Origin of the sequence: Streptomyces sp. NPDC058045 (assembly GCF_042885635.1) — a bacterium.
GTDB lineage: Bacteria > Actinomycetota > Actinomycetes > Streptomycetales > Streptomycetaceae > Streptomyces.
Map to the genome: position 1 here is coordinate 1 of NZ_JBHVRR010000010.1, position 113942 is coordinate 113942.

The following is a 113942-nucleotide window of genomic DNA, read 5'->3' on the forward strand; positions in this document are numbered from 1 at the left end:
GGCTCCCTCCCACTCGAAGCGGGAGGGAGCCGGGCCGCTGCGCGTACGGCCGGGGCTCCGGATTGCTCAGGCTCAGGCCACCCGCTCGCCCGCCCGCCACACCGCCGAGACCAGCGGCACCCCTGGCCGGTAGGAGAGGTGGACATGGCTGGGCGCGTCCAGCAGCAGCAGGTCGGCGCGGGCGCCGGGGGTGAGGCGGCCCACATCGGTGCGGCGCAGGGCCGCCGCCCCGCCCGCGGTCGCCGACCACACCGCCTCGTCCGGGGTCATCCCCATGTCGCGTACCGCCAGCGCGATACAGAACGGCACCGAGGAGGTGTAGGAGGAGCCGGGGTTGCAGTCGGTGGAGAGGGCCACGGTGGCGCCCGCGTCCAGCAGCCGCCGGGCGTCGGGCCACTCGGCCCGGGTGGAGAACTCGGCGCCGGGCAGCAGGGTGGCCACCGTGTCCGAGCCGGCCAGCGCCGCCACATCGGCGTCGGTGAGGTGGGTGCAGTGGTCGGCGCTGGCCGCGCCCAGCTCCACCGCGAGCTGTACGCCGGGGCCCGGGCCGAGCTGGTTGGCGTGCACCCGCGGTACCAGGCCCTTGGAGGCGCCCGCGGTGAGGATCGCGCGCGCCTGGTCGCCGTCGAAGGCGCCGCGCTCACAGAAGACGTCCACCCAACGGGCGTGCGGGGCACAGGCGTTGAGCATCTCGCCGGTGACGAGGGACACATAGCCGTCGGGGTCGTCGGCGTACTCCGGGGGCACGATGTGGGCGCCGAGGAAGGTGACCTCGTCGGTGTGGCGGGCCGCGATGCGCAGCGCCCGCTCCTCCTGGCCGGCGCTCAGGCCGTAGCCGGACTTGGTCTCGAAGGTGGTGGTGCCCTGCCGCAGGGCCTCGCGCAGATGCCGGGCGAGGTTGGCCTCCAGCTCGGCGTCGGAGGCGGCGCGGGTGGCGGCGACGGTGGTGCGGATGCCGCCCGCGGAGTAGGCGCGGCCGGTCATCCGGGCGTTGAACTCCTCGGTGCGGTCGCCGCCGAAGACCAGGTGCGAGTGGGAGTCGACGAAGCCGGGGAGCACGGCCCGGCCGCCCGCGTCGAGGTGGTTGTCAGTGGCGGGTGCTTTGCTGGAGGCACCTGTCCAGACGACGCGGTCGCCGTCCAGCACCACGGCCGCGTCCCGGATCAGACCGAGGGGCGAACCATCGCCGTGCGAGGGGGAGTTGGTGACGAGGGTGCCGATGTTGGTGAGGGCGAGAGTGGAGCCGGGGGCCGTGGCGGCGGGGGCGTCCGGGCCGTGGGCTCCGGGGTGCGCTGACGGCCCGGGTGGGGTGCTCATAGGTCCTTGTCTCCGCTCAGTGCGGCGATCGCCCCGGCCAGCGCCGAGGGCACATCGGGCACGGTGGTGTGCGTCCCGTCCCGGACCACCTGCCGGCCCGCCACGACGGTGTGCCGTACATCGGCCGCGGTCGCCGCGAAGACCGCGGTCTCCGCGCCGAGACGGGGCTCGGGTCCCGCGGTGCGCACGGTGTCCAGCGCCAGAGTGGTGAAGTCGGCGCGGGCACCGGCCTCCAGGACGCCCGCGTCGGGCCAGCCCAGTGCGGCGTGCCCGTCGGCGGTGGCGGCGCGCAGCAGGGCGGCGGCCGTCCAGTGGCCGCGGCGGCGGGTGCGGAGCCGCTCGTGCAGCTCCATGGTGCGGGCCTCCTCCAGCAGGTCGATCACGGCGTGGCTGTCGCTGCCCAGGGAGAGCGGGCTGCCGGCCCGCTGGAGGGCGGGCGCCGGGCCGATGCCGTCGGCGAGGTCGCGTTCGGTGGTGGGGCACATACAGGTGCCGGTGCCCGAGCCGCCGATCAGCCGGATGTCGTCGTCGGTGAGGTGGGTGTTGTGGACGCCGGTGGTGCGCGGCCCCAGCACGCCGTGGTCGGCGAGGAGTCGCGCCGGGGTGCAGCCGTGCGCCTCGTGGCAGGCGTCGTTCTCCGCGGTCTGCTCCGAGAGGTGTACATGCAGCGGCGCCTGGCGCCGCTCGGCCCACCCGGCCACGGTCGCCAACTCCCGTGCGGGCACGGCCCGTACGGAGTGGACGGCGGCGCCGATACGGGCGTGGTCGCGGTCCTTCAGCAGGGCGGCGCGCTCGGCCCAGGCCTCGGCGGTGCCGTCGCTGAAGCGCTGCTGGTGCACATCGGGCGGGGTGCCGAAACCGGACGAGAGATAGGCGGTGTCGAGGAGGGTGATGCGGATACCGGCCTCGTCCGCGGCGGCGATCAGCGCCTCCCCCATGGCGTTGGGGTCGTCGTAGCGGCGACCGCCGGGCGCGTGGTGCAGATAGTGGAACTCGCCGACGGCGGTGATCCCGGCGAGCGCCATCTCGGCGTAGACGGCGCGCGCCAGGCGGTGGTAGCTGTCCGGGGTGAGCCGGTCGGCGACCGAGTACATGACCTCGCGCCAGGTCCAGAAAGTACCGGAGCCGACCTGGACGGTGCCGCGCAGCGCCCGGTGGAAGGCGTGGCTGTGGGCGTTGGCGAGGCCGGGCAGGGTCAGTCCGCGCAGGGCGACCGCGCCCGGTGGCGGGGTGGCGACGTCGGTGCGGACGGCGGTGATCCGGCCGTCCGCCTCCTCCAGCACCACCCCCGGTTCGACCCGGCTGCCCAGCCAGGCGTGCTCCAACCAGTACGTCCGGGTCCGCTCGGTGGCAGTCACGTGCAGGCCAGCCCTTCCAGTACGTCGGCGAGTGCCCGTACCCCGGCGAGGCAGTCGTCCTCTCCGGCGTGCTCCGCCGGCGAGTGGGAGACGCCCGTGGGGTTGCGTACGAACAGCATGGCGGTCGGGATGCGGCCGGAGAGGATCCCGGCGTCGTGTCCCGCGCCGGTGCCGAGGACCGGTACGGGGGGCGCGCCGTCCGGGGCGAGGAGCCGGCCGAGTTCGTCGCGGAGGCTGTCGGCGAAGTCGACCACGGGCGTGAACGACTCGCGTACCACGTCGAGTCGGAGCCCGTGCCGGTCGGCGTGCTCGCGGGCGGCGGCCTGCACGGCGCCGACCACGGTGTCCAGGGTGTCCTGGTCCGGGGCGCGGGAGTCGAGCCAGCCGCGCACGAGGGAGGGGATGGCGTTGACGCCGTTGGGTTCCACCGCGATCTTGCCGAAGGTGGCGACGGCACCGGCGAGTTCGGCTTCCCGGCGGGCGGCGAGCACGGTCTCCGCGTAGCCGAGCATGGGGTCGCGGCGGTCCACCAGGCGGGTGGTGCCGGCGTGGTTGGCCTCGCCGTGGAAGTCGTACCGCCAGCGGCCGTGCGGCCAGATCGCGGAGGCGAGGCCGACCGGGTCGCCGGACAGGTCCAGGGCGCGGCCCTGCTCCACATGGAGTTCGACGAAGGCGTCGATACGGGCGAGCCGCTCCGGGGCGGGGCCGATGGCCTCCGGGTCGTGTCCGGCGGCCTCCATCGCGGCGGGCAGGGTGAGCCCGTCGCCGTCGCGCAGGGCGAAGGCCTGCTCGCGGGTGAGGGCGCCCGCGGTGAGGCGGGAGCCGACGCAGGCGAGGCCGAAGCGGGCGCCCTCCTCGTCACCGAAGTTGACGATGCCCAGGGGGCGGGTCAACTCGGCGCCGCGGGAGCGGAGTTCGTCCAGCGCGGCGAAGGCGGAGACCACGCCGAGGGGTCCGTCGAAGGCGCCGCCGTCGGGTACCGAGTCCAGATGGGAGCCGGTGACGACGGCCCGCCCGGCGCTCGGGTCACCGAGCCAGGCCCACTGGTTGCCGTTGCGGTCGAGCTCGCAGTGCAGGCCGCGGGACTCGGCCTGCGCCCTGAACCACGCCCGGCAGTCGGCGTCGGCGGACGTCCAGGCGTAGCGCCGGTATCCGCCGGAGCGCTGGTCACGGCCGAGGGGCTGGAGGTCCCGCCACATCGCCGTGAAGTCCTGGGTCGCCGCCGGCCGGCGCGGGTTCCCGGTGGCTGGTGACGGGGCGCTCACTCGCCCTCCCGCATCGGTACCCGCACGCCGCGCTCGTCGGCGACGGTCTCGGCGATGTCGTAGCCGGCGTCGACATGGCGGATGACGCCCATGCCCGGGTCGTTGGTGAGGACGCGGCGGATCTTCTCCCCGGCGAGCCTGGTGCCGTCGGCGACGGAGACCTGCCCGGCGTGGATGGAGCGGCCCATGCCGACGCCGCCGCCGTGGTGCAGGGAGACCCAGGAGGCGCCGGAGGCGACGTTGACCATGGCGTTCAGCAGCGGCCAGTCCGCGATGGCGTCGGAGCCGTCGAGCATGGCCTCGGTCTCGCGGTACGGGGAGGCGACGGAGCCGCAGTCGAGGTGGTCGCGGCCGATGGCGAGCGGGGCCTGGAGTTCGCCGGAGGCCACCATGTCGTTGAAGCGCTCACCGGCCTGGTCGCGTTCGCCGTAGCCGAGCCAGCAGATGCGGGCGGGCAGGCCCTGGAAGTGGACGCGCTCGCCGGCCATCCTGATCCAGCGGTGCAGCGATTCGTTCTCCGGGAAGAGGTCGAGGATCGCCCGGTCCGTCTTGTGGATGTCGGAGGCCTCGCCGGACAGCGCGGCCCAGCGGAACGGGCCCTTGCCCTCGCAGAACAGCGGCCGGATGTACGCGGGGACGAAGCCGGGGAAGGCGAACGCCCGCTCGTAGCCCGCGAGTTGCGCCTCGCCGCGGATGGAGTTGCCGTAGTCGAAGACCTCGGCTCCGGCGTCCATGAAGCCGACCATGGCCTCGACGTGCCGTGCCATGGACTCGCGGGCGCGCCGGGTGAATCCGGCCGGGTCCTTGGCGGCGGCGTCGGCCATGTCGTCGAAGTCGACGCCGACGGGCAGGTAGGCGAGCGGGTCGTGGGCGGAGGTCTGGTCCGTCACGATGTCGATCGGGGCGCCCTCGGCGAGCATCCGCGGCAGCAGTTCGGCCGCGTTGCCGAGCAGGCCGATGGAGAGCGGCCGGCGCTGGTCGCGGGCCTCGGTGGCGAGCTGGAGGGCGTGGGCGAGGTTGTCGGCCCTGACGTCCAGGTAGCGGTGCTCGATACGGCGCTCGATGGCGCGCGGGTCGCAGTCGATGCAGAGGGCGACGCCGTCGTTCATGGTGACGGCGAGCGGCTGGGCGCCGCCCATGCCGCCGAGGCCCGCGGTGAGGGTGACGGTGCCGGCCAGGGTGCCGCCGAACTTCTTCGCGGCGACGGCGGCGAAGGTCTCATAGGTGCCCTGGAGGATGCCCTGGGTGCCGATGTAGATCCAGGAACCGGCCGTCATCTGCCCGTACATGGTCAGGCCGAGCTGCTCCAGGCGCCGGAACTCCTCCCAGTTCGCCCAGTCTCCGACCAGGTTGGAGTTGGCGATGAGGACGCGCGGGGCCCACTCGTGGGTCTGCATCACGCCGACCGGGCGGCCGGACTGGACGAGCATGGTCTCGTCCTGCTTGAGGGTGCGCAGGGTGCGGACCATGGCGTCGAACGAGCGCCAGTCGCGGGCCGCCTTGCCGGTGCCGCCGTAGACGACGAGCTTGTCGGGGTGCTCGGCGACCTCGGGGTCCAGATTGTTCTGCAGCATCCGCAGGGCGGCTTCCTGCTGCCAGCCCAGGGCGCTGAGTCCGGTGCCGCGCGGTGCTCGTACGGGCCGCGGTCCTGTCATGGTTGCCTCCTCGCGTGCCGGCCGGCACTCGGCGGTGTGGACGATCGGCGTTCGATGTTATTCACATCTTGGCGGCATGAATAGAGCTAGTCAACAGTGGGGTCGGGGCCGCCGGCCGGGCGCCGGAATCCCCAGGCCGGCAGCTCGGAGCCGTACCCGGTCGAGCCGCCGTTCTCGTCGGCCATCCGCAGACCGCCGAGGTTCCAGCCCTGGCGCAGTGCGTCCTCGTGCCGCTCGGCGAGCAGGACGCGGTCACGGCTCCGCTCGAAGACGTACACCTGCCACTCCGAGCCGGCCGCGAAGCGGTGCTCGTGATCGGGGTGGATGTGGTCGGCGAGCACGGTGAGGAACTCGCCGTCCCTCCCCTGCACCCGGACCCGCACCGTGTCCGGCTCCTCCTCGTGGCGGGTGATGCCGGTGACGCGGGCGGTGCGGGCGACGGGATCGATCGCGGGCAGCCGGCGGCAGTGGAGCACGCTGAAGGCGGCCATCATCAGCGCCGGCACCCCGCCGGCCGCGAACAGCCAGTACAACCCGGCGCCCACCTCCGGCAGTTGCGCCCGGACAAGGAGGTACGCGGCGCCCGACGCTGCGACCAGGAAGACAGTCACGCCCGCCCAGAGCAGCCGTCCGCGCGCCAACCGCCACCGTGGCGACGGGTACTTCCGCTGCGACATGGTTCCCCCCGGATGGAACGGCCCGCGCGGTCCGCCGGCCTGCCACCCGTTCCTACCCGGAACCGGCGCGGGGTGAGAGCTACTCGGCGAAGAGTTGCCGGGCCGCGGCGCGGGCGTCGAACTCCTCCAACCGGGCCTGGGCGTCGGGGAGTTCGTCGCACATGGCCTCCATCAGGACCCGCCCCAGCAGCATCGGCGCACAGGCCGTGTCGAAGGCGAGACCGGTGCCGACCGCCGCCGGAAGCAGCAGATCCGAGGCCTTGGCCACCGGCGCGAAAGCGCTGTCCGCGACGGTGACGACGGTGAGCCCGGCGGCCCGCGCGTGGTCCAGCGCGTCGACCACCTCGCGCGGATACCGGGGCAGCGCGAAGCAGAGCAGCGTACTGGCACCGGCCCGGGCCGCCGCGTCGATACGGTCCGCCAACATGCTGCCGCCCTCGTCCAGCAGCCGGACGTCGGGGTGGACCTTGGCGGCGAAGTAGGCGAAGCCGAAGGCCTGGGCGGCGGCGGCCCGCAGCCCCAGGACCGGCAGCGGGCGGGAGGCGGCAAGCAGCCTCCCGGCCTCCTCGACCGGGCCGGGGTGGGCCAGCACCTCGGCGAGGTGCCGGAGGTTGTCGATCTCGGCGGCGACGGCCTGCTGGTAGGCGTTGCCCGCGGACTCCTCGGCGGGCGGGCGCTGCGGGGCGGTGTCGCGCAGGTGGCGGCGGAGCGCCGGGTAGCCGTCGAAGCCGAGGGCGACGGCGAAGCGGGTCACGGAGGGCTGGCTGACCCCGGCCAGTTCGGCCAGTTCCACGCTGGACAGGAACGGCACATCGGCGGCCCGGCGCACCATGCTGTGCGCGATCCGGCGCTGGGTGGGGGTGAGGCGGTGGCCCTCGAAGAGCGCCTGGAGCCGCCGGGCGGGACTGTCGGCGACGGTCATGGTGGGCTCCCCTCCCGGCCCCCGCGGAAGGCCCGGCCTCCAGCGGTACGCACGGACTCCCGCGCTACGCACGGACTCCCGCGCTACGCACGGACTATTCAGACTGCAAGCACTCTGCATGAAGGTATGCACCCGGGGCAACAGAGACCGCCGAGACGCCGCCCCGGCGCCCCACCTCCGCTGGCCTACTTCAGGCGGGACGAGGCCACGATCGACACGATGTGCGCCGGGACCAGCAGCCACACCACCGCGGTGATCACCACCACACACACCCGGGTCACCGCCATCCCGCCCAGCGCCGCGTCGGCGACCGCGGCCACCAGCAGCACCAGGGTGGCCTCGATGCCGTTGCAGACGCGGTGGATCTGCACCGAGGACGCCAGCCGGCGCAGCCGGGCGAGCCCCGCGGCCCGCGGCACCACGGACTGGTCGGACGCCTTCTCCATCCCGCTGTCGGCCCGCGCCACATGCACCAGGTCCGAGGAACTCTTCAGCAGCAGTACGCCGATGCCCGCGGCGAGACCGGCGACCACATACCAGTCGAGGCCCAGGGAGGAGGCGCGGAAACCCATGCCGATCATGACGGCGGCGTCCGCGAGATAGGCGCCGAGCCGGTCCAGATAGACGCCGAGCGGGCTGAACTGGCGGCGCCAGCGCGCCACTTCACCGTCGACGCAGTCCAGCAGCAGATACAGCTGCATGAAGACGACGGCGAGCACCGCGCCGCCGAGGCCCGGTACCAGCAGCGCGGCACCGGACAGCACCCCGGCCACCACCATGACCACGGTGAGCTGGTTGGGCGAGATCCGGGTGGGCAGCAGCAGCCGGGTCACCCGCAGTGAGACGGCCCGCATGTAGAGACGGCCGGCCCAGTGCTCCGCCCGGCTGTCGAGCTTGCCCGGGGGGTGGATCACATGGCGCAGTTCGTCGAGCTGGACCCTGGTCATCTGGTGATTCTCTCCTGTCGCACCGGTGGCACCCGCCCCTGCCTCGGCGTCCCACGCCCGGCGGGTGCAGGGGTAAGCATGACGCAGAGCCGTTCCGGGTGCGGCGGCGGTCCTCCGCAGGGCGAAGAGGGGGGTTAGCCCCACTGTCCGGGGCGCCGCCGATCCGTACCGTGAACGGCATGGACGCTTCTGACACCGATCTCAAGAAGGACCTCGACGCGACCCTGCACGCCCGCAGGGACCTCGGCGATGACTACGACTCGGCGCTGGTCGACTCCTTCATGGAGAAGGTGGACCAGCGTCTGGACAGCGCGGTGGAGCGCCGGGTGCGGCGCCAACTCGCCGAGCAGCAACTGGTGGTGGCGCGCGGCGCGCAGCAGCCGCAGTCGGCGGACTCCTGGGGCGAGCGGTTCGGCTTCGCCGTGATCACCCTGATCCTGGCGATCCCGCTGTCCGCGATCGCCGCGGTCCAGACGGGCCTCGCCGGCCTGGTGGTGTCCTGGCTGGGCATCGTCGGAGTCAACGCCGCCCAGGCCTACCGCGGCACCCTCCGCCTCCGCCCCGACCGCCCGGCCTCCGACTGGGAGGAGTGAACGGGCCCTGCCCTGGGGGGAGTTGGCGTACGGCTCCCGGTACCGGCCCCGTCGCGTCCGGTGCGGCGGGGCCGGGTGCGGCGGGGCCGGGGTGGGTCAGCTTCGGGCCAGGTAGGCCAGGAGGTCCTGGCGGCTGACGACGCCGGTGGGGCGGCCGTCGACCAGGACGATCGCCGCGTCGGCCCGCTCCAGTACCGACATCAGGTCCGCCAGCGGCTCGCCGGAGCCGACCTGGGGCAGCGGCGGCGACATATGGCGGTCCAGCGGGTCGCCCAGCTCGGCCCGCTGGGTGAAGAGGGCGTCGAGCAGTTCGCGCTCCACCACCGAGCCGATGACCTCGGCGGCCATCACATCGGGGTGGCCCGCGCCCGGCTTCACGATCGGCATCTGCGAGACGCCGTACTCGCGCAGCACCTCGATGGCCTGGCCGACGGTCTCCTCCGGGTGCATATGGACGAGGGACGGCATGGCGCCCTCCTTGCGGGAGAGGACGTCGCCGACGCGGGGCTGGTCGCCGCCCTCGTCGAGGAAGCCGTAGTCGTTCATCCACTCGTCGTTGAAGATCTTGCTGAGGTAGCCGCGGCCGCTGTCCGGGAGCAGGACCACCACCACGTCGTCCGGGCCGAGGCGCTCCGCCACCCGCAGGGCCGCGACGACCGCCATCCCGCAGGAGCCGCCCACCAGCAGGCCCTCCTCCTTGGCGAGGCGGCGGGTCATCTGGAAGGAGTCCTTGTCGGAGACGGCGACGATCTCGTCGGCGACGCTCCGGTCGTAGGCGGTGGGCCAGAAGTCCTCACCGACGCCCTCCACCAGGTACGGCCGCCCGGAGCCGCCGGAGTACACCGAGCCCTCCGGGTCGGCGCCGATCACCCGCACCCGGCCGTCGCTGGCGTCCTTGAGGTAGCGGCCGGTGCCGGTGATGGTGCCGCCGGTGCCGACGCCCGCCACGAAGTGGGTGATCCGGCCGTCGGTCTGCTTCCACAGCTCCGGCCCGGTGGAGTGGTAGTGGGAGAGCGGGTTGTTGGGGTTGCTGTACTGGTCCGGCTTCCACGCCCCGGGCGTCTCCCGCACCAGCCGGTCGGAGACGTTGTAGTACGAGTCGGGGTGCTCCGGGTCGACCGCCGTCGGGCACACCACGACCTCCGCGCCGTACGCCCGCAGCACGTTGATCTTGTCGGTGGAGACCTTGTCCGGGCAGACGAAGATGCACTTGTAGCCCTTCGTCTGGGCCACGATCGCCAGGCCGACGCCGGTGTTGCCGCTGGTCGGCTCGACGATGGTGCCGCCCGGCCGCAACTCGCCGCTCTCCTCGGCGGCCTCGATCATCCGCAGCGCGATCCGGTCCTTCACCGAGCCACCCGGGTTGAAGTACTCGACCTTGGCCAGGACGGTCGCCCTGATGCCCGAGGTGACGTGGTTGAGCTTCACCAGCGGGGTGTCGCCGACGAGGCTGATCATCGATTCGTGGAAGTGCACCGTGGTCTCCGGCCGCCCTGAATGTGAAAAAGAGATGGTCGCGTGCAGCCTAACGAGCCGCGGTGCCCCCGGACCGGTCTTCCCCGAGAGATCCACGGCCCGAGCTTCACCCTCCGCAGGCGGTTGGTGCACCACCTGTATGGGGCAGTGAGTTGATGTACGAGGACGGCCGGGCCGGGAGGTGGGTGCGGGAGATGTCGAGGGCGAGGGTGGCGCGGCGGATCGCCGCGGGCGCCGCATACGGCGGCGGCGGGGCCGGACTGGTGGGAGTGGCCGCGGTGGGGCTGCTGCTGGCCGAGGCCGAGCTGGCCAAGCACCGGGTGGGCAACCACGGCGGCGAGGACCCGCGGCCACCGCGTACCAACGGCTTCTACGGCCGCGCCCTGGCCGGGCTCCCGGCCGGTGCGGAGCCGCTGCGCTTCGCCATGCTGGGGGACTCGACGGCGGCCGGGCAGGGCGTGCACCGGGCCCGGCAGACCCCGGCCGCGCTGCTCGCCTCCGGCCTCGCCGCGGTCGCGGAACGCCCGGTGGAGCTGCGCAACGCGGCCCTGTCCGGCGCCCGTTCCGACGACCTGGACCGGCAGGTGAGCGAGATCCTCGCCGACCCGCGCTGGGTGCCCGATGTGTGCGTGGTGATGATCGGCGCCAACGACGTCACCCACCGGATGCCCGCCACCCGCTCGGTGCGCTGCCTCTCGGCGGCGGTACGGCGACTGCGGACCGCGGGGGCCGAGGTGGTCGTCGGCACCTGCCCGGATCTCGGCACCATCGAGCAGGTGGCGCAGCCGCTGCGGTGGCTGGCCCGGCGGGCCTCCCGGCAGTTGGCCGCCGCGCAGACCATCGGCGTGGTGGAGCAGGGCGGGCGGACGGTGTCGCTGGGCGATCTGCTGGGCCCCGAGTTCGCGGCGAACCCGCGCGAACTGTTCGGCCCGGACAACTACCACCCCTCGGCCGAGGGCTATGCGACGGCGGCGATGGCGGTCCTGCCGACGCTCTGCGCGGCGCTCGGGGTGTGGCCGGAGGAGGAGCGGCCCGATGTGACCCGCCGCGAGGGCTTCCTGCCGGTGGCCCGCGCCGCCGCGGAGGCAGCGGGCGAGGGCGGTACGGAGGTCACGGCCGCCATGCCGAGCGGGCCGCGCGGACCCTGGGCCCTGCTGAAGCGCCGCCGCCGGCGCCGCCTCCCGCCCACCGACGCCCCGGCCCCCACCTCCGACGCCCCCCGCCCGGCGCCATGACCCCATCCGCCGCCCGCCCCGCCGTCCCCGTCCGCCCGGCGGGGCGACCGGGCGGGCCGGTGCGGTCGGAGTCACACCATCGCAGGCGTGACGACGGCGCTACGTACGGGTAACTTCCAGCTCGTCCCCTGCCGCCGCCTCCCCCTTCCCCCCTCACCTGCCAGGAGCCGTGATGCCCGAAGCCGTGATCGTCTCAGCCGCCCGCTCCCCCATCGGCCGCGCCTTCAAGGGCTCACTGAAGGAGCTGCGGCCGGACGACCTCACCGCCACCGTGATCCAGGCCGCGCTGGCCAAGGTCCCCGGTCTCGACCCGCGGGACATCGACGATCTGATGCTCGGCTGCGGTCTGCCCGGCGGCGAGCAGGGCAACAACCTGGGCCGGATCGTCGCTGTCCAGATGGGCCTGGACCGCCTGCCGGGCTGCACCATCACCCGCTACTGCTCCTCCTCGCTCCAGACCAGCCGGATGGCGATGCACGCCATCAAGGCCGGGGAGGGCGAGGTGTTCATCTCGGCCGGTGTGGAGATGGTGTCCCGCTTCGCCAAGGGCAACTCGGACACCCTGCCCGACACCCACAACCCGCTCTTCGCCGAGGCCGAGGCCCGTACCGCGGCCGTCGCCGAGTCCGAGGGCGCCGACTGGCACGACCCGCGCGAGGACGGCCTGCTGCCCGACCCGTACATCGCCATGGGGCAGACCGCGGAGAATCTGGCCCGGCTCAAGGGGGTGACCCGCGCCGAGATGGACGAGTTCGGGGTGCGCTCGCAGAACCTCGCCGAGCAGGCCATCGCCAACGGCTTCTGGGAGCGGGAGATCACCCCGGTGACGCTGCCCGACGGCACCGTGGTCAGCGGGGACGACGGGCCGCGGGCCGGGGTCACCATGGAGGGCGTCAGCGGTCTGAAGCCGGTCTTCCGCCCGGACGGGCTGGTCACCGCGGGCAACTGCTGCCCGCTCAACGACGGCGCCGCCGCACTGGTCGTCATGAGCGATACCAAGGCCCGCGAGCTGGGTCTTACCCCGCTGGCCCGGATCGTCTCCACCGGTGTCTCCGGCCTCTCCCCCGAGATCATGGGGCTGGGTCCGGTGGAGGCGTCGAAGCAGGCGCTGGCCCGGGCCGGCCTCGGTATCGGCGACATCGACCTGGTGGAGATCAACGAGGCCTTCGCCGCCCAGGTCATCCCCTCCTACCGGGAACTGGGCATCGACCTGGACCGGTTGAACGTCAACGGCGGCGCGATCGCCGTCGGCCACCCCTTCGGTATGACGGGGGCGCGCATCACCGGCACGCTGATCAACAGCCTCCAGTTCCACGACAAGCAGTTCGGCCTGGAAACGATGTGCGTCGGCGGCGGCCAGGGCATGGCCATGATCATCGAGCGGCTGAGCTGAGGCGCAGCGGAGGGTGGGGGTCGCCTGAGGAACGAAGGCGGCACCCGCCCGCAGCGAAGCCGAAGCGGAACGCGACCACAAGAGATACGCGGCTGAGCTGAGGCGCGGCGGGGAGCCTTTGGAATCGCGGTCGTACGGCCGCTCTCGTGGCACCCATTCGTGATGGAATCTCCCCCAGGATGTGACCAACCCCCTGGGGGAGGTCGGTATGCGCAGCTCAGCACGGGGGCGGCGGAAGACCGGGGTGGATGCCGGGCCGAAAGACCTGTCCCTTTCGTGACGTAATGCACTGACAGGCGGTTAGTCCGGGCTTCAAGCTGATGTAGGAAGTCGGGGGTCGACTTGAAACCGGGAGAACGTCAGTGAGCGCCATGCCTATCGCCCTGCTGTTCACCACGGCCACCGCCACGGCCGTGAGTGGCGCCGCCCTGTACGCGGTACACGGGCTCCGCAAGCAGATCGCCGCACTGCACACCGAGGTCGTCGCCCACTCCGCCGCGACCCGCCCCCACGTCCCCGCCGCCCGCAGTACCGGCGACGGCGAGGCGATACGCACCGCCGTCGCCGAAGCCCTGGCCGAGGAGCGGGAGCGGGAGATGGCGGAGGCCCGAGCGTTCTGGGCCGCGCAGGAGACACGGGACGCCTCCGACGCCCCGTCGATCCTGGGCCTGCCCGGCGACGAGCTGTATCTGCCGCGCCAGTCCGACTTCCTGGGGCTCGCCGGCCAGGACGCCTCCGAGTTCGCCGAGCTGTCCGAACTCCAGGACCTGCAGAAACTCGACGGCATCGAGGGCGCCGCGGACGCCGCGGACGCCGAACGGCTGGGGGCCTTCGGCTTCCTGGAGCCGGTCGCCGAGCACGCGGAGAGCGCCGAGGAGGAGGGTGCCGAGTCCGCCGAGCTGGCCGCGGCCCGCCGCCGCCACCCCTCGCACCCCGACTTCGTCCCGCACCCCTCCGGTGCGCCCGGCGGGGACCATGAGCGCACCGTGAACTGCCTGGAGGACCTGGCCCGTTCCGGCACCGCCCTCGCCGATGTGCGCCCCGGGCCGCTGGGCACCCTCGATGTGTATGTCTTCGAGGACGGCACCACGCTCTGTATGACGCCGGGCCACCGGGAGACGGCGCAGCAACTGGCCGAGGCGGTGCGCGGCGGTGAGGCGCCGGTACTGGTGGGCGGCTCCGGGGTCTCCGGCGCCTATGCGCTGACCTTCTCCTTCGGCACCCGGAACGTGTACATCCTGGCGGACCGCGTCATCGCGTCCCCCTGAAGCCCGAAACCCGAAGCCTCCGGGACCCGAGGAGGCCGTCCCACCGCGCGCCGGAGTGTCAGACTCCGGCGCGTTCGCGTGCCTGCTCCACCAGGGCCGCGGCGCGCGCCACCTCGTCGGGGAGGGTCAGTACGACGGCGAGGTCGGCGCCGGCCACGGTGAGCTGGTCCGCAGCGGCGAACATTCCGGCGTCCGGCATCTCCCGCGGGGGACAACCGGGGCTCTCGATGCGCTGCGCCCACCGGGAGAGTTCCCTGGCCAGCGCCAGCGCCTCGGCGGCGGCCCCGCGCTGGAGGCGGCTCTGCGGGGCGGCCCGCAGCCGGTCGGCGAAGTGGTCCACGGCGGCGGTGAGAGGTGTGGTGTCGGGCACCTGGTGACCTTATGCGTCCGGTGCGGACTGTTGCCAACGCCGGGAGGGTCAGGCACGGTGGCGGAAAAGGTACACATCGAATGCGTCCGGAGGCGCCGATGTCCCAGGTCTTCTCCGAGCAGACACACCAGAACATGCTGGCCCGGATTCCGGAGTGCACCGGCCGCGAGATCGCGGACTGGCTGCACGCCGTGGACGAGGGCCCCGCACTCTTCCGGTTCGAAGAGAAGGTGAGCTGGCTGCGCACCGAGCACAACCTCGCCTACGGGCACGCGAAAGCGATCATCCACGAACACGATCTGCGGCGGGCCGCGCGCAAGTTCCAGTAACTCCACTGAGCCGTACGGCAGTTGCGTGCTGCCACGCGGCACCGCCGGTCCGCCCGTGCGGCGTGCGGACCCACATGGAACGGCCGCCGCGGCGCCTCGGAGTCGAGGTGCCGCGGCGGCCGTGTGGGTCGAGCCGCGTGCCCGGCTGCGGTCCAACCGCCGGGCGGGGTGCGCTAGTTGTCGCCCTGGAGGATGGCGATCAGGCGCAGGAACTCCATGTAGATCCAGACCAGGGTCATCGTCAGCCCGAAGGCCGCCAGCCAGGACTCCTCGCGGGGCGCGCCGTAGGCGATGCCGTCCTCGACCTGCTTGAAGTCCAGGGCGAGGAAGCAGGCGCCGAGCAGTACGCCGAGGATGCCGAAGGCGATGCCGAGGCCGCCGCTGCGGAAGCCGAGGCCGTCGCCGCCGCCGAAGACCGCGAAGAGCAGGTTGACCGCCATCAGCAGCAGGAAGCCCATCGCGGCGGCCATCACAAAGCCGTAGAAGCGGCGGTTGACGCGGATCCAGCCGGCCCGGTAGGCGACGAGGACGCCGACGAAGACGGCCATGGTGCCGATCACGGCCTGCATGGCGGCGCCGCTCGCGATGCGGTTGTCCACGACGCTGGAGATCACGCCGAGGAAGACGCCCTCACATGCCGCGTACGCCAGGATCAGCGGCGGGCTGGCCTTGCGCTTGAAGGACTGGACGAAGCCCAGCACCATCGCGATCAGCCCCGCGCCGATGGCGATGCCGTACGAGCGCTTGAGGTTGGCGTCGTCCACGGGCAGCGTGGCCCAGGCGATCGCCGCGGTCACGATGAGGATGCCGAGCGTGGTGGCGGTACGCATCACCACGTCGTCCATCGTCATCCGCCCGGCACCGGCGGGGGCCTGCGGCGGCGCCCCCTGCACCTGGCCGTACGGGTTCGCGTAGGGGTTGGCGGGTGCCTGGGCGTACGGGTTGCCGCCCGCGTACGGGCTGCCCTGCGTACCGGCAGCGGGGCCCCCGGTCTGCGGCGCCGTGTGGAAACCGGCGTAGCCGTTGTCTCGACTGAACCCCCGCCTCGAGAAGACCGGGTTGCTGCTCCTCATGTCACTCCTCCATCACCACCGTGCGTGGGCCTTGCGCTCAAGAGTAATGGGTAGGCAAAGGGGCGACCCTACTGCCTGGGGAGGATCTTTTTCCTCCTGTGACCCGGAACCCGTGGTGGGGCACGATGATTCCCCCTCCGGCCCAGGGCGCGCCAGCGGGGGTGGCGTTCGCGGACCCGGTTGGCCGGAAAAGCCGTTGACCTGGGCCTCTGTTCCTGATTTCCGGGTCCCTTCACTTCAGCTTCACTGGTTCACCCGTAAACTTCACATCATGCCCACTCCTCCCGAGTCCACCGATGTGCGCTCAGCCGCCGTGGTCAACGAGGAGATCCGCGCACTCTGGCGGCGCGCGGCCGGCCGCCTCACCACCGAGCAACGGCGGCGCTACGAACGGCTGATCACCGAATGGTCGGCGGCGGTCGCCCGTGAGTCCGCCACGCCGCGCCCCGCCCGCACGCCCCCTCAGCCCCGCGATCCGCGCACCCCGCGCGGCGCCTGCCCCGAGTGCCAGGCGGCCGGCGGCCCGCCGGATCGAACCTGAGCCGGGCCGACGGGGCGTCAACTGGGGGCTGAGAGAGCCCAGTTGGCACAGTTCCCGGGGCGGGACACACCATCAGAATCAGCCGTTCCCGACAGCCGCTGCGGCAGCCACACCGGCGGCAAGGTGCCGGGTGCCTCACCTCTCCTTGAAGGTGACCGTCTTGGAGTCCTCGTCGTAGTCGAAGTCCCCGGTGAAGCCCCAGTTCTTCCAACCGCCGTCGCCGTGGGTCCTGATGGTCCCCGAGTCGAGGGCGAAGACGTCCACCCCGTCGACGGTGGCCAGATGCTCCAGACCGGAGACCCCGGAGAAGGAGAGGTCGTTGAAGGATTTGGCGGTGATGATGTTCTTGCCGGGGAAGGCGCTGCCGTACTCGTCGAGCAGGGAATGGGTCAACTCGGCCTTGTCGCCCGGCACTTTGCCGTCGTAGTCGGTGCCCGGGTATTTCCCCTCGGTGTACTTGGGCGTCTCGTCGTCGAAGTGGACGGTGTTCTCGCCGGTGGGCATGGAATCGGCGTCCAGGTCGGCGGGCTCCGGCTTCTCGAAGGTCGCCTCCATTCCGTCGCGGGTGGCGTTCCCGTAGTAGGCCCAGTTGGTGTGGCCGCCGTCGCCGTCGTTCTTGAAGGTGCCCTTGTCGAAGACGTAGACGTCGAAGACGGCACGGCCGGAGGCGATGTCGTCGCCCTCCTCGTCCTCGGTGTACTCGTTGGAGTTCAGCCGGTAACGGCCTTTGTGGACAAAGGAGTCGGGCTCGTCGACCCAGTGCGAGTCCTGCTCGGAGTGCATGGCGACCACGTTGTAGTCGGGGTAGCAGCGGCGCAGGTCGTTCACCAGCATCCGCACCGCCTGGGTCGAACCCTCGTCGTCCAGCGGCGAGTAGGTGTTGTAGTAGCGGCTGCGGTCGGGGAGTTCGACCCCTTCGACCTGGCAGCCCTCGTCGCCCGGCTTCCAGCCCTTCTTCCGCTCGGGGTGCGGCGGCTGGTGGAAGGTGACGGTACGGCGGTCGTCGCTGATGTCGTACACCCCGCGGAAGGCACGGTTCTTCCAGCCGAGGTCCGCGTCGTCGGCCCAGGTGAACTTGCCGCTCTTGAAGGCGTAGACGCGGTAGGTGGTGCCGCTGATCTCGACCGTCTCGACCAGGGCGGTGCCGTCCATCTCCTGGAGGTTCCCCTCGTGGGGCTGGGCGATGACGATGTTGTAGTCCGGCATACAGTAGGCGAGGTCGTCCAGCGCCAGTTTGACCCGCTTCTCCTTGTTCTTCTCGTTGTCGACCTTGTCGATGACGAAGTTGACCAGCCAGGAGTAGCCCCAGGCGGCTGCCGTGCTGAGGGGGCCGTTGCCCGGTACGGAGACACTGGAGTGGGAGGAGCGCTCCCGCGGCTCGAAGCAGAGGCTGGGCAGCGCGTTGCCCTCACCCTTGTCCGAACTGCCGTCCTTCTCCCCGGACTTGGCCGATCTACCGGACGACGTCTCGGGGTCCTCCCCCTTGGGCGCGGTGGCCCGCCGGAGGGTGTCGTCACCGTCGGACGCGGCCCTGCGTACCGAACTGCCGTCCCCGGTACCGTCGTTGGCGACATCGTTATCATCGGCGCAGCGGCTGTCCCCTCCCGAGGTGACGATGCGGCAGATCTGCCGGTGCACGGAGGTGGCGATGTCACCGCCGAGCGTGGCACCGGCGATCCCGGCCACCACCAGTACGACGACGCCCAGTATGGCCAGGTACTCGACCGCCCCCTGACCGGTGCTCGTCCGTATGTCGCGGCGTAGCCGCTCGCTGCGTCTCACACCCGTCACCTCGCCGTGGCTCGCTCGCGTCACCGGAGCGGAGCCACCCCGGCCTCGGCACGGTAGCGACAGCACGGGGACCCACGTCCAGGGCCCGAAGACCCATCAGCGGGCCCACCTGTGAAAAGCAGGGACTGCGGTAACTGGCTTTGTCCGTAAGGGAGTTGGACGGAGCGCCTCGCAAGGGCGGTGGGATCCGCGGGTCGGATCCGGTGGTGTGCCCCGTCATCGTTCGCGTCCGGCTCCGCGGGTAACGATGGTGCCCGGAACCGGACTTGAACCGGTACGCCCCGAGGGGGCAGCGAGGTTTAAGCTCGCCGTGTCTACATTCCACCATCCGGGCCGGGGCGCGGGTGTCACCTCACTAGATGATCCATCGTGGAGCCTAGCGGGGGGCTCAGGCCTAACACCGGGGCGTTGAACCGATGTTGTCTTATTTTATTGAGGCCTGAGAGTGCGTCAGATCATGTCACACCGCTGGCCACACCTCTGAGCGGGCTCCGCCGTTCCAGAGGGAACAGGACAGGGATTGACGAGAATTCACCGTCGCCCGATCCGGCGCACAGGGAGCACGATCCGCGGGTGCCGGCGGGGGCTGTGCGCCGGGTGTGCCACGAGTACGGCGGAGGTGCGCCGGGTGTGCTCCGGGGCGCCCTCCGCGAGCCGCCCCGACCGACCCGGCCGCCCGGGGTGCTACGCAGGTCTGGTGGGTGGGTCCTCCGCAGGTATGACTCGGCGGGGCCCGGTGCGACCGGAGTCTGTCCCGGAAAGGGGAGTTGCGGGTGACGTGGAGGCGCGGGCCGGGCAGGAACCATGGGGAGGGTCCGGCCGCGGGACTCGCCACCACGGGAGCCCGGCGGCGGGGCCACCGTCCCCGGCACCGCACGACAGGAGCGTCCCCACGTGAGCACCACTGACTTCGCCCGGCCGGCCACCGCCGTGGCGGCCCGCGCCACCGAGCTGACCAAGGTCTTCGGTGAGGGGGAGACCCGGGTGGTCGCCCTGGACCAGGTCTCGGTCGACTTCCGTCAGGGCGAACTGACCGCGATCATGGGTCCGTCGGGTTCGGGCAAGTCCACGCTGATGCACTGTGTGGCGGGGCTGGACGACTTCTCGTCCGGTTCGGTGCGGATCGGCGACACCGAGCTGGCCTCGCTGAAGGACAAGCAACTGACGCGGCTGCGGCGGGACAAGATCGGTTTTATCTTCCAGGCGTTCAATCTGCTGCCGACGCTGACCGCGCGGGAGAACATCACGCTGCCGATGGACATCGCGGGGCGCAAGCCGGACAAGGAGTGGCTGGACAGCGTCACCAGCATGGTGGGGCTCGCGGACCGGCTGAGCCACCGGCCGGCGGAGCTCTCCGGCGGTCAGCAGCAGCGGGTGGCGGTGGCACGGGCGCTGGCCTCCCAGCCGGAGATCATCTTCGGTGACGAGCCGACCGGCAATCTGGACTCCCGGTCCGGCGCCGAGGTCCTCGGCTTCCTGCGCAACTCGGTGCGGCAGATGGGGCAGACCGTGGTGATGGTCACCCATGACCCGGTGGCCGCCACCTATGCGGACCGGGTCGTCTTCCTCGTCGACGGGCGGATCGTGGACGAGTTGAAGGCGCCGACGGCGGACGCGGTGCTGGACAGGATGCGGAGCCTGCCGGGCAGCGGCGGTGCCCCCGCGGCCCCGGCCCCCGCCGAGCCCAGCGCCTGACCGGTCCCGCCCGCCCCTCCGTCCCCTGCCTCTGTCCGTCCCGTCTTTCCGCCTGCCCTCCGAGCGGCCGCGCGCGCCTGCGCCCGTCGCCGCTGCCGCCTTCCGTGGCCGCCGTAGTGCTGCCGCCTGTCTCCAGGACCTCCTGACATGTTCCGTACCGCCCTGCGCAACGTGCTTGCGCACAAGGCGCGGCTGCTGATGACCGTGCTCGCCGTGATGCTCGGTGTGGCCTTCGTCTCCGGCACCCTCGTCTTCACCAACACCGTCTCCGACGCCCTCCAGCGCAGTTCGGCGAAGGGGTTCGACCAGGTCGACGTCGCTGTGACACCGGTGTACCCCCCGGACCGCGGGGACCGGCTGTCGGAGGAGACGCGGCTGACGCCCAGGCTGCGGGAGCGGCTGGCGGCGGTGCCGGGGGCGCGTTCGGCGGTCGGTGTGGTCGGCGGCTTCACCGCGGTGGCCGACCGGCACGGCAAGCTCGTCGGCGGCGGTTTCCAGTCGCAGGGCGCCAACTACTGGGCGGGCAAGGGCGGTTCGGATCCGCGCTATCCGATGGAGCAGGGGCGGGCACCGCACGGCGCGGGGGAGGTCGCCCTCGACGCGAAGACCGCGGAGCGGGCCGGCTACCGCGTCGGGGACACGGTGCGGATCTCGGTGGACGGGCCGGTGCTGACGCCGAAGGTCAGTGGTGTCTTCACCACGGACGACGGCAATGTGGCGGCGGGCGGCAGCCTCACCCTGTTCGACACGGCGACCGCGCAGCACGTCTTCCACAAGAGCGGCCGCTTCGACGAGATCGATGTGGCGGCGGCCCCCGGCACCGGGCAGGAGGCGCTGAAGTCGGCGGTCGACAAGGCGCTGCCGAAGGACCTGGCGGAGACCACCACGGGCCGTCAGCTCTCCGACGACCAGGCGCGGTCCATCGCCTCGTCGATGAGCAGTATGAAGACGAGTCTGCTGGTGTTCGCGGGGATCGCGCTGTTCGTGGGTGTCTTCATCATCGCCAACACCTTCACCATGCTGGTGGCGCAGCGCACCCGGGAGTTGGCCCTGCTGCGTGCGGTGGGCGCGTCCCGCCGTCAGGTGACCCGCTCGGTGCTGGTGGAGGCGCTGGTGGTGGGTGCGGTCGCGGCCGTCGCGGGGCTGCTCGCGGGGATCGGGATCGGTGCCGGACTGCGGTCCCTGGTGGGGTCGTTCGGTGCTTCGGTGCCGGACGGGCCGCTGGTGGTGTCGGGCGGCACGGTGGCCGCGGCGCTGTCCGTCGGTGTGCTGGTGACGGTGTTCGCGGCCTGGCTGCCGGGGCGGCGGGCGGCAAAGGTGCCGCCGGTGGCCGCGATGAGCAGTGTCCATGCGGCGCCCACGGCCCGTTCGCTGGTGCTGCGGAACACGATCGGTGCGCTGTTCACGGCGGCCGGGGTGGCGGTGGCGCTGGCCGCGTCCGCCATGGAGGGCTCATCGGGGCAGGCGCTGCTGGGGCTGGGTGCGGCGCTGCTGGTGATCGGGGTGTTCGTGCTGACGCCGCTGCTGTCGCGGCCGCTGATCGCGGCTTCGGGGCCGGTGGTGCGGTGGTTCGGGACGCCGGGGAGGCTGGCCCGGCAGAACGCGGTGCGCAATCCGCGGCGTACGGCGGCGACGGCGTCCGCGCTGATGATCGGTCTGACGCTGATCACGGGGCTCACGGTGATCGCGGGCAGTGCGCAGCAGTCGATCGACAAGATGGCGACGTCCGCGCTGAAGGCGGACTACATGGTGTCGATGGCGAACCTTGAGCGCCTCTCCCCCGATGTGGAGAAGAAGCTGGCGGCGACCGAAGGGGTCACGGCGACCAGCCCGCTGCGGGACGCCCCGGCACGCGTCGAGGGCGAGTCCCGGTATCTGATCGGGGTGCGCGGGGAGACGATCGGCCAGCTGACCGATCTGCCGGTGCGCGACGGCAGGTTCACGGTGGGCGGCCGGAACGTGGTGGTGGACGAGAAGACCGCGAAGGAGCACGGCTGGCACGTCGGGGACCGGTTCACCGGGTCGTTCGAGGACGGCGGCAAGGAGCGGCTGACGGTGGCCGGTGTCTATGACGGCAACGAGATGCTCAACGGGATCCTCGTCGACAACGCCACGCTGACACCGCACCAGCGCACCCCCGGGGACATGCAGGTCATGGTGAAGGCCGACGGCGGTGCCTCGGCGGCGGTGAAGGACCGGCTGGAGAAGGCGCTGGGCGACAATCCGGCGGTGCTGGTGCAGGACAAGAAGGATGTGTCCGAGAGCATCGCGCAGACGTTCACGCTGATGCTGAACATGCTGTACGGGCTGCTGGCGATGGCCGTGGTGGTGGCGGTCCTCGGCGTGATCAACACGCTGGCCATGTCGGTCTTCGAACGCGCCCAGGAGATCGGCATGTTGCGGGCCATCGGTCTGGAGCGGCGCGGGGTGAAGCGGATGGTGCGGCTGGAGTCGGTGGTGATCTCGCTGCTCGGCGGGGTGCTCGGGGTGGGCCTGGGACTGTTCTTCGGCTGGGCCGCGGGCCGTCTGATGGGCAGCGAGATGCCCACCTACGAGCTGGTCGTGCCGTGGGCCCGGATGGCGCTGTTCCTGCTGCTGGCCGCGCTGGTCGGGGTGCTGGCGGCGCTGTGGCCGGCGCGGCGCGCGGCCCGGCTGAACATGCTGGCGGCGATCAAGTCCGAGTAGCGGCCGGGGAGTTGGGTGCTGCGGTCGGGGTCCGTCCGGTGGGACGGGCCCCGACGGCGTGGTGCGGCGGGCGCGTCAGTTCCAGGTGCGCAGCCGCAGGGGCGTGCCGGATTCGCCGGACTCGGGGGTGCGGACGGCGAGGAGCTGGTTGACGCCGATCCGGTTGCGTTCGAAGGCGAGCGCGGAGGCCGCCATGTAGAGGCGCCAGACGCGGGCGCGGCCGGGGCTGGTGAGGTGGACCGCCCGGTCCCAGTGGGCCTCCAGGTTGGCGACCCAGCGGCGCAGGGTGAGGGCGTAGTGCTCGCGCAGCGACTCCATGTCCCGTACTTCGAAGCCGGCGCGCTCCAGCAGGCCGAGGGTGTCTCCGACGGGTGCCAGTTCTCCGTCGGGGAAGACGTAGGCGTCGATGAACTCGTCCACGTGGTAGGCGGTTTCGTCCTGCTGGGGGCGGCGGGCGATCTGGTGGTTGAGGAGCCGGCCGCCGGGTTTCAGCAGGGCGTGCAGGGCGCGGGCGTACTCCAGGAAGCGGGCGTGGCCGACGTGTTCGGCCATGCCGATGGAGGAGATCGCGTCGTAGGGGCCGTCGCTCACGTCGCGGTAGTCCTGGACGCGGATCTCGACGCGGTCGGTGAGGCCTTCGTCGGCGACGCGCTTGCGGGCGTGGGCGGCCTGCTCCGCGGAGAGGGTGACGCCGACGGCGCGGACCCCGTACTCGCGGGCGGCGTGCAGCACCATGGAGCCCCAGCCGCAGCCCACGTCCAGCAGGCGCATCCCGGGGCGCAGGTCGAGTTTGCGGCAGATCAGGTCGAGCTTGTCGCGCTGGGCGGACTCCAGGGTGCCGCCGGCGGTCCAGTAGGCGCAGGAGTACACCATGGACGGGCCGAGGACGAGTTCGTAGAAGTCGTTGCCGACGTCGTAGTGGTGGCTGACGGCCTTCTTGTCGGTGCGGCGGGTGTGGAGGTGGCCGCGGCCGGGCCGGCGCATCTCCTCGGGGGGCGGCGGCGGGGGCGGCAGGGGCCGGGCGAGGGCGGCGAACCCCCTTGCCGCGGCGCGTACTTGAGGGTCGCGCAGGGCGGTGAGCAGACCGGTGTCGTCCTCGCCGCGTTCCCAGACGAGGCCGGCCATCAGGTCCAGTACCCGGTAGAGGTCGCCGTCCACGTCGATGTCGCCGGCCACCCAGGCGCGGGCCAGGCCGAGTTCGCCCGGTTTCCACAGCAGGCGGCGCAGGGCGCGGCGGCGGTGGATGACGAGTACGGGGGCATCGGGGGGTCCGGCCTCTGATCCGTCCCAGGCGCGGACGCGTACCGGGAGCCTGGCCCCCAGCATTCTCTCGACGAGTGTGGTCAGCCGCAGTGCGGCGTCTGGCATGACACACCTCCGTAATCGGGGGATCCGGATCGGTCCGACACCATGTGAACACCAACGCCCCTCTTGCGCAGTCCCCTTGCGGTGTCACAGATCGGCAAAACAAGCTGCATTGGGCATGTATTCGGCCGGGTGGGTGGCGGGCGATCCGGCGGGACCTCGTTCACCTGCGGCGGACGGCTGCCCCCGGGAACGCCGAAGGGGCGCCCGCACCACGGATGGCGGGCGCCCCAGCGGGCTGTGCGTGTCGGCCGGCCGCCGGTCCCGGAAGTCCGGGCTCCGACGGCCGGCCGACTGTCGGCGTCAGGACGCCTTGGCCTTGGCCCCTTCGGACTTGGCGGGCGCCGGGACGGTGGCGGCGGGCGGCGGAACCGGCTTGGCGGCCTCGTAGAACTCCTCGCGCGGTGTCTCGATGGCGCCGAGGGAGACGACCTCGCGCTTGAGGAACATACCGAGGGTCCAGTCCGCCAGGACGCGGATCTTGCGGTTGAACGTCGGCATCGCCATGCCGTGGTAGCCGCGGTGCATGTACCAGGCGAGGCGGCCCTTCAGCTTGATCTTCATCTTGCCGAAGACGATCATCGCGACGCCCTTGTGCAGGCCGAGACCGGCGACGGCACCCGCGTTGGCGTGGCTGTACTCCTTCTGCGGGAAGCCCCGCAGCGCGGAGATCACGTTGTCGCCGAGGACCTTGGCCTGGCGCAGCGCGTGCTGGGCGTTCGGCGGGCACCAGGCGTTCTCGTCGCCGGCCTTGCGGGCGACGATGTCCGGCACCTGGGCGTTGTCGCCGGCGGCCCAGATGTAGTCGGTGCCCTGCACCTGGAGGGTGGCGGAGGTGTCGACATGGCCGCGGGGGCCGAGCGGCAGACCGTAGCGGGCCAGCGCCGGGTTGGGCTTGACGCCGGCGGTCCACACGATGGTGTCGGAGTCGACCTGCAGGCCGTTGTTCAGCACCACATGGCCGTCCACGCAGGAGTCCATACCGGTCTTGAGGTAGATCTCGACGCCGCGGCTCTCCAGGTGCTTGCGGCCGTACTCGCCGAGCTTGGGACCGACCTCGGGGAGGATGCGGTCGGCGACGTCGACCAGGAGGAAGCGCATGTCCTCGCGGGAGACGCTGGTGTAGTAGCGGGCGGCGTCGCGCGCCATGTCCTCGACCTCGCCGACGCTCTCCGCACCGGCGAAGCCGCCGCCGACGAAGACGAAGGTGAGCGCCTTGCGGCGGACCTCCTCGTCATGCGTCGAGTCGGCCTTGTCGAGCTGTTCGAGGACGTGGTTGCGCAGGCCGATGGCCTCCTCCACGCCCTTCATGCCGATGCCCTGCTCGGCGAGACCGGGGATGGGGAAGGTGCGGGAGACCGCGCCGAGAGCCATCACCAGGTAGTCGAAGGGCAGCTCGTACGCCTCGCCGACGAGCGGGGCGATCGTGGCGACCTTGCGGTCCTGGTCGATGGAGGTGACCCGGCCGGTCAGCACCTCCGCCTTCGGCAGCACACGTCGCAGCGGGACGACGACATGCCGGGGCGAGATGTTGCCGGCGGCGGTTTCGGGAAGGAAGGGCTGGTACGTCATGTACGAGCGCGGGTCGACGACCGTGACGGTCGCCTCGCCGTAGCGCATCTTCTTCAGAATGCGACGAGCTGCGTACAGGCCTACGTACCCACCGCCTACTACGAGGATCCTGGGACGCTCCGTGGTGCTCATGGCAACGAGTATCCACCCGCCGGGAGGGGGTACTTAGTGCGCCCCTTCACAAGCACCCTGGACACCCGTGCTACACTTCGCGCCCCGCTTGACTCCTCTCGTCCCGGCACGAGGGAACCACGGCACCGTTTCAGACCGCGCCGACCCCTCTTGAGCTGCCGCTCCCGATCAAGTCCCGGAGTGGACCACTGCCCCGCCGCCCCTTTCCCGCGAGCGGCCCGCACCCCTGGAACGGCCCGGCCGAGGTCGCCTCGCCCCCGAGGGAGCGCACTCCGGGGCCCGCAGAGCCAGACTTCTCACCCCATTCCTTGTGAAGAAGTTCACGAAGTTTCCCGGCGACACCTCACCGGGGCCCCCGCACGCCCCCTCGGACCCCGCTCACCTGGGCGTGGACACCGCTCAGGCGATCGACCAGGCGAGGCCGTCGAGGATGTCGTGCTCGCTGACGACGACCTCCTCCGCACCCATCCGTTCCATGATCGACAGGAGCACCAGGGCACCGGAGGCGATCACATCGACACGGCCCGGGTGCATCACGGGGATCGCGGCGCGCTCGGCGTGGGTGGAGGCCAGCAGGCGGTGGGTGATCTCCTCGACGCGGGCCCGGGAGAGCCGCGAGTGGTGGATCGCCGCCGAGTCGTAGGCGTCCAGACCGAGCGCGATCCCGGCGAGCGTGGTGACCGAACCGGCCAGGCCGACCAGGGTGCGGGCCTCGCCCAGCGGCACCGTCTCCGCCGCCCGGTCCAGCGCGGCCGCCAGATCGGCGCGGATCGCGTCGACCTCCTCGGGGCGCGGCGGATCGCTGATCTTCCCGCCGTGCACCAGATGCCGTTCCGTCATCCGGACACAGCCCACGTCCACCGAGCGCGCGGCCCGCACCCGGTCGTCGCCGAGGACGAACTCGGTGGAGCCGCCGCCGATGTCGACCACCAGATAGGGGCGTTCCAGGTCGGTGCGGCCGGCGAGTTCGCGGGTGGCGCCGGTGAAGGAGAACTCGGCCTCCTGGTCGCCGCTGATCACCTCCGGCCGCACCCCGAGGATGTCGAGCACCCCGCGGACGAAGACCTCGCGGTTCTCCGCGTCCCGGGAGGCGGAGGTGGCGGCGAAGCGGATCCGCTCGGCGCCGGACTCCTTGATGACGGCGGCGTAGTCGCGGCAGGCGGCGAAGGTGCGGTCCAGGGCCTCGGGGGCGAGGCGGCCGGTGCGGTCGACGCCCTGACCGAGCCGCACGATCTCCATCCGCCGTGCCAGATCGGTGAGTTGGCCGGTCGCCGGGTCGCAGTCGGCGACCAGCAGCCGGATCGAGTTGGTGCCGCAGTCCACGGCCGCCACCCGTGTCATCGGGCGTCCTCCGCCGTCGCATCGTCGGCGGGGCTGACGCAGGGGCCCTTGCGCCACCACTCGGGCAGCAGGGCGATCGCCTCGTCGCCCAGCGGGTTGACGCCGGGACCGGCCGCCAGCGAGTGGGCCACCAGCACATGCAGGCACTTGACCCGGTCGGGCATCCCGCCGGCGCTGGGGAAACCGGTCAGCTCCTCGATCTCGTCGCGGCGCCGCAGATAGTCCTGGTGGGCAGCGCGGTAGGCGGCGGCCAGCTCCGGATCGGTGGCGAGGCGCTCTGTCATCTCCTTCATCACGCCCTCCGCCTCCAGGGTGCCGATGGCGGAGGCGGCCCGCGGGCAGGTCAGGTAGTACAGCGTGGGGAAGGGCGAGCCGTCGGGCAGGCGCGGCGCGGTCTCCACCACGTCGGGCAGGCCGCAGGGGCAGCGGTGCGCGATGGCGCGCAGGCCGCGGGGCGGGCGGCCGAGCTGCTCCCGGAAGGCGGCGACATCCGCCTCGGTCGGCTCGGTGCGCTCGGTGGGCGGCGGCGGGGTGTCCATGGGTGTCGGGCTGTCTTTCGTTGTCGGAGTGCGGGGTGGGTGGGGCTGCGTGCGGATGAGAGGCCGGGGTGAACTGGCCGGTGCGGGGCGGCGGTTGGGCCGCGGCGGGCTCGGGTCCCCGGGGCGGGCGGCCGGTCAGCGGCCCGAGCGGTCCGCCTTGTCCACGCCGTCCCAGACATTGGAGTACCAGGGGCGGTCCGGGTCGCCCCGGTCCGCGCCGGGGAGGCGGGCGCCCTCCGGGCCGACCACGGTGTAGCCGGTCTCCCCCGGCCGTACGTAATGCAGCCGCTTGCGGATCTGCTGCTCCGCGTAGGCGTCGTCCCTCCAGCGTGCCTTCTGGTCGCGGAGTTCGTCGACCCGCTCGCGCTCCTCGTTGCGCTGGCGCCGCAGGTCGCCGATCTCGGCCTGCTGGGAGACGTACTGGCGGATCGGGTAGGCGAGGGCGACGATCAGGGAGCAGAAGACCAGGGCGAGGAGCGCGGCACGGCCGGTGAGGCGGGAGCGGCGCGCCTGACGGCGGGTCTGGGAGCGGTACACCCGGGCCGCGGTCTGCTCGCCGAGCAGCCGCAGCCTGGTCGCGGTCGAGAACCGGTCCCGGGCCTCCCGGTCCTTTCCGGCCATCTGCTCCCGCCTCCCCGATACGCGCGGACGTCCCCGCACACGGTACGGGACCGGGTGCGGGGACGTGGCCTACCTCAAGGTGTCGCCGGCGGGCGGCGGCGGCCCGCGTTACGCCTTGAACCGCGGGAAGGCGGAGCGGCCCGCGTAGACCGCGGCGTCGTCGAGGATCTCCTCGATGCGCAGCAACTGGTTGTACTTGGCGACGCGTTCGGAGCGGGCCGGGGCGCCGGTCTTGATCTGGCCGCAGTTGGTGGCGACCGCGAGGTCCGCGATGGTGACGTCCTCGGTCTCGCCGGAGCGGTGCGACATCATGCACTTGAAGCCGTTGCGCTGGGCCAGCTCCACGGCGTCCAGGGTCTCGGTGAGCGAACCGATCTGGTTGACCTTCACCAGCAGGGCGTTGGCGGAGCCCTCCTCGATACCGCGGGCCAGACGCTCCGGGTTGGTGACGAACAGGTCGTCGCCGACGAGCTGCACCTTGTCACCGAGCTTGTCGGTGACGACCTTCCAGCCCGCCCAGTCGTCCTCGAACAGCGGGTCCTCGATGGACACCAGCGGATACGAGGCCACCAGGTCCTCGTAGTACTCGGTCATCTCGGCGGCGGAGCGCTCCTTGCCCTCGAAGAGGTACTTGCCGTCCTGGTAGAACTCGGAGGCGGCGACATCGAGCGCGAGGGCGATCTGCTGGCCGGGGGCGTAGCCGGCCTCCCTGATCGCCTCCAGGATGAGGTCGAGCGCCTCGCGGTTGGAACCGAGGTTCGGCGCGAAGCCGCCCTCGTCGCCGAGACCGGTGGCGAGGCCCTTGTTCTTCAGGACCTTCTTGAGGGTGTGGTACACCTCGGCGCCCCAGCGCAGCGCCTCGGAGAAGGACTCGGCGCCGATCGGCGCGATCATGAACTCCTGGATGTCGACGTTGGAGTCCGCGTGCGAACCGCCGTTGAGGATGTTCATCATCGGCACCGGCAGCAGGTGCGCGTTGGGGCCGCCGAGGTAGCGGAACAGCGGCAGGTCGCTGGCCTCGGAGGCGGCGTGCGCCACGGCAAGCGAGACGCCGAGGATGGCGTTGGCGCCGAGGGAGCCCTTGTTGTCGGTGGCGTCCAGGTCGAACATCGCCTGGTCGATCAGGCGCTGCTCGGTGGCGTCGTAGCCGACCAGCTCCGGGCCGATCTGCTCGATGACGGCCAGGACGGCCTTCTCGACGCCCTTGCCCTGGTAGCGGTTGGGGTCGCCGTCGCGGAGCTCGACGGCCTCGAAGGCACCGGTGGAGGCACCGGACGGGACGGCGGCACGGCCGGTGCTGCCGTCGTCGAGGCCGACCTCGACCTCGACCGTGGGGTTGCCTCGGGAGTCCAGGATTTCCCGGGCTACGACGACGTCGATGGACGGCACGAGCATCTCCTTCTGGGATGTGACGCTGGAGGTGCGGGGTCGGAGCCGGATCGCCCTCGCCCCGCGGCACGAGCCTAACCGGCCCGCGGCGGTCGGTCCGCCGCCCGCCCGTCCCCTGGGACGAAATCAGGCCCGAATGATCCGGAACCAGGGCAAAGTCCACATGGTTTCCGGCCGCTTCCCGACCGGCGTCCGGCTGGATTCCGGGCGCTCTCCGACTGGTGGCGCAGGGGCGGGGGCGCGCACACGGACGGCCTCGCCCCGGCACGTGCGGGGGGTGTCACGCGCCGGGGCGAGGGCCGGTCATGGAGTGCGCCGCGGGGTGGTTCAGCTCAGGTGGAGCTGCTGGCCCGGGTAGATGAAGTCGGCGTCGTCGATGATGTCGTCGTTCAGCTTGAACAGCTTCTGCCAGCCGCCCTCGACATGGTGCGCCTTGGCGATCTTGCTGAGGGTGTCGCCCTTCTTCACCTTGTACTCGCCGTCGCCCTTCTTGACCTTCTTGCCGGTCGGGGTCTCGACGGTCTTCTTCTGGCTGGGCGCCGCACGGTGCTCGGAGCGGTCCGCGTGCTTCGGCGCCGCCGGGCGGGTCTGCTCCTGCTTCGGGGCCTGCTGCTGCGGCGCCTGCGGCTTGGGCGCCTGCTGCGAACCGCCGCCGTACGGGGTGCTGGACAGGCCGGTACCGCAGTTCGGCCAGGCGCCCTTGCCCTGACCAGCGAGGACCTTCTCACCGACGGCGATCTGCTGCGCCTTGGTGGCCTGGTCGGCACGCGGCGCGTACTGGGTGCCGCCGTACGCGGCCCAGGTGGAGCTGGTGAACTGCAGGCCGCCGTAGAAGCCGTTGCCGGTGTTGATCGACCAGTTGCCGCCGGATTCGCACTGGGCGACCTGGTCCCACTCGGAGGCGGTGGCGGCGGAGGCCGAACCGGCGGCCATCAGCGGCACGGCCACGGCGGCACCGGTGACACCGACGAGCGCGGCGACCCGGGTGGTCTTCGAAGGACGGCGGTGCTTGCCCTTGGAACGCAGCATGAAGTGATCCCCTCACCGACGCCTGCGAGGTGAGCTGTCGGGTTCGGGCCGGTGGGTCTCCCGGGCTCGCTTCCGAGCCACCGGGAGGATTGCCCGGCCGTGCGACCTGGCGCACGGCTTCACCCCCAGCCGGACCTGACCTTCCGTCGGGCGGCTGCGCGTCTCCGCTCAGCCCTCCAACGGCCGGGCCCGGCACTTACCTTGGGTCCCCCGCTCCTGCCTTCGGCGCTTGACGCGACGACTGTTCCCGTTCGGACGCCGGCAGGATTCGGCGGGGCGTCCGAGGGTGCCCGCGGTGGCGAGCGGTCTCGACCGTAAGCAGCCCGGGGCGGGAAATTCAAAGACGATCAGGGCTTCTGAGACTCATCTCTCACCGATCCCAAAACGGGCATCCAGTGGCGAACTACCGCTGCGTTTCGCCCGATTCAAGACGAAGATCAAGGGTCTGGCCAGGCACGATCAGGTCCGGATCGCTCCCCACGATTCCCTCGTTCCGCTCATACAGCGCGGACCATCCGCCCTCGACCCCGTGGTCACCCGCGATGGCCCACAACGTGTCCCCGGGACGCACCTTGTACGTTCCGTCCCCTTCATCCGTTTCACCCGTTCCCTCGCCATGCGCCTGGTCACGGGAGGCGTGGCGGCCGGACGAGTCGCGGGCCCCGCCCTCGTCGGCGGCGCCACCGCGGTGGCGGCCGGAACCGGCCGGGTCGGCGGACGTGGGGCCGCCGGAGGGGTGGGCGGATTCGGCGGGGGCGGATTCGGTGGGCGCGGCCGAAGTGCCGTCCGCGGGGCGAGAGTTGTCGGAAGTGTCGCCTTCGCGGTGGTTCTTGTCTGCGGAACCGGTGGACGGAGTGGAGGAGCCCGCGGGGTCGGCGGCATCGGTGGAGCCGGAGGAGTCCGGCGAGGGGGATGAGTCGGGCAACTGGGACGAGTCCGGCGATCCGGAGGCTTCAGGCTTGTCGCTGGCGGTACCGGAGTCATCGGAGCCGCCGGAACCTCCTGACGTCTCGGGGGAAGCGGACGAACTGGGCGAAGCGGACTCGGCGGTGGCGCCCGGGTCCACCCCCACGCCCCCAGCGATCTTGCCGAGCCCCGGCACCAGCGCACAACTCGGCCACGCCTGCGGCCCCTTGTCGGCCAGCACCTTCTGCGCCACGGCTATCTGCTGAGACCGGCTCGCCAGATCCGCCCGCGGCGCGAAATCAAGACCGCCGTACGACTCCCACACCTTCTGCGAAAGCTGAAGCCCCCCGTAGTAGCCGTTGTGCTCGTTCGCACTCCACGATCCGCCGCTCTCACAGTCGGCGAGGCGATCCCAGGTCGCAGCGGTCGCCGCGTGCGCGCCGGAGGCGCCCAGCAGCGGGATGGCGATGGCGGAGCCGGCCACCCCCGCCGCGACGACGAGAGCAGGGGCCTGGCGGGGGCGGCGGTGCCGACCGTTCCCGGAAAGCATCTGATTGCCTTTCGCGTGACAGAGGTGACAACCAAGGCGACAACTCACCCAGGTCACCAGTGAACGTAGCCGGGTCGAACACCTGTCACAAGTCGATGCATCAGCGATAACGCACACATCACATTCATGACGGCACGTCAGAAACCCTCTGACCAGCGGACGGTGTGAACTCCACCGGCAACGTCCGCAAACCCCGCATGATCAACCCGCCCCGCCACCGCAGATCGGACAAATCCACCGCCAACCGCAGATCGGGAAGGCGCCGCAACAACGTCCCCAACGCCACCCTGCCCTCCAACCGCGCCAACGGCGCCCCCAGGCAGTAGTGGATCCCGTGCCCGTATCCCAGATGCTGATTGTCCACCCGCGCCAGATCCAGCAACTCAGGCCCCTCGAACCGCTCCGGATCCCGATCCGCCGCAGCCAGCACCACCAACACCGGATCACCCGCCGCAATACGCTGCCCACCCAGCACCAACGGCTCCCGCGCGAAACGCCACGTCGCCATCTCCACCGGCCCGTCAAAACGCAGCAGTTCCTCGACCCCCGTCTCCAGCAACGCCTCCCCCGCATCCCCGGAAACCAGCGCCGACTGCAACAACCCCCGCTGCTCCGGATGCGTCAGCAACGCGAACACCCCGTTGCCGATGAGATTCACCGTCGTCTCAAAACCGGCGAACAGCAGAATGAACGCCATCGCCGCCGCCTCGTTCTCGGTGAGATGCTCCCCGTGATCCGAAGCACGGATCAGACCAGAAATCAGATCGTCACCGGGATCCTCCCGCTTCCGGTGAATCAACTCAGCGAGATACCCCCGCATCTTCTTCACCGACCTGGCCACCCCACCCCGCGGACCCTTCCCATGGCGGATCATCATCCCCGCCCAGTCACGGAAGTCATCCTGATCCTCCCGCGGCACCCCCAGCAGATCGCACACCGCATAGATCGGCAGCGGAAAAGCAAACTCATGAATAAGATCCGCCTCCCCCCGCACCGCGAAAGCATCGATCAGACCATCCGTCAACTCCTGTACTCGCGGCGCGAATTCAGCCACCCGCCGAGGAGTGAACGCCTTCGACACCAGCCGACGCAACCGCGTGTGATCCGGCGGATCGATATTCAGCAGATGCGTCATCAACTCGGCTTTCCGCTCCCCCGGAATACCCGTACGACCCCGCGCGTCCGCCGGCTCATCATGATGAGCCGGATTCTTACTCAACCGCCCATCCGCCAACGCCACCCGCGCATCCGCATACCGCGTCACCAACCAGGCCTCCACCCCACTCGGCAACCGCGTCCAGAACACCGGCGCATGCTCCCGCAACCACGAATACGCCGGATACGGATCCGCCGCGAACTCCCACGAAAACAACTCCGGACACCCGGACAACTCCGGAGAGCGGACAGGGGCGGAAGGCGGACCGGTACGGGACTCGTCGTGCATGAAGGGGACGGTACCGGGGGGGACGGGGCCAGGGGGCGGTGGGCCCAGGAGGGGCACTGGGCTCAGGAGGGGATGGGCTCAGGAGGAGCGGTGGGCGGCTTCCGTCGCGCGGATCGCATCACGGTACGCGCGGGCCGCCACACGCAGCGCAGCCTCCGGATCGACCCCCTCCGCCTCCGCCCGCACCGCCGTCGCCAGCAACTCGTACCCCAGACCACTCCCCGCAGGCAGCGGCACCTCAAGCCCCGCCGTCCGCACCCGCGAGGCAAGCTTCGCCGCCAGCGCCAACCCCGGCTGCCCCAACGGCACCCCGTCCGTCACCGACTCCCGCTGCTTCGCCTCCGCCTTGGCACCCAGCCACAACTCCCGGACATCCTCCGGGGTGTGCGCCACCGCGTCCCCGAAAATATGCGGATGGCGATGGATGAGCTTGGCGACGATGCCGCCCGCGACATCATCGATGGAGAAGGCCGCCACCTCGGCCTCCTCCTCGGCCTCGGTCCCGGCCTGGGTGCCATCGGCGTCAGGGCGGTCGGCGGGCAGTCCGTCCTCGGCGATCCGGGCATGGAACACGACTTGCAGCAGGACATCCCCCAACTCCTCCCGCAACTCGGCCCGATCCCCCTCCTCGATCGCCTCCACCAGCTCATACGCCTCCTCGATGGCGTACTTCGCCAACCCCTCATGCGTCTGCCGCGAGGACCAAGGGCACTCCATCCGGATCTGATCCATGACCTGCACCAGATCCAGCAACCGCGCCCCCGGCAGATCGTACGAAGCGGGCAGAAGTTCCAGATCCGGCATGTCCACCCGCCCCGATCCCGCCAGCCGAGCCAAGCCGTCCGTCAACTCCGGCTCGCCCTCCCCCACAGCGACCACCACCACCGTCGCCCCACCGGCACACGCATCCACCAACTCCCGCGCGCCGAGCCGGACCTCCTCCACCGGCACACCCGCCTCCCGCAGATACGGAAGCTGCGGATGCGCCGGATCGGAACACACCACCCGATCCGCGTCGTGCAACAACCGCCACGCCTGCCACGACAGCAACCCCGGCGCCACCCGATGACTGGTGGTGAGCAGCACGATCCGCCCCGCCTCGGAAGACGGCGGAACCGGGGAAGCAGGGACCGGAGAGGAAGAGGAAGCGCTCGAACTCATCACCCCTCGAACGTAACCCACCCACGCCCCACGCCGGACCGTGCCAGAAACCCGAAGGTCACGAGGGGAGGGGCGGGGGAGCGGTAGGGGCGGGGCCAGGGGCGCCCGAGGGTCAGTAGCCGCTACCGCTTACGGCGCCCGTACCGGTCAGGCCGCCTACACCGCTCACGCCTGCTTCCGCGGTGCGGCCGACACATCCCTCAGCCACGGAGTACGAGCCTCCGCCCGAGTGCTCTTCGTGTCGTCCCAGGCGCCGTACCGCGGATTGAGGTCGATACGCAGCGACTTGGACGCCTCCGACAACCGCTTCCAGAACGCGGCCTGCCCCGCCGCCCCGCTCCCATCCACCCCGAGACGGTCATACAGCTTCCGCGCCTCAGCCTCCGTACGCAGACTCTCGTCCAGCCGCTCCGGCGCCACCCCGTACCGCTGCAACCACGTCGCCTCCAGCGCCTTCGGGCCACCCGCCCCCTGCTCCATGGAAGTACGCAACGCCTGCACATCCCGGGAACTGACCTTCACCCCGGCATCCGAGGCCGCCTTGTGCAGCACCCGATCCCGCACCATGGACTGCAAGGTGTCCCGCGTCAGACTCCCGGACCTCGCCACGACCTGCTGGTACTGCGAGTCGTCCTGGACCGCAGAACGCTGCGCGGCCCGCACCTCCCCGACCCTGCCCTGCAACTGCGCCACGGAGATCCGCTCACCACCCACCACGGCCGCGGCGCCAGGGTGCGTATCGCTGCCGCAGGCGGTCAGCAGCGGAGCCGCGGCCAGCATGGCAGCGGAGGAAACGACGAGCGCGGTACGGCGACGACGGCGGTGCAAGAGAGCCTCCCGGCGGCGAGATTGTGCTTCGGTGCACAAAGTCCAGCGGTGATCGATGGTAGGCAGTCGGAGTGGCTCAGGCCACTGATTCGACAGCACTGCTTCGACCAACGAGCTGGTTCCTCTGGGGGGGGGACCCCCTCCCCCTCCCCTCCCCCCCCCAGTGGTTCCACTCCCCCGCGGCCGCCCCCACCCGTGCGCGCCCGCCTGTACGCGCCTGCCCGTGCGCCGACTCCTACGGCCACACCTGCCAGCGCTCACTCACCCTCCGGGCAGCCGTTCGTCCTGGTTGCCTTCCCTTGGGTGCTCCGTGCCGTCAGCGGGCGTGGAAGCGTTCCGGGGCTTGGGTCGGGTTGCCGCCGGTGGGGAGTTTCTGGTCGGGGCAGGTGGTCAGGACTTTGCGCATGGCGTCGCGTTCGGGGGCGGTGACCCACAGGTCGTACTTCTTCTTGACGGCGACCTGCCCGGCTACGTAGGTGCACTGGTAGTTCTTGTTGGGCGGGAGCCAGGTCGCGGTGTCGCCGTCGCCCTTGCTGCGGTTGGGGCCGGCGTCGACGGCCAGCAGGTTGAGCGGGTCGTTGGCGAGGGCTATGCGTTTGCTGGCGTCCCACTGCCTGGCGCCCTTCTGCCAGGCGTCGGACAGTGCGACGAGGTGGTCGATGTCGACCAGGCTGCGGCCGCGGCGGAAGTTCACGTCCTTTCCTGAGTACGGGTCGGGGTGGAGGGATCCGGAGACCACCTTGCAGTCGCCGTCGCTGAAGGCGACTTGCCGGAGGTCGCGTTGGAGTATGTCGTCGCGGGTGTTGCAGCCGTTGGAGTCGGTGTCGGCCCAGGCGCTGCCGAAGCGGTTGCGGGCGTATCCGGTGGTGGGGCCGCGGTCTTTGACGGTGAGCTCGTCGACTGTGGCGAGGGCGCTGCCCGCTTTGCTCTGCGGTCCGCCGGATCCGGTGTCCTTGTCTTGTTGTTCTTCGGTGCATCCGGTGGCGGCGAGCAGCAGGGCTGCGGTGCCGATGGCGATCCGGGTGCCGGTGCGGCGGGCCCGGCGGGTGTGGTTGGTGTGGCTGTCCCGGATTGCTGCTGCGCGTGTCACGGCGCCCCTCCCCGACTGCTGTTGTGGTACGGACGCCGTTACCGTATCCGCTGGTGGGGTGCTGGTCTGCGCCTGGTGGGGCGGCTGGTGGCGGTGGGTCAGACTCGGCCTATGCCGAGGGTGTTGTCTGCGGGGAGCAGGCCGGAGCTGAGGATGCGGAGCCAGAACTCGCCCAGCAGGTCTGCGAGTCGGGCGGTGTCGGTGGCGCCGAGGGTGTGCCAGGGGCCGTGGGCGAGGTGGTCGGTGTGGGTTTCGATGCGGGCACGTAGGACGTGGCCGGCGTCGGTGGCGGTGCCGGTGGGGTCGATGAGGCCGCGATCGGTGAGTCGGGTGCGGGCAGCGGTCCATTCCTCTTGGGTCCAGCCGCGGCCGGCGAAGGCGGGTTCGGGGGCTGCGCCGATGGCGGCGAAGGAGACGAGTGCTTCGACGGGGTCGAGGTCGGCGGTGAGGAGGGCGGTGATGTGGCCGTCGCCTCGGTGTTCGCGGAGCAGGGTGGCGGCGTGCCAGAGCTGGAGGTGGGGTGCTGTGGGCCAGGGCAGGGCGGCGTGGGCGGCGGCGAGGGTGCGGCCGGCGAGGGGTGCGGCTTGGGCGGCACGGCGGGCGAGGTGGGCGGCTTCGATGAGTTCGGGGCTGGTGACGCGGTTGCCGAGGAGGGTGCGGTAGGTGCGGTCGATGGCGCGTTCCCGGGCTTTGAGGACGTCGTGGGGGTGGGCGGTGTGCCAGGCGTGGGTGAGGTGTTGTTCGACGGTGTGTGGGGCGAAGCTGTAGAAGGCGGCGGTGACTTGGGTGGGGGTGGCGTGGCCGAGTGGGGCTGCGCGGTAGGGGAAGTAGCTGGGCCAGCGTTGTCCGGTGGGGTAGCCGAGGGCGGCGGCTTCTTCGAAGGCTTGGGGTGCGTGGTAGAGGACGGCGTGGAGTGGTTCGAGGAGGTGCCACATGCGGCGGGTTTGGGCGAGGTCTGGTTCGGGGGGAGGGTCGGTGTGGGTGGCTGAGGGGGTGATCGCGGGTGTGGGTGCGGGAGTTGGGGTGGTGGTCATGGGGGTCTCCGTGGGTGTTCGGTTGGGCATGGGTGGTGGGGCCGGGTTCACGAGGAGCCGTGAACTTGGCAATGGCTAGATTGCCGTACTCCTGCGAACTTGTCAACGACTAGATTCGGGGTATGGTGGGGCCATGCCTGAGAAGACCGGCGCCGGGAACCGGCGCGCCTATCACCATGGGGACCTGCGTCATGCCGTGCTCACCGCCGCGCTGGACGTCATCGCGTCCGAAGGTCCGGATGCGGTGAGCCTGCGTGACCTGGCGCGCCGGGCCGGCGTCTCGCACGCTGCGCCCGCCCATCACTTCGGGGACCGCACGGGTCTGCTCACCTCGATAGCCACCGATGGCTTCGAGATGCTCGCCGGGGCACTGGCGGAGGCCGACGGGCTGCGCGACGCCGGAGTGCGCTATGTGCGCTTCGCCACCGCCCATCCCGCCCATTTCCAGGTGATGTTCAGCCCGCAGTTGCTGCGGGCCCAGGATCTGGAACTGGTCACGGCGAAGGCGCTCGCCACTCAGCGGTTGCAGGTGGCGCTGTCGGAGATACCGGAGGCGGGGCGCGGGTCGGACGAGGGGCTGGCCAGGATGGCGGCCTGGTCACTGGCCCACGGCTTCGCCACCCTGCTGCTCGGCCACAACCTGGACGATGCGCTCGCCGGACGCGCCCCGGAGGACGCCTTCGCTGAACTGGCGGGGATGCTGTTCCACTCCTGACGGACGGCAGACGGGCAGCAGCCCCGCCGACCCCTTGCAAGAGCCCGCCGGGACCCCCGTACGAACCCCGGCGTCAGGTCCTTCGTACGGAGCCCAGGCCAGGCACCCCGTACGGAGTCCTGGCCGGCCCATCCGCCGGGCGCCTGCTCTACGAGCCCAGAATGGAGGTGAGGAACTCGCCGGTCCAGGCGAGGAGTTCGCGGCCGGTGACGGGCTTGCCGCCCATCTTCGTGGGCTTGGGGCGGGGGACCAGTACCTGGTGGGTGGCGGGCTTGATGACGCTGCCGCGGTAGAGGCGCTTGAGGCGGAGTTCCTGGGATTCGCGGAGTTCGACCGGGGCGAAGCGGATGTTGGTTCCCTGGAGGACGATCTCGCCGACGCCGCAGGCCCGTGCCAGCATCCGCAGGCCGGCCACCAGCAGCAGGTTCTCCACGGGTTCGGGCAGTTTGCCGTAGCGGTCGGTGAGTTCCTCGCGGACGGAGCGGATGTCGTCCTCGGTGTTGGCGGAGGCGATGGCGCGGTAGGCCTGGAGGCGGAGGCGTTCACCGGGGGCGTAGTCGTGCGGGACGTGGGCGTCGACGGGGAGTTCGATCTTGACTTCGAGTGGGGGTTCCTCCTCGACGCCGCCTTCCAGGGAGGCCCGGTAGTCGGCGACGGCTTCGCCGACCATGCGGACGTACAGGTCGAAGCCGACGCCGGCGATGTGGCCGGACTGCTCGCCACCGAGGAGGTTGCCGGCGCCGCGGATCTCCAGGTCCTTCATCGCCACGTACATGCCGGCGCCCATCTCGGTGTGCTGGGCGATGGTGGCGAGGCGTTCGTGGGCGGTCTCGGTGAGGGGCTTCTCCGGCGGGTAGAGGAAGTAGGCGTAGCCGCGTTCCCGGCCTCGGCCGACGCGGCCGCGGAGCTGGTGCAGTTGGGAGAGGCCGAAGTTGTCGCCGCGTTCCACGACGAGGGTGTTGGCGTTGGAGATGTCGATACCGGATTCGACGATGGTGGTCGACACCAGGACGTCGAACTTCTTCTCCCAGAAGTCGACGACGACCTGTTCGAGGGCCTGTTCCGACATCTGGCCGTGGGCGGTGGCGATGCGGGCCTCGGGCACGATCTCGCGGAGGCGGGCCGCGGCCCGGTCGATGGACTCGACGCGGTTGTGGATGTAGAAGACCTGGCCCTCGCGGAGGAGTTCGCGGCGGACGGCGGCGCCGATCTGCTTGTCCTCGTAGGGGCCGACGAAGGTGAGGACGGGGTGGCGCTCCTCGGGCGGGGTGGTGATGGTGGACATCTCGCGGATGCCGGTGACGGCCATCTCCAGGGTGCGGGGGATGGGGGTGGCCGACATGGTGAGGACGTCGACGTTGGCGCGGAGCTTCTTCAACTGCTCTTTGTGCTCGACGCCGAAGCGCTGCTCCTCGTCGACGATGACAAGTCCGAGGTCCTTGAACCTGGTCTCGGAGGAGAAGAGGCGGTGGGTGCCGATGACGATGTCGACGGAGCCGTCCCTGAGCCCTTCGAGGGTGGCTTTGGACTCGGTGTCGCTCTGGAAGCGGGACAGGGCCCGCACCTTCACGGGGAACTGTGCGTACCGGTCGGAGAAGGTGCCGAAGTGCTGCTGCACCAGGAGGGTGGTGGGGACGAGGACGGCGACCTGCTTGCCGTCCTGGACGGCTTTGAACGCGGCGCGTACCGCGATCTCCGTCTTGCCGTAGCCGACGTCGCCGCAGATCAGGCGGTCCATGGGGACGGTCTTCTCCATGTCCTCCTTGACTTCGGCGATGGTGGTGAGCTGGTCGGGGGTCTCCACGTAGGGGAAGGCGTCTTCGAGTTCCCGCTGCCAGGGGGTGTCGGTGCCGAAGGCGTGGCCGGGGGCGGCCATCCGGGCCGAGTACAGCTTGATGAGGTCGGCGGCGATCTCCTTGACGGCTTTCTTGGCGCGGGCTTTGGTCTTGGTCCAGTCGGCGCCGCCGAGGCGGTGCAGGGTGGGTGCCTCGCCGCCGACGTACTTGGTGATCTGTTCGAGCTGGTCGGTGGGGATGTAGAGGCGGTCGCCGGGCTGGCCGCGTTTGGCGGGGGCGTACTCGACGACGAGGTATTCGCGGGTGGCGCCCTGCACGGTGCGCTGCACCATCTCGATGTAACGGCCCACGCCGTGCTGTTCGTGGACGATGTAGTCGCCGGTTTCGAGCGTGAGGGGGTCGATGGTCTTGCGGCGGCGGGCCGGCATCCGCTGCCCGTCCTTGCCGGCGGCCTTCTGCCCGGACAGGTCGGTCTCGGTGAGGACGGCGAGTCTCAACTCCGGGTCGATGAAGCCGTATTCGATGGAGCCGCAGGCGACATGCACCACGGACGGGGTGAGTTCGCCGAGGTCGGTGTCGAGGCGGGCGGGGACGCCTTCGCCGCTGAGGACCTCCGCGGTGCGGGCGGCGGGGCCGTGGCCCTCGGTGACGAAGACGGTGCGCCAGCCGTCGGCCAGCCACCGCTTGGTGTCGGCGAGGGCGCGGGCGGTGTCGCCGCGGTAGGTCTCGGGGGCGTGCATACCCAGGGTGAGGGTGTCCGCGCCGGCGGCGAAGGAGTCCCCGAGGTCGGTGCCGGAAGGGTCGCCGTCGGCGGTGGGGTCGGCGGCGAAGGGCGTCACCGACCACCACATCATGCCCAGTTCACGGGCTCGTTCGCGGATGTCGGCGATGGAGCGCAGGGAGGCGGCGCCGACGTCGATCGGGGCGTCGCCGCCGCCGGCCGTCGCGGCCCAGGAGGCCTGGAGGAATTCCTGGCTGGTGGCGACCAGGTCCGCGGCCCGGGTGCGGACCCGCTCCGGGTCGCACACCACGGCCATACTGCCCGCGGGCAGTACGTCGAGCAGCAGCTCCATGTCGTCGACGAGGACCGGAGCGAGGGATTCCATGCCTTCGACGGCGATCCCCTCGGCGATCTTGCCGAGGAGTTCGCCCAACTCGGGGTGGGCTTCGGCCAGTTCGGCGGCGCGGGCCCGTACCGGGGCGGTGAGGAGGAGTTCGCGGCAGGGCGGGGCCCACAGGCCGTGTTCGGCGATCTCCAGGGACCGCTGGTCGGCGACCTTGAAGTAGCGGACCTCCTCCACGTCGTCGCCCCAGAACTCCACCCGCAGCGGATGCTCCTCGGTGGGCGGGAACACATCGAGGATGCCGCCGCGGACGGCGAACTCGCCGCGCTTCTCCACGAGTTCGACGCGCGCGTAGGCGGCCGCGGCCAGCGCCTCGACGGTCGCCTCAAGGCCGGCCGGCTCCCCCGTGCGCAGCCGTACCGGCTCCAGGTCGCCGAGGCCCTTGACCTGCGGTTGCAGTACGGAACGCACCGGGGCGACGACGACCTGCACCGGGCCGGTCTCCGGGTCGTCGGTGCTGGGGTGGGCCAGACGGCGCAGTACGGCGAGGCGGCGGCCCACGGTGTCGGAGCGGGGCGAGAGGCGCTCGTGCGGCAGGGTCTCCCACGACGGGTACTCGGCGACGCCGTCCGGGGGGAGCAGGGTGCGCAGGGCCTGGGCGAGGTCCTCCGCCTCCCGGCCGGTGGCGGTCACCGCGAGGACGGGCCGTTTCGTCTCGCGGGCGAGAGCGGCCACGGCGAACGGACGGGTGGCGGGAGGGCCGACCAGGTCGACGTGCATACGGCTGCCGTCAGCGGCGGCGGTGACCGCCTCGGCGAGAGCAGCATCCTTGACTACGGCGTCGAGCAGGCCGTGCAGGCTCATACAGGTTTCCGTCCGGATATAGGCACACGCAAACGCCCGAGCCGAAGACACGGACCGGGGACTTTCCAGAGTACGACCTGCCCTGCGGGCGGCGCGGGCGGCGGCGGTTACGGGCGGGCTTCCGGGGAGCCGGGGGTGCGTGTGCCGGGGGGGCCGCAGTGCGCGGGGGCCGTGCGGCGCGGTGGTGCTGGGGGCGGCGGGGCGGCGGGGCGCGGTCAGGGTGTGGGTCGGGGTTGGGTACAGGCAGGAGGCTGGGGCGCGGTGCCCGCGGGTGACGAGGCCATCACCGGTGCCGTTGCCGACGACCGGGCTGGGCGGGTGCGGGGCCGAGGGCAGGGGCCTGGCTCGGTTCGGTGTCGTTGCCGACCGGCCGGGGCGGGCGCGGAGCCGGGCGGGCGGAGACTGCGGAGTCGACGGCGAGCGGATGGGCCAGGCGCCGGGTGCGCGGAGGCCGGTTACTTTGCCGACAGGCCTCGGCTCGGCGGGCTCGCGAGGCCCGGCTCGGTTCCTGGCCGTCGCCGGCAGGCCCGCCCCTCGGCGCGGCAGAGCCAACTCGGTTCGGTGCCGTTCCGGTCGGCCGGGGGCGGGCGCGGAGCCGGGCGCAGGCGGACCGCGGAGTCGGCGGCAAGGCCGGGCCGGGCACCGGGCGCGCGCAGGGCTGATCGGTCTGGGCAGGCGCAGGGCCAGGGGCACGAGCCCGGCTCGATTCGTAGTCGTTGGCACCCGGCCACGGCGCGGCAGGGTCGGGCGCGCGGGGCTGCGACGTCGGCGGCAAGCGGAGGAACCGGGCGCCGTGTGCGCGCAGGCCCGGGGCTGCGAGGTCCGACTCGGCTCCGCCCCCGCCGTCAGGCCCGAGCAGGCGCAGGCGAGGAGAAGCAGCCGAAGACCGTGGGCGAAGGCAGGAAGACCCGAAGAACGCAGGCCCAAGCAAGGAGCCCGGGCAAAAAGTAGGCGCCGAAGAATGCGGGCGCGGGCAAGGGGCGCAGGCAAAGAGAAGCGGCCGACCACCGCAGGCCCCGGGCAAGGAGAAGGGGGCCGGGGACGATGCCCCGGCCCCCAGCCCCTTCCTCCGTTCCCCTGCCCGCCCCGTCTCTCCCCCCGGATCCCAACTCCCGCCGCCCCCCCTGCGGGAACAAGGCGCGAGCCAGACGAGCAGCCGGGCGCGAGCCAGACAGGGAGCCGGACGCGAGCCAGACAGGGAGCCGGACGCAGAGTCGGCGCGAGCCAGACGGAGAGCCAGGCGCGAGCCGGATCCGTGCTAGTCCGTTGCGATCGCGTTGAGGATGTTCATGCGGGCCGCGCGGAACGCGGGGACCAGTGCGGCGAAGAGGCCGACGAAGGCGGAGCCGATGAAGACAGTGGTGATCGTCGGCCACGGGATGTCGAGGACGCCTAGGCCTTCGAGGGCGAGGAGTTTCTGCGCGGTGGCGCCCCAGCCCATGCCGAGCCCGAGGCCGAGGAGCGCGCCGAAGAGGGCGATCACCACCGACTCCAGGCGGATCATGCGGCGCAACTGCCGCCGGGAAATGCCGATCGCCCGCATCAGGCCGATCTCCCGGGTGCGTTCCACCACGGACAGCGCCAGGGTGTTCACCACACCGAGGACGGCGACGATGATCGCCAGCGCCAGCAGACCGTAGACCATGTTGAGGAGTTGGCCGACCTGGTCCTTGAGGGTCTGCTTGAAGTCGGTCTGGTCCTGCACCGAGTACTGCGGGTAGGGCTTCAGGGCGTCCTTGAGGCTCTGGTAGGCCTGCTTCTGCTGGCCGTCGAGGGCCGCCGCGAACATCATCATGTCCTTGGGCAGCTTGTCGGCGGGGATGTACTTCCGCGCCGTGCCGATGCTCGTGTACATGGCGCCCTTGTCGACGCTGGCCTCGTCGGAGGTGATCGCGGCGACCTTCAGATGGGCGGTGCGGCCGCCGGTGAAGGCGACGGTCAGGGTGTCGCCGACCTTCACGTCGTGCTTCCCGGCGTAGTCGTCGCCGACGGACATGGCGCCGGGCCGGTAGGCGTCGGCGAGGGTGCCGTCGACGACCTCCCGCCGTACGTCCTGGGTGTAGCTGCGGTCGGTGGCGAGGACCTGCTGCTTGCCGGTGTTGCCGTCGGGGGCGGTGATCTTGGAGTCGACGCCCAGGTAGTGCGTGACGTGCTTGAGGTGGGGTGCCTTCTCCATGGCCGCGGCGGCCTGCGGGACGATGGGCTGGCCGCTGGAGGACTGCACGATGAAGTCGGCGCCGACGGTCTTGTCGAGTTCGCTGGTCGCCGAGGCCACCATGGAGGAGCCGACGACGGACAGGCAGGCGACGAGGGCGAGGCCGATCATCAGGGCGGCGCCGGTGGCGCCGGTGCGCCGCGGGTTGCGCAGCGCGTTGCGTTCGGCGAGCCGCCCGACCGGGCCGAAGATCCGCAGCAGTACGAAGCTGAGGCCCCGTACCACCACCGAGGCCAGCAGCGGCCCCACGGCGATCAGTCCGATCAGGGTGAGCAGCACACCGAGGCCGAGCGCGACGGAACCGTTGGTCGCCTTGTCCGCGGTGCCCGCCGCGTACAGGGCGCCGGCGCCGGCGACGCTGAGGACCACACCGACCGCGGCGCGGATCCGGCCGGCGCGGCTGCTCTCCGAGGTGCCCGCGTTGCGCAGGGCGGCCATCGGGGAGATCTTCCCGGCGCGGCGGGCCGGGAGGTAGGCGGCGAGGACGGTGACGATGACGCCGAGGGCAAGCCCGATGACGGGGGTGGTCCAGCGGACGGTCAGGTCACTGGTGGAGAGTTCCATCCCGGACGCCGCCATGAACTTCATCAGGCCCACCGCGAGGCCCACTCCGGCGCCGATACCGAGGACGGAGCCGACGACTCCGAGGAGGACGGCCTCCGCCAGCACCGAGCCGTTGACCTGCCGGCGGGAGGAGCCGATGGCCCGCATCAGGCCGATCTCCCGGGTGCGCTGCGCGACCAGCATGGAGAACGTGTTGACGATGAGGAAGATCCCCACCAGCAGCGCGATCCCGGCGAAGCCGAGCATGGCGTACTTCAGCACGTTGAGGATGGAGCCCATGTTGTCGCGGTTGGCGTCGGCGGCCTCCTGCTGCGTCTGGAGCTTGTACGGGCCGTTCAGGGCGGCCGCCACGTTCCGCTTGGCGGCGTCGTCACTGACGCCGTCCTTCACGGTGACGTTGATCTGGGTGAACCGGCCGGTGGCGCCGAGGAGTTGGCGCTGCGCGGTGGCCTTGTCGAAGTAGATGACGGCGGCGCCCGGGTTGGTCACCTTGAAGGTGGCGATGCCGGAGATACGGGCCTTGAAGTCGCCGCTGACCGTGATGGTGCGCAGGGTGTCGCCGAGCTTCAGGTGGTGCTTGTCCGCGGTGTCGGCGTCGATCATGACGTCGGTGGGGCCGCGGGGCGCGTGCCCGGAGGTGATCTCCATGGAACGGAGGTCGTTGCGGGTCCAGTTGCCGGCGAGGGTGGGGGCGCCGGTGGCGGGGCCGACGTTCTTGTTGTCGGCGTCGACGACGGTGACGCCCATGCTGGTGACGCCGCCCTCAGCGGCGGCGACACCCTCGACATGGGCCACCCGGTCGCGTACCGAGGCGGGCATCGAATCGGGGCGGCCGGTGCCACCCATGCCGCCGTCCCCGTCGCCGCCGCCGGCCGGCTTGGGGGTGACGGTGACGTCCGGGGAGGTCGTCGCGAACAGCTTGTCGAAGGTGGTGTTCATGGTGTCGGTGAACACCAACGTGCCGCAGACGAACGCCACGGACAGCAGGACGGCGACCGCGGACAGCGCCATCCGGCCCTTGTGCGCGAGGAAGTTGCGCATGGAGGTCTTGAGCACACTCATGAGGTGCGCCCCCGCGCGTCGAAGTTCCGCATCCGGTCCAGGACCCGGTCGGCGGTCGGGTCGGCCATGTCGTCGACGATGCGGCCGTCGGCGAGGAAGATGACCCGGTCCGCGTAGCCGGCGGCGACCGGGTCGTGGGTGACCATCACGATGGTCTGGCCGAGTTCGGTGACGGAGGTGCGGAGGAAGCCGAGGACTTCGGCGCCGGCCCGGGAGTCGAGGTTTCCGGTCGGCTCGTCACCGAAGATGATCTCGGGGCGGGCGGCGAGCGCACGGGCCACCGCGACGCGCTGCTGCTGGCCGCCGGAGAGCTGCGCCGGCCGGTGCTTGAGGCGCTCCGCCAGCCCCACCGTCGACACCACCTGGTCCAGCCAGTCCTGGTCGATCTTGCGGCCCGCGATGTCCATCGGCAGGGTGATGTTCTCCAGGGCGTTCAGCGTGGGCAGCAGGTTGTACGCCTGGAAGATGAAGCCGATCCGGTCGCGGCGCAGCTTCGTCAGCTTCTTGTCCTTGAGGCCGGTGATCTCCGTCTCGTCGAGGAAGATCTGGCCCGAGGTGACGGTGTCCAGGCCCGCCAGGCAGTGCATCAGGGTCGACTTGCCGGAGCCCGACGGACCCATGATCGCGGTGAACTTGCCGCTCGCGATGTCCACATCGACATGGTCGAGGGCGGCGACGCGGGTCTCGCCCTCGCCGTACGTCTTGACGAGCTGCCGCGCCCGTGCGGCTGAGCCCGTGCGCCCTCCGGTACCCCCGTGCTGGGGAGTGGTCACAGCCGTTGTCACGGTTCTTCTCCTATGTCGGTTGACGGGTCGTCAGCCGGGCCACCGGTGGGGCGTCCTGGCGTCAGGGATGCTTTCCGGGCCCTGCCTGGGCCGCGGGCGGAAAATGCCGCGAGCGACAGTACCGGCCATGGGCCGGGGCGCGGCAGCGGGTGCCGCGACGGCTCCGGTGCCGGTGCGCCGGGGCCGTCGTGATCGGCGGTCGGGTCGAACTCGGTTCGTGCTGAGGGCAGTTCACGGCCGCGGGCCGTGCGCCGCCCGGCTCATTCTGCCGTCACGGGGCGGGTCTTCGCGCTGGGGCCCGGCCCCGTGTGAGGCGGGGGACAACCCCACCCCGGCACCCGCGGTACCGCGCTGCTCCGCGTGTGCCCATAGCTCCGCCGCCGTCCATGGCGTCCCCCGTGCTCTGACGTCCTGTGCGAACAGAGTAGTGAACGCCGGCCCCTGCTCTCGTCGTCCCCTGGGACGAACGTGCACCGCACCCCGGTATGGAGAACCCCCTAGGGGAACTCAACCCGGCGGTGGAGAGGCCTGCGGGCCGCCTCCACCCCCGGTGTCCACCCGGCCTCCACCCGCACCCCTCCCCCGGGGGCCGCCCAACCCCGTTCCGCCCGAGGCCAGTTGAGGAATCCGGGGGGGGTGGAGAGGGGGAGGGGCGGGTCAGTGCCCGGTGTCGGGGCGGCCGGTGAGAGCGGCGAGGGTGGCGCCGACGTGATCCATATGGGCCCGCACCTCGTCCCCGCGGGCGGTGTGCTCCCGAAGGACCCGTTCCGTCTCCCGCTCCACCTGCTCCGCCGCCACCCCGGCCGCCGCCAGCAGCTCCGCGGCGTCCTCCTGACCGTGGCGGGCCGACTCCCGCTCCGCCGCCAGCGCCCGCTCCGCCGCCGCCAGCCGCTCCCCGGCCGCCGCCAGCAGATCCTGCCGCCGCTCCTCGCCGCGCGCCGCCAGACCGGTCAACTCCCGCTCCGCCGCCGCCCGCCGCTCCGCCCGCTCCGAACGCCCCGCCGCCAGCAGCCGCTCACCCCACTCGTACAGCTCCCGTGCGGTCCCCTCCGCCTCACCGCGCCACGTCCCGGCGTCCTCCTCCGCCGCCCCCGTCAGCCGCCCCGCCTCCCCGCGGGCCGCCGCCAGCCGCGCCCCGGCCGCCTCCTCCGCGCCGTCCCGCAACCGCTGCCCCGCGGCGCGCGCCTCGCCGACCAGCCGCTCACCGTCCGCACGGGCCTCCTCCACCAGCCGCTCCCCCGCGGCGCGGGCGCCCTCCCGCAGCTCCTCGGCCTCCGCCTCCACCAGCGCCAGCAGCCGCAGCGCCCGCTCCCCCAACTCCTCGTACGCGGGCGGCACCAGCCCCGCGACCGCCGCCCGCAGCCGCTGCGCCTCCGCCTCCGCCCGCTCCACCAGCGCCGTCAGCTCCGCGACCCGCTCCCCCGCCTCACGGCGCTCCCGCAGCAGCAGCGTGGTGCGGGCGTCGACCTGGGCCCGCCGGTAGCCGCGCCCACGGACGGCGCCATAGCCGTGCGGCGACACCGGTGCACTGCTCACCGCGGACTCTCCTTCTCCTCCGACGACCCGGTCCGTACCCTCGCGAACCCTTCCACCAAGGATGCGCCATTGGTACGGGAAGTCCGAATCCGCGTACGAACCGGCGGAGAGCATGGCAGGGGGACACGCGGCGGTGCGGTGAACGGGCAGGCGCCCGGCCCCACTTGGTGGGGCGGGGCGCCTGACGGGCGGCGGCGGGCGCTACAGGAGGCCGTCCCACATCTGCTCCAGGATCACCGACCACCAGCCCTCCGGAGAGGCCAGCGCCGCCGGGTCCAGAGCCGCGAGCTGCGCCTGGAAGTCGACCGTCCAGCGGCCCGCCTGCTCCTGGTTCAGACCGAACCTCAGCCGCCACATCCGGCCCAGCAGCGCCAGGCAGCGGACGAACTCCGGCAGCCCCGAGTTGACGAACTGCGGCGGCACCGGCGCCCCGCCCGGACCGGCCTCCACCGGCACCGCCACGATGTTCGCCGTGCCGTACTGCACACAGATGGCACGCCCGAAGTCGCTGCCCATCACCAGATACGAGCCCGCGTCGGACGCCGGCTGCACCCCGCGCTCCTGCGCCATCTCCGCGAGCGTCGGCACCGGGCGGCCCGGCTGGGCCTGCGCCCAGAAGAACGGCCCCAGGTCCACCGGCAGGCCCGCCCACATCAGGGTCGTCGCCACCACCTCGGGCACACCCTGCCGGGACACCGCCCGCTGGTCGAAACGGAACACACCCGGCCCGAAGGCCCCGGCCAGCTCCTGCGCCACCCCGTCCGGCGGCAGCGGCGGCGCCTGCTGCACCTGCCCCAGCGGCGCCCGCACCGGCGCCGACCGGGCAGGCCCGTCCGCCACCTGATGCAACTCGCCCTGATGCGCGAGGAGTTGCTGCATACCCTGCTGCCGCGAGGCATGGTCCTTGCCGTACGGGGCGATCGAGGTGATCCGGGCCTGCGGCCAGGTCTCCCGGATCATGCGCGCGCAGTACGCGCCGGGCAGCTCGCAGGACTCCAGCTCGGTGTGCAGCTCCAGGACCTGCTGCGGCGGCACGTTCATCGCCCGCAGCTCGTGCAGGATCTGCCACTCCGGGTGCGGGGTGCCCGGCGCGGAGCGGCGGATCAACTGCTGCTCGGACCCGTCGGCGGCACGGTAGCGCAGCACCGCCTGATAGCCGGGGCCGACCGTGGGCAGCCCCGAAGGCGCCTGCGGCGGATACCCGGCCCCGGCGGGCGGACCCCCAGGCCCCGGCGGCATCCCGGGACCCGGCGGCGGCATCCCCGGACCGGACGGCGGGGGCGGCGCCGCCGGACCGGCGAGCATCGTCGCCGCCGCATGAACCCCGCCCCCCGCGGAACCACCCGGCGGCGGAGTACCCGGAGCCCCCGGCGCACTCGGCGGAGGCGGCGTACTCGGGGTGCCCGGGGCGCCCGGAGGCTGCGGCGGCTTGATACCGCCGCCCTGGCTGGGATCGGCCAGCATCGTCGCCGCGTACGGGACATTGCCGGACGACGGGGTGCCGGGGGTGCCGGGGGCGCTCGGCGGGGGCGGGGTGCCGGGGGTGCCGGGCGGGTTCGGCGGATGCGGGGCGCCCGGGGCGCCGGGGGGCTGCGGGGGTTTGAGGCCGCCGCCCTGGCTGGGGTCGGCGAGCATGGTGGCCGCCGCGTGCACCCCGCCGGAGGGCGGCGGAGTGGCGCCGGGCGGCTTGGGCGCACCGGGCTCGGCGGGCGGCTGCGGCCCGTCCGGGCCCAGCGAGGACACGAGTTGGGTCGGCACATAGGAGCCGCCGCCCGAACCGCCGGACGGGGGCGGGGTCGCCGGGCCGTCCGCGTTCTCCCCGGGGGGCGGCGGCGGGGTCTGCGGAGCCGGGTACCCGTAGGAGCCCTCCGCGGGCGGTGTCTGCGGTGCCGGATATCCGTAGGAGCCCTCGGCGGGGGGTGTCTGCGGGGCGGGGTATCCGTAGCCGGCGTCGGGGGGCGGGGGCTGCGGGGACGGGGTGTTCAGGGCGGGGGAGACGGTGGTGGCCGGGAGCTGGCTGCCGCCCGACATCAGGGCCGTCTTCGCCTCCGGGGTCACCGAGGGCGGCGGGGTGTCATCGTCGTCGGCGCCGACCAGCGGCGGCGAGAACACCGTCGCGGGCAGCGGCACCGAACGGTCCTCCCCCGCGTCCGCGTTGGTGTCGGTACCGGCCCACGGAGTGGGCGCCTCCGGCTCCGCGGGCCCGGGCGGCGCAGGGGGCGCAGGGGGCACCGCGGACTCCGGGGGCGCCGGGACGGACAGCGCGGACGGGACCGGCTCCGGAGCGGGCGGGGCCGGCGGCTCCGGGGCGTCCGGAACCGCGGGGGCGACGGGGGCGGCGGGCTCCGGGCGGTGGTCCGGGATGCCCATCTTGTCGGCCGCCTCCTGGAGCCACTCCGGGGGGCTCAGCAGGAACGACGTCTGGTTGAGGTCGACCCGCTCCGGCTGCGCGGGCGGCTCGGGCGCCGCGGGCACACCGCCGTACTCCTCCTCGTAGCAGCGGATCACCTCGTCCACCGGCAGGCCCGGCCAGAGGGAGGCGTCGCCGGTGTCGCGGGCGATGACCAGGCGCTGGGCGCCGCCCTCCGAGCGGGGCCCGTCCTCCCGGTCCTCCGCCCACGCCACGAAGCCCAGCCCGAACTCCTGTACCCGCACCGCCCGATGCTGGTACCCGGGCACCTCTCCGTTGATCCACTCCTCGGCGCGCTCCTGCGCCTGCGCGAAGGTCACCATCGGGTACTCACTCCCCCACCGGGACGACACGGGCGAAACCGCCGTCCACCATCAGGTTGGCCACGGTCTCCAACTCCGGCGGATTCCCGGCCAGTCGCTCCAGAAACACGTCGAAGTCCGCGCCGCAGGGCAGCAGCAGCCGCTCCACCCGCTCCGCGGTCGACCAGCCGTCCGCGTCCCGCGCGTCGTCATAGGCGCAGAACCACACCGAACCGGTGTGTTCGCCGCGCACCTTGACGGCGAGGATGCCGCCCTGCGCGAAACCGACGCCCAGGTAGTCCTTGGTGAGGTGATCACGCAGGCACTTGTTGATGTACACCAGATCGTCCACCGCGGCCTCGTCGCGGACCGTGAAGAACGGCTGGTCCACCAGCAGCCCCCACTCCGCGTCCAGTGCCGCACCCACCGGGGCGCAGCCGCCCGCGGCCTTCAGGAACGACCGGTAGGCGCCGGGCAGCCGGTAGCCGAGGTCCTCCTCGACGCCCTGGATCCGCCGCTCCGGCACCGACACCCCCGAGGAGGGCAGCCGGACATGGGCCGGCCTGGTCTCCTGGAGCGGGCGGGTGCCGCGCTTGGCCTGGTCGACGGCGGCCGTGGCCAGCCCGCCGTGGTGCCGCAGCAGCGCCTTCACCTCGACCGGCACCAGCTCCAGGCGGCGGGAGCCCGCCACGTGGTGCCAGGTCCAGTGCTGCGGGGTGGCCACCGCGGGGATCTTCGCCCACAGCTCATGGCCACTCGCGGCGGCCGCCGCGTTCGCCGAGACGTAGTCCGTGAGCCGCAGCTCGTCCACCCCGAAGCCCTCCGGGGGGTCCGCGATCTCCGCGGCCACCCGTGCGTACGGCGAGAAGTCCGGGTGGCCGTACTCGTCCATCCGCACGCCTCTGGGGTGCCGCGCGGCGCGCACCGGGTCCGGAAAGTGCACCACCTGCCCGGCGTACGCCGCATTCGGTCCAGCGGTCTGTCCACCGGCGCCGGGATGAGTCCCCAGTCCGGGCCGACCTGTCGTCATGGCGTCTGCCCCCTGCTGCGTGTCACGGATGGACGACAGCCTAAGCGGTACCGGCAGCCCGGTCATCGGCCCGCCGCTTCCGTGACCTGCCGTCACACCTCGTGACGATCCGGGGCCGCGTCCGCGTGTCGCCACCGCCCGGCTTTCCGGGCCGCGGCACCGTTTGGCAGTCTGTTCCCGCACCAACGGGGGACGCAGGACCCGCGGAGCCACCGCGGGGCGGGAGGGAACGATGCACGCGGCACCATCACAGGACGACCAGCGCGTGGACCGCGGCGGCACCCGGGCCGGCCCGGCCCCCACCCTGCTGCACCGCCGCGACGGCATCCTCCCCACGGTCGCCGCCGCCCTCTCGGTACGCGGCGAGACCCTCACCGGGACCCCGGCGCGCGGTGAGGAACCGCCCACGCTGCACCCGCTGGTGCAGGACTTCCTGGACTCGCTGCCCATCGCGAAGCGCGACCGGTTCACCGGGCGCTGCGCCGAGACCACGCTCATCTCCCGGCATCTGACGGCCGTCGACGAGTCCCGCGGCAAGCGGGCCCGCCGCAAGCCGATGACGAACGGCGAGGCCCGCAAGGCGCTGCGGCAGGCCAGGCTCACCACCCGCCGCATCCGCGAGGACGGCGACCCGCTGCACGGCGACTTCGCCCGCCCATGCCGGGCCTGCGCGGCACTGACCAACCACTTCGGTGTCCACGTGGTGGACCCGACCCACGCCTGAGACGACTGAGACGACCGACAGGACCGACGGGGCCATGTACGACCGCACCACCACCGCCCGCTTTCCCGGCCTTGTGGACACCGCGCTCCGCGCGGCGGGCTGGCAGCCCGGCCGCTGGGACATAAGGCAGGCCGAGCACTGGGCGGACACCCTCCGCGGGTATGTGTCGCCCGGCGGGCACCGGCACGGACTCTTCCCGGCCGCGGTGGAGGCCTGGGCCGAGTTCGGCGGGCTGCACATCGAACCGGGCGGGCCCGGACAGGCCCTGGCCCCGGCCGCGCTGTGGCTCGACCCGCTGCACGGCCTGCACATGGCCCGCACCCTGGCCGATCTGGGACGCGCCCTCGGCACCGAGGTGTGCCCCCTGGGCGAGGAGGTCACCGCGGACCGCGAGCACCAGGCACTGCTGGCGATGGACTGCGACGGGCGGGTCTACAGCCTGGACCACAGCGGCGACTGGTACCTGGGCGCCGACCTCGACCAGGCCCTCACCCTCCTGCTCTCCGGCCACCACCCCCACCGCCTCACCTTGGGCTGAGCGGGCGCCGTTCGGAGCGGCCCCGGTGCCCGGACCACCCCGGGTTCAGGTGCGGCCGGTGGCCGGGATGACCGCGGAGACTCGGTAGCCGCCCGCGTCGGTGGGGCCGGAGACGAAAACTCCGCCGAGGGCGGACACGCGTTCCTTCATGCCGAGGAGGCCGTTGCCGCCGCTGGGGAGGCCGGCACCGGCGTCTCCCTGGGGGGCCGGGCCGTTCTCGACCTGCATGGCGATCTCCACGGTGCGGTGCGCCAGCCGCACCGTGGCCCGGGCGCCCGCCGCGTGCTTGTGCACATTGGTCAGCGCCTCCTGCACCACCCGGTACGTGGTCTGCTCCACCACCCGTGCGTAGCAGGGCGGTTCGCCCTCCACGGACAGTTCGACGGTCATTCCGGCGGCCCGGGACTGCTCGACCAGTTCCCCGACCTCGGCCAGCCTGGGGCCCTCCGTACCGTCCTCGGCGGGGGGCACGGACGCGCGGGCGGCCGCGGCGGCCGCCGCCCCGACCTTCGCCAGCGGCAGCCCGGAACCCGCCGCCTCCCGGCCCTCGTCCCGGTCCTCGGCGCGGGTGGCGGCCGGGGGCGGCAGGGGCTCGCCGGAGCGCAACACCCCCAGCATCTCCCGCAGTTCGGTCAGCGCCTGCCGGCCCATGTCGCCCACCAGGGCGGCGTTGCGCACCGCCTTCTCCGGGTCCTTGCGGGCCACCGCCTGGAGGGCCGCCGCGTGCACCACCATCAGGCTCACCCGGTGCGCCACCACATCGTGCATCTCCCGTGCGATACGGGTGCGTTCCTCGTTGCGTGCCCACTGGGCGCGCTCCTCCGCGCGCTCCGCGAGGAGTTGCAGCTCCCGCTCCAGGGAGTCGGCGCGCTCCCGCAGGCTCTCCATCAGCCGGCGCCGCGCCCCCACATAGAGGCCGAGCAGCAGCGGTGGCGCGGTCAGGCCCACCGAGGTGGTCAGCGCCAGGAACGGCACCGCCCAGTCGCCGATCGTCAGATTGCCGTGCGCGATGTCCTGCCGGGCGCGGACGACGGTCACGATCAGCGTGCCCACCATGGACATACCGGCCAGGGCGCCGATGACGCGGCGCGGCAACTCGGCCGCGGCCAGCGTGTAGAGGCCGACGAGGCCCATCAGAAAGCCCATCTGCGCCGGGGTCACCGCGATCGACACCAGCACCACCGCGATCGGCCACCGCCGCCGCAGTACCAGTACCGAACCGGCCGCCAGGCCGAACACCACACCCACGGGGACCGGCAGCCCGGCGTCCCCCGCGAAGTCCACGCCCTCCAGTGCGCATTCCAGCGCCGACAGCAGCCCGAGGCCCGTATCGAGCACCGCGCCCCGCCGGCGGTCCCACCACCACGGCCCGGTCACGGCCGCGGTGCGGTCTTCCCCCGTCGTGGTCATGCCCCCAGCGTAAAGGTGCGGACCACAGGGTCTCAGGTCGGATTCGGTCCCGGTCGCCCGGAACATCCGGGGGAGGAAAGGGCGTCGCGTGGAGGGCCGGTGGTGCGGCATAGTGTGGGGTGCCGACCCACCGAGCAGGCGCACCGTCCGGTTCGGCCGGGTTTACTCCCCCATGGTGTAACCAGGCAGCACAGAGGGTTTTGGTCCCTTAAGTTCAGGTTCGAATCCTGATGGGGGAGCTGCATTCCAGCGGGTCCCGGCCGTTCGCGGCGGGACCCGCCCCCGTTTCCGGTCCGGAACGCCCCGGTATCCTGCGGATGTCCGCCGGGCGCAGCGGTCGTGAGGCCGCCGCCCGGCGCAGCTCCCCGCACCCGAAGCCGAAGGGCAGTCCCGTGAGCGCCAACAGCCCGGCAGCCGTCGTCGTCCTCGCAGCGGGTGAGGGCACCCGTATGAAATCGGCCACGCCGAAGGTCCTGCACGAGATCAGCGGCCGGTCCCTGGTGGGGCATGTGCTGGCCGCGGCACGGGAGTTGGGCCCCGAGCGGCTGGTGGTCGTGGTGGGGCACGCGCGTGAGCAGGTCGCCGCCCATGTCGCCGCGGTGGACCCGGCGGCGCTGACCGCGGTCCAGGAGGAGCAGAACGGCACCGGGCACGCGGTGCGGATGGCGCTGGAGTCGCTGGACGGTCCGGTGGACGGCACGGTGCTGGTGGTGTGCGGGGACACCCCGCTGCTGACCGGCGCCACCCTGGCCGCGCTGTCCCGGACGCACACCGCGGACGGCAACGCGGTCACCGTCCTCACCGCCGAGGTCCCGGACGCCACCGGCTACGGGCGGATCGTGCGGGACGCCTCCGGGGCGGTCACCGGGATCGTGGAGCACAAGGACGCCACCGAGGAGCAGCGCGCCGTCCGGGAGATCAACTCGGGGGTGTTCGCGTTCGACGGGCGGCTGCTCGCCGAGGCCCTGGGCCGGGTCCGTACCGACAACAGCCAGGGCGAGGAGTATCTGCCGGACGTGCTGGGGATCCTGCGGGGCGACGGGCACCGGGTGGGCGCCTCGGTCGCCGCGGACCACCGGGAGATCGCCGGCATCAACAACCGGGTCCAACTGGCCGAGGCGCGCGCCGTCCTGAACGCCAGGCTGCTGGAGCGGGCCATGCTCGCCGGGGTCACCGTCGTCGACCCGGTGTCCACCCTGGTCGATGTGACGGTGGAGTTCGGGCCGGACGCGGTGGTGCACCCGGGGACCCAACTACTGGGCGCCACCAGGGTCGGTGAGGGCGCCGAGGTGGGGCCCAACACCCGGCTGACGGACACCGCGGTGGGGGCGGGCGCCCGGGTGGACAACACGGTCGCGGTCGGCGCGGAGGTCGGCGAGGGCGCCTCGGTCGGCCCGTTCGCCTATCTGCGGCCCGGCACCCGCCTCGGTACCGGCGCCAAGGCCGGCACCTATGTGGAGATGAAGAACGCGACGATCGGCGAGGGCACCAAGGTGCCGCACCTGTCGTACGTGGGGGACGCGACGATCGGCGAGTTCACCAACATCGGGGCGGCGAGCGTCTTTGTGAACTACGACGGCGAGTCCAAGCACCACACCACCGTCGGCTCGCACTGCAAGACCGGCTCCGACAACATGTTTGTGGCTCCGGTCACGATCGGGGACGGGGCCTACACCGCGGCGGGCTCGGTGATCACCAAGGATGTGCCGGCCGGTTCGCTGGCCGTGGCACGTGGTCAGCAGCGGAATATCGGGGGCTGGGTGGCCAGGAAGCGTCCGGGGAGCGCGGCGGCGAAGGCGGCCGAGGCGGCTGCCCGGAAGCAGGTCGGCGAGGACTGACCGGAAACAGGTGCGTCCCCCGGGGCGTACCGTGATATGTGCACACATCCCGGGGGCCCGGAGTTTCCCGGAATGACACCGAGGCTGACTCGTTGCCGTGGGACGCGGGCGGGTGCAGCAGCCGAGAACACGTCGAGGAGACTGTGCTGTGACCGGGATCAAGACGACCGGCGAGAAGAAACTGATGCTCTTCTCCGGCCGCGCCCACCCCGAGTTGGCCGAGGAGGTCGCCCATCAGTTGGGGGTCGGCATCGTGCCGACGAAGGCCTTCGATTTCGCCAACGGCGAGATCTATGTGCGCTACCAGGAGTCGGCCCGCGGGGCCGACTGCTTCCTGATCCAGAGCCACACCGCTCCCATCAACAAGTGGATCATGGAGCAGCTCATCATGATCGACGCCCTGAAGCGGGCGTCGGCCAGGAGCATCACCGTGATCGTGCCGTTCTACGGCTACGCCCGGCAGGACAAGAAACACCGCGGCCGGGAGCCGATCTCGGCCCGGCTGGTGGCGGACCTGATGCGCACCGCGGGCGCCGACCGCATCCTCACCGTCGATCTGCACACCGACCAGATCCAGGGCTTCTTCGACGGCCCGGTGGACCACCTCTTCGCGCTGCCGATCCTCGCGGACTACGTGGGCGCCAAGGTCGACCGGGACAAGCTGACGGTGGTCTCGCCGGACGCCGGCCGGGTGCGGGTCGCGGACCGCTGGTGCGACCGGCTGAGCGCGCCGCTGGCCATCGTGCACAAGCGGCGCGACAAGGACGTGGCGAACCAGGTCACCGTGCACGAGGTCGTCGGTGATGTGAAGGGCCGCGTCTGCGTCCTGGTGGACGACATGATCGACACCGGTGGCACCATCTGCGCCGCCGCGGACGCCCTCTTCGCGCACGGCGCGGACGACGTCATCGTCACCGCCACCCACGGTGTGCTGTCCGGCCCGGCCGCGGACCGGCTGAAGAATTCGAAGGTCAGTGAGTTCGTCTTCACCGACACCCTGCCCACGCCGGGCGAGTTGGAACTGGACAAGATCACGGTGCTGTCGATCGCGCCGACCATCGCCAGCGCGGTGCGGGAGGTCTTCGAGGACGGCTCGGTGACGAGCCTCTTCGAGGAGCAGTGATCCCGGCAGTGCCCCCGCAGGTCCCTCGCGCATGATCCTTTTGGAGTGCGGCCTTCCCGCTGAGTAGACTGCCCGCGTTGCTCGGCGAGGGAGGCCGCACCGCTCGGTGCGGCGGTCCGTAATCGACGCGCTCTTCGTAGCAGGCCAGTCGTGTGGCCGGGTGACCGCCACATCACTGAAGTCCCTGTATACGAGGAGTGCATATGTCCGAGGTGAAGCTCGCCGCCGAGGCGCGTACCGAGTTCGGCAAGGGCGCCGCCCGCCGTATCCGCCGCGCCGACAAGGTCCCCGGTGTCCTCTACGGCCACGGCACCGACCCGGTCCACCTCACCCTCCCCGGCCACGAGCTGCAGATGGCGCTGCGTACGCCGAACGTCCTGCTGTCCCTGTCGGTCGGCGGCAAGAACGAGCTGGCCATCCCGAAGGCCGTGCAGCGTGACGCGGTCAAGGGCTTCCTGGAGCACGTCGACCTGCTGCTGGTCAAGCGCGGTGAGAAGGTCTCCGTCGAGATCCCGGTGCACGCCGAGGGCGACCTGGCGCCCGGCGGCAACCTGCTGGAGCACGTGCTGAACGCGCTGCCCGTCGAGGCCGAGGCCACCCACATCCCCGAGTCGGTCACCGTGTCCGTCGAGGGCCTGGAGGCCGGCGCCTCCGTCCTGGCCAAGGACATCACCCTGCCGTCCGGTGTGGTGCTGGGCATCGAGGAGGACGCGGTCGTCCTCCAGGTGCTGGCCGCGCAGGCCGAGGAGGCCGCCGCGACCGAGGGCGATGAGGGCGCGGAGGCCGCCGAGGCCTGAGCCGCCCCGCTCCCCTGCGCTGCAAGCCGCCGCCCGGTGCCGTGGGTACCGGGCGGCGGCCCGCGTGTACGGGGACTTCGGTGACGATTTCGACCGGTACGACCAGGAAAGGCGGCGATGACGGTGGACGGCGGGAACACACCCTGGCTGGTGGTGGGCCTGGGCAATCCGGGGCCCGGCTATGCGATGAACCGGCACAATGTGGGCTTCATGGTGGCGGACCTGCTCGCGGACCGGGCCGGCGGCCGGTTCAAGCGGAGCGCCAAGGGCCAGGCGCAGATCGTGGAGGGCCGCATCGGCGGCCCCGGCCCGGCCGGCCGGCGGGTGGTCCTCGCCAAGCCCATGTCGTACATGAACCTCTCCGGCGGTCCGGTGGCCGCGCTGCGGGACTTCTACAAGGTACCCGTGGAGCAGATCGTGGCGATCCACGACGAACTCGACATCGACTACGGGGTGCTCCGGCTGAAGCTCGGCGGTGGTGACAACGGACACAACGGGCTGAAGTCCATGACGAAGGCGATGGGCGCGGAATACCACCGGCTGCGCTTCGGAATCGGCCGCCCGCCCGGCCGGATGCAGGTCGCTGACTTCGTGCTCAAGGACTTCTCGTCCGCCGAACGCAAGGAACTCGACTACTTCGTGGACCGGGCCGCCGACGCCGTCGAGTGCCTCCTCACCGAGGGCCTGGAGCGGGCCCAGAGCGCGTACAACGGCTGACCGCTGTTGACCCGGCGGCGGGGCATGGCCAAGGATCGCCGCCATGCCTTACCCAACTGCCGGAATCACCGACTCCGCACCCGGGAACGTGCGCCGCAGTCGCAGCCGCCGCGCCGGGGAGAGCGCCTTCGGGCTGCTGCTCCTGGCGCGGCAGGTGGCGCTGGCCGCCGTCGCGGTGCTGCTGGTGGTGGCCGGGATCTGGGCGTCGTGGGGGACGGCGCAGTATGTGATGTCGGCGCGTGACCACGAACGCGGCACCCTGACCGTGACGTCCTGCGGCAGCGACGCGTGCCGGGGCACGCTCACCCCGCGGTCGCCGTCGTCCGGGGCGAAGCCGCGGACGGGGCTGGTCCTCGACCAGACGGTGGGCGCGAGCCGCGGTGACCGGCTGCCGGTGGTGGTGAAGCCCGGCACCTCCACCGTGCTGCGGACCGGGCTGCCCGGCCTGTCCTACGCCTGGCTGCCGCTGGGCGGCGCCCTGGTGCTGGCCGCGGTGGTGGCCGGTGGCGGCCTCCGCCTGCGGCGCACCGCCTGGGCGGCCGGACTCCTCGGCCTCGCCCTCCTCTCCGTGTCCTTCGCCACCGCCTAGCCGGGCATGTCCGGCCGCCTCAACGCCCGTGCCCCGTACCGGACTTGGACCGGTACGGGGCACGGGCGTCGGCGTGTCGGCGGGGTCAGCCGGTGTTGCGGAGGCCGGCGGCGACGCCGTTGACGGTGAGCAGCAGGGCGCGGCTCAGCAGCGGGTCGGCGCCCTCGCCGGCGGCGGCCGCGTCGCGCTGCCGCTTCAGCAGGGCGACCTGGAGGTAGGAGATCGGGTCGAGATAGGCGTCGCGGATGGCGAAGGTCTGCTGCAACACCGGCTGGGTGTCGAGCAGTCGCTCACCGCCGGTGATACGCAGCACCTCGCTGACGGTGAGCGCGTGCTCCTCCTCGATGGTGCGGAAGATGTGCTTCAACTCGTCCGGTACCAGGGTGTCGACATAGTGGCGGGCGATCCGCAGATCGGTCTTGGCAAGGGTCATCTCCACGTTGGAGACGAAGTTGCGGAAGAAGTGCCAGTGCTCCTGCATCTCGCTGAGGACCCCGTCGAGCCCCGCCTCACGCAGCGCCTTCAGGCCCGAGCCCACCCCGAACCAGCCGGGCACGATCTGCCGCGACTGGGTCCAGCCGAACACCCACGGGATGGCGCGCAGCCCGTCCAGACCGGCCCCCGAGTCCGGCCGGCGGGACGGCCGGGAGCCCAGATGCAGATCGGCGAGCTGGTCGACGGGCGTGGACGCGAAGAAGTACGCCGGCAGATCCGGGTCCTCGACCAGGCTCCGGTACGCGGCGTGCGCGGCGTCGGACACCAGATCCATCGCGGCGTCCCAGCGGGCCAGGGCCTCCCCGGACTGGCGGGGCGCGGTGTGCAGGGCGGACGCCTGGAGGGTGGCGGCGACGGTCAGTTCGAGGTTCTCCCGGGCCAGCGAAGGCACCAGGTACTTGTCGGAGATGACCTCACCCTGCTCGGTAACCTTGATCTCGCCCTCCAGGGTGCCCCAGGGCTGGGCGAGGATCGCGTCGTGGGAGGGGCCGCCGCCGCGGCCGACGGTGCCGCCGCGGCCGTGGAAGAGACGCAGCCGCACCCCGTAGCGGTGGGCGACGTCGCGCAGCCGGCGCTGGGCGCGGTGGATCTCCCACTGGCTGGTGGTGATCCCGCCGAACTTCGAGGAGTCGGAGTAGCCGAGCATGACCTCCTGGACGTCGCCGCGGAGTGCGACCAGCCGCCGGTAGGAGGGGTCGGCGAGCATCTCGTCCAGGATGACGTCGGCGGCGCGCAGTTCGTCGGTGGTCTCCAGCAGCGGCACGATGCCGATCTCGGCCCACCCGGCGTGCAGATCGAGCAACCCCGCCTCACGGGCCAGCACCGCGGCGGCGAACACATCGTCCGCGCCCTGGCACATGGAGATGATGTACGACTCGATGACCTCGGGCCCGAAGACGTCCAGGGCCTTCTTGACGGTGTGGAAGACGCCGAGGGTCTTGCGGCCGGCCGCGTCCAGCGGCGCCGGGCTGGGCGCCAGCGGGCGGCGGGACCGCAGCTCCTTCGCGAGGAGCTTGCTGCGGTACTCGCGCGGCATGTCGGCGTAGCGCCAGGACTCCTCGCCGAGCCGGTCGAAGAGCTGGCCGAGGGCGTGGTGGTGGGCGTCGGCGTGCTCCCGGACGTCCATGGTGGCGAGTTGGAGGCCGAAGGCGCCCAGGGTGCGGATGGTGCGGTTCATCCGGCCGTCGGCGAAGAGGGCGCCGCGGTGCTCGCGCAGCGAGGTCTGGATGAGGGTGAGGTCGTGCAGCAGTTCCGCGGTGCCCAGGTAGTCGCGGCCGTCCTGGTGCTTGGTGCCCTTGGCGAGGCGCTCCTTGGTGTTCTCCAGCTTCTGCCGGATGCAGGTGGCCTTCAGCCGGTACGGCTCCTCGGAGTTGAGGCGCTTGTAGCGGGGGCTGATCTCGGGCAGCGCGTCCAGGTCGTTGCGGAGGGAGACGAGGAGTTCCTCGGTGGCGCCGGTGTAGCGGATGGAGTTGGAGAGGAAGCCGCGCAGCTCGTCGATGAGTTCCAGGGCGTCGTTGATGCCGTGCTCGTGCTGGAGGATCAGCACGTCCCAGGTGACGTCGGGGGTGACGTTGGGGTTGCCGTCGCGGTCGCCGCCGATCCAGGTGCCGAAGGTGAGGGGCCGGGAGTCGTCGGGCAGGCGGACCCCGGCGCGCTCCAGTTCCGCGGTGAGGTCCTCCAGTACGTCGCCGACGGCGCCGGCGTGCAGTTCGTCCAGGTAGTAGATGGCGTTGCGGGCCTCGTCGGCCGGTTCCGGGCGGACCACGCGCAGCTCGTCGGTCTGCCACACCAGGTCGATGTTCTCGGCGAGGCGGACGTCGTAGCGGCGGCGGTCGGACTCGATGACCGGCGTTTCGAGGAGTTCCGCGATACGGCGCAGCTTGCCGAGGACGGAGCGGCGGGCGGCCTCGGTGGGGTGCGCGGTGAAGACGGGCCGCACATTGAGGTGGCGGACGGTCTGGGCGAGGTGCTCGGGGTCGGCGTCCTTGAGGCGGTCCGCGGTGCGGGCGAGGAGGCCGCCCTCGGCGGCGCGGCGGGCCCTCAACTCCCGGCCACGGTGCACCTGTTCGGTGACGTTGGCCAGATGGAAGTAGGTGGAGAAGGCCCGCACCAGCTTGGCGGCGGTCTCCAGTTCGGTGCCGCCGAGGAGGCGGGCCGCGGCCTCGCCGTCCTCGCGGGTGAGCCGGCGGACCTTCTCGACCAGGTCGAGGAGTTCGGCACCCTCCTGCCGTACCAGGGCCTCGCCGAGGAGGTCGCCCAGTCGGCGGATGTCGGCGCGGAGTTCGGCGTTGCCTGTCGTGGCCTGGCGGCCGTGGTCGTCTGCACTGCTCACAGGTGCGGCTCCTTGCAGTGGGAGGTGCGTCGCGCCACGGCTCCGCGGGGAGCGGGCGCGTCTGGAGTGAGTCCCGGTTCCGGTGAGGCGTGCGGCTGACGGCGCCTGGATCCGGGCAGGAATCACAGCGGACCACGCTGTCCGACCGACACCAAGGATAGGTGTCATCCGGGAGGCGCGGCCCAGGGGCTCTTGCCGCCGGGCTGTGCGCTGCCATACTTACGTTGCCGTAGGTTACGGGACCGTAGGTGTCCGGGCCTGCCATCCGCCACCACCCTCGACCCCCCAGAGGCTGCCCATGAGTACGAGTTCCGATGTCATCGAAGAGCCGTCACCGCCTCCGGTGAGCGCGCCGCTGCCGTCCGCGACGCTGGGCGGTGAGAAGAAACGGTCGGTCGAGCAGATCTCGCTGCTGCTGTTCATCGTCCTCCCGTTCCTCGGCCTGCTGGCCGCGGTTCCGCTGGCCTGGGGCTGGGGGGTGAGCTGGCTGGATCTGGGCCTGATGGTCTTCTTCTACTTCCTGGGGTGCCATGGCATCACCGTCGGCTTCCACCGGCACTTCACCCATGGCTCGTTCAAGGCGAAGCGGCCGTTGAAGATCGCGCTGGCCATCGCCGGTTCGATGGCCGTGGAGGGGCCGCTGGTGCGCTGGGTGGCGGACCACCGCCGGCACCACAAGTTCTCCGACGCGGAGGGCGACCCGCACTCCCCGTGGCGCTACGGCGAGACGGTGCCCGCCCTGCTGAAGGGCCTGTGGTGGGCGCACATCGGGTGGATGTTCGACGAGGAGCAGACACCGCAGGAGAAGTACGCCCCGGACCTGGTCAAGGACCCGGCGCTGCGGGCGGTGTCCCGGCAGTTCGTGCTGTGGACGGCGGTGTCGCTGCTGCTGCCGCCGCTCATCGGCGGGCTCGCCACCTGGTCGTGGTGGGGCGCGTTCACCGCGTTCTTCTGGGCGTCGCTGGTGCGGGTGGCGCTGCTGCACCACGTCACCTGGTCCATCAACTCGATCTGCCACGCGGTCGGCAAGCGGCCGTTCAAGTCGCGGGACCGTTCCGGCAATGTGTGGTGGCTGGCCGTGCTGTCCTGCGGCGAGTCCTGGCACAACCTGCACCACGCCGACCCGACGTCCGCCCGGCACGGCGTGATGCGCGGGCAGATCGACTCCTCGGCCCGCTTCATCCGCATCTTCGAGAAGCTGGGCTGGGCGTACGACGTGCGCTGGCCCTCGCGGCAGCGGATCGACGCCCGCCGTAAGCCGCAGGTCACCGACCCGGCATGATGGACGCCGTGGCGACCGACCCCAGCTCCAGCACCCCCGCCCGCAAGCAGCGGCGCGCCCGCCGTACCCGGATGACGGGCGCCGAGCGGCGCGAGCAACTGCTGGAGATCGGCCGCACCCTTTTCGCCGAGCGGGGCTTCGAGGGCACCTCGGTGGAGGAGATCGCCGCCAAGGCCGGCGTCTCCAAGCCCGTGGTGTACGAGCACTTCGGCGGCAAGGAGGGCCTGTACGCGGTGGTCGTGGACCGGGAGATGCGGCGGCTGCTGGACATGGTGACGAGTTCGCTGACGGCGGGCCATCCTCGGGAGCTGTGCGAGCAGGCCGCGTTCGCGCTGCTGGACTACATCGACGAGTACACGGACGGGTTCCGCATCCTGGTGCGGGACTCCCCGATCCCGCATTCCACCGGCAACTTCGCCTCCCTGATCTCGGACATCGCCACCCAGGTCGAGGACATCCTCGGCCGCGAGTTCAAGAGCCGGGGGTTCGACCCCAAGCTGGCGCCGCTGTACGCGCAGGCGCTGGTGGGGATGGTGGCGCTGACCGGGCAGTGGTGGCTGGACGTGCGGCGGCCGGAGAAGTCGGAGGTCGCCGCCCATCTGGTGAATCTGGCCTGGCACGGCCTGGACGGCCTGGAGGCCAGGCCCCGTCTGGTCGGCCACCGCAAAATCTGACCCGGCCGGGCCGCGGTTCAGGACCCTGGTCGGCGGCGTCGATCAGCCGTCGGCCTCCGCTCGGCGGCGGGTCGCCGGGCCACCGCGAAGATCCGGCGGAACGGGAAGACGGTGCCGTGTCCCGTGCGCGGGTAGGCGGTGCGGAGCAGGTCGCGGTACTCGCGGGTGAAGGTGTCCGCGGCCGCCGGGTCGTCGGCGAGAGCGGTGAGCACCGGCCGCAGCCCGGTGCCCTTGAGCCAGTCCAGCACCGGGTCCTCGCCGGGCAGCAGATGCAGATAGGTCGTCTCCCAGACGTCGGCCTCGGCGCCGAGCGAGGTGAGGCGGTCGAGATAGGCGGCCGGTTCCAGGACGGCGTCCGCGTGCCGCAGCACCCCGCCGAGGCGGTCCCGCCAGCGCGGTTCGGCGGCGAGGTCCCGCATCAGGGTGTGACTGGGCGCGTCGAAGTTCCCCGGCACCTGGAAGGCGAGGACGCCGCCCGGGGTGAGCCCGTCGAGCCAGCCGGCGAAGGCGTCCGCGTGCCCGGGCACCCACTGGAGCGCGGCGTTGGACACGATCAGGTCGTACGGCTCCTGCGGGGTCCAGGTACGGGCGTCGGCGAGGGCGAAGTCGACGCGGCCGCCGCTTCCGGTGGGGCCGGCGTGGTCGCGGCGGGCACGGGCCAGCATCTCCGGGGAGTTGTCGAGGCCGGTGACGCGGCTGCCGGGGCGGTGTGCGGCGAGCAGCGCGGTGAGATGTCCGGGGCCGCAGCCCAGATCGGCGATACGTCCGGTGGGCCGGGGCGGCGGCTCGGGCAGCCGGGCCAGCAGCTCACCGAAGGGCCGGGAGCGGTGGTCGGCGTGCCGCAGATACTGGGCCGGGTCCCAGGTGGGGCGGACGGTCATGGCGGTACGGCCTCCTTCGTCGGCCGGCGTTCCGCTGCCCCACCGAGGCCGGGCCGCCTAAGAGTTGGCGGCCGTGTCCACGGAGGCGCGGATCGCCGTGCTCAGTGCGGCGGCGTTCTCGGTGAAGCCGGACAGGACCAGTTTGCCGCCCTGCCGGGGGCGGATGACCAGATGGGTGTCCCAGCCCATCGACCGGCTCACCGGGTTGTCCTGCCCACGGTCCACGACGCTGCGGATCTCCGTCCAGGGCAGGATCCGGGTCTCCCCGGTCCGCTTGTAGACGAGCCCCTGCTCGCGCAGCGCGAAGACCTCGCCGTGCCGTTTGAGGCTCTTCAGGCCGTTGGTGATGCCGCCGGTGAGGCCGAGGAGCGCGCCGCCCCACAGCAGCCCCACGAACTTCGATGCGTTGACGCCCTCGGAGAACATCTCGATGGTCGCGGGGACCGCGACCGCCGTGAATCCCAGGCCGACGAGCAGCCCGATCAGGCCGACGCGCCCACGTCGGCTGTTGTCCGTCGGATGGTTGCTGATGAACGCGCCCAGCGCGCGCTCGGCTTCCCTGACCATCGGTCCCCCCACCGGGTCGCGGCCGTGTGTGCGGCCTGTCAGCGGACGCCGGGCGGGAAGGTCGAGCGGTGCGGCCGGGCATCCAGAAGAGATCATTCTTGGGGCCTCTCGTGACCCCGTCAAGACGCTTGAGCTACCTGAAACTCTTTCCCGCAAAGAAGATCCATGTCGAGAGTGCGCAGGCCAAGAAAGCGCATATCAAGAGACTTCAGCTCGAAGCACCCTCTACACTTGCCGCCATGGAGGACGAGGTCGATCGGCTGGTCGCAGCATGGCGCCGGGAGCGCCCCGACCTCGACGTCGAGCCGCTTGAGGTGCTCAGCCGGGTCAGCCGGCTCGCCCGCCATCTGGACCGCGCCCGCCGTCTCGCCTTCGCCGAGCACGGCCTGGAGCCCTGGGAGTTCGACGTCCTCACCTCGCTGCGGCGGGCGGGCGCCCCGTACCAGTTGTCGCCCGGGCAGTTGCTCACCCAGACCCTGGTCACCTCCGGCACCATGACCAACCGTATCGACCGGCTCGCCAAGAAGGGGCTGGTGGAGCGGCTGCCCGATCCCAGTGACCGGCGCGGGGTGCTGGTGCGGCTCACCCAGGACGGGCAGGACCGCGCGGACCAGGCGCTGGCCGGGCTGCTGGAGCAGGAGCGGGCCCTGCTGGCCGAGCTGTCCCGCCATCAGCGGGGTGAACTCGCCGACCTGCTGCGGCAGTTGACCGCCCCGTTCGACAACATCCCCGGCTGACCGGCCCGTTCGCCGCGTTCAGCTCGCGGGCTCCGGGTCGGCCGGTCCCACCCCGGCGCGCCGGGCCAGCGCGACGGCCGCCAGCGTCGAGTGCACCCCCAGCTTGCCCAGCACGTTCTGCATATGGGTGCGGACGGTGTGCGGGGACAGGAAGAGGCGTTCCGCCACCGCCTTGCGGCCCAGGCCCGCCACCATGCAGCGCAGCACCTCCCGCTCCCGCGGGGTGAGCGAGGCCACCAGGTGCTCGCTCTCGCTGCGGTGCCGCCGGGCCGCGGTCAACTCCCGCAGTACGCCGGTCAGCAGCGTGGGCGACAGATGGGTCTCGTCCCGCAGGACGCCGCGTACCACCGCCAGCAGCCGGGACAGGGAGCAGTCCTTGGCCACCCAGCCGCAGGCGCCCGCGGCCAGGGCGGCCGTGGCCCGCGGTGCGTCGTCGCACTCGGCGAGGACCACGCAGCGCGTCCCGGGGCGGGCCGCGTGCGCCGCCGCCACCAGCGCCGTACCGCCGCCGGAGGTGCCCGGGTCGGGCTGCGGCGGGGGTCCGGCGGGCGGTGGGGGGCCGCCGAGGTCCGCGTCGACCAGCAGCACATCGAAGGGGCGGCCCTCCGCCGCGGCCCGCTCCAGGCGCCGCAGCGCGACCGGGGCGCTGCCCGCGGCGGCCACCTCCACATCGGACTCCGCGGCCAGCGCGGCGGCCAGTGACTCGGCGAAAACACGGTGGTCGTCGACGACCAGGACACGGATACGCGCCATGTGAACTCCCCCAGGCCCGGGGGGCGTGACGACGGACACGGCGGCCCGGGTGCCGCGATCCGGGGCGCGGTACGCCGCACCGGACCGGTCGGCACCGGCGCGGACGCCGTACCCGACTCTCTGGGCCGTGTCGGCCTAGCCCCCTGATCGACGCCGGCCCCCACCGGCGCTGCCCCTCAGCTTACGATCGCCCCGCCCGCCCCACGCCGAAATTCCCGAACTCGCGGGAGCCCGCACCCCTAGGGTCGGTCCATGACACAGAGTGGGATCGAGATCGGCGTCGGGCATCCGGACGAGGACGAGAAGCACGTACGGGTGCGGCGGGACGGGCTGCGGGCCAAGTTGCGGGAGGCCAACACGCAGGCCTCACCGGTGCTGCGGGGCCTGCGCGGTACGCCCGAGGGGGAGGAAGCGCCCTTGCAGATCTGGGCGCTGGACGGGTCGGGGGAGCTGGTCGCGGGGCTGGACGCGCACATCTGGGCCCGGTGGCTGCACCTTGATCTGCTGTGGGTGGCCGAGAAGCACCGCGGTACCGGGCTCGGCGCGCAACTGCTGGCGCGGGCCGAGGCGGAGGCGGTGGAGCGCGGCTGCGGCAGCGCCCGGGTGTGGACCTGGGACTTCCAGGCGCCGGGCTTCTACCGCCGCTTCGGCTACCGGGTGGTGTGCGAGCTGCCCGACTATCCGCCGGGCGTCACGGAATACACCCTGGTCAAGCGGTTGGGGCGGTGAGGCGGCGGGCGCCCGCGGAGGGGACGGCGGTGAAGATCCGGGGCGCGGTGTGCCCGGCCGCCGCGAACGCGGTGCGCACCGCCCCGGCGACGGTGTCCGCGGCGCCCTCCTCGGCCAGGACGATCGCCGAGCCGCCGAAGCCGCCGCCGGTCATCCGGGCACCGAGCGCCCCGGCGGCCCGCGCGGTGTCCACCACCAGGTCCAACTCGGGGCAGGAGATGCGTAGTTCGTAGCGGAGGGAGCGGTGCCCCGCGAGGAGGAGGGGGCCGATGCCGCGGACGTCGCCCGCGTCGAGCCGTGCGATGACCTGCCGTACCCGGTGGTCGTCGCTCACCACATGCCGCACATAGCGCCGCAGCCGTTCGTCGCCCAGGGTGGTGAGCGCCGCGTCGAGTTCGGGGTACGGCAGGTCCCGTAGGTGGGAGAGGCCGAGGCGGCGGGCGCCCTCCTCGCAGCCGGCCCGCCGCTCCGCGTAGGCGCCGTCGCCGAGGGCGTGCCGGACGCGGGTGTCGACGACCAGCAGCCGCAGCCCGTGGGCCGCCGGGTCGAACGGCACCTGGCGCTGCGACAGGTCGCGGCAGTCCAGGTGCAGGGCGTGGCCCGGGGTGCAGCAGGCGGACGCCATCTGGTCCATCACTCCGCACGGCACCCCGACGAAGTCGTTCTCGGCGCGCTGGGCGAGGCGGGCCAGCTCGGGGCGGGTGAGGCCGAGTGCGTACAGGTCGTTGAGGGCAAGGGCGGTGACCACTTCGAGGGCGGCGGACGAGGACAGCCCGGCGCCGGTGGGCACCGTCGAGGTCAGATACAGGTCGGCGCCGCGCACCGGGTGCCCGGCCTGGCGCAGCGCCCACACCACCCCGGCCGGGTAGGCGGCCCAGCCTCCGTCGCCGCGCGGCGCCAACTCCTCGGTGCGCAACTCGACTTGGGGTGCGCCGAGGTCCGCCGAGTACAGCCTGAGCACGTCGTCGTCGCGGCGGCGGACCGCGGCGAGCGCGGTGTGCGGCAGCGCCAGCGGCAGTACGAAGCCCTCGTTGAAGTCGGTGTACTCGCCGATGAGGTTGACCCGGCCGGGCGCGGCCCACACCCCGTCCGGGACGGCGCCGTACAGCTCCTGGAATCCCGCGGTGACCGCCTCGGTGGAGGTCATGGGCGCTCCCCGGTACGGCGCCGGGCGAAGTCCCAGGCGTCGGCGATGATCCCGGCGAGGTCCGGGCGGGCGGGACGCCAGCCGAGGCGGGCGCGGGCGGTGTCGGCGGAGGCGACGAGGACCGCCGGGTCACCGTCGCGGCGGGGGGCGGCGACCTCCGGGACGGGGTGCCCGGTGACCTTCCGTGCGGTCTCGATGACCTCGCGGACGGAAAAGCCGTTGCCGTTGCCCAGGTTGCAGATGAGGTGCTCGCCCGGGGTGGCGGCGGCGAGCGCCAGCAGATGGGCCTCGGCGAGGTCGGCGACATGGATGTAGTCGCGGACACAGGTGCCGTCGGGCGTCGGGTAGTCCTCGCCGTAGACGGAGATGAACTCCCGGCGTCCCTGGGCGACTTGGAGGACCAGCGGGATGAGGTGGGACTCGGGGTCGTGCCGTTCGCCCTGCTCGCCGTGGGCTCCGGCCACATTGAAGTAGCGCAGTGAGACGGCGCCCAGCCCGTGTGCGGCCGCCTCGCCGGTGATCATGTGGTCCACGGCGAGCTTGGAGGCGCCGTAGGGGCTGGTGGGGGCGGTGGGGTCGGACTCGGTGATGGGGGTGTGCACCGGTTCGCCGTAGGTCGCGGCGGTGGAGGAGAAGACCAGGGTCCGTACGCCGCTCTCACGCATCGCGGCGAGCAGCGCCAGGGTGCCGCCGAGGTTGTTCTCCCAGTATTTCTCGGGGTGTCGGACGGACTCGCCGACCTGGGAGAAGGCGGCGAAGTGCAGGACGCCCGCGTAGGAGGGGTCGAGCCAGCGGGCGGCGTCCTGGACGCGGCCCCGCACGAAGGCGGCGCCCGCGGGCACCGCCTCGCGGAAGCCGGTGGAGAGGTCGTCCAGGACGGTCACCTCGTGCCCGGCGGCCAGCAGACGGGCGGCGACGACGCTGCCCACATAGCCGGCGCCTCCGGTGACCAGGTACTTCGCTCGCATCAACTCGCTACCTCTCGCAGTCGCTCGGCCGCGGCCTCCGGCGGCACATCGTTGATGAACACGTTCATGCCGGATTCGGAACCCGCGAGGAATTTCAGCTTGCCGGAAGTCCGTCGGACGGTGAAAAGCTCAAGGTGGAGCGCGAACTCGTCCCGTCCGACGCCCGCGAGGTCCGCCCCCGCCAGGGTGCCGAACGGGGCCTGGTGCCAGGCGGAGATGTAGGGCGTGGGCGGCTGCCGTACGTCCTCACCGCGCCGGGCGGGCTCCGGGTCGAAGATCCGGTCGAAGCGCCGCAGGAGTTCCAGATAGACCTGGGGGAATTCGGTGCGTGCCGCCGCGTCGAGCGCGCGCAGGTCGGGCACCCGGCGCCGCGGATAGAGGTGGACCTCGTAGGGCCAGTGCGCCGCGTACGGGACGAAGGCCACCCAGTGCTCGGCGTCCAGCACGATACGACGGCCGTCGGCGGCCTCCCGGGCGAGGACCTCGTCGAAGAGGTTGGCCCCGGTCCCGGCCTTGCGGCGGGCCAGCGAGCGCAGCATCAGCTCGGTGCGGGGGGTGGTGAAGGGGTAGCCGTAGATCTGGCCGTGGGGGTGGCCGAGGGTGACGCCGATCTCGGCGCCGCGGTTCTCGAAGCAGAACACCTGCCGGACGGCGGGGAGTTGGGCGAGTTCCGCGGTGCGGTCGGTCCAGGCGTCGAGGACCAGGGCGGTCTGCGCCTCGGTGAGGTCGGCGAAGGACGCCTCGTGGTCGGGGGTGAAGCAGACCACCTCGCAGCGGCCCGAGTCGCCGGCCAGGGAGGGGAAGCGGTTCTCGAAGACGGCGACCTCGTAGGAGGAGTCGGGGATCTCGCTCAGGCGGCCGCCGCGGGAGGGGCAGAGGGGGCACTCGCCGGCCGGGGGGTGGTAGGTGCGGGTCTGGCGGTGGGCGGCGACGGCGACGGCGTCGCCGAGCAGCGGGTCGCGGCGGATCTCGGTGGCGGTGCGGTCGGCCGGATCGAGGGGGCGCAGGTCGGGGGCGGTGCGCACGGTGTCCTCGCGGGCGTCGTAGTAGATGAGCTCGCGGCCGTCCGCCAGCCGGGTCGAGGTCTTCTTCACGCTGCGCTCCTCAGTGCCCCACACACCACTCTCCAACATAAGCAAACACAACAAAGCACGAGCCAACAATCACGTCAACGTTTTCGGCCACAGGGTTTACGTCCAACACCCCCACGCACGACAGGCATTGTCGAGACAAACCGGGACAGATCTCCAGCACCGATCACAAGCAAACAAAGAACACCAACAAAACTCTTCAGATCTTGAAGAGAAAGGCGTAGGTTCCGGTCCGTTCAGTTCGCTGCGAGGAAGCGAGTTCCCCCATGCAGAATCTCGCCGACGGGCTCCGGCTCCCCACGAACGGGCTCGACTACACGATCCTGGCGATCTACTTCGCCGTGGTGCTGGGCATCGGCTTCGCCGCCCGGCGCTCGGTGCGCACCAGCCTCGACTTCTTCCTCTCCGGCCGCTCCCTGCCCGCCTGGGTCACCGGCCTCGCCTTCGTCGCCGCCAACCTCGGCGCCACCGAGATCCTCGGCATGGCCGCCAACGGCGTGCAGTACGGGGCGTACACGGTGCACTGGTACTGGATCGGCGCCATCCCCGCCATGGTCTTCCTCGGCCTGGTGATGATGCCCTTCTACTACGGCTCCAAGGTCCGCTCGGTCCCCGAGTTCCTGCTGCACCGCTTCGGGCCCTCCTCCCATCTGCTCTCCTCGATCATCTTCGCGGTGTCCTCGGTACTGATCGCGGGCGTCAACCTGTACGCGATGGCGATCGTGCTGGAGGCGCTGCTCGGCTGGCCGCAGTGGGTGGCGATCGTCGTCGCCGGGGTCTTCGTGCTCGCCTACATCACCATCGGCGGGCTCTCCTCGGCGATCTACAACGAGGTGCTCCAGTTCTTCGTGATCCTCGCCGCGCTGATCCCGCTCACCGTCGTCGGCCTCAAGCGGGTCGGCGGCTGGGGCGGCATCACCGACAAGCTGAGCGCCTCGCACGGCGACAACTTCATGAGCGCCTGGGGCGGCACCGGCATCGGCTCCGCGAACCCGCTCGGCGCGAACTGGCTCACCATCGTCCTCGGCCTCGGCTTCGTGATGAGCTTCGGCTACTGGACGACCAACTTCGCCGAGGTGCAGCGCGCCCTCTCCGCGAAGAACCTCTCCGCCGCCCAGCGCACCCCGCTGATCGCGGCCTTCCCCAAGATCCTGATACCGATGGTCGTGGTGGTGCCCGGCCTGATCGCGCTCGTCATGGAGCCGACCATCGGGCAGAAGGGCAGCGGCCTCCAGTACAACGACGCCATCCCGGTCCTGATGCGGGACCTGCTGCCCAACGGCGTCCTCGGTATCGCCGTCACCGGACTGCTCGCCGCGTTCATGGCCGGTATGGCGGCCAATGTCTCGTCCTTCAACACCGTCTTCACCAACGACATCTGGGCCGCCTACCTGAAGAAGGACCGCGGGGACGCCTACTACCTGAAGACCGGGCGGGTGGTCACCGCCGTCGGGGTGCTGATCGGCATGGGCACGGCGTTCATCGCCTCCAGCTTCAGCAACATCATGAACTACCTCCAGACCCTGTTCTCCTTCTTCAACGTGCCGCTTTTCGTGGTCTTCATCATCGGAATGTTCTGGAAGCGCACCACCGCCGCGGCCGGGTTCTGGGGCCTGCTGTCCGGCACCGTCGCCGCGATGGTCAACTACTTCTGGTTCTACAAGCAGGGCGTCATCGGCATCCCCAGCGACCAGGGCGCCAACTTCGTCTCCTCCATCGTCGCCTTCGTGGTCGGCGCCGTGGTGATGGTCGCCGTCTCCCTGGCCACCCGGCCCAAGTCCGCCGAGTCCCTCGCCGGCCTCGTCTACGGCACCCGGTCGCCCGGCATGGAGGAACTCCCCGCCGAGGGCGACGAGGTCTGGTACCGCAAGCCGGCGCTCCTCGGCTGGGGCGCGGTGATCCTGGCCGCCGTCTGCTACATTCCCTTCTCCTTCTGAGCCCGCGGAGGAACGCACCATGCCCGAACAAGAGCCCCAGCACACGGCCGGCCCCGCCGACTACCAGCAGGAGGTCGAGGAGCTGGAACGCGCCTCGGCGACCGCGGCCCGCCTCTTCGACATCCGGCGCATCATCGGCGGCCTCTTCGTGGTCTACGGCGTCATCGTCACCGTCGCCGGCCTCACCGCCTCCGACGCGGACCTGCGCAAGGCACAGGACATCAACATCAACCTCTGGACCGGCCTGGGGATGCTCGCCCTCGGCCTCCTCTTCCTCCTCTGGCTCAAACTCCGCCCCACAACGCCGACTTCGGCCGCGCCCGCCGACGACGCCTAACGCGTGGCGGCGCGTACCCGGTCCAACAGGCCGGTGCGGGCCGAGAGTGCCGCTGCCTCCAGGCGGGAGCCGACCTCCAGTTTCACCAGCACCCGCTGCACATGGGTGCGGGCGGTGGACGGTGCGATGCCCATTCCGGCGGCGATCCCCCGGGTGCCCTCGCCCTCCGCGAGCCGGCGCAGCACCTCCGCCTCCCGCGGGGTGAGGCGGGACAGCAGCCGTCCCGCCTCGTCGTCGGGCTCCCCCGCCGGGTCGAGGAGTTCCGCGAAGGCGCCGCACAGCAGTTGCGGGGCCACCGCCGCCTCCCCGGCGCGGGCCCGCAGCAGCGCCCGCTCCACCCCGTCGACCCGCTCGTCGTGCCGTACATAGCCGCCGGCGCCCGCCGCGAAGGCCGCGGCGATGCCCCGCGGCGCCGGCACCGGACCCAGCACCACGACGGCGGTGCCGGGGCGTTCGGCCCGGATCCGGGCCACCGGGTCGAAGACGCCGGGGCGCCCCGGGGTGGCCGTACCGAAGAGGCACACCTCGGGGGCGCGGGCCACCACCAGGTCGGCGGCGCCCGCGGTAGGCGCGGCCGCGGCCAGCACCCGGTGGCCGCGCAGCTTCAGCGCCGAGGCGAGCGCCTCCGCGTGCAACCGGTGGTCGTCGACCACGACGATCCGCACTGCCACTGGAACCAGCCCCCCGCTGTCCCGCTACGGTCCCCCGCGCACCGGCGCGGCCTTGGCTCGTTCCGGGAAACTACACGCTCCCCGCGGGCCGCGCGGCCTCAACGGGCCAATGCGCGGGGGGAGATGGCACACGACGGCCCCGCGCCGGCGGGTGGGCCGGGGCGGGGCCGTCGGGGCTGCGGCGGGCGCTACTTGGTGCCGAAGCCGATCGCCAGGTACTGCCGGTCGCCGGGCGTGTAGGGCTTCCTGGCGAAGACCGCCGACATGTAGAGGTGGCCCTCGCTGTAGAGGATCTCGGCGAACTCCGGCTGGAAGTCGGTCTCCACGGAGCGGACCGAGTTGTCCGCCGGGTTCTCCAGCAGCTTGGTCTCCTTGTAGGTGTCCCCGTTGATGCTGACGATCTGGCCGCCCTTGTCGTAAGGGGGCTTCTTGTAGGCGATCAGGTTGCCGCCGTCCATGCGCAGCGGGGTGATCTGGTAGCCGTTGCCGGCGTCGGAGCGCTGGCCGGTGGGCTTGCCGGTGCCCAGGTCGAAGGAGACGATCTCGTTGGTCTGGCCGACGGAGTCACCGGTGCCCTCGTGCTGTTCGGTCGGCAGGAACAGCTTGTCGGCGCCGACGGCGATCATCCGGCACCCCTCCACATTGACGGCGTCGCACTTGCCGCCGTACTTGTCGCCCTCGGCGGTGATCTTCGTCCGCAGCTTGCCGGTCTTGACGTCGATGGAGAAGTAGTCCGAGATGCCGCTGCCGTCCTTGGTGGTGTCCCCCACCTTGGCGGCGACCACCAGCGGATCGGTGGAGACGACGTGCGCGAAGTCGATCCCGGCGGGCATCTTGTACTGGGAGAGGATCTTGCCCGACTTGGGGTCGATGTTCTGCACGGTGAGCTGGGAGTCCTCGCTCTGGCCGCACTTGCGGATCGCGATCAGGCCCTTGCCGCCGCCGGCGTAGCCCTGGTCGTAGCACTCGGTGACCTTCGGGGGCCAGAGCACCTTGCCGGTGGCCAGGTCCCAGCCGGCACCGCCCAGGCTGCCGCCGGCCGCGACAGTGCCGCCGCCGATGGTGACCTCGTCGAAGTTGGTGGTGCGGTCCTGGGTCTTGGTGGACTTGGTCCACAGCAGCTTGCCGGTGTCCAGGTCCACTCCGGCGACCTGGCTGCACCCCAGGTACGGGTCGTCCTTGGTGGGCATCTTGGGCTGGAACGCGATCGCGGTCCGGTGGTCCTCGGTGAGGTGGTTCGTGGCCGCGCACACCGGACCGGGCAGCTTGATCGTCCAGATCTTCTTGCCGGTCTGCGGGTCGTAGCCGCCGATCTCCGCGACGCCGGACTTGGCGTACACCTTGTCGGTCAGCCAGGAGCCGTCGATGGTGATGGAGCTGTCGCCCTTGACCGCCGGCATCGGCAACTGGAAGAGGACCTGCGAACTCGGGTCGGCCGGCGGCTTCTCCTTGCCGCCACCGCCGCCCGTCGTCCCCCCGCCTTCCGTCTTGCCGTCCTTGCCGTCCTTACCGGTCGCCTGCGGCTTGGATCCGGAGTCGGAGTGCGAGTACCAGACGCCGCCGCCGATGATCAGCGCACAGGCCAGCACCGCGGAGACGATGATCGCCAACTGGGTCTTGGCGGTCTTGCCGAGCCCTCCGCCGCCGCCCGAGGCCGGCATCGGCACCGTGGCGGGCGCCGGCTGACCGTAAGGCTGGTGGCCGCCGGGAGGCGGGGCCGGGGGGCCGGGCTGCGGGGCGGACTGCGGGTAGCCGTAGCCGGGGCCGGCCACCACGGTCGGCGCGCCGGGCGACTGCGCCGGCGGCTGGCCGGGCGGCGGCGGTCCGGGCTGCCCCGCGGGCGGCTGCTGCGGATAGCCGTAACCGGGGCCCGGCTCGGCCGGCTTGTCCAGGCTGGGCCCGCCGGACGGCGGCGGCGGGGTGCCCGGCGGCGGACCCTGCGGCGGCGCACCGAAGGCGTCCTGCGGCGGCTGCCCCGGGGGCTGCGGCGGCTGCGGTGGCGGGCCCGGAGGCTGGTTGGGTGGCTGGGGCGGCTGACTCATAGCGGAACTACCTCTGCTGGCGGGGTGGTTGGGGCGGCGGGGACGGTCACTTGCCGAACGCCATCATGAGCTTCTCCTGCGCCTTGTCGCTGCCCGAGAGTCGGTTGGTGGAGATGTAGAAGCGTCCGTCGACCCAGTCGATCGCCTTCGAGTAGAAGCCGTTCTCGATTGAGGAGGTGTGCTCCGGGTTCTGCAGCAGCTTGGTCGGCTTGTGGGTGCCGGTCAGCGGGATGGAGAGCACGGCGCCACCGTTGTCGTAGGTGGGCTGGGCGTAGGCGATCAGGGCGCCGCTGTCGTCCCTCTTCATCGGCAGCATCGCGGTGTCACCGGGGGCCTTGACGCGCCAGGCCTCCTTGCCGGTGGCGAGGCTGATGGCGACGATCTCGTTGGCGCCGGACTTGGTCTCGGTCGGCAGGTAGAGGGCGTCGTTGTCGGCCACCACGCCGGTGCAGCCCTGGAGGTCACGGTTGAGGCCGGCCCAGCCGCACTGGGGGGAGAACTTCTCGTCGACGCTGACCTCGGAGCGGGTGGCGCTGCTGCCCGGCTTCAGCGTGGTGATGTTCCACTGCTTCTTGTCCTCGTTGGTGGAGTAGAGGACGACCGGGTTCACCGAGTAGACGCGCTCCAGGCGCCAGCCCTTGGGGAGTGCCTTCTTCCACTGGACGCTGCCGGTCCGCGGGTCGAGGCCGTGCACCTCGTCGTGTTCGTTGGACTTGCTTGCGGCGCAGGACAGCACGGAGAGGAGGTGGTTGTCGCCGGTGGCGAAGCCGCTGGGGAAGCAGGCGCCGTCCTCGTGCTTCTTGGTGAAGAGCTTCTTGCCGTCGGCGAAGTTGTAGGCGGTGGCGGACTGGGAGCGGCCCACCATCAGCGTCTTGTCCCCGACGATGGAGAGCTGGAGGGAGAGCGCGCTGTCGAAGAGGCCGGTCTCCTTGACGGTCTGGGTCCAGCCCTTCTTGCCGGTCTCCAGATCGATCTGCACCATCTGGTTGCAGGCCGCGGTGTCCTTGGTGCCCTCCTTGTAGGCGACGACGATCTTGTGGTCGCTGGACGCCTCCCGGGTGGCCGCGCAGATCGGCTGCGGGAAGGTGATGGTCTTCCAGGACGGGGCGCCGCCCTCGATGTCGTAGCCGACGATCTGCTTGAAGGCGGCCTTGGCGGCGACCTTGTCGGTGATCCACATACCGGGGGCGTCGCCGCCGTTGCCGGGGACCGGGGGCGCCTCCTTGAACCAGAGGACCTTCGCCTCGCCGGGCTTGCGGCCCGCGTTGAGGTCCTCCTTGCCGCCTCCGCCGTCACCACTGCCGTCGCCCTCGTCGACCGGGGCCGATCCGGTGGGCTTGGGCGGGTCGCTCTTCTCGGCGACGGGCTTCTTGTCGTCGTCCTTGCCGGTGAAGGCCCACACTCCGCCGCCTATCAGCAGCAGCCCCGCCACCGCGGCACAGATGATCATGGCGGTCTTCCCCTTGAACGGGCCGCCGCCGGAGCCGCCCGGTCCGCCGGGCGCTCCCGGGTACCCGGGCTGCTGGCCGTACTGCGGCTGCCCGTAGGGGCCCGGCTGCTGCGGCTGCCCGTAGGGTCCGGGCTGCCCCGGCTGGGTGGGCTGGGCGTACGGGTTGCCGGCCGTGGGCTGCTGGCCGGGATAGCCGTAACCGGGCTGGGGCTGCGGGGTGGGGGGCTGCTGCGGGTAGCCGTAGCCGGGGCCCGCGGGCTGGGTGGGTGGCTGGGACGGTGGGCCCGCGGGGGGCGGCGGCGGTTGCTGGGCACCGCCCTGCCGGGGATCCTGCGGTGCTCCGAACCCGCCCTGCGGCGGCTGGTTGGGCGGCTGAGTCATCAGCGCTTCCCCCTCTTCCACTGATCTCGCCTCGCCGCGACCACCGCCTCGGCCGCCTTTCGGCCGGGGGCCGGGGGAACTGCCCCCGGTCGTGCACAGCTACTGGTCGACGGCAGCCCTGAAGCGCACAGAGCGGCCTTGATTCGCCTTTTCTATCACCCCGGCGCACTAGCACACCTGATCGGTCCCTGTCCTGTTCCCAAGGGAGGACCGGCCCGTGATGGCTCCGTTACGCGCCTTTCACGCCTCCTCCGCCAGCTCCAGCCAGCGCATCTCCAACTCCTCGCGCTCACCGGTCAACTGACGCAGAGAACTGTCCAGTTCGGCCACTTTCGCGAAGTCTGTCGCGTTCTCCGCGATCTGGGTGTGCAGGGTTTTCTCCTGCCCCTCGATCCGGTCCAACTGCCGCTCGATCTTCTGCAGCTCCTTCTTCGCGGCCCGTGCCTCGGCCGCGGAGACGGTACGGCGGCCCGGCTCCGGCGCGGGCTGCTTCGGCGGCTGCGGCGCGGCCGGCACCGCGGCCTCCTCCATCGCGCGGCGCCGCTCCAGGTACTCGTCGATACCGCGCGGCAGCATCCGCAGGGCGCGGTCGCCGAGCAGGGCGAAGACCCGGTCGGTGGTGCGCTCCACGAAGAAGCGGTCGTGCGAGATCACGACCAGGGTGCCGGGCCAGCTGTCGAGCAGGTCCTCAAGCTGGGTGAGGGTCTCGATGTCGAGGTCGTTGGTCGGCTCGTCCATGAAGAGGACGTTGGGCTCGTCCATCAGCAGCCGCAGCAACTGGAGCCGGCGCCGCTCCCCGCCGGACAGGTCCCCGACCGGCGTCCACTGCTTCTCCTTGCCGAAGCCGAAGGTCTCGCAGAGCTGGCCCGCGGTCATCTCCCGGCCCCGGCCCAGGTCGACCCGCTCCCGCACCTGCTGCACCGCCTCCAACACCCGCAGTTCCGGGGCGAGTTCGGCGACCTCCTGGGACAGGTACGCCAGCTTCACCGTACGGCCCACCTTGATCCGTCCGCTGGCCGGCTGCTCCTCGCCCTCGGTGCGGGCGGCCCGCTCCATGGCGCGCAGCAGGGAGGTCTTGCCCGCGCCGTTGACCCCGACCAGGCCGATCCGGTCACCGGGGCCGAGCTGCCAGGTCTGCCGGGTGAGCAGCTCCTTGGGCCCGGCGTGGACGGTGACGTCCTCCAGGTCGAAGACGGTCTTGCCGAGGCGGGCGGAGGCGAAGCGCATCAGCTCGCTGCTGTCCCGGGGCGGCGGCACGTCCTGGATCAGCGCGTTGGCCGCCTCCACCCGGAAACGGGGCTTGGAGGTACGGGCGGGGGCGCCGCGGCGCAGCCAGGCCAGCTCCTTGCGGACGAGGTTCTGCCGCTTGGCCTCCTCGCCGGCCGCGATCCGCTCCCGTTCGGCGCGGGCGAAGACGTAGTCGGAGTAGCCGCCCTCGTACTCGTGCACCGTGCCGCGCTGCACGTCCCACATACGGGTGCAGACCCGGTCCAGGAACCAGCGGTCGTGGGTGACGCAGACCAGGGCGCTGCGGCGGGCCGCGAGATGCCCGGCCAGCCAGGAGATGCCCTCCACGTCGAGGTGGTTGGTGGGCTCGTCCAGGATGATCAGGTCCGGCTCGGCGATGAGCAGCTTGGCCAGCGCGATACGCCGCCGCTCCCCGCCGGACAGCGGCCCGATCACGGTGTCCAGGCCCTCGGGGAACCCGGCCAGGTCGAGCCCGCCGAACAGCCCGGTGAGCACATCGCGGATCTTGGCGACGCCGGCCCACTCGTGGTCGGCGAGGTCCCCGATCACCTCGTGCCGCACGGTGGCGGCCGGGTCCAGCGAGTCGTGCTGGGTGAGCACGCCGAGGCGCAGCCCGCCGCTGTGGGTGACCCGCCCGCTGTCCGCCTCCTCCAGCTTGGCCAGCATCCGGATCAGGGTGGTCTTGCCGTCGCCGTTGCGCCCGACGACGCCGATCCGGTCCCCTTCCGAAACACCGAGGGACACCGAGTCGAGCAGCGCACGGGTGCCGTACACCTTGCTGACTGACTCGACGTTGACCAGATTGACGGCCACCAAAGGACTCCTGACGCACGGGAGGGGAACGGTTCGATCAGCGTCCCAGCGTACTGGCCGTGACGGTGGCGCCCGGGGCCGGTGAGGTGGTGCGGTGGACGGTGCGGCAGGTGCCGGAGGCGGTGAGGGCGGCGGCGACGGCGCGGGCGGCCGGTTCGTCGGCGGCGAGGAAGGCGGTGGTGGGCCCGGAGCCGGAGACCAGGGCGGCGAGCGCACCGGCGGCGGTGCCCGCGGCGAAGGTGTCGGCGAGCGCCGGGAAGAGGGAGAGGGCCGCGGGCTGGAGGTCGTTGGAGGCGGCCGCGGCGAGCGCCTTGGCGTCCCCGGCGCGCAGCGCCTCCAGCAGCGCCCGCGAGGCGGTCGGCGCCGGTACGCCGGGCCCGGCCAGCCGGTCGAACTCGCGGAAGACGGCCGGGGTGGAGAGGCCGCCGTCGGCGAGGGCGAAGACCCAGTGGAAGGTGCCGCCCACGGGCAGCGGCTCCAGCCGCTCACCGCGCCCGGTGCCCAGAGCGGCGCCACCGACCAGGCTGAACGGTACGTCGCTGCCCAACTCCGCGCAGATCTCCAGGAGTTGAGCACGGGGGGTGGCGGTGCCCCAGAGGCGGTCGCAGGCCAGCAGGGCGGCGGCGCCGTCGGCACTGCCGCCCGCCATGCCGCCCGCGACCGGGATGTTCTTGGCGATGTGCAGATGGACCGCGTCGGACCGGCCGTGCAGCGCGGCCAGCGCGGTGGCGGCCTTCGCCGCGAGATTGCCGCGGTCCAGCGGCACCTGGTCGGCGCCGGGCCCCTCGCAGGTGATGCGCAGTTCCTCGGCGGGGGTGGCGGTGACCTCGTCGTGGAGGCCCACGGCAAGGAAGACATTGGCCAGGTCGTGGAAGCCGTCTGGGCGGGCCGGGCCCACCGCGAGCTGCACGTTCACCTTGGCCGGGACCCGGACCGTGACCCGGGGCTGGGGGGTGCTCACGCCCGGCCCTCCCGCTCCGCGCCGTGCGGCACGACCGCCGCGTCCCGGTCCGGCTGGTCCCGGTCCTGGTCCCGGTCCGGCTGGTCCAGGTCCGGCGGGCGCAGATCGCGGCGCTCGGCGATACGGGCGAACTCGTGCACCGTGAGGGACTCGCCGCGGGCCTGTGGGGAGACCCCGGCCGCGCGCAGCGCCGCCTCCGCCGCGGCGGCCGACCCGGCCCAGCCCGCCAGCGCGGCCCGCAGCGTCTTGCGGCGCTGGGCGAAGGCCGCGTCGACCACGGCGAAGACCTCCCGCCGGGACGCCCCGGTGGCGAGCGGTTCCTCGCGGCGCACCAGGGACACCAGCCCGCTGTCCACATTGGGCGCGGGCCAGAACACGTTCCGCCCGATCGCGCCCGCCCGCCGGACCTCGGCGTACCAGTTGGCCTTGACCGAGGGCACCCCGTACACCTTGGAGCCGGGGGCGGCGGCGAGACGGTCGGCGACCTCGGACTGCACCATCACCAGGATCCGCTCGACGCTCGGGAACGCCTCCAGCATGTGCAGCAGCACCGGGACCGCCACGTTGTACGGCAGATTGGCGACGAGCGCGGTGGGCGGGGGGCCGGGGAGTTCGGTGACCCGCATCGCGTCGGAGTGGACCAGGGTGAAGCGGTCGGCGCGCTCCGGCATCCGGGCGGCGACGGTCGCGGGCAGCGCAGCGGCCAGCACCTCGTCGATCTCGACGGCGGTGACCCGGTCCGCGGCCTCCAGCAGCGCCAGCGTCAGCGAGCCGAGCCCCGGCCCCACCTCCACCACCACATCGTCGGGGCGGACCCCGGCGGCGCGCACGATACGGCGGACGGTGTTGGCGTCGATGACGAAGTTCTGCCCGCGCTGCTTGGTGGGGCGTACCCCGAGGGCGGCGGCGAGTTCGCGGACGTCGGCGGGGCCCAGCAAGGGGTCGGGGGTGGCACTCACGCCCTAAGAGTAGGCGAAAGCGGTGGCGGTGTTGGCGGCGACGGCGGAGGCGAGATCGTCCTCGCCGAGGCCCTTGACCTCCGCCATCGCGCGCACCGTCAGCGGGATCAGATAGGAGGCGTTGGGGCGGCCGCGGTACGGGGCCGGGGTGAGGAAGGGGGCGTCGGTCTCCACCAGCAGCAGCTCGGCCGGGGTGACCGCGAGGGCGTCCCGCAACGGCTGGGCGTTCTTGAAGGTGACGGTCCCGGCGAAGGACAGGTACCAGCCGTGCCGGGCGCACTCCTCGGCCATCTCGGCGTCGCCGGAGAAGCAGTGGAAGACGGTGCGTTCCGGGCCGCCCTCCTCGGCGAGGACGCGCAGCACATCGGCGTGGGCGTCGCGGTCGTGGATGACGAGGGCCTTGCCGTGCCGTTTGGCGATCTCGATATGGGCGCGGAAGGAGCGCTCCTGGGCTTCCTTGCCCTCGGGGCCGGTGCGGAAGTGGTCGAGTCCGGTCTCGCCGACGGCCTTGACCTGGGGCAGTGCGGCGAGCCGGTCGATCTCGGCCAGCGCCTCGTCCAGCGCGGCGCCCCCGCCCGCGGCCCGCGCCCCCTGCCGCGACCAGCCGTCGGGGTCGCCGTGCACGATCCGCGGCGCCTCGTTGGGATGCAGGGCCACGGCTGCGTGCACGGCCTCATGGGCGGCGGCGGTCTCGGCGGCCCAGCGGGAACCGGCCAGATCGCACCCGACCTGCACCAGGGTGGTGACACCGACCGCGGCGGCCGCGGCGAGCGCCTCCCCGACGGTGGCGGACTGCATGTCGAGGTGGGTGTGCGAGTCGGCGACCGGCACCCGCAGCGGCTCCGGCGCGGGCGGCGGCGAAGTGTCCCCGGCCTTCCTGGACTTGGCCTTCTTGGACTGGTCGTTCGCGGACATGCCACCGATCCTACGAGCCGGCTGCCGGCCCCCGCTCCGGCGGTCGCCGTCAGCCGGGGCGGGGGCCTGTCGAGGGGACTCGGTGACCCGTCAGTCCTTGTGGCCGCTCAGTCCTGGTGGCCGCTCAGTCCTTGTGGCCGCGGAAGGGGTGCAGCAGATCGGCCAGGTGCCAGTGGCGGCCGTCGCCGGAGCGCTCCGCGGGGCCGACGCGCTGCGAGCCGGTCGCCATCAGCTCGGCGGGCGTGGGACCGCCGGACCAGTCGGACGGCATCGAGCCGACCGGCCCCGCGATCCCCGGCTCGATCCCGCTGGCCGGGCGCTGCCGCCGCCCCGAGCCGCCCGGGTCGGTGCCGTAGCGGGTGGCGGAGCCGGACCAGTAGGCCGAGTTGCGGGCCGAGGACACCCGCCCGGCGCCCATGATCCGCACCACATGGCCGCCGCAGTTCTGGCAGGTCGGCCGGGTGAGCGGGGACGGCACCTGCTTCCCGTCTGCCAGGTACACCACGGACTCCTCCCCGTCCGCGTCCGTACGGTGCCGGATCTCGTACGACTGCTCCCAGCCGTGCCCGCACCGCATACAGGCGAAGGAGTACGACTCGTGGACGGCGGCGCTCCGCGCGCCGCTGCCGGTCCCGGTGATCTCACTCATGCCAGCTCCTCTTGTCCGCCGGACAAGCACGCCCGAGGGCGGTGAGACGCCCCGGCGTGAGGGGACGGACACGCCCCCTTCGACCAGTGGACGCCTCCGGCGGCGGGTGCGCATCAGACCTGTCGACTGTTGGACCCGATTTGCCCTGTCCATGAGGAAACGGCCGGGTGCGCACTCCACCCTTTACCTTCACGATAGTCCCTTTTGTCGTCTCGTAACGGTGCCGAGACCGCCCCGCGACAGGCCCCGGCCGACCGCCCTGACCTGGGCACATCGCTCAGCCGGCGGCCCCCGCGCCGGCCGCGTTCTTCGCCGCCACCACCGCGTCGAAGACCTCCCGCTTGGGTAGCCCCGCCTCGGCCGCCACCGCCGCGATCGCCTCTTTGCGCCGCTCCCCCGCCTCCTCCCGGACCCGGACCCTGCGCACCAGCTCCGCCGCGTCCAGCTCCCCGGGTCCCCGCTCCGGCGCCCCCGACACCACCACCGTGATCTCGCCGCGCACCCCTTCCGCGGCCCACCCGGCCAGCTCCCCCAGCGTGCCGCGCCGCACCTCCTCGTACGTCTTGGTCAGCTCGCGGCAGACGGCGGCGGGGCGGTCCGGGCCGAAGACCTCGGCCATCGCCTCCAGGGTGGCGGCCAGCCGGTGCGGGGCCTCGAAGTAGACCAGGGTGCGGCGCTCCCCGGCCGACTCGGCGAGCCGGGACCGGCGCTCGCCCGGCTTGCGCGGCGGGAAGCCCTCGAAGCAGAAGCGGTCCACCGGCAGCCCCGACAGCGCGAGCGCGGTGAGCACCGCGGACGGGCCCGGCACCGCCGTCACCGGAACGTCCCTCTCCACCGCCGCCGCCACCAGCCGGTAGCCCGGATCGGACACCGAGGGCATCCCCGCGTCCGTCACCAGCAGCACCCTGGCCCCACCGGTCAGCGCCTCCACCAGCTCCGGGGTGCGGGCCGACTCATTGCCCTCGAAGTAGGAGACGACACGCCCGGCGGGCTGCACCCCGAGCGCCTGGGTGAGACGCCGCAGCCTGCGGGTGTCCTCCGCGGCGACCACATCGGCCGACTCAAGCTCCGCCGCGAGCCGGGGCGGGGCGTCGCGCACATCGCCGATGGGGGTGCCGGCCAGGACCAGCAGGCCGGGGCCTCCGGGGCCGGTACGGGCGGGGCGTCCGGGGCGGGAATCAGGGCTCGAAGTCACCTTTCCATCCTCGCAGGGGTGGACGACGGGTATCGCACAGACCGGTTCCCTACGATGGCGCGGTGACCAGTACAGCGTCCTCCATGGACTCGACGGACTCGGCGGACACGGCTGACATGACGGACAGGACGGACTGGAAGGAGTCCTCGGGCCCGGCGGCCCCGGTGGCGGGCGGGTCCGGCCGGGCCGTGCGCGCGCTGACGCCCTGGCAGCGGAGACTGGCCCGCTTCGGCCCGGTGGCACCCGCCCCGGCCGGCGTCCGCGAGCGCCTGGTGCCGGGCTACACCTCGGCCGCCCCCGGCGTCTGGCCGCTGCTCGGCCTCGGCGAAGGCATGGCCGCACAACTGCGGCGCTGGTCCGGCTGGCTGGGCCCGCTGCTGGTGACGCTCGTCGCGGGCCTGACCCGGTTCTGGCACCTGGGCAGCCCCAAGGCGGTGATATTCGACGAGACGTACTACGCCAAGGACGCCTGGGCGCTGATCCACCGCGGCTACGAGGTGAACTGGCCCAAGGACGCCAACGACCTGGTGCTCCGGCACGCCGGGGACGTCAAGCTGCCCACCGACGCGGCGTACGTCGTGCACCCGCCGGTCGGCAAGTACGTGATCGGGATCGGGGAGTGGCTCTTCGGGTTCACCCCGTTCGGCTGGCGCTTCATGACGGCGGTGCTCGGCACGCTGTCGGTGCTGATGCTGTGCCGGATCGGGCGCCGCCTCTTCCGCTCCACCCTGCTGGGCTGCCTGGCGGGCACCCTGCTCGCGGTGGACGGCCTGCACTTCGTGATGAGCCGCACCGCGCTCCTCGACACGGTGCTGATGTTCTTCGTACTGGCCGCCTTCGGCTGCCTCCTCGTCGACCGGGACCGGGCGCGCGCCCGGCTCGCCGCGGCACTGCCGGTCGACGAAGCGGGGGTACCGCTGCCGGACGCGGACACCGCCGAGACCCTGCGCATGGGCTGGCGCCCCTGGCGGCTGGCGGCCGGGCTCTGCCTGGGCCTGGCCTTCGCCACCAAGTGGAACGGCCTGTACATCCTGGTGTTCTTCGCGGTGATGGCGGTGTGGTGGGACGTGGGCGCACGCCGCACCGCGGGCGCCCGCCGCCCCTACCGCGCGGTGCTCCGCCAGGACCTCGGCTGGGCCTTCCTGTCCACGGTGCCGGTGGTCCTCGCCACCTATCTGCTGTCCTGGCTCGGCTGGATCCTCTCCCCCACCGACGGCTCCGGCGGCTACTTCCGCGACTGGGCGGCGACCGACGGCCGCGGCGGCGCCTTCACCTGGCTCCCCGACTGGCTGCGCAGCCTGTGGCACTACGAGCACGAGGTGTACCAGTTCCACGTCGGGCTGACCTCACCGCACAACTACCAGTCCAACCCCTGGTCCTGGATCGTCCTGGGCCGCCCCGTCTCCTACTACTACGAGTCGCCCTCCCCCGGCCGGAGCGGCTGCCCCACCGACGCCGGCGAGAAGTGCGCCAGCGAGGTACTGGCCCTGGGCACCCCACTGCTCTGGTGGGCGGCCTGCTTCGCCCTCGCCTACGTCCTGTGGCGGTGGGCACTGCGCCGGGACTGGCGGGCGGGCGCCGTACTGTGCGGGGTGGCGGCGGGCTGGCTCCCCTGGTTCATGTACCAGCAGCGCACCATCTTCTTCTTCTACGCGGTGGTCTTCGCCCCCTTCCTCTGCCTGGCGGTGACCATGACGGCCGGCGCCCTCCTGGGCCCCCCGGGCGCCACCGAACGCCGCCGCATCCTCGGCGCCGCCGGCGCCGGCGCCCTCGTCCTCCTCATCATCTGGAACTTCATCTACTTCTGGCCGATCTTCACCGGCCAGCCCATCCCCATCGACGCCTGGCGGGCGCGGATGTGGCTGGATACGTGGGTTTAGGTGAGCGGGGGCCTGCCGGGTTCGCGCCTCCCCGTCACAACACCGACCGCACCGCCCGGACCAAGGCCTGGGCGCGGGGGTCGGCGGTGACCGACTGGCGGTGGCCGTTGGTGATGTAGGCGAAGGCGAGGGCGGTTTCGGGGTCGGCGAAGGCCAGGGAGCCGCCGCGGCCGGGGTGGCCGAAGGAACCGGGGGCGAGGAGGGGGGAGGCGGAGCCGTGGAGCATGTAGCCGAGGCCGAAGCGGGTGGGGACGACTAGGACGCGGTCGAGGCCGGTGGACTCCTCGGCTCGGGCCGCCGCCAGGGTGGCCGGTTCGAAGAGCGGCCCCACCGGCGCCCCGCCGGGCCCGCCCCGCTCGGTGGGCCCGATGAGCGCGGCGTAGAACCGGGCCAGTGCGGCGGCGGTGGCGATCCCGTTTCCGGAGGGGAGGACGGCCGCCCGGAACGCGGGGGAGTTCTCGTCGGGGGCGGGGCTGATGGCTCCGAAGGCGCGGCGGGTGAGGGAGCCGGGGTCCGCGTAGGCCTCGGCGACGGCTCGCTTGGGGCGGGTGCGCAGCCCGGGGTGGCCGGGCGGCGGTGGCACGGGGCCGACCCGGCCGACGCGGTGGGTCTGGTCGGCGGGGAGTCCGAGCCAGAGGTCGAGGCCGAGCGGGGCGGCGAGTTCGGCCGCGATCCAGGCGCCGGCGTCCTGGCCGGTGGTGCGGCGGATCAGTTCGCCGGTGAGCCAGGCGAAGGTGTGCGGGTGGTAGCCGTGGGCGGTGCCCGGCTCCCAGGCGGGGGCCTGGGCGGCGACCGCGGCGGCGCCCACCGAGAAGTCCCCGCAGGCCTCGGCGGGCGTCAACGGCCGGTCCAGTACGGGCAGTCCGCCGCGGTGGGCGAGGAGGTCGCGGACCCGGATGCGCTCCTTGCCGTGGGTCCTGAACTCGGGCCAGACCTCGGCGACCGGGGTGTCCAGGGCGAGTTGCCCGCGCTGGTGCAGCAGGAGCAGTACGGCGGCGGTGACGCCCTTGGTGGCGGAGCGCACGACCTGGGCGGTGTCCTGTTCCCAGGGGGCACCCCCGGCACCGGCGTCGGCGTCGCGGGCACCGGCCCACAGGTCGACGACGGTGCGACCGTCGCGCTGCACGCTGACGGCGGCGCCGCGCTCGCCGAGGTCGGTGAAGTTGCGCCGGAAGGCCTCGCGTACGGGCTCCCAGCCCTCGGCGACCGTGCCGTGTATCCGCAGGTCCCGCTCTGCTTCCGTGGTCAAGCCGCTGCTCCTCGTCCGCGTCCGCGCCGCCCGGGCGGTCCGCACGGGAGGGTACGCGGGGTCAACGCGCGGCGCGCACACCGGATTCCGTTCCGGCGGCGGATGTACGCAAGGTCACTCGGCGGGGGCCGCGGTGGCGCGCGGGTCGAAGCCGAAGGGGAGTTCCAGGCGGTGGGCGCGCATCAGCTCGGGGTCGGCGAGGAGGTCGCCGGTGGCGGCGTCGGCGGCGATCACGCCGTCGCTGAGGATGACGGCCCGCGGGCACAGCTCCAGTGCGTACGGCAGGTCGTGGGTGACCATCAGGACGGTGACGTCCAAGTCGCGGAGGATGTCGGCGAGTTCGCGGCGGGAGGCCGGGTCGAGGTTGGAGGAGGGCTCGTCCAGGACGAGGATCTCGGGTTCCATGGCGAGGACGGTGGCGACGGCGACGCGGCGGCGCTGCCCGAACGACAGGTGGTGCGGGGGCCGGGTGGCGTACTCGGCCATGCCGACCTGTTCCAGGGCGTGCCGTACCCGGGTTTCCAGGGCTTCGCCCTTGAGTCCGGCGGCGGCCGGGCCGAAGGCGACGTCCTCACGCACCGTCGGCATGAAGAGCTGGTCGTCGGGGTCCTGGAAGACGATGCCGACGCGGCGTCTGATCTCGGCCATGTGCGCGGCGTCCACGGGGAGTCCGGCGACGGTGACGCTGCCGGCGCCCGCGGTGAGGATGCCGTTGAGGTGGAGGACGAGGGTGGTCTTGCCGGCGCCGTTGGGTCCGAGGAGGGCGACCCGCTCGCCGCGGCCGATGGTGAGGTCGACGCCGAAGAGGGCCTGGTGGCCGTCGGGGTAGGCGAAGGCGAGGCCCTGCACCTTCAGGGAGGGCGGCGTGGTGGGGGCGGGGGTCGGTGCGTTCACAGGGTCCATCCCAGCAGACAGACCGCGAGGGCGGCGCAGGGGAGGGCGAGGGCGGTGGACCACTGGGCGCCGGTGGCGGTGGCGTCGTCGATCACCGGCATGGTGCCCCGGTAGCCGCGGCTGACCATGGCGAGGTGGACGCGCTCGCCGCGTTCGTAGGAGCGGATGAAGAGAGCGCCGGCGGATTTGGCGAGGACGCCCCAGTGCCGGACGCCGCGGGCCTCGAAGCCGCGGGAGGCGCGGGCGATCCGCATCCGCCGCATCTCGTCGGTGATGACATCGCCGTAGCGGATCATGAAGGAGGCGATCTGCACCAGCAGCGGGGGGAGTTTGAGGCGTTGCAGGCCGAGGAGGAGTTCGCGCAGGTCGGTGGTGGCGGCGAGGAGGACGGAGGCGGCGACGCCGAGGGTGCCCTTGGCGAGGACGTTCCAGGCGCCCCAGAGTCCTTCGGTGCTGACGGAGAGGCCGAGGACCTCGGTGTGCGGGCCCTCCGCGACGAACGGCATCAGCAACGCGAAGGCCACGAACGGCACTTCGATCAGCAGCCGCTTGAGCAGGAAGCCGGGCGGGACGCGGGCCGCGCCGGCGACGGCGGCGAGCAGCAGCGCGTAGAGCGCGAAGGCCCAGACCGCGGTGCGCGGGGTGGAGACGACGACGATGACGAAGCCGAGGACGGCGGCGAGTTTGGTCTGCGGCGGCAGCAGGTGCACGGGTGAGTGGCCGTGCCGGTAGAGCCGGTGGGCGTGGCCGGCGCCCATCTCAGACCCGCTCACCTTCGGGGACGGCGGCCGGTCCGGCGTCCCCGCCGCGGCGGCGGCGCAGTACCCAGAAGACCGCGGTGCCGGCGGCGACGGTGACGCCGACGCCGATCACTCCGGCCAGGCCGCCGGAGATCCGGGCGTCGGTGATGTCCTTGACGCCGTAGTCGGCGAGCGGGGAGTCGGCGGCGGCGTGCTCCTCGGCGCTCTTGTCGATGCCCTTGTCGTGGGCGACCTTCTCCAGGCCGTCCGGGTCGGCGGAGGCATAGAAGCTGACGACGCCGGCGAGGACGAGGGAGGCGGCGAGGCCGGTGAGCCAGAGCCGCCGGTGGGAGCGGGCGGCGGGGGCGGGGGCGGATTCTGCGGCGGGGGCGGCGGCTGTGGCGGGGGCGGCATCAATGAGGTCGCCGCCGACCCGGAGTTTGAGCGGGGTGCTCAGACCGCGGGCGCCGTAGACCAGGTCGGGGCGGACGGCGAGGACGGCGCCGACGGTGAGGGCGGTGATGGCGGCCTCGCCGATGCCGATGAGGAGGTGGACGCCGATCATGGCGGTGGCGACCTTGCCGAGGGCTACGTCGGTGGTGCCGCCGAGGGCGTAGAGCAGGGTGAAGGCGACGGCGGCGGCGGGCACCGAGAGCAGGGCGGCGACGAAGGAGGCGGCGGTGACGGAACTGCGCCTGCGGGGCAGCACCTTGACCAGGCCGCGGAAGACGAGGTAGCCGACGACGCTGGTGATGATCGCCATATCGGTGATGTTGACGCCGAGGGCGGTGAGACCCCCGTCGGCGAAGAGGACGCCCTGCATCAGCAGGACGACGCTGACGCAGAGGATCCCGGTACAGGGGCCGACGAGTATCGCCGCGAGCGCGCCGCCGAGCAGATGGCCGCTGGTGCCGGCGGCGACCGGGAAGTTCAGCATCTGCACGGCGAAGATGAAGGCGGCCAGCAGCCCGGCCAGGGGGGCGGTGCGCTCGCCGAGTTCACGCCGGGCGCCGCGCAGGCTGACGGCGACGGCCGCCGCGGCCACCACACCGGTGACCGCGGAGACGGGCGGATCGATGAATCCGTCGGGGACATGCATGGGGGCACTCCGGTTTCAGCGGGCGTTCGTCCGGGGGCGCGGATCCGTGGGTGCGGCGGATCAGCCGTTCGATGATAGTGCCTTGTTGCAAACAGCTTGCAGGAGCGGGCAGGCGTCGACAAGACGGCCGCCGGGAACGGGAGTTGGGGAGAAAGCGGCGGGAACCACCACCGCCGACCGAGGTCCCGAAACGCTCGAAACAGCGAAATATGCGACATTGGAGGGCGAGCAGAGGCGAGTAGAGACGCACCGTGAGGAGCCCTCCGATGAGCGCCGCCGTAGAGCAGCACGCCCGGGCCCACGTGGTCACCGAAGCCGACACCGAGGACCTCCGCGCGATCCCCGTCGACCTCCGCTACGACCCGGCCGCCGCCCCCCGCAGCGTCCGCCTCAGCTTCCCGGAGGCGCCGGGTGCCCCGGCGCACGACTGGGTCTTCGCCCGGGAGCTGCTGGAGAAGGGGCTGCGCGGCCCGGCGGCCAGCGGCGACGTCCGGGTCTGGCCGTGCGGGCGGGCCGGTGCGGTGGTGGAACTGCACTCCCCGGACGGGGTGGCGCTGATCCAGTTCGACACCTCCACCCTGCTGCGCTTTCTGCGCCGGACCCATGCGGCAGCGGGCCGCGGCGGGACGGCACCCCGCACCGCCGGACGCACGACCTAGCGACGCGGCCGTACGAGTTGCCGCCCCCGGCACCCGGGCAAAGCATGGGAGGGGTGAACGACGAGCACGCCCCCGGATATCTGCGCTTCCCGCATCTGCACGGCGAGTTGATCTGCTTCGCCGCCGAGGACGACCTGTGGGTGGCGCCGCTGCCCGCGGCCGGAGGCACCGCGCCGGGCCGCGCGTGGCGGATCACCGTGGACCGCACCCGGGTCAGCCACCCCCGCTTCTCCCCCGACGGCCGGCAGATCGCGTTCACCACCTGGCGCAGCCTCGACCCGGAGGTGCATCTGGCGCCCGTGGACGGCGGGCCCACCCGCCGCCTCACCTACTGGGGCAGCCTGGACACCCGGGTCTGCGGCTGGACCCCGCCCGAGCCGGACGGCGGCACCTGCGTCCTCGCCGTCGCCTCCCACGGCCAGCCCTTCGCCTCCCACACCTGGGCGTACAAAGTGCCGGTGGACGGTGCGCCCGGGGGGCGGCTGCCGTGGGGGCCGGTGGACCACATCGCGGTGGCGGACCTCGACGGCGAGCACCGCACTCTGCTGCTGACCGGGGCCGCGCCGCACGAGCCCGCCTCCTGGAAGCGCTACCGCGGCGGTGCCACCGGCCGCCTCTGGCTGCACGGCGAGCGGCTGCTGCCCGACCTGGACGGGCATCTGGACTCGCCCATGTTCGTCGGCGGCCGGATCGCCTTCCTCTCCGACCACGAGGGCGTCGGCAACCTCTACTCGTGCCGCCCCGACGGCACCGATCTGCGCCGCCACACCGACCACGACACCTTCTACGCCCGGCACGCAGCCGGCGACGGGACCCGGGTGGTGTACCAGTGCGCGGGCGAGCTGTGGCTGGTGGACGAGCTGGCGCCGGACTCCCGGCCGCGCCGCCTCGATGTGCGCCTGGGCGGCACCCGCGCCGGCCGCCGCCCCTACCAGGTGCCCGCCGCCCAGCACCTGGACTCCCTCTCGGTGGACGCCACCGGCCGGGCCAGCGCGGTCGTGGTCCGCGGCAGCCTCTACTGGCTCACCCACCGGGACGGCCCGGCCCGCACCATCGCCGACACCCCGGGCGTACGGGTGCGGCTGCCGGAACTGCTGGGCGGCGGCCGGGTCGCCTATGTCACCGACGCGGACGGCGCGGACGCGGTGGAGGTGGCGCAGCTGCCGCGGGCCACCGGCGAGCGCGCCCCGCGGCGGCTGGCCGGGGGCCGGCTGGGGCGGGTGCTGGAGCTGGTGTCCGACCCGCAGGGCGAGCGGCTCGCCGTGGCCTCCCACGACGGGCGGCTGCTGCTGGTGGACGTCTCGGAATCGGCCCCCGCCGAAGCCGGTGAAGCGACCGAGGGTGGTGCCACGGACGCGGTGGTGGCGGGGGTGGTCACCGAGGCCGGGGTGAGCGTCCACCCGGAGCTGCCGGACCGTGGTGAGGGCGCCGAAGTGGGCGCGGTGGAACGGGAGTTGCCGGAGGTCACCGAGGTGGTGCGGTCGGTGAACGGGCCGGTGCGGGATCTGGCGTTCTCCCCGGACGGCGGCTGGCTCACCTGGTCGCACCCCGGTATCGGCCGCTCGCTGCGGCAGATCCGGTTGGCCCGGCTCTCCGGCCCGGACGCCCCACAGGTGGTGGACGTCACCGACGGCCGCTTCGAGGACGAGAACCCGGTCTTCACCCGCGACGGCCGCTATCTCGCCTTCCTGTCCTGGCGCGGCTTCGACCCGGTCTACGACGTGCACACCGGCGATCTGTCGTTCCCGCTGGGCTGCCGCCCGTATCTGGTGCCGCTGTCCTCGGCGACGCCCTCGCCGTTCGCGCTGCTGCCGGACGGGCGGCCCGCGGCCGGGGGCCTGGACCCGGTGGAGGGCGGCGGGCTGCCCGGGGGCGCGGTCAGTGTGGAGGTGGAGGGCCTGGCGAGCCGGGTGACGCCGTTCCCGGTGTCCGCGTCGAAGTACTCGGCGCTGTACCCGGTGGCGGGCGGCGGGCTGGTGTGGCTGCGGTGGCCGATCTCCGGGGCGCTGGGCGAGACCTTCGCCAATCCGGCCGACCCCTCGGACCGCCCCACCCTGGAGCACTTCGACCTGGTACGCGGCCGCCGCTCCGAACTCGTCGCCCATCTCGACTGGTTCGCGCTCAGCGGTGACGGTTCGCGGCTGGTGGTGGTGGACGAGGGGGAGCTGCGCGCGGTGCCGGCCACCGAGGCCGCCGACGCCGACTCCACCGTCTGGATCGACCTGCGCCGCGTCCTGCACGAGGTGGACCCGCCCGCCGAGTGGCGCCAGGCCTATGCGGAGGCGGGGCGGATCACCGCGGACTACTTCTGGGACCCGGACATGGCGGGCATCGACTGGCCGGCCGTCCTGGACCAGTACCGGCCGCTGGTCGAACGGGTCGCCTCCCCCGACGAGTTCGCCGATCTGCTGCGGGAGGTCCTCGGTGAGCTGGGCACCTCGCACGCCTACGTGTCGCCGGCCCGCCGCAACGAGGGACCGCCGCACTACCAGCGGCTGATAGGTCTGCTCGGCGCCGACCTGGTGCGCCGCGAGGAGGGCTGGACGGTGCGCCGCATCCTGCCCGGCGACTCCTCCGACTCCAAGGCCCGCTCCCCGCTCGCCGGTACCGGTATCCGGGAGGGCGCGGTGCTCACCCATGTCGACGGGCGGCCCGTCGACCCGGTCGCCGGCCCCTTCCCGCTGCTCGCGGGGGCGGGCGGGACCACGGTGGAGCTGACCTTCCGGGAGCCGGGCGGCGGGCGCCCGAGGCGGGTGGCGGTGGTCCCGCTGATCGACGAGCGCCCGCTGCGCTACCAGGCGTGGGTGGCCGGACGGCGCGCGGTGGTACGGGAGTTGAGCGGCGGGCGATGCGGCTATCTGCACATCCCCGACATGGGCGGCTCCGGCTGGGCACAGTTCAACCGGGACGTACGGATGGAGATGTCCCGCCCCGCTCTCATCGTGGACGTACGGGGCAACGCCGGGGGCCATATCAGCGAGCTGGTGGTGGAGAAGCTGACCCGCACCATCCTCGGCTGGGACCTCAGCCGAGGCGCCCAGCCGGTGTCCTACGCCTCGAACGCGCCGCGCGGCCCGGTGGTGGCGCTCGCCAACGAGTCCACCGCCTCCGACGGCGACATGATCACGGCCGCGTTCCGGCTGCTGCGGCTCGGGCCCGTGGTGGGCCAGCGCACCTGGGGCGGGGTGGTGGGCATGACGGGCCGGCACCGCCTCGGCGACGGCACCGTGATCACCGTGCCGATGAACGCGGCCTGGTTCGACACCTACGGCTGGTCGGTGGAGAACCGGGGGGTGGAGCCGGATGTGCCGGCGCTGCGCACCCCGCTGGACTGGGCGGAGGGCCGCTACGCGCAGCTCGACGACGCGGTACGGATCGCGCTCGACCTGCTCGCCACCACCCCGCCCGCCACCCCACCCGACTACCGCGACGTCCCCCGCCGCACCCGGCCCCCGCTCCCACCGCGCTGAGGCGGCACCGAACGGGGGCCGGGCCAGGGCCACTTGGGGCGGGCGCCGCTACTTGCCCCGTGCCGCCTCGTCCGCCGCGCCGCCCGCGCCGACCAGGCCGACGGAGACCGAGTCGAGCCGGGACTCGAAGTGGCGCACCTCCCGCTGGCCCACGGTGCCGATGACGGCGGGCAGCAGACCGCGGACGGACTGCATCCCGCGCAGCCACCACTGCCCGTAGACATGCGCGGAGCGGCGTTCGATCCCGGCCACCAGCCGGTCCACGGAGGGCCCCAGCGGATAGGTCTTGTTCGACGGCCAGGGCAGCCGCTGCCGCAGCTCGCGCATCACCTCGTCCTGGTCGGCGCCGCGCACCATGTCGGTGTCGGTCCAGGACAGATAGCCCACCCCGACCTTGACGCCCTTGTACCCGACCTCGGCGCGCAGCGCGTGCGCGTACGCCTCCACCCCGGACTTGGACGCGCAGTACGCGGTCATCATCGGGGCGGGGACGACGGCGGCGAGGGAGGCGATCTGCAGCAGATAGCCGCGGCTCTCGGTCAGGACCGGCAGGAAAGCGCGGGCGGTGACGGCGGAGCCGATCAGATTGACCTCGATGACGCGCCGCCAGGCCACCGGGTCGGAGGAGGTGAACGGCCCGCCGTTGGCGACGCCCGCGTTGGCCACCACCACATCGACCTTGCCGAAGCGCCGCTTGACCTCCTGGGCGACCCGCGACATCGCCTCGTGGTCGGTGACGTCGGCGTACCAGTGGTCGCTGTCGGTGTGCAGCCGGGAGGCGACGTCCTTGAGGGCCTCCGGTTCCAGGCCCACCAGGGCGATCCGCGCGCCGCGGGCGGAGAGTTTGCGGGCGAGGAGTTCACCGACCCCGCGTGCGGCGCCGGTGACGACGACGACCTGCCCTTCCAGGCTCACCTTGGTCATGGCTGCGGTGCCTCCTCGGTCTCTGCGCGATCGGTCTCTGTGCAACTGGTAACTGCGAGGTGGTCGGTGACGAGTTCCCTGATGCGGGCGTTGACCGCCTCGGGTGCTTCGACGGGTGTCATATGGCCGAGCCCGGTCAGTTCGGTCAGCCCCAGCGGCCGCGGGAGGGCGGCGGCGATCCGGCGGGCGTGCACCAGCGGGGTGAGCCGGTCCGCGGTGCCCGTCAACACGGCGGTGGGGACGGTGAGTTGGGGCACCTCGGCGGACAGGTCGAGTCCGTCCAGGACCTGGGACCAGGCGCGGCGGGGGCCGGTCGGGCAGGCGTGCACGATCCGGGCGCAGGCGTCGACCTTGGCGGGTGCGGAGCCGGGGCCCATGGTGGCGTAGCGGAGGATGCGGCGGGAGACGGGGGTGACGGGGCCGAGCGGCAGGCGGGAGCCGAGGACGGCGCGGGTGAGGCGGGTGCGGAGGCGGCCGGCCCGCAGCGGCAGCACCGTCGCCTCGGGCACCAGGTCGACGTCACCGGTGGAGCAGAGCAGCGCGGCGGCGGCACGGGCGCGGAACTCCTCCCGCCGGGCCGCCGCGATGATCGTCATGGCGCCCATCGAGTGCCCGGCGACCACGGCCCGCCGCCCCGGTCCCAGGGTGGCCTCCAGGACGGCCACCAGATCGTCGGCGAGCGCCCCGGTGCTGTACCGGGCCTGTCCCGCGGGGGCCGGACTGCGGCCGTGACCGCGCTGGTCGTAGGCGATGACCAGGTGGTCGCGGCTGAGGTCGCGCAGTTGGGCGGCCCAGAAGGCGGTGGAGCAGGTCCAGCCGTGCGAGAGGACCACGGCGGGCGCCCCCGGATCGCCGGTGCGGCCGTGCAGTTCGACGTGGATCGGGGCGCCGTCGGCGGAGCGTACGGTCAGCTCGCGGGCGGGCGGCAGCGGGGCGTGGGGCCCGGCCGCGGCCCGGGTGAAGCGGCTCATACGGCGGCCTCCTGACCGGCGCCGCCGCGTTCGGAGGTGGCCGGGCGCGGGCGGATCACCTCGTACTCGGTGAGGTCGACCTGGCGGGTGGCGCGGCGGAACTCGGCGGTGGTGCCGGGCCAGACGGTGGTGTTGCGGCCACTGGCGTCGAGGTACCAGCTATCGCAGCCGCCGGTGTTCCACACGGTGCGCTTCATCCGCTCCTGGACGCGGCGGTTCCAGGTGCTGACGGCGGTGGGGCGGGGGGCGAGCGCGGCCCGGCCGCCGAGTGCGTCGAGCTGGCGGAGGTAGCCGGCGAGGTAGTTGAGCTGCGACTCGATCATGAGGATCATCGAGGAGTTTCCGAGGCCGGTGTTGGGGCCGATGATCGTCATGAAGTTGGGGAACCCGGCGGCGGTGGCGCCGCGCAGTGCGGTCATGCCGTCCTTCCAGCTCTCGGAGAGGGTGCTGCCGTCGGCGCCGGTGATCCGCTCGGCGACGGGCATGTCGGTGACATGGAAGCCGGTCCCGAAGATGATCACGTCGGCCTCGGTCTCGCTGCCGTCGGCGCCGACGAGGGTGGAGCCGCGGACCTCGCTGAGCCCGGCTGCGACCACCTCGGTGTTGGGCTGGGCGAGCGCCGGATAGTACGTGTTGGAGAGCAGGATGCGCTTGCAGCCGATGCGGTAGTCGGGGGTGAGCTTGCGGCGCAGTTCGGGGTCCTTGATCGCGCGCGCCATGTTGCGCCGGGCGAGCCGCTCCACCAGGCCGAGTTCCTCGGGGTGCTTGGTGAAGGCCTGCACCTGGAGTTCGCGGATGCCCCAGAGGACGCCGCGGCGGGCCCGGGTGGTGAGGGGCAGCCGCCGGTGCAGCCACCGCTCGGCGCCGCTGATGGCGCGGTCCGCCCGCGGCATCACCCAGGGCGGGGTGCGCTGGAAGAGGGTGAGCCGGCCCACCTCGGGCTGGATGGACGGCACGATCTGGATGGCGGAGGCACCGGTGCCGATCATCGCCACCCGACGGCCGCGCAGGTCCTGCCCGTGGTCCCAGCGGGCCGAGTGGAAGACCGTGCCGGGGAAGGTGTCGAGGCCCGCGATGTCCGGGATCTTCGGGTCGGACAGCGGCCCGGTGGCGGAGACCAGTACGTCCGCGGTGAGGTCGCCGCCGGTCGCGGACACCTCCCAGTACAGTTCCTCGCTGTTCCAACGGGCGCCGGTGACTTCGGAGTTGAACCGGATGTGCGGGCGCAGCCGGAAGACGTCGGTGACATGCTCCAGGTAGGCGCGGATGTGCCGCTGGCCGGAGAAGGTGCGCGGCCAGTCCGGGTTGGGCGCGAAGGAGAAGGAGTAGAGGTGCGAGGGCACGTCGCAGGCGCAGCCGGGGTAGCTGTTGTCCCGCCAGGTACCGCCGACGGAGCCGGACCGCTCCAGGACGACGAAGTCGGTGATGCCCTCCCGGCGGAGCCGGACGGCGGCGCCCAGCCCGCCGAAGCCGCTCCCGATCACCGCCACCCTCACATGTCGACGTTCATGCCCGGCCATCCGGAGCCTCCCTCGGCGCGACTCTGCCAGTAACCACTGGCACGATGGGGAGAGTAGAGCAGAGGCGTACTCATGGGTAGGGGGTGCGCGAAAAGAGTTACCGGCGGTATCCACCGAGGCGGGCGTCCCGGCGCCGAGGGGTCGGCGGTGGCCTAGGCCGTGTCGTTTGGATCTCCGTGGAGGAAGGAGCGGGTCCTGGTACGTGCTCTCGGTGTGCCGGCCGGGCGCCCTCGTACTGGATGTACTTGGGTGTTCGGCCGGTGCAGCGAGAGTGCGTGCCAGGGCCCGCGACGCCACGGAGATCCAAACGACACGGCCTAGTGCCACGGCAGGCAACGTTTGCCCGTGAAGAAGCGGCGTCCGGTGCGTGCTCTCGGCGTGCCGGCCGGAAGTCCTCGTACTGGACGTACTTGGGCTTTCGGCTGGTGCGGCGAGTGGGGGCACCTCCCAGCGGTAGCTGGGGGAGCGTGCCGGGCGTCGCGACGGGGCGAACGTTGCCTGCCGCGGCACTAGGGTGGCGCCCATGCGGCCCCGCGCCCGCCGGGCCGGGCGAGGAGAAGGGGGCCGGGGTGCGCGAGTACCGGATGGAGGAGCTGGCCGCGGAGGCCGGCATCACCGTGCGCACACTGCGCTTCTACCGGGAACGCAAACTGATCCCCCCGCCCCGCCGCGAGGGCCGCATCGCCTGGTACGACGAGCGCCATCTGGCCCGGCTGCGCACCATCTCCGCACTGCTGGAACGCGGCCACACCCTGAGCGGCATCTCCGAACTGGCGGAGGCCTTCGACCACGGCCGCGGCGTCGGCGAGGTCCTCGGCCTCGGCACCCCCACCGAGGAGATCCCGGTCCGCCTCTCCCCCGAGGAACTGGCCGACCACTTCGCCGGCCAGGTCACCCCGGAGAATCTCGCCGCCGCGATGGCCCTGGGCTATGTCGGCACCGACGGCGAGGAGTTCGTCCACGTCAGCCGCCGGCTCCTGGACGTGTCCACGGCACTGGTACGGGAGGGCGTGCCACTGGCCGCCGTACTGGAGGCGGGTCGCAAGGTGCGCGAGCACGCGGACGCGCTGGCCGGGATCTTCACCGAACTGATCGTCACCCACGCCGACACGGCCGACCCGCAGCGGCTGCGCCCCCTGGCCAAGAGCGTGGTCGAGGCGGAGCTGTCCCTGGCGATGGACCGCCGGATGACCGCCGGACCCACCTGACGGACAGCGGGACCGGCAAATCCGGCGGCGTCAGACCCCGTAGACCACCGTCACCGGCGCATGGTCGGACCAGCGCAGATCATGGCTCTCGGCCCGCTCCACCCGCCCCTTGACCGCACGCGCCGCCAGTCCCGGCGTCGCCACGTGGTAGTCGATACGCCAGCCCGTGTCGTTGTCGAAGGCCCGGCCGCGGTAGGACCACCAGGAGTAGGGGCCCTCGGTGTCCCGGTGCAGGGTGCGCATCACATCGACATAGCCGGCGGTGCCGCCGCCCTGCCCGTCGCGGCCGAACACCTCGTCCAGCCAGGCGCGTTCCTCGGGCAGGAAGCCGGCGTTCTTCCGGTTGGCGCGCCAGTTCCTCAGATCCGCCTCGCGGTGCGCGATGTTCCAGTCACCGCACACCAGCACCTCGCGCCCACCCGCCGCGGCCCGCTCCCGCAGCTCCTTCAGATACGGCAGGAACCCCCCCATGAAGCGCACCTTCTGCTCCTGCCGCTCCGTACCGACCTCACCGGACGGCAGATAGAGGCTGGCCACCGTCACCCCCGGCAGGTCTGCCTCCGCATAGCGCCCGCCGCCGTCGAACTCGGCGGACCCGAAACCGATCCGCACCTCGTCCGGCTCCCGGCGGGTGTACAGGGAGACACCGGCGCGCCCCTTGTCCGCCGCCGGAGCGTGCACCGTGTACCAGCCCTCGGGGGTGCGCACCTCCTCGGGCAACTGCTGCGGCTCGGCCCTGACCTCCTGAAGGCAGAGCACATCGGCCGGCCCCGCGCCGAGCCACTCGCCGAAGCCCTTCTTGGCGGCCGCGCGCAGCCCGTTGACGTTGACACTGGAGACGGTGAGCATCCCGGCACGATACCGGCCGGGATGAGACGTATATCGCCTACCCCCAAGGCCACGCATAGAAGTACGATACTTCGCATGATTATCCGCCCTCGCCCTTTCGACCACCCCGACGCCACCAAGCTCAACGACCGCGTCCAGCTCGAATACGACGAGCGCTACGGCGACGGCGGCGACATCACCCCCCTCGACCCCGCCATGTTCGAACCACCGCGGGGCCTGTACCTCCTCGGCTACGACGAGGCCGGCACCCCCGTCGCCACCGGCGGCTGGCGCAGCCAGGACCAGAACGAGGAGGGCTACACCGACGGCGACGCGGAGATCAAGCGCATGTATGTGGTGCCGGAGGCCCGCGGCCGCGGCCTGTCCCGGCGGATCCTGGCCGCACTGGAGGCCGACGCACGCGCCGCCGGCCGCCTCCGCATGGTCCTGGAGACCGGCACCAAGCAGCCCGAGGCCATCGCCCTCTACCTGTCCAGCGGCTACCGGCCCTGCCCCCGCTTCGGCCACTACCGCTTCGACGAACTCTCCCGCTGCTACGCCAAGTCCCTTGTGTCACTGGGTAGTTGACTGCCCATCAGTTCTGGAAACCCGAGCGGAAGAGCACACACCGCAACGCCCTGAGCGACATCACTCCAGGCGCGACGGACGACGAGGCCATTCGCCTGCCGGATTCGCCCCAGCGGCTTCATGACGCGTACGGCGCAGGAGTGGCCGGAGACGAACGGCGTTACGCCCCGATCCCTTTTGCGTATTTCTACGGTGTCTGCCCAATCCGGGGCAAAGCACCGAAGGAGACCACATGAGGAACGTCCAGAAGATTGCAGCGGTGGCCGCGGCCACCTGCGGCATCCTCTTCGCCGGCATCGGCGCGGCCAACGCCGACGCCCGTACCGGAGGGGACAACGGCAAGGGAGACAACATCCCCGTGCTCAGCAACTTCAAGCAGCTTCAGTGGGACGACTCGCCCTTCTGCGGAATCCAGGTCAAGACCAAGGACAGCGCGCAGAAGACGTCCTGCCCGGTAGTGCACAACGAGGGCAGCACCAAGAGCCCCGTCTACATCCTCACCGTCGGGGACTGATCCTTCACAGCAGTCCGACGGTTCGCCCGTCGGACCGCCTTTTGACTTGCGGGGGCGCTGCTTCGGCGGCTCGCTGCTCACCGCCCTCGACGCAGTTGCCGTAGCCCGCTGCCGTACGACATGCCGAAGCCCCTACCGGTGACCACCGGCAGGGGCTTCGAGCTGCGTGGACCTGTGGGGATTTGAACCCCAGACCCCCTCGATGCGAACGAGGTGCGCTACCAGACTGCGCCACAGGCCCTTGCAACGAGTGAAACTCTAGCATCCCCGCGACAGTGCTCAAAAATCCCTTACGGGCCCTCCGGCGACGGCCGCCGCGCCCGTTCCCGGCTGGTCAGACGGGGAACGGGCGCGGCGGGTGGCGGGGCGTCAGCGGCGGGCGGTCACTCATTGGCGGCGCGGGGCCGCTCGCCGTCCTCGTACTGGTCGAACAGCGGGGTGCGGCCGCGCTCGCGGGAGCGGCGGGCGGAGGCGGCCCGACGGGCACCACCGCGCTCCTCCGCAGCCGGGTCCGCCGCACCTTCGGGGCGGGAGCGGTCGCCCTCAGCGTCCGGAGCATCTGCCCCGCTCGCCGTCGACTCGGGCTTGCCGGTGCCCGAACTGCCGTTGCGGTGCGGGCCGTTGGGGCTCGCGGTGCCGGGCTCGGCGGTGTCGGGGCGGGGGGCGCCGACGGTGGAGGAGCGGGCCGAGCTCCAGGTGTCGGGGGCGCCCAGATCGATCCCGTCACCGGCGCGCGGGGCGACGGGCGCGGTCACATAGGTGGGCAGCGGCACCGGCACGGGCTCCCAGCTCGCCCCGGTGCCCGGGCTCTGCCGGCGCTCGCGCTGCTGGTCCACCCACTCCGCGTGGTCGGTCTGCTCGACCAGGGCGCGGCGGTCCGCGGCGAGCGCCGCGAGCTGGGTGTCGCTCTCCGGCTCCGGACCCTCCTCGGCCTCGTCGGCGGCGGGTGCGGCGGGACGACGGCGCGGACGCCGGTCCCGCAGTTGCCGCGCCGCCACCTCGGCCCGCCGGCGGTCCATGGTGTACGCGAACCGCCGCTGCTCCTGCCGCCGCAGATGCACGATGTACGCGGTGAGCAGGGCGGCGGGCACGGCCGGCGCCCACAGGAAGGCGAGCCCGCCCACCGCGGCGACGACGGCACCCGCGGTGAAGGCGAGGAACAGGACGACGGTGGTACGGCGTCGGCGGGCCAGGACCCGGGAGCGGCGGGCGCGTGCCTCGGCCTCGGCCCGGCCCCGCGGCACCGGCCGGGCGGCCGCACTCTGCGGCTCACCGGCGGGACGGCGCTGAGCGGGAGGCTCCGCGGGGCGGCGCTCGGCGGGGGGCTGCTCCGCGGGGCGGTTCCCGGCGGGCTGCTCGGGGGCGGCGGGGCGGTGCCCGGTCCTGGCCGGAGGCACGGCGAAGGCCCGGACGTCCACCGAGTCGGTGACCGGTTCCGGGTCGTGCTCGTCCTCCTCGGCCGAGCGCGTCTGCAGGTCCTTGGCGTACCGGCGCTCCATCCCGGCGCGTCCGGACAGAAGCCGGATGGCCGTACTGAAGCGTTCCGTCGGACGGGCTTCGTTCAGCTCGTCCTGCCTACGGAGCCACATCGGCACCAAGTAGGCGGCCCAGGCCCCGACGATGACTGCGTAGATGAGGCCGCTGCTGCTCACGCCTCACACGGTAGAGGGGTTTGCGTGAGGCCATCTGCCAATTGGGCCGGTGTGTCGCACGATCTGGCTGATATTCCGAACATTTTTTGTGACAGATGCGATCAGCGGACCGTCAAGTGCGGCGAATTCCCCCACGGAGCCGGTCCGATGACACCTTTTTCGAACATATATTTCGAACACTTATTTTATTCATGGCTGGTGCGGTCGCGTTTGCGGCGCCAGCGGGACAGCATCCCCTCCGGGACCTCCTCGGCGGTGAGCGCGAAGACCAGGTGGTCGCGCCAGGCGCCGTCGATATGGAGATAACGAGGCCGCACGCCCTCCTCGCGGAATCCGAGTTTCTCCACCACCCGCCGGCTGGGGGCGTTCTCGGGACGAATACAGACCTCGATCCGGTGCAGCCCGACGGTACGGAAGCAGTGGTCCACGGTGAGGGCCACCGCGGTCGGCATCACCCCCCGGCCGGCCACCCCGCGGTCGACCCAGTAACCGATATGGCCCGAGCACATCGAGCCCCAGGTGATCCCCGCCACCGTCAACTGCCCTACCAACTGGCCCCGGTACTCGATGACGAACGGCAGCATCCGCCCGGCGTGCGCCTCGGACCGCAGATGGCGCACCATCTGCCGGAAGGTGGGCCGGTGGGTGACGGGACCGCTGGGCGTGGGCGGCGGAATGGTGGCTTCCCAGGGGCGCAGCCAGTCCCGGTTGCGCTGGTTGATCTCCCGCCAGGCCCGCTGGTCGCGCAGCTTTATGGGGCGCAGGACGATGTCGCCCTCCGCCAGTACGACCGGCCATCTCGCGCCGTTCAGTGGGCACCTCCGCCCGGAGCCGGGTGGTCGCCGCCGCGGAGCTGGTCGACCGCGTGCGGCAGCACCTGCGCCAGCACGGCGAGCCCGTCCCGTACCCCGCCGGTGGAGCCCGGCAGGTTCACCACCAGGGTGCGCCGGGCGACTCCGGCGAGGCCCCGGGAGAGGTCGGCGGACGGCACCTGCTGCCGGCCGCGGGCGCGGATCGCCTCGGCGATTCCGGGGACCTCCCGGTCGATGACGGCGCGGGTGGCCTCGGGGGTGCGGTCGGTGGGCGAGATGCCGGTGCCGCCGGTGGTGAGGACGACGTCGTAACCGGCGGCGGCGGCGCGGCGCAGTGCCGCTTCGACGGGGTCGCCGTCGGGGACCACCTCGGGTCCGTCGACGGTGAAGCCCAGGGAGCGGAGCCCGTCGGCGACCAGGGGGCCGCCGCGGTCCTGGTAGACCCCGGCGGCGGCCCGGTTGGAGGCGGTGACCACCAGGGCCCGCGGGGGTTGCGCCGAACTGCCGTGTGCGGTGGGGGTGTTGGGCGTGGTGCCGGTGTCCGGGCGGTCGGGGCTCATCGGGTGGGCTCCTGCCGGGTCCAGTGGCCGGACTTGCCACCGGTCTTCTCCTCGACGCGGACATCGGTGATGACGGCGCCCTTGTCCACGGCCTTGACCATGTCGACCACGGCGAGCGCGGCGACGGAGACCGCGGTGAGGGCCTCCATCTCCACTCCGGTGCGGTCGGTGGTGCGGACCGCGGCGCGGATCTCGACGGCGTCGTCGGTGACGGAGAGGTCGAGGGTGACGCCGGAGAGGGCGAGGGGGTGGCAGAGGGGGATGAGGTCGGGGGTGCGTTTGGCGCCCATGATACCGGCGATCCGGGCGGTGGCCAGTGCGTCGCCCTTGGGCAGGCCCTCGCCGTCCTCGCCGCGCAGCAGGGCCACCACTCGGGGCGCGACGAGGACGCGGCCGCTGGCGCGGGCGGTGCGGGCGGTGACGTCCTTGGCGGAGACGTCGACCATGCGGGCGGCGCCGGCCTCGTCGAGGTGGGTGAGCCGCTGCCCGGCGGACGTCCCGGGGTGCTGCGCTTCGGGTGGGGTGCCCGCAGCGGTGTGCGGGTGGTGCTGCTGCGGTCCGGGGTTCTCCCCCCGGGGATTCGCGGTCATGGTGTGCGCTCCCGGTCCTGGCCGGCCCGCGGGCGGTGCGGCGCACGGGGGCCTGTGTGCGCGACACGGTACCGCGCGCGAGTACGGGGCCGCCGTGCGGATCAGCGCAGCAGCACCACCTCCACTTCGGTACCGGGTGTCACGGTGGTGGTGTCCTCCGCGACGGTGATCAGTGCGTCGGCCTGGGCCAGGGCGGCGACCAGATGCGATCCGGCGCCGCCGACGGGCCGTACCGTGCCGTGCTCCTGGTCGTGGACGGCTCGCAGGAACTGCCGGCGGCCGGCCGGGGAGCGAAGTGGTACCGAGCTGGTCAACTCGGCCCGGACGGTGGGCCGTTGGATGTCGGGGAGGCCCATCATGGTGCGGATGGCGGGCCGTACGAACAGTTCGAAGGAGACGTAGGAGGAGACCGGGTTGCCCGGGAGGGCGAGGAGGGGGGTGTGGTCGGGGCCGATGGAGCCGAAGCCCTGGGGCTTGCCGGGCTGCATGGCGAGCTTGCGGAAGTCGATGCCGCTGCCCGCCTCGTCCTCGTCGCCGATGTGCGCGAGGGCTTCCTTGACCACGTCGTAGGCACCGACGCTGACGCCGCCGGTGGTCACCATGAGGTCGGCGCGCACGAGTTGGTCCTCGATGGTGGCGCGCAGGGTGTCCGCGTCGTCGGTGACTCCGCCGACGCGGTAGGCGATGGCGCCGGCCTCGCGGGCGGCGGCGGTCAGCGCGAAGCTGTTCGAGTCGTAGATCTGGCCGGTGGCCAACTCCTCGCCGGGCGGGACGAGTTCGCTGCCGGTGGAGACGACCACCACCCGCGGTCTGGGCCGGACCTTGACGGTGGGGCGGCCGATGGAGGCGAGTAGGCCGAGCTGCGGCGGGCCGAGCACGGTCCCCGCGGACAGGGCGCGGTCCCCCGCCTGGACGTCGCTGCCGCGGCGGCGGACATGGGCTCCGGCCTCGGCCGGCCGGTACACCCGGACCTCGCCGCCGGCGTGTTCGGGGGCGGCGGCGTGGGCGCGCATCGCGGAGACGGGGCCGCCGCCGAGGCCGCCGTCGGTCCACTCCACCGGAACCACGGCCTCCGCGCCGGGCGGCAGGGGGGCGCCGGTCATGATGCGGGCGGCCTGCCCGGGGCCGACGGTGGGTTGCTCGGCCTGGCCGGCGGCGACGTCTCCGATGACGTCGAGCACGGCGGGGAACTCCTCGCCGGCGCCCGTGACATCGGCGGCGCGGACCGCGTAGCCGTCCATGGAGCTGTTGTCGAAGGGGGGCAGGGAGAGCGGTACCGAGATGTCCTCGACCAGGACGCAGCCCTGGGCGTCGAGCAGTTGGAGCTCGATGGGGTCGAGGGGGCGGACGGTGGCGAGGATGTCCTCCAGGTGCTCGTCCACCGACCAGAGGCCGTCCGCGCCGGTGGGGTGCTCGGTGGTGCTGCTGGTCACGGTGCCTGCATCTCCTCGGTGACATAGCGGCGGAGCCAGGCGCGGAACTCCGGGCCCAGGTCCTCACGTTCGCACGCGAGTCTGACAATGGCACGTAGATAGTCGCCGCGGTCCCCGGTGTCGTAGCGGCGGCCCTTGAAGACGACGCCGTGCACCGGGCCGCCTTCCCCGCTGCCGGTGACCAACTGCTGGAGGGCGTCGGTGATCTGGATCTCGCCGCCGCGGCCCGGCTCGGTGCGGCGCAGCACATCGAAGATGCCGGGGTCGAGGACGTAGCGGCCGATGACGGCGAAGTTGCTGGGGGCGTCGGCCTGTTCGGGTTTCTCGACGAGGCCGGTGACGCGGACCACGTCGCTCTCGCCGATGGCGTCGACGGCGGCGCAGCCGTAGAGGTGGATCTGGTCGGGCTCGACCTCCATGAGGGCGATGACGCTGCCACCGTGCTGCTCCTGCACCTCGACCATGCGGGCGAGGAGGGGGTCGCGGGGGTCGATGAGGTCGTCGCCGAGGAGGACGGCGAACGGCTCGCGGCCGACGTGCGGAGCGGCGCACAGCACGGCGTGGCCGAGGCCGCGGGGGTCGCCCTGGCGCACGTAGTGCATGGTGGCGAGGTCGCTGGACTCCTGGACCTTGGCGAGCCGGTTCTGGTCGCCCTTCTTGCTGAGGGCCTCCTCCAGCTCGTAGTTGCGGTCGAAGTGGTCTTCCAGGGGGCGCTTGTTGCGGCCGGTGATCATGAGGACGTCGTCAAGCCCCGCGGCCACCGCCTCCTCGACCACGTACTGGATGGCCGGCTTGTCGACGACCGGCAGCATCTCCTTCGGGGTGGCCTTGGTGGCCGGCAGGAAGCGCGTGCCGAGGCCTGCGGCGGGGATCACGGCCTTGCTGATCCTGGGGAGCGACTCAGTCATGCCGGTCACCCTAGCCGGAGACTTTGCACGGGATCCTGACGGCTGTGGATAGTTAATTGTCATATGAGCGGTTTCTGAGTTCCCTGTGGATATCTCGGTGCGGGCTGTGCGGCGTGGCAAGCTCGGTCGAGGACGTCGCGGATGCGGCGGATGCCGTGGTCATGCGGCTGCCGGCAGGGTGGTGCGGTCGAGGAGGGGCGATGGTGCAGGGCGGTGCTTTCGGGGACCCGGCAGGTATGGAGCATCCCGAGCCTGACAAGCGGACGTTGCGGCGCCGGTTCCTCTCGGTGAGAAACCGGTGCACGGAGGATGACGTGCGGGCAGCCGCGGAGGTTGTGGCCCGACAGGCCCTGGATCTACCGGAGTTGGCGGCCGCGGGCACCGTCGCCGCCTATGTGTCGGTGGGTTCGGAGCCCGGCACCGGCCCGCTGCTGGACGCGCTGTACGCACGCGGGGTGCGGGTGCTGCTGCCGGTGCTGCTGCCCGACAACGACCTGGACTGGGCGCCGTACGAGGGTCCCGGTTCCCTGGTCCCGGTGCGGCGGCCGGGGCTGATGGAGTTGCTGGAGCCGGCGGGCGGGCGGCTGGGTCCTGCGGCGGTGCTGGCCGCGGACGCGGTGCTGCTGCCGGGCCTCGCGGTGGACGCGCACGGCACCCGGCTGGGCCGCGGCGGCGGCTCCTACGACCGGGTGCTGGCGCGGCTGGCGGCGGCGGGCACCGGGCCGGCGCTGGTGGTGCTGCTGTACGACGCGGAGGTGGTGGAGCGGCTGCCCGCCGAGGCGCACGACCGGCCGGTGGACGCGGTGGTGACCCCGGGCGGCGTCCACCGCTTCCCCGAGGCCCGGCGAAGACCGCCGCGCTGAAGCACCCCGGTACGCGTCCGCCCCCGCACCGGCGGGCGGTACGGGGGCGGACGGCGGGGCGGCGCGGTCAGGGCCGCAGCGACAGGGTGTCCTCGGTGTCGTGGTCGACGGACTTGGGCGAGTAGGCCCAGCCGAGGAGTTCACCGTTGACCCATTTCTCGGTCTGGTCGGTGTAATGCGAGCTGTAGGCATGGCCGGAGGCACCGGTGAGGTTGATCCACTTCGACTTGTCGAAGTCGGCGAGGTTGACCACCATCCGCATCGACGGCACCCAGACCACCGAGTAGCCGCCAGCCGCGTTCCAGCCGGTGGCGTCGACGGCCGCCTCACCGCCGCCGAGGTTCCACGGGCCGCGGTTCAGGGCGTACCGGAGGACGCCGGGGCCGGCGGTGCCGAGGGTCTGGTTCTTCAGCATCAGGCGGTGCAGGCGGCCCCAGTTCCAGGTGTCGATGTCCTTGCCGAGCTTGGCGGTCAGCTCCCAGCGGGCGTCGTCCATGGCGCGGGCGAAGAGCTGGTCGCGGGTCTGGCCGGCTTTCTGGGTGCGCGTCTTGGGCGTCTGCCACCAGGAGTTGCCCTCGTCGTCCACGATCTTGCGGACGACCTCGAACCAGCGGTCGCCGCCGTCCGGCTGCGCCGAGTCCGGGGAGCGCTGGCCGCACTCGCGGACCTTGCGGTCCTCGTCGACGGGCCCGGTGGAGTCGGCCGGTTCGACGTTGAGGCACTGGCCCTCGACGCGCAGCTCCTTGGGGAGTTTGTTGCCGAAGGCGAGCTTGAGGATGTTGCGCCAGACGGAGTTGAAGTAGGCGGCGGCCGCCGAGTCCGGGTTCTGGGTGTAGTCCCAGCCCTCCAGGAGCTTCTGCGCCTCACGGACGTAGGGGTCGGAGATGTCGATCTTCAGCAGCTTGGGCACCAGCAGCTTGGCGATCTCGCTGCTGTTGTCCATCTGCATGGTCCGCATGTCCTCGGTGGACACCTTCCCGCCGCCCTCGATCTTGGACTTGATGAGGTCCTCGATGCGCTGGCTGCGGCTGCCGTAGCCCCAGTCGGAGGTGAGGGCGTAGGGGTACTTGCCGGGGTCCACGACGGCCTGGTTGGCGGTCACGATGTAGCCGCGCTTCGGGTTGTACTCCCAGGGCAGCGCGGACTGCGGAATGTAGCCGGTCCAGCGGTACTTGGGGTTCCAGCCGGGGGCGGGCAGGGAGCCGTCGTCGCCTTTGGCGCGGATGGGGATGCGGCCGGGGGCCTGGTAGCCGATGTTGCCCTTGGTGTCGGCGTAGACCAGGTTCTGCGAGGGGACCTCGAAGGCGGCGGCGGCCTTGCGGAACTGCGGCCAGTCCTGCGCCTGGTCAAGGGCGAAGACGGCGTCCATGGTCCGGCCGGGGGTGAGTGCCGTCCAGCGCAGCGAGACGCCGTAGCCGTCGCCGCGGTCGGGGGCGGCGGAGTCCACGGTGGCCTTCTTGCCGACCTTGACGAGTTCGTCGCTGCGGTCGGACAGCAGCGGCCGCCCGTCCTGGGTCTGGCGCACGGTGATGGTGCGGTCCTTGCCGCCGGCGACCTTGATGGTCTCCTTACGGGTCTTGAACGGCAGCACCTTGCCGTCGTACTGGTAGCCGCCGCCGGTGAACTTCTCCAGGTAGAGGTCGCTGACATCGGCGCCGAGGTTGGTGAAGCCCCAGGCGACGGACTGGTTGTGGCCGATGACCACACCGGGCATACCGGAGAAGGTGTAACCGCTCACGTCATAGCGGCAGTCGGGGGTGATGCTGCGGCAGTGCAGGCCCATCTGGTACCAGATCGACGGGAGTTGGGGCGCCAGGTGCGGATCGTTGGCGAGGAGCGGCTTGCCGGTGATGGTGTGCTTCCCAGACACCACCCACGAGTTGGAGCCGATGCCGCTGCCGCTCGGCCCGAGGATGGCCGGCACCTGGTCCAACGCGTCGGCCACGCCCGCCAGTTGGCTCTGCATCCCGGGGACGGTGGCACCGCCCGCGACGCCGGTGCCGGCCGCGCCGCCCGTGCCGCGGGTGGCGGTGTCCCGGCCGGAGCCGCCGGTCCAGGAGCGGGTGGCCTGCTCGTAGGCGCCCTCGCGCACGATGGGCCGGTGCTGGGCGGTGGGGTAGTCCGGGTAGAGGTCCTTGATCTGGGAGGGGCCGAGGCGGCTGGTGAGCAGCGAGCGGTCGATCTCCTCCTGCATGTTGCCGCGCAGGTCCCAGGCCATCGCCTTCAGCCAGGACACCGAGTCGACCGGGGTCCACCGGCCCGGCTTGTAGTCGTTGGTGAAGCCGAGGGCGGCGTACTCGACGGAGAGGTCCGCGCCGTCCTTCCCGGCCAGGTAGGCGTTGACGCCGTTGCTGTAGGCCCGCAGGTACTTCTTGGTCGCGGGTGCCAGCTTGCTGTCGTACTCCTCCTGCGCGACGTGGCGCCAGCCGAGGGTGCGCAGATACTCGTCGGTCTTGACCTGGCTCTTGCCGAACATCTCGGAGAGCTGCCCGGCGGTGGTGTGCCGGCGTACGTCCATCTCCCAGAACCTGTCCTGGGCCTGGACGTAGCCTTGCGCCATGAACAGGTCCTCGTCGGACGAGGCGTAGATCTGCGGGATGCCGTGGCTGTCGCGTTTGACGTCCACCGGCCCGGAGAGGCCGTCGAGTCGCACGGACCCCTTCGTCTGCGGCAGGGAGGCACGGACCGTGGCCACACTCCAGTACGAGCCGAAGCCGACGCCCGCGACCACGGCCAGGACCAGGACGATCACGAGGAGGCGCCCGCGGCGCCCCTTCTTCCGGCCGGACTTACCGGACGTCTGACCGGAAGATTCGGTGGTGGTGGAGGGCATCGCTGTCCTTGCTGTCCTTCGCTGGCGGCAGAGCGGTGACTGGGCGCGGTGGAACGCTGGAGCAACCATAGGCCGAGGAGTTGCGAGCCCTGGACGCGGCTATGGATCTGGTGACCGCCACCGCCCACCGCATCGGCGCCGACTCCTGCCGGGCGAGGCAGGTCAGCGGCCGCAGACGGTACCCCCGGGCAGAAGAAGTAGTTGAATACCCAAAGGGGCGTCAAGAAAGCGTTAACGATTAGGTAAGGTAACAAAGTAACTTGGTGCGCGGGGCCACCGGAGGCGCCGGCACACCAGCTCGGGAGAAAGGGAGCGGCCGCTGACTGTCCACCACCTCAACCAGCTTCTCTTCGTGTGCGCGATCGTGCTGCTCGTCGCTGTGGCAGCGGTCCGGCTCTCGTCGCGCAGCGGCCTGCCCAGCCTGCTGATCTACCTCGGTATCGGCATCGCCATGGGCCAGGACGGCTTCGGCCATGTCTCCTTCTCCAACGCCGAGTTGACGCAGGTCATCGGCTACGCCGCGCTCGTCGTGATCCTCGCCGAAGGTGGCCTCGGCACCAAGTGGAAGGAGATCAGGCCCGCGCTGCCCGCCGCCGCGGCGCTCTCCCTAGTCGGGGTCGCGGTCAGCGTCGGCGTCACCGCGGCCGGCGCCCACTATCTCGTCGGGCTGGACTGGCGGCCCGCCCTGATCATCGGCGCCGTGGTCTCCTCCACCGACGCTGCCGCCGTGTTCTCCGTCCTGCGCAAGGTGCCCCTGCCGAAGCGGATCACCGGGGTCCTGGAAGCGGAGTCCGGCTTCAACGACGCACCCGTCGTCATCCTCGTCGTCGCCTTCTCCACCGCGGGCCCCGTCGAGCACTGGTACGTGCTGCTCGGCGAGATCGCCCTGGAACTGGCGATCGGCGCGGCCATCGGCCTCACCGTGGGCTGGCTCGGCGCCTTCGGGATGCGGCGCGTGGCACTGCCCGCCTCCGGCCTCTACCCGATCGCCGTCATGGCCATCGCCGTCGCCGCTTACGCCGCGGGCGCCCTCGCCCACGGCAGCGGCTTCCTCGCCGTGTACCTGGCCGCGGTGATCCTCGGCAACGCCAAACTGCCCCACTTCCCGGCCACCCACGGCTTCGCCGAAGGTCTCGGCTGGATCGCGCAGATCGGCATGTTCGTCCTGCTGGGACTGCTCGTCACCCCGCACGACCTGCTCAACGACGCGCTGCCCGCGGTGATCATCGGGCTGGTACTGACCATGGTCGCCCGGCCGCTGGAAGTCGTGGTGAGCCTGATGCCGTTCCGGATGCCGTGGCAGGAGAAGGCCCTCATGTCCTGGGCCGGACTGCGCGGCGCGGTGCCCATCATCCTCGCCACCATCCCCATGGTGAACGGCGTCGAGGACAGCACCCGCATCTTCAACATCGTCTTCGTGCTGGTCGTCGTCTACACCCTGATCCAGGGCCCCACCCTGCCCTGGCTCGCCCGCAAGCTGAACCTCGGCGACCAGGCCGGCGCCGCCGACCTCGGCATCGAGTCCGCACCGCTGGAACACCTCCGCGGCCATCTGCTGTCCGTCGCAGTCACCGCAGGCTCCCGGCTCAGCGGCGTCGAGATCAGCGAACTGCGGCTGCCGACCGGCTCCGCCGTCACCCTCGTCGTCCGCGACGGCGACTCCTTCGTACCGCTGCCCACCACCCTCCTCCGCAGCGGCGACGAACTCCTCGTCGTCGCCACCGACCGGGTACGCGACACCGCCGAAGCCCGACTCCGCGCCGTCGACCAGGGCGGCAAACTCGCCGGCTGGCTCGGCACACCGGACACCGAACCGGTGGGCGCGGTCGCGGGTGCGGGTGCGGGTGCGGTCTCGCGGGGCGCCCGCAGCGGGGGACGCGGGCCGGGTGCGGCCGGCGCCAAGGCCAAGTCCGGGGCTGGGGCCGGGCTTCGGCGTCTGCTGCTGGGCGGGCCGGGCGGTACCGGCGATCCCACCAAGCGGGGCGCCAAGAACGGCGACGGCACCACGGGCCGCACCGGCGGAACGAACGGCCTCGGCCGATCCAACGCGACGGCGGGGGCCGCGAACGGAGTCGGCGGCTCCGGCGGAATTAGCGGTGCTGGCGGAGTCAGTGGTTCCGAGGGAACGCCCGGTGAGGCCACGGACCCGTCCGGGACGCCGGGGGCCTCCGACGCCTCGGGGACTTCCGGTACTTCCGGCTCGGCGGGAGGCCGTCGGAGCTGAGCCGGAGAACGGCGAAGCGAAGGAGCGGCCGAGCGGAGGGTGCGAAGCAGGGGGCGGCATGACCGGCCCCGCCTCGCACCCTCTGCCATCACCGGCCCAGCACAGTCGCCCCCGGCCTTCGCGCAGTCCCGCACTCCCGGATCAATGTAAGATGCAGCCAACACGCGTACTCTGCTCGACCACCTCTGCCTGACGCAGAGCTGGCGCGACCGTATGGCGGCCGCGACGTCCTCACCGTGGACAGTCCGGTATCTACCGCAACCCCGCGCAAGAGGACAGCTCTCGGTGCCCCCGCACGGGCGCGCCACCAGGCGGCAGAAAGGCACGGGCCGTGGAATCCACGGTCACCTCGACATCCGCCCACTCCGAGGGCCCCGGCTCCGACCCGACCCGGCGCACCGAACAGCGGCCCGGCTACGGGCAGTTGCTGCGCACCCGCGGCGCCTGGACGTTCCTGCTTCCCGGCTTCGCCGCCCGCCAGCCGTTCGCCATGCTCATCATCTCCATCGTGCTCCTGGTGCAGCACACCACCGGCTCGTACGGGGCGGCGGGCGCCGTGTCCGCGGTGACCGGTGTGTCCATGGCGCTCTGCGCACCCCTCGGCGGCAAACTCGCCGACCGGTACGGCCAGCGCGCCGT

General features: G+C 72.2%; 93 protein-coding genes, 3 tRNA genes and 1 riboswitch (1 of these 97 running past the window's edge). Of the genes, 32 read left to right on the forward strand and 64 right to left on the reverse strand.

The features are described 5' to 3' along the window. Positions 1-72 precede the first annotated feature (72 nt). From hutI to ACFVST_RS08820, 7 genes are all read right to left on the reverse strand, one after another. On the reverse strand, positions 73-1317 hold the full coding sequence (gene hutI, locus ACFVST_RS08790; RefSeq protein WP_390148272.1) for an imidazolonepropionase: 1245 nt from the start codon (positions 1315-1317) through the stop codon (positions 73-75). Beyond that, positions 1314-2675: a formimidoylglutamate deiminase gene (locus tag ACFVST_RS08795; RefSeq protein WP_390148274.1), complete on the reverse strand. Its 1362-nt coding sequence runs from the start codon at positions 2673-2675 to the stop codon at positions 1314-1316. Before ACFVST_RS08795 ends, hutI begins: the two co-directional genes overlap by 4 nt. Then, on the reverse strand, positions 2672-3874 hold the full coding sequence (locus ACFVST_RS08800) for an allantoate amidohydrolase (protein WP_390148496.1): 1203 nt from the start codon (positions 3872-3874) through the stop codon (positions 2672-2674). Before ACFVST_RS08800 ends, ACFVST_RS08795 begins: the two co-directional genes overlap by 4 nt. Before the next feature lie 62 nt (positions 3875-3936). Further along, the gene (hutU, locus tag ACFVST_RS08805) at positions 3937-5595 is read right to left on the reverse strand and encodes a urocanate hydratase (RefSeq protein WP_390148276.1); all 1659 of its coding nucleotides are present in this window, start codon (positions 5593-5595) and stop codon (positions 3937-3939) included. Between the two features lie 86 nt (positions 5596-5681). After that, positions 5682-6272, reverse strand: a complete 591-nt coding sequence (locus ACFVST_RS08810) for a hypothetical protein (RefSeq protein ID WP_390148278.1) — start codon at positions 6270-6272, stop codon at positions 5682-5684. Between the two features lie 79 nt (positions 6273-6351). Beyond that, on the reverse strand, positions 6352-7194 hold the full coding sequence (locus ACFVST_RS08815) for a MurR/RpiR family transcriptional regulator (RefSeq protein ID WP_390148280.1): 843 nt from the start codon (positions 7192-7194) through the stop codon (positions 6352-6354). A 185-nt stretch (positions 7195-7379) separates the two neighbouring features. Continuing rightward, positions 7380-8141 (reverse strand): CDP-alcohol phosphatidyltransferase family protein, encoded by a 762-nt coding sequence (locus ACFVST_RS08820; RefSeq protein ID WP_390148282.1) that lies wholly within the window; start codon positions 8139-8141, stop codon positions 7380-7382. A 179-nt stretch (positions 8142-8320) separates the two neighbouring features. Between ACFVST_RS08820 and ACFVST_RS08825 the strand changes: the two genes are divergently transcribed. Beyond that, the gene (locus tag ACFVST_RS08825) at positions 8321-8734 is read left to right on the forward strand and encodes a hypothetical protein (RefSeq protein ID WP_390148284.1); all 414 of its coding nucleotides are present in this window, start codon (positions 8321-8323) and stop codon (positions 8732-8734) included. A 96-nt stretch (positions 8735-8830) separates the two neighbouring features. Here ACFVST_RS08825 and ACFVST_RS08830 read toward each other — a convergent pair whose 3' ends face one another. Then, positions 8831-10210, reverse strand: a complete 1380-nt coding sequence (locus tag ACFVST_RS08830) for a cystathionine beta-synthase (RefSeq protein ID WP_390148286.1) — start codon at positions 10208-10210, stop codon at positions 8831-8833. Between the two features lie 185 nt (positions 10211-10395). On the opposite strand from ACFVST_RS08830, the gene ACFVST_RS08835 reads away from it, so the two are divergent. The 3 genes from ACFVST_RS08835 to ACFVST_RS08845 all read left to right on the forward strand — a co-directional run bounded on the left by ACFVST_RS08835 (position 10396) and on the right by ACFVST_RS08845 (position 14106). After that, positions 10396-11445, forward strand: a complete 1050-nt coding sequence (locus ACFVST_RS08835) for an SGNH/GDSL hydrolase family protein (protein ID WP_390148498.1) — start codon at positions 10396-10398, stop codon at positions 11443-11445. A 172-nt stretch (positions 11446-11617) separates the two neighbouring features. After that, positions 11618-12838: an acetyl-CoA C-acetyltransferase gene (locus ACFVST_RS08840; protein WP_390148288.1), complete on the forward strand. Its 1221-nt coding sequence runs from the start codon at positions 11618-11620 to the stop codon at positions 12836-12838. A 371-nt stretch (positions 12839-13209) separates the two neighbouring features. Then, positions 13210-14106 (forward strand): hypothetical protein, encoded by an 897-nt coding sequence (locus tag ACFVST_RS08845; RefSeq protein ID WP_390148500.1) that lies wholly within the window; start codon positions 13210-13212, stop codon positions 14104-14106. Between the two features lie 58 nt (positions 14107-14164). Here the strand turns inward: ACFVST_RS08845 and ACFVST_RS08850 are convergent, their stop codons facing one another. After that, positions 14165-14446: a hypothetical protein gene (locus tag ACFVST_RS08850; RefSeq protein WP_390148502.1), complete on the reverse strand. Its 282-nt coding sequence runs from the start codon at positions 14444-14446 to the stop codon at positions 14165-14167. A gap of 128 nt (positions 14447-14574) precedes the next feature. Here ACFVST_RS08850 and ACFVST_RS08855 point away from each other — a divergent pair, with 128 nt between their 5' ends. Beyond that, positions 14575-14805, forward strand: coding sequence for a DUF4287 domain-containing protein (locus ACFVST_RS08855; protein WP_390148290.1), 231 nt, complete (start codon positions 14575-14577; stop codon positions 14803-14805). 173 nt (positions 14806-14978) lie between these two features. Here ACFVST_RS08855 and ACFVST_RS08860 read toward each other — a convergent pair whose 3' ends face one another. Then, positions 14979-15878, reverse strand: coding sequence for a Bax inhibitor-1/YccA family protein (locus tag ACFVST_RS08860; protein WP_390148292.1), 900 nt, complete (start codon positions 15876-15878; stop codon positions 14979-14981). A 271-nt stretch (positions 15879-16149) separates the two neighbouring features. Here ACFVST_RS08860 and ACFVST_RS08865 point away from each other — a divergent pair, with 271 nt between their 5' ends. Next, the gene (locus tag ACFVST_RS08865) at positions 16150-16419 is read left to right on the forward strand and encodes a hypothetical protein (RefSeq protein ID WP_390148293.1); all 270 of its coding nucleotides are present in this window, start codon (positions 16150-16152) and stop codon (positions 16417-16419) included. A 135-nt stretch (positions 16420-16554) separates the two neighbouring features. Here ACFVST_RS08865 and ACFVST_RS08870 read toward each other — a convergent pair whose 3' ends face one another. Both ACFVST_RS08870 and ACFVST_RS08875 read right to left on the reverse strand, forming a co-directional pair. Next, positions 16555-18201, reverse strand: coding sequence for a hypothetical protein (locus ACFVST_RS08870; RefSeq protein WP_390148295.1), 1647 nt, complete (start codon positions 18199-18201; stop codon positions 16555-16557). A gap of 257 nt (positions 18202-18458) precedes the next feature. Next, a tRNA-Leu gene (locus tag ACFVST_RS08875) sits at positions 18459-18544 on the reverse strand. Between the two features lie 560 nt (positions 18545-19104). Between ACFVST_RS08875 and ACFVST_RS08880 the strand changes: the two genes are divergently transcribed. Both ACFVST_RS08880 and ACFVST_RS08885 read left to right on the forward strand, forming a co-directional pair. Next, positions 19105-19905 (forward strand): ABC transporter ATP-binding protein, encoded by an 801-nt coding sequence (locus tag ACFVST_RS08880; RefSeq protein ID WP_390148296.1) that lies wholly within the window; start codon positions 19105-19107, stop codon positions 19903-19905. Between the two features lie 147 nt (positions 19906-20052). Beyond that, on the forward strand, positions 20053-22590 hold the full coding sequence (locus ACFVST_RS08885) for an ABC transporter permease (protein ID WP_390148298.1): 2538 nt from the start codon (positions 20053-20055) through the stop codon (positions 22588-22590). A gap of 75 nt (positions 22591-22665) precedes the next feature. On the opposite strand, the gene ACFVST_RS08890 is transcribed toward ACFVST_RS08885, so the two are convergent. The 13 genes from ACFVST_RS08890 to ACFVST_RS08950 form a co-directional block, all read right to left on the reverse strand. After that, entirely contained in the window at positions 22666-23958 is a 1293-nt protein-coding gene (locus tag ACFVST_RS08890; RefSeq protein WP_390148300.1) for a class I SAM-dependent methyltransferase, read from the reverse strand. Positions 23959-24258: 300 nt separating this feature from the next. Next, complete coding sequence (locus tag ACFVST_RS08895) at positions 24259-25659, reverse strand: NAD(P)/FAD-dependent oxidoreductase (protein WP_390148302.1); 1401 nt, start codon at positions 25657-25659, stop codon at positions 24259-24261. Positions 25660-26058: 399 nt separating this feature from the next. Continuing rightward, complete coding sequence (locus ACFVST_RS08900) at positions 26059-27000, reverse strand: exopolyphosphatase (protein ID WP_390148304.1); 942 nt, start codon at positions 26998-27000, stop codon at positions 26059-26061. Next, entirely contained in the window at positions 26997-27539 is a 543-nt protein-coding gene (locus ACFVST_RS08905; protein ID WP_390148305.1) for a DUF501 domain-containing protein, read from the reverse strand. The genes ACFVST_RS08900 and ACFVST_RS08905 overlap by 4 nt, the downstream gene beginning before the upstream one ends. 135 nt (positions 27540-27674) lie before the next feature. Continuing rightward, positions 27675-28160, reverse strand: a complete 486-nt coding sequence (locus tag ACFVST_RS08910; protein ID WP_390148307.1) for a septum formation initiator family protein — start codon at positions 28158-28160, stop codon at positions 27675-27677. 108 nt (positions 28161-28268) lie between these two features. Further along, entirely contained in the window at positions 28269-29555 is a 1287-nt protein-coding gene (gene eno / locus ACFVST_RS08915; protein ID WP_390148309.1) for a phosphopyruvate hydratase, read from the reverse strand. Positions 29556-29876: 321 nt separating this feature from the next. Beyond that, positions 29877-30578, reverse strand: a complete 702-nt coding sequence (locus tag ACFVST_RS08920; protein ID WP_390148311.1) for a transglycosylase family protein — start codon at positions 30576-30578, stop codon at positions 29877-29879. A 4-nt stretch (positions 30579-30582) separates the two neighbouring features. Then, positions 30583-30816: riboswitch (cyclic di-AMP (ydaO/yuaA leader) on the reverse strand. Positions 30817-30981: 165 nt separating this feature from the next. Then, the gene (locus tag ACFVST_RS08925; RefSeq protein ID WP_390148313.1) at positions 30982-32034 is read right to left on the reverse strand and encodes a transglycosylase family protein; all 1053 of its coding nucleotides are present in this window, start codon (positions 32032-32034) and stop codon (positions 30982-30984) included. 124 nt (positions 32035-32158) lie between these two features. Next, positions 32159-33478, reverse strand: a complete 1320-nt coding sequence (locus ACFVST_RS08930) for a cytochrome P450 (protein ID WP_390148315.1) — start codon at positions 33476-33478, stop codon at positions 32159-32161. 78 nt (positions 33479-33556) lie between these two features. Continuing rightward, complete coding sequence (locus ACFVST_RS08935) at positions 33557-34639, reverse strand: MazG family protein (RefSeq protein ID WP_390148317.1); 1083 nt, start codon at positions 34637-34639, stop codon at positions 33557-33559. Between the two features lie 165 nt (positions 34640-34804). Further along, on the reverse strand, positions 34805-35467 hold the full coding sequence (locus tag ACFVST_RS08940; RefSeq protein WP_390148318.1) for a SurA N-terminal domain-containing protein: 663 nt from the start codon (positions 35465-35467) through the stop codon (positions 34805-34807). Positions 35468-35783: 316 nt separating this feature from the next. Then, entirely contained in the window at positions 35784-36485 is a 702-nt protein-coding gene (locus tag ACFVST_RS08945; protein WP_390148504.1) for an HNH endonuclease family protein, read from the reverse strand. A 170-nt stretch (positions 36486-36655) separates the two neighbouring features. After that, a complete protein-coding gene (locus tag ACFVST_RS08950; protein ID WP_390148506.1) occupies positions 36656-37492 on the reverse strand; it encodes a hypothetical protein in 837 nt (278 codons plus the stop codon). 232 nt (positions 37493-37724) lie between these two features. On the opposite strand from ACFVST_RS08950, the gene ACFVST_RS08955 reads away from it, so the two are divergent. Continuing rightward, a complete protein-coding gene (locus ACFVST_RS08955) occupies positions 37725-38306 on the forward strand; it encodes a TetR/AcrR family transcriptional regulator (RefSeq protein ID WP_390148320.1) in 582 nt (193 codons plus the stop codon). A gap of 148 nt (positions 38307-38454) precedes the next feature. On the opposite strand, the gene mfd is transcribed toward ACFVST_RS08955, so the two are convergent. The 6 genes from mfd to ACFVST_RS08985 form a co-directional block, all read right to left on the reverse strand. Then, positions 38455-42030 carry a transcription-repair coupling factor gene (gene mfd / locus ACFVST_RS08960; protein WP_390148322.1) on the reverse strand — a complete coding sequence of 1192 codons (3576 nt, stop codon included), beginning with the start codon at positions 42028-42030 and terminating at the stop codon, positions 38455-38457. A 1258-nt stretch (positions 42031-43288) separates the two neighbouring features. Beyond that, on the reverse strand, positions 43289-45871 hold the full coding sequence (locus ACFVST_RS08965; RefSeq protein WP_390148324.1) for an ABC transporter permease: 2583 nt from the start codon (positions 45869-45871) through the stop codon (positions 43289-43291). Continuing rightward, the gene (locus ACFVST_RS08970; protein WP_390148326.1) at positions 45868-46656 is read right to left on the reverse strand and encodes an ABC transporter ATP-binding protein; all 789 of its coding nucleotides are present in this window, start codon (positions 46654-46656) and stop codon (positions 45868-45870) included. Before ACFVST_RS08970 ends, ACFVST_RS08965 begins: the two co-directional genes overlap by 4 nt. Before the next feature lie 657 nt (positions 46657-47313). Further along, positions 47314-48192 carry a DivIVA domain-containing protein gene (locus ACFVST_RS08975; protein ID WP_390148328.1) on the reverse strand — a complete coding sequence of 293 codons (879 nt, stop codon included), beginning with the start codon at positions 48190-48192 and terminating at the stop codon, positions 47314-47316. Between the two features lie 201 nt (positions 48193-48393). Beyond that, positions 48394-50925 (reverse strand): SUKH-4 family immunity protein, encoded by a 2532-nt coding sequence (locus ACFVST_RS08980; RefSeq protein ID WP_390148330.1) that lies wholly within the window; start codon positions 50923-50925, stop codon positions 48394-48396. 7 nt (positions 50926-50932) lie between these two features. Beyond that, entirely contained in the window at positions 50933-51934 is a 1002-nt protein-coding gene (locus ACFVST_RS08985; RefSeq protein WP_390148332.1) for an SMI1/KNR4 family protein, read from the reverse strand. A 232-nt stretch (positions 51935-52166) separates the two neighbouring features. Here ACFVST_RS08985 and ACFVST_RS08990 point away from each other — a divergent pair, with 232 nt between their 5' ends. Next, the gene (locus ACFVST_RS08990; protein ID WP_390148334.1) at positions 52167-52658 is read left to right on the forward strand and encodes a YwqJ-related putative deaminase; all 492 of its coding nucleotides are present in this window, start codon (positions 52167-52169) and stop codon (positions 52656-52658) included. A gap of 34 nt (positions 52659-52692) precedes the next feature. Further along, entirely contained in the window at positions 52693-53196 is a 504-nt protein-coding gene (locus ACFVST_RS08995) for an SUKH-3 domain-containing protein (RefSeq protein ID WP_390148336.1), read from the forward strand. Between the two features lie 45 nt (positions 53197-53241). Here the strand turns inward: ACFVST_RS08995 and ACFVST_RS09000 are convergent, their stop codons facing one another. Next, positions 53242-54606 carry a sensor histidine kinase gene (locus tag ACFVST_RS09000; protein ID WP_390148338.1) on the reverse strand — a complete coding sequence of 455 codons (1365 nt, stop codon included), beginning with the start codon at positions 54604-54606 and terminating at the stop codon, positions 53242-53244. A gap of 166 nt (positions 54607-54772) precedes the next feature. On the opposite strand from ACFVST_RS09000, the gene ACFVST_RS09005 reads away from it, so the two are divergent. The 6 genes from ACFVST_RS09005 to ACFVST_RS09030 all read left to right on the forward strand — a co-directional run bounded on the left by ACFVST_RS09005 (position 54773) and on the right by ACFVST_RS09030 (position 59670). Continuing rightward, a tRNA-Gln gene (locus ACFVST_RS09005) sits at positions 54773-54845 on the forward strand. Between the two features lie 153 nt (positions 54846-54998). After that, positions 54999-56444, forward strand: coding sequence for a bifunctional UDP-N-acetylglucosamine diphosphorylase/glucosamine-1-phosphate N-acetyltransferase GlmU (gene glmU / locus ACFVST_RS09010; protein WP_390148340.1), 1446 nt, complete (start codon positions 54999-55001; stop codon positions 56442-56444). 148 nt (positions 56445-56592) lie between these two features. Next, positions 56593-57567, forward strand: a complete 975-nt coding sequence (locus ACFVST_RS09015; RefSeq protein ID WP_390148342.1) for a ribose-phosphate diphosphokinase — start codon at positions 56593-56595, stop codon at positions 57565-57567. A gap of 203 nt (positions 57568-57770) precedes the next feature. Further along, positions 57771-58364, forward strand: a complete 594-nt coding sequence (locus ACFVST_RS09020; RefSeq protein WP_390148344.1) for a 50S ribosomal protein L25/general stress protein Ctc — start codon at positions 57771-57773, stop codon at positions 58362-58364. Positions 58365-58481: 117 nt separating this feature from the next. Further along, positions 58482-59081 carry an aminoacyl-tRNA hydrolase gene (gene pth, locus ACFVST_RS09025; protein ID WP_390148346.1) on the forward strand — a complete coding sequence of 200 codons (600 nt, stop codon included), beginning with the start codon at positions 58482-58484 and terminating at the stop codon, positions 59079-59081. Positions 59082-59124: 43 nt separating this feature from the next. Then, positions 59125-59670: a hypothetical protein gene (locus tag ACFVST_RS09030; RefSeq protein WP_390148348.1), complete on the forward strand. Its 546-nt coding sequence runs from the start codon at positions 59125-59127 to the stop codon at positions 59668-59670. A gap of 85 nt (positions 59671-59755) precedes the next feature. Here the strand turns inward: ACFVST_RS09030 and ppc are convergent, their stop codons facing one another. After that, entirely contained in the window at positions 59756-62497 is a 2742-nt protein-coding gene (ppc, locus tag ACFVST_RS09035; protein WP_390148350.1) for a phosphoenolpyruvate carboxylase, read from the reverse strand. A gap of 298 nt (positions 62498-62795) precedes the next feature. On the opposite strand from ppc, the gene ACFVST_RS09040 reads away from it, so the two are divergent. Both ACFVST_RS09040 and ACFVST_RS09045 read left to right on the forward strand, forming a co-directional pair. Further along, a complete protein-coding gene (locus ACFVST_RS09040; protein WP_390148352.1) occupies positions 62796-63779 on the forward strand; it encodes an acyl-CoA desaturase in 984 nt (327 codons plus the stop codon). Next, a complete protein-coding gene (locus ACFVST_RS09045) occupies positions 63776-64453 on the forward strand; it encodes a TetR family transcriptional regulator (RefSeq protein WP_390148354.1) in 678 nt (225 codons plus the stop codon). The genes ACFVST_RS09040 and ACFVST_RS09045 overlap by 4 nt, the downstream gene beginning before the upstream one ends. 17 nt (positions 64454-64470) lie before the next feature. Here the strand turns inward: ACFVST_RS09045 and ACFVST_RS09050 are convergent, their stop codons facing one another. After that, positions 64471-65334: a trans-aconitate 2-methyltransferase gene (locus ACFVST_RS09050; protein ID WP_390148356.1), complete on the reverse strand. Its 864-nt coding sequence runs from the start codon at positions 65332-65334 to the stop codon at positions 64471-64473. 57 nt (positions 65335-65391) lie between these two features. Next, complete coding sequence (locus tag ACFVST_RS09055; protein ID WP_390148358.1) at positions 65392-65901, reverse strand: hypothetical protein; 510 nt, start codon at positions 65899-65901, stop codon at positions 65392-65394. A gap of 239 nt (positions 65902-66140) precedes the next feature. On the opposite strand from ACFVST_RS09055, the gene ACFVST_RS09060 reads away from it, so the two are divergent. Continuing rightward, entirely contained in the window at positions 66141-66638 is a 498-nt protein-coding gene (locus tag ACFVST_RS09060; RefSeq protein WP_390148360.1) for a MarR family winged helix-turn-helix transcriptional regulator, read from the forward strand. An 18-nt stretch (positions 66639-66656) separates the two neighbouring features. Here the strand turns inward: ACFVST_RS09060 and ACFVST_RS09065 are convergent, their stop codons facing one another. After that, positions 66657-67391 carry a LuxR C-terminal-related transcriptional regulator gene (locus tag ACFVST_RS09065; protein ID WP_390148362.1) on the reverse strand — a complete coding sequence of 245 codons (735 nt, stop codon included), beginning with the start codon at positions 67389-67391 and terminating at the stop codon, positions 66657-66659. A gap of 252 nt (positions 67392-67643) precedes the next feature. Between ACFVST_RS09065 and ACFVST_RS09070 the strand changes: the two genes are divergently transcribed. Next, entirely contained in the window at positions 67644-68120 is a 477-nt protein-coding gene (locus tag ACFVST_RS09070; protein ID WP_390148363.1) for a GNAT family N-acetyltransferase, read from the forward strand. Here the strand turns inward: ACFVST_RS09070 and galK are convergent. The 3 genes from galK to galT are packed head-to-tail and all read right to left on the reverse strand — an operon-like array spanning position 68101 to position 71329. Further along, positions 68101-69267, reverse strand: coding sequence for a galactokinase (gene galK, locus ACFVST_RS09075; RefSeq protein WP_390148365.1), 1167 nt, complete (start codon positions 69265-69267; stop codon positions 68101-68103). The two genes, ACFVST_RS09070 and galK, sit on opposite strands and share 20 nt — an antisense overlap. After that, the gene (gene galE / locus ACFVST_RS09080) at positions 69264-70235 is read right to left on the reverse strand and encodes a UDP-glucose 4-epimerase GalE (protein WP_390148367.1); all 972 of its coding nucleotides are present in this window, start codon (positions 70233-70235) and stop codon (positions 69264-69266) included. Before galE ends, galK begins: the two co-directional genes overlap by 4 nt. After that, a complete protein-coding gene (gene galT, locus ACFVST_RS09085; RefSeq protein WP_390148369.1) occupies positions 70235-71329 on the reverse strand; it encodes a galactose-1-phosphate uridylyltransferase in 1095 nt (364 codons plus the stop codon). Before galT ends, galE begins: the two co-directional genes overlap by 1 nt. Positions 71330-71592: 263 nt before the next feature. Here galT and ACFVST_RS09090 point away from each other — a divergent pair, with 263 nt between their 5' ends. Together ACFVST_RS09090 and ACFVST_RS09095 are read left to right on the forward strand one after the other, a co-directional pair. Continuing rightward, entirely contained in the window at positions 71593-73263 is a 1671-nt protein-coding gene (locus tag ACFVST_RS09090; RefSeq protein WP_390148371.1) for a sodium:solute symporter family protein, read from the forward strand. Between the two features lie 19 nt (positions 73264-73282). Beyond that, complete coding sequence (locus ACFVST_RS09095) at positions 73283-73600, forward strand: hypothetical protein (protein WP_390148373.1); 318 nt, start codon at positions 73283-73285, stop codon at positions 73598-73600. Here the strand turns inward: ACFVST_RS09095 and ACFVST_RS09100 are convergent. The 9 genes from ACFVST_RS09100 to rsmI all read right to left on the reverse strand — a co-directional run bounded on the left by ACFVST_RS09100 (position 73597) and on the right by rsmI (position 84884). Further along, positions 73597-74271 carry a LuxR C-terminal-related transcriptional regulator gene (locus tag ACFVST_RS09100; RefSeq protein ID WP_390148375.1) on the reverse strand — a complete coding sequence of 225 codons (675 nt, stop codon included), beginning with the start codon at positions 74269-74271 and terminating at the stop codon, positions 73597-73599. The genes ACFVST_RS09095 and ACFVST_RS09100 overlap by 4 nt on opposite strands. A gap of 188 nt (positions 74272-74459) precedes the next feature. Further along, a complete protein-coding gene (locus ACFVST_RS09105; protein ID WP_390148377.1) occupies positions 74460-76313 on the reverse strand; it encodes a PQQ-binding-like beta-propeller repeat protein in 1854 nt (617 codons plus the stop codon). Positions 76314-76359: 46 nt separating this feature from the next. Next, on the reverse strand, positions 76360-78144 hold the full coding sequence (locus ACFVST_RS09110) for a PQQ-binding-like beta-propeller repeat protein (RefSeq protein WP_390148379.1): 1785 nt from the start codon (positions 78142-78144) through the stop codon (positions 76360-76362). Between the two features lie 240 nt (positions 78145-78384). After that, entirely contained in the window at positions 78385-80205 is a 1821-nt protein-coding gene (locus tag ACFVST_RS09115; protein ID WP_390148381.1) for an ABC-F family ATP-binding cassette domain-containing protein, read from the reverse strand. Between the two features lie 37 nt (positions 80206-80242). After that, positions 80243-81166, reverse strand: coding sequence for a 4-(cytidine 5'-diphospho)-2-C-methyl-D-erythritol kinase (locus ACFVST_RS09120; protein ID WP_390148383.1), 924 nt, complete (start codon positions 81164-81166; stop codon positions 80243-80245). After that, positions 81163-82125 carry a 16S rRNA (adenine(1518)-N(6)/adenine(1519)-N(6))-dimethyltransferase RsmA gene (gene rsmA / locus ACFVST_RS09125; RefSeq protein WP_390148385.1) on the reverse strand — a complete coding sequence of 321 codons (963 nt, stop codon included), beginning with the start codon at positions 82123-82125 and terminating at the stop codon, positions 81163-81165. Before rsmA ends, ACFVST_RS09120 begins: the two co-directional genes overlap by 4 nt. Before the next feature lie 3 nt (positions 82126-82128). Next, positions 82129-83040, reverse strand: coding sequence for a TatD family hydrolase (locus tag ACFVST_RS09130; protein WP_390148387.1), 912 nt, complete (start codon positions 83038-83040; stop codon positions 82129-82131). Between the two features lie 124 nt (positions 83041-83164). After that, complete coding sequence (locus tag ACFVST_RS09135) at positions 83165-83689, reverse strand: hypothetical protein (RefSeq protein ID WP_390148389.1); 525 nt, start codon at positions 83687-83689, stop codon at positions 83165-83167. Between the two features lie 277 nt (positions 83690-83966). After that, entirely contained in the window at positions 83967-84884 is a 918-nt protein-coding gene (rsmI, locus tag ACFVST_RS09140) for a 16S rRNA (cytidine(1402)-2'-O)-methyltransferase (protein WP_390148391.1), read from the reverse strand. Positions 84885-85000: 116 nt separating this feature from the next. Here rsmI and ACFVST_RS09145 point away from each other — a divergent pair, with 116 nt between their 5' ends. Then, positions 85001-86764, forward strand: a complete 1764-nt coding sequence (locus tag ACFVST_RS09145; RefSeq protein ID WP_390148508.1) for a dolichyl-phosphate-mannose--protein mannosyltransferase — start codon at positions 85001-85003, stop codon at positions 86762-86764. Positions 86765-86798: 34 nt separating this feature from the next. On the opposite strand, the gene ACFVST_RS09150 is transcribed toward ACFVST_RS09145, so the two are convergent. The 4 genes from ACFVST_RS09150 to ACFVST_RS09165 all read right to left on the reverse strand — a co-directional run bounded on the left by ACFVST_RS09150 (position 86799) and on the right by ACFVST_RS09165 (position 90746). Beyond that, a complete protein-coding gene (locus ACFVST_RS09150; RefSeq protein ID WP_390148510.1) occupies positions 86799-87989 on the reverse strand; it encodes a serine hydrolase domain-containing protein in 1191 nt (396 codons plus the stop codon). A gap of 138 nt (positions 87990-88127) precedes the next feature. Further along, entirely contained in the window at positions 88128-88916 is a 789-nt protein-coding gene (locus tag ACFVST_RS09155; RefSeq protein ID WP_390148393.1) for an energy-coupling factor ABC transporter ATP-binding protein, read from the reverse strand. Continuing rightward, the gene (gene cbiQ, locus ACFVST_RS09160) at positions 88904-89665 is read right to left on the reverse strand and encodes a cobalt ECF transporter T component CbiQ (protein ID WP_390148395.1); all 762 of its coding nucleotides are present in this window, start codon (positions 89663-89665) and stop codon (positions 88904-88906) included. The genes ACFVST_RS09155 and cbiQ overlap by 13 nt, the downstream gene beginning before the upstream one ends. Before the next feature lies 1 nt (position 89666). Beyond that, positions 89667-90746 carry an energy-coupling factor ABC transporter permease gene (locus ACFVST_RS09165; RefSeq protein ID WP_390148397.1) on the reverse strand — a complete coding sequence of 360 codons (1080 nt, stop codon included), beginning with the start codon at positions 90744-90746 and terminating at the stop codon, positions 89667-89669. A 266-nt stretch (positions 90747-91012) separates the two neighbouring features. On the opposite strand from ACFVST_RS09165, the gene ACFVST_RS09170 reads away from it, so the two are divergent. After that, positions 91013-91405, forward strand: a complete 393-nt coding sequence (locus tag ACFVST_RS09170) for an SsgA family sporulation/cell division regulator (protein WP_390148399.1) — start codon at positions 91013-91015, stop codon at positions 91403-91405. Positions 91406-91449: 44 nt separating this feature from the next. After that, positions 91450-94875, forward strand: coding sequence for a S41 family peptidase (locus ACFVST_RS09175; RefSeq protein WP_390148401.1), 3426 nt, complete (start codon positions 91450-91452; stop codon positions 94873-94875). 48 nt (positions 94876-94923) lie between these two features. Here the strand turns inward: ACFVST_RS09175 and ACFVST_RS09180 are convergent, their stop codons facing one another. From ACFVST_RS09180 to ACFVST_RS09190, 3 genes are read right to left on the reverse strand one after another with little or no spacing between them, the layout of a single operon-like run. After that, a complete protein-coding gene (locus ACFVST_RS09180; RefSeq protein ID WP_390148403.1) occupies positions 94924-95799 on the reverse strand; it encodes an SDR family oxidoreductase in 876 nt (291 codons plus the stop codon). Beyond that, positions 95796-96770 (reverse strand): alpha/beta fold hydrolase, encoded by a 975-nt coding sequence (locus ACFVST_RS09185; protein WP_390148405.1) that lies wholly within the window; start codon positions 96768-96770, stop codon positions 95796-95798. The genes ACFVST_RS09180 and ACFVST_RS09185 overlap by 4 nt, the downstream gene beginning before the upstream one ends. After that, positions 96767-98290, reverse strand: coding sequence for a flavin-containing monooxygenase (locus ACFVST_RS09190; RefSeq protein ID WP_390148407.1), 1524 nt, complete (start codon positions 98288-98290; stop codon positions 96767-96769). Before ACFVST_RS09190 ends, ACFVST_RS09185 begins: the two co-directional genes overlap by 4 nt. A gap of 584 nt (positions 98291-98874) precedes the next feature. Between ACFVST_RS09190 and ACFVST_RS09195 the strand changes: the two genes are divergently transcribed. Next, complete coding sequence (locus ACFVST_RS09195) at positions 98875-99498, forward strand: MerR family transcriptional regulator (protein ID WP_390148512.1); 624 nt, start codon at positions 98875-98877, stop codon at positions 99496-99498. Between the two features lie 30 nt (positions 99499-99528). On the opposite strand, the gene ACFVST_RS09200 is transcribed toward ACFVST_RS09195, so the two are convergent. Then, positions 99529-100347, reverse strand: a complete 819-nt coding sequence (locus ACFVST_RS09200) for an exodeoxyribonuclease III (protein ID WP_390148409.1) — start codon at positions 100345-100347, stop codon at positions 99529-99531. A gap of 75 nt (positions 100348-100422) precedes the next feature. On the opposite strand from ACFVST_RS09200, the gene ACFVST_RS09205 reads away from it, so the two are divergent. Next, positions 100423-100914: a GNAT family N-acetyltransferase gene (locus ACFVST_RS09205; protein WP_390148411.1), complete on the forward strand. Its 492-nt coding sequence runs from the start codon at positions 100423-100425 to the stop codon at positions 100912-100914. 232 nt (positions 100915-101146) lie between these two features. Further along, positions 101147-101428 carry a hypothetical protein gene (locus ACFVST_RS09210; protein WP_390148413.1) on the forward strand — a complete coding sequence of 94 codons (282 nt, stop codon included), beginning with the start codon at positions 101147-101149 and terminating at the stop codon, positions 101426-101428. A 167-nt stretch (positions 101429-101595) separates the two neighbouring features. Here the strand turns inward: ACFVST_RS09210 and ACFVST_RS09215 are convergent. The 7 genes from ACFVST_RS09215 to galU form a co-directional block, all read right to left on the reverse strand. Further along, a tRNA-Ala gene (locus tag ACFVST_RS09215) sits at positions 101596-101669 on the reverse strand. A gap of 142 nt (positions 101670-101811) precedes the next feature. Beyond that, the gene (glpR, locus tag ACFVST_RS09220; RefSeq protein WP_390148415.1) at positions 101812-103080 is read right to left on the reverse strand and encodes a gephyrin-like molybdotransferase receptor GlpR; all 1269 of its coding nucleotides are present in this window, start codon (positions 103078-103080) and stop codon (positions 101812-101814) included. A gap of 185 nt (positions 103081-103265) precedes the next feature. Continuing rightward, a complete protein-coding gene (locus ACFVST_RS09225) occupies positions 103266-103892 on the reverse strand; it encodes a GNAT family N-acetyltransferase (RefSeq protein WP_390148514.1) in 627 nt (208 codons plus the stop codon). Further along, positions 103889-104452, reverse strand: a complete 564-nt coding sequence (locus ACFVST_RS09230; RefSeq protein WP_390148417.1) for a molybdenum cofactor biosynthesis protein B — start codon at positions 104450-104452, stop codon at positions 103889-103891. The genes ACFVST_RS09225 and ACFVST_RS09230 overlap by 4 nt, the downstream gene beginning before the upstream one ends. Beyond that, entirely contained in the window at positions 104449-105042 is a 594-nt protein-coding gene (gene moaC / locus ACFVST_RS09235; RefSeq protein WP_390148419.1) for a cyclic pyranopterin monophosphate synthase MoaC, read from the reverse strand. Before moaC ends, ACFVST_RS09230 begins: the two co-directional genes overlap by 4 nt. A gap of 101 nt (positions 105043-105143) precedes the next feature. Continuing rightward, complete coding sequence (gene glp, locus ACFVST_RS09240) at positions 105144-106475, reverse strand: gephyrin-like molybdotransferase Glp (RefSeq protein WP_390148421.1); 1332 nt, start codon at positions 106473-106475, stop codon at positions 105144-105146. Next, positions 106472-107383, reverse strand: coding sequence for a UTP--glucose-1-phosphate uridylyltransferase GalU (galU, locus tag ACFVST_RS09245; protein ID WP_390148423.1), 912 nt, complete (start codon positions 107381-107383; stop codon positions 106472-106474). The genes glp and galU overlap by 4 nt, the downstream gene beginning before the upstream one ends. A gap of 236 nt (positions 107384-107619) precedes the next feature. On the opposite strand from galU, the gene ACFVST_RS09250 reads away from it, so the two are divergent. Further along, positions 107620-108246, forward strand: coding sequence for a 5-formyltetrahydrofolate cyclo-ligase (locus tag ACFVST_RS09250; protein ID WP_390148425.1), 627 nt, complete (start codon positions 107620-107622; stop codon positions 108244-108246). Between the two features lie 67 nt (positions 108247-108313). Here ACFVST_RS09250 and ACFVST_RS09255 read toward each other — a convergent pair whose 3' ends face one another. Further along, positions 108314-111079: a penicillin acylase family protein gene (locus tag ACFVST_RS09255; RefSeq protein WP_390148427.1), complete on the reverse strand. Its 2766-nt coding sequence runs from the start codon at positions 111077-111079 to the stop codon at positions 108314-108316. 364 nt (positions 111080-111443) lie between these two features. Between ACFVST_RS09255 and ACFVST_RS09260 the strand changes: the two genes are divergently transcribed. Both ACFVST_RS09260 and ACFVST_RS09265 read left to right on the forward strand, forming a co-directional pair. Beyond that, the gene (locus ACFVST_RS09260) at positions 111444-113303 is read left to right on the forward strand and encodes a potassium/proton antiporter (protein WP_390148516.1); all 1860 of its coding nucleotides are present in this window, start codon (positions 111444-111446) and stop codon (positions 113301-113303) included. 331 nt (positions 113304-113634) lie between these two features. Beyond that, positions 113635-113942 carry the 5' portion of an MFS transporter gene (locus ACFVST_RS09265; protein WP_390148429.1) on the forward strand. It continues 1015 nt past the right edge of the window, so 308 of the gene's 1323 nt are visible here — the first part of the coding sequence; the start codon lies at positions 113635-113637; its stop codon lies off the right edge, out of view.

Excerpts from the sequence above, each read along its gene's own strand:
- ACFVST_RS08925 (WP_390148313.1), bottom strand. The coding sequence starts at position 32,034 with ATGCTTTCCGGGAACGGTCGGCACCGCCGCCCCCGCCAGGCCCCTGCT.
- ACFVST_RS09205 (WP_390148411.1), top strand. The coding sequence starts at position 100,423 with ATGATTATCCGCCCTCGCCCTTTCGACCACCCCGACGCCACCAAGCTC.
- ACFVST_RS08865 (WP_390148293.1), top strand. The coding sequence starts at position 16,150 with ATGCCCACTCCTCCCGAGTCCACCGATGTGCGCTCAGCCGCCGTGGTC.
- ACFVST_RS09230 (WP_390148417.1), bottom strand. The coding sequence starts at position 104,452 with ATGAGCCCCGACCGCCCGGACACCGGCACCACGCCCAACACCCCCACC.
- moaC (WP_390148419.1), bottom strand. The coding sequence starts at position 105,042 with ATGACCGCGAATCCCCGGGGGGAGAACCCCGGACCGCAGCAGCACCAC.
- ACFVST_RS09030 (WP_390148348.1), top strand. The coding sequence starts at position 59,125 with ATGCCTTACCCAACTGCCGGAATCACCGACTCCGCACCCGGGAACGTG.
- ACFVST_RS08810 (WP_390148278.1), bottom strand. The coding sequence starts at position 6,272 with ATGTCGCAGCGGAAGTACCCGTCGCCACGGTGGCGGTTGGCGCGCGGA.
- ACFVST_RS08800 (WP_390148496.1), bottom strand. The coding sequence starts at position 3,874 with ATGTGGCGGGACCTCCAGCCCCTCGGCCGTGACCAGCGCTCCGGCGGA.
- ACFVST_RS08910 (WP_390148307.1), bottom strand. The coding sequence starts at position 28,160 with ATGGCCGGAAAGGACCGGGAGGCCCGGGACCGGTTCTCGACCGCGACC.
- ACFVST_RS08965 (WP_390148324.1), bottom strand. The coding sequence starts at position 45,871 with ATGAGTGTGCTCAAGACCTCCATGCGCAACTTCCTCGCGCACAAGGGC.
- ACFVST_RS08825 (WP_390148284.1), top strand. The coding sequence starts at position 8,321 with ATGGACGCTTCTGACACCGATCTCAAGAAGGACCTCGACGCGACCCTG.
- ACFVST_RS08905 (WP_390148305.1), bottom strand. The coding sequence starts at position 27,539 with ATGGACACCCCGCCGCCGCCCACCGAGCGCACCGAGCCGACCGAGGCG.
- ACFVST_RS09070 (WP_390148363.1), top strand. The coding sequence starts at position 67,644 with ATGACACAGAGTGGGATCGAGATCGGCGTCGGGCATCCGGACGAGGAC.
- ACFVST_RS08950 (WP_390148506.1), bottom strand. The coding sequence starts at position 37,492 with ATGTGGCACCTCCTCGAACCACTCCACGCCGTCCTCTACCACGCACCC.
- ACFVST_RS08935 (WP_390148317.1), bottom strand. The coding sequence starts at position 34,639 with ATGAGTTCGAGCGCTTCCTCTTCCTCTCCGGTCCCTGCTTCCCCGGTT.
- ACFVST_RS09045 (WP_390148354.1), top strand. The coding sequence starts at position 63,776 with ATGATGGACGCCGTGGCGACCGACCCCAGCTCCAGCACCCCCGCCCGC.
- ACFVST_RS08885 (WP_390148298.1), top strand. The coding sequence starts at position 20,053 with ATGTTCCGTACCGCCCTGCGCAACGTGCTTGCGCACAAGGCGCGGCTG.
- ACFVST_RS08890 (WP_390148300.1), bottom strand. The coding sequence starts at position 23,958 with ATGCCAGACGCCGCACTGCGGCTGACCACACTCGTCGAGAGAATGCTG.
- ACFVST_RS09210 (WP_390148413.1), top strand. The coding sequence starts at position 101,147 with ATGAGGAACGTCCAGAAGATTGCAGCGGTGGCCGCGGCCACCTGCGGC.
- ACFVST_RS09000 (WP_390148338.1), bottom strand. The coding sequence starts at position 54,606 with ATGACCACGACGGGGGAAGACCGCACCGCGGCCGTGACCGGGCCGTGG.
- ACFVST_RS09110 (WP_390148379.1), bottom strand. The coding sequence starts at position 78,144 with ATGACTCAGCCGCCCAACCAGCCGCCGCAGGGCGGGTTCGGAGCACCG.
- ACFVST_RS08930 (WP_390148315.1), bottom strand. The coding sequence starts at position 33,478 with ATGCACGACGAGTCCCGTACCGGTCCGCCTTCCGCCCCTGTCCGCTCT.
- ACFVST_RS09190 (WP_390148407.1), bottom strand. The coding sequence starts at position 98,290 with ATGGCCGGGCATGAACGTCGACATGTGAGGGTGGCGGTGATCGGGAGC.
- mfd (WP_390148322.1), bottom strand. The coding sequence starts at position 42,030 with ATGAGCCTGCACGGCCTGCTCGACGCCGTAGTCAAGGATGCTGCTCTC.
- galK (WP_390148365.1), bottom strand. The coding sequence starts at position 69,267 with ATGACCTCCACCGAGGCGGTCACCGCGGGATTCCAGGAGCTGTACGGC.
- ACFVST_RS08900 (WP_390148304.1), bottom strand. The coding sequence starts at position 27,000 with ATGACACGGGTGGCGGCCGTGGACTGCGGCACCAACTCGATCCGGCTG.
- ACFVST_RS08840 (WP_390148288.1), top strand. The coding sequence starts at position 11,618 with ATGCCCGAAGCCGTGATCGTCTCAGCCGCCCGCTCCCCCATCGGCCGC.
- ACFVST_RS09065 (WP_390148362.1), bottom strand. The coding sequence starts at position 67,391 with ATGGCGCGTATCCGTGTCCTGGTCGTCGACGACCACCGTGTTTTCGCC.
- ACFVST_RS08955 (WP_390148320.1), top strand. The coding sequence starts at position 37,725 with ATGCCTGAGAAGACCGGCGCCGGGAACCGGCGCGCCTATCACCATGGG.
- ACFVST_RS08990 (WP_390148334.1), top strand. The coding sequence starts at position 52,167 with ATGCACGCGGCACCATCACAGGACGACCAGCGCGTGGACCGCGGCGGC.
- galU (WP_390148423.1), bottom strand. The coding sequence starts at position 107,383 with ATGACTGAGTCGCTCCCCAGGATCAGCAAGGCCGTGATCCCCGCCGCA.
- ACFVST_RS09050 (WP_390148356.1), bottom strand. The coding sequence starts at position 65,334 with ATGACCGTCCGCCCCACCTGGGACCCGGCCCAGTATCTGCGGCACGCC.
- ACFVST_RS09200 (WP_390148409.1), bottom strand. The coding sequence starts at position 100,347 with ATGCTCACCGTCTCCAGTGTCAACGTCAACGGGCTGCGCGCGGCCGCC.
- cbiQ (WP_390148395.1), bottom strand. The coding sequence starts at position 89,665 with ATGGGCGCCGGCCACGCCCACCGGCTCTACCGGCACGGCCACTCACCC.
- ACFVST_RS08845 (WP_390148500.1), top strand. The coding sequence starts at position 13,210 with ATGCCTATCGCCCTGCTGTTCACCACGGCCACCGCCACGGCCGTGAGT.
- ACFVST_RS09155 (WP_390148393.1), bottom strand. The coding sequence starts at position 88,916 with ATGGACCCTGTGAACGCACCGACCCCCGCCCCCACCACGCCGCCCTCC.
- ACFVST_RS08895 (WP_390148302.1), bottom strand. The coding sequence starts at position 25,659 with ATGAGCACCACGGAGCGTCCCAGGATCCTCGTAGTAGGCGGTGGGTAC.
- ACFVST_RS09130 (WP_390148387.1), bottom strand. The coding sequence starts at position 83,040 with ATGTCCGCGAACGACCAGTCCAAGAAGGCCAAGTCCAGGAAGGCCGGG.
- pth (WP_390148346.1), top strand. The coding sequence starts at position 58,482 with ATGACGGTGGACGGCGGGAACACACCCTGGCTGGTGGTGGGCCTGGGC.
- eno (WP_390148309.1), bottom strand. The coding sequence starts at position 29,555 with ATGCTCGTGCCGTCCATCGACGTCGTCGTAGCCCGGGAAATCCTGGAC.
- ACFVST_RS08860 (WP_390148292.1), bottom strand. The coding sequence starts at position 15,878 with ATGAGGAGCAGCAACCCGGTCTTCTCGAGGCGGGGGTTCAGTCGAGAC.
- ACFVST_RS08985 (WP_390148332.1), bottom strand. The coding sequence starts at position 51,934 with ATGACGACAGGTCGGCCCGGACTGGGGACTCATCCCGGCGCCGGTGGA.
- ACFVST_RS09255 (WP_390148427.1), bottom strand. The coding sequence starts at position 111,079 with ATGCCCTCCACCACCACCGAATCTTCCGGTCAGACGTCCGGTAAGTCC.
- ACFVST_RS09180 (WP_390148403.1), bottom strand. The coding sequence starts at position 95,799 with ATGACCAAGGTGAGCCTGGAAGGGCAGGTCGTCGTCGTCACCGGCGCC.
- ACFVST_RS09095 (WP_390148373.1), top strand. The coding sequence starts at position 73,283 with ATGCCCGAACAAGAGCCCCAGCACACGGCCGGCCCCGCCGACTACCAG.
- ACFVST_RS08815 (WP_390148280.1), bottom strand. The coding sequence starts at position 7,194 with ATGACCGTCGCCGACAGTCCCGCCCGGCGGCTCCAGGCGCTCTTCGAG.
- ACFVST_RS09250 (WP_390148425.1), top strand. The coding sequence starts at position 107,620 with ATGGAGCATCCCGAGCCTGACAAGCGGACGTTGCGGCGCCGGTTCCTC.
- ACFVST_RS09195 (WP_390148512.1), top strand. The coding sequence starts at position 98,875 with ATGGAGGAGCTGGCCGCGGAGGCCGGCATCACCGTGCGCACACTGCGC.
- ACFVST_RS09145 (WP_390148508.1), top strand. The coding sequence starts at position 85,001 with ATGACGGACAGGACGGACTGGAAGGAGTCCTCGGGCCCGGCGGCCCCG.
- ACFVST_RS09185 (WP_390148405.1), bottom strand. The coding sequence starts at position 96,770 with ATGAGCCGCTTCACCCGGGCCGCGGCCGGGCCCCACGCCCCGCTGCCG.
- ACFVST_RS09165 (WP_390148397.1), bottom strand. The coding sequence starts at position 90,746 with ATGCATGTCCCCGACGGATTCATCGATCCGCCCGTCTCCGCGGTCACC.
- ACFVST_RS08820 (WP_390148282.1), bottom strand. The coding sequence starts at position 8,141 with ATGACCAGGGTCCAGCTCGACGAACTGCGCCATGTGATCCACCCCCCG.
- hutI (WP_390148272.1), bottom strand. The coding sequence starts at position 1,317 with ATGAGCACCCCACCCGGGCCGTCAGCGCACCCCGGAGCCCACGGCCCG.
- ACFVST_RS08855 (WP_390148290.1), top strand. The coding sequence starts at position 14,575 with ATGTCCCAGGTCTTCTCCGAGCAGACACACCAGAACATGCTGGCCCGG.
- ACFVST_RS09060 (WP_390148360.1), top strand. The coding sequence starts at position 66,141 with ATGGAGGACGAGGTCGATCGGCTGGTCGCAGCATGGCGCCGGGAGCGC.
- ACFVST_RS08995 (WP_390148336.1), top strand. The coding sequence starts at position 52,693 with ATGTACGACCGCACCACCACCGCCCGCTTTCCCGGCCTTGTGGACACC.
- hutU (WP_390148276.1), bottom strand. The coding sequence starts at position 5,595 with ATGACAGGACCGCGGCCCGTACGAGCACCGCGCGGCACCGGACTCAGC.
- ACFVST_RS08980 (WP_390148330.1), bottom strand. The coding sequence starts at position 50,925 with ATGGTGACCTTCGCGCAGGCGCAGGAGCGCGCCGAGGAGTGGATCAAC.
- ACFVST_RS09090 (WP_390148371.1), top strand. The coding sequence starts at position 71,593 with ATGCAGAATCTCGCCGACGGGCTCCGGCTCCCCACGAACGGGCTCGAC.
- ACFVST_RS09170 (WP_390148399.1), top strand. The coding sequence starts at position 91,013 with ATGAGCGCCGCCGTAGAGCAGCACGCCCGGGCCCACGTGGTCACCGAA.
- ACFVST_RS09020 (WP_390148344.1), top strand. The coding sequence starts at position 57,771 with ATGTCCGAGGTGAAGCTCGCCGCCGAGGCGCGTACCGAGTTCGGCAAG.
- ACFVST_RS09105 (WP_390148377.1), bottom strand. The coding sequence starts at position 76,313 with ATGAGTCAGCCGCCCCAGCCACCCAACCAGCCTCCGGGCCCGCCACCG.
- ACFVST_RS09175 (WP_390148401.1), top strand. The coding sequence starts at position 91,450 with ATGGGAGGGGTGAACGACGAGCACGCCCCCGGATATCTGCGCTTCCCG.
- ACFVST_RS09135 (WP_390148389.1), bottom strand. The coding sequence starts at position 83,689 with ATGAGTGAGATCACCGGGACCGGCAGCGGCGCGCGGAGCGCCGCCGTC.
- ACFVST_RS09040 (WP_390148352.1), top strand. The coding sequence starts at position 62,796 with ATGAGTACGAGTTCCGATGTCATCGAAGAGCCGTCACCGCCTCCGGTG.
- ACFVST_RS09055 (WP_390148358.1), bottom strand. The coding sequence starts at position 65,901 with ATGGTCAGGGAAGCCGAGCGCGCGCTGGGCGCGTTCATCAGCAACCAT.
- galE (WP_390148367.1), bottom strand. The coding sequence starts at position 70,235 with ATGCGAGCGAAGTACCTGGTCACCGGAGGCGCCGGCTATGTGGGCAGC.
- ACFVST_RS08920 (WP_390148311.1), bottom strand. The coding sequence starts at position 30,578 with ATGCTGCGTTCCAAGGGCAAGCACCGCCGTCCTTCGAAGACCACCCGG.